This window comes from Mesorhizobium sp. WSM4310 (assembly GCF_007003935.1).
Lineage (GTDB): Bacteria > Pseudomonadota > Alphaproteobacteria > Rhizobiales > Rhizobiaceae > Mesorhizobium.
This window is the reverse complement of record NZ_VFTA01000025.1, coordinates 1-90,373: the sequence shown is the minus strand read 5'-3', so window position 1 is coordinate 90,373 and position 90,373 is coordinate 1. Positions and strand designations below refer to the sequence as shown.

85 protein-coding genes and 1 pseudogene are annotated in these 90,373 nt (G+C 63.2%); 36 read left to right on the top strand and 50 right to left on the bottom strand.

Annotated features, from left to right (window positions below; genetic code table 11):
- The 5 genes from FJV80_RS24210 to FJV80_RS24190 form a co-directional block, all read right to left on the bottom strand.
- On the bottom strand, positions 1 to 180 hold a 180-nt coding region (locus FJV80_RS24210), incomplete at its 3' end, for an ATP-binding cassette domain-containing protein (protein ID WP_142877615.1).
- A gap of 30 nt (positions 181 to 210) precedes the next feature.
- Complete coding sequence (locus FJV80_RS24205) at positions 211 to 1,278, bottom strand: BMP family ABC transporter substrate-binding protein (RefSeq protein WP_245437952.1); 1,068 nt, start codon at positions 1,276 to 1,278, stop codon at positions 211 to 213.
- A 122-nt stretch (positions 1,279 to 1,400) separates the two neighbouring features.
- The gene (locus FJV80_RS24200; protein ID WP_142877614.1) at positions 1,401 to 1,721 is read right to left on the bottom strand and encodes an NIPSNAP family protein; all 321 of its coding nucleotides are present in this window, start codon (positions 1,719 to 1,721) and stop codon (positions 1,401 to 1,403) included.
- Positions 1,722 to 1,737: 16 nt separating this feature from the next.
- Entirely contained in the window at positions 1,738 to 3,363 is a 1,626-nt protein-coding gene (locus tag FJV80_RS24195; RefSeq protein ID WP_142877613.1) for a choline dehydrogenase, read from the bottom strand.
- 3 nt (positions 3,364 to 3,366) lie between these two features.
- A complete protein-coding gene (locus tag FJV80_RS24190; protein WP_246689041.1) occupies positions 3,367 to 4,218 on the bottom strand; it encodes a uracil-DNA glycosylase in 852 nt (283 codons plus the stop codon).
- Between the two features lie 191 nt (positions 4,219 to 4,409).
- Here FJV80_RS24190 and FJV80_RS24185 point away from each other — a divergent pair, with 191 nt between their 5' ends.
- A complete protein-coding gene (locus FJV80_RS24185) occupies positions 4,410 to 5,060 on the top strand; it encodes a TetR family transcriptional regulator C-terminal domain-containing protein (protein WP_095771321.1) in 651 nt (216 codons plus the stop codon).
- Positions 5,061 to 5,288: 228 nt separating this feature from the next.
- On the opposite strand, the gene FJV80_RS24180 is transcribed toward FJV80_RS24185, so the two are convergent.
- From FJV80_RS24180 to FJV80_RS24155, 6 genes and pseudogenes are all read right to left on the bottom strand, one after another.
- Positions 5,289 to 6,017, bottom strand: coding sequence for an SDR family oxidoreductase (locus FJV80_RS24180; protein ID WP_142877612.1), 729 nt, complete (start codon positions 6,015 to 6,017; stop codon positions 5,289 to 5,291).
- A gap of 70 nt (positions 6,018 to 6,087) precedes the next feature.
- Positions 6,088 to 6,261: pseudogene (locus tag FJV80_RS24175) on the bottom strand (SDR family oxidoreductase); the annotation flags it as partial.
- A 626-nt stretch (positions 6,262 to 6,887) separates the two neighbouring features.
- On the bottom strand, positions 6,888 to 8,450 hold the full coding sequence (gene guaA, locus FJV80_RS24170; RefSeq protein WP_142877611.1) for a glutamine-hydrolyzing GMP synthase: 1,563 nt from the start codon (positions 8,448 to 8,450) through the stop codon (positions 6,888 to 6,890).
- Between the two features lie 55 nt (positions 8,451 to 8,505).
- Positions 8,506 to 9,171: a 5'-methylthioadenosine/S-adenosylhomocysteine nucleosidase gene (locus FJV80_RS24165; protein WP_142877610.1), complete on the bottom strand. Its 666-nt coding sequence runs from the start codon at positions 9,169 to 9,171 to the stop codon at positions 8,506 to 8,508.
- Positions 9,171 to 9,629: a PaaI family thioesterase gene (locus FJV80_RS24160; protein ID WP_023686843.1), complete on the bottom strand. Its 459-nt coding sequence runs from the start codon at positions 9,627 to 9,629 to the stop codon at positions 9,171 to 9,173. Before FJV80_RS24160 ends, FJV80_RS24165 begins: the two co-directional genes overlap by 1 nt.
- Positions 9,630 to 9,757: 128 nt before the next feature.
- Positions 9,758 to 11,047, bottom strand: a complete 1,290-nt coding sequence (locus FJV80_RS24155) for an RsmB/NOP family class I SAM-dependent RNA methyltransferase (RefSeq protein WP_142877609.1) — start codon at positions 11,045 to 11,047, stop codon at positions 9,758 to 9,760.
- 302 nt (positions 11,048 to 11,349) lie between these two features.
- On the opposite strand from FJV80_RS24155, the gene FJV80_RS24150 reads away from it, so the two are divergent.
- Positions 11,350 to 12,027, top strand: coding sequence for an MIP family channel protein (locus FJV80_RS24150; RefSeq protein WP_010914441.1), 678 nt, complete (start codon positions 11,350 to 11,352; stop codon positions 12,025 to 12,027).
- A gap of 70 nt (positions 12,028 to 12,097) precedes the next feature.
- Here FJV80_RS24150 and katG read toward each other — a convergent pair whose 3' ends face one another.
- On the bottom strand, positions 12,098 to 14,296 hold the full coding sequence (gene katG, locus FJV80_RS24145; RefSeq protein WP_095791129.1) for a catalase/peroxidase HPI: 2,199 nt from the start codon (positions 14,294 to 14,296) through the stop codon (positions 12,098 to 12,100).
- 150 nt (positions 14,297 to 14,446) lie between these two features.
- Here katG and FJV80_RS24140 point away from each other — a divergent pair, with 150 nt between their 5' ends.
- Entirely contained in the window at positions 14,447 to 15,355 is a 909-nt protein-coding gene (locus FJV80_RS24140; protein ID WP_019860002.1) for a hydrogen peroxide-inducible genes activator, read from the top strand.
- Between the two features lie 18 nt (positions 15,356 to 15,373).
- On the opposite strand, the gene FJV80_RS24135 is transcribed toward FJV80_RS24140, so the two are convergent.
- From FJV80_RS24135 to FJV80_RS24120, 4 genes are read right to left on the bottom strand one after another with little or no spacing between them, the layout of a single operon-like run.
- Complete coding sequence (locus tag FJV80_RS24135) at positions 15,374 to 16,180, bottom strand: amino acid ABC transporter ATP-binding protein (RefSeq protein WP_142877608.1); 807 nt, start codon at positions 16,178 to 16,180, stop codon at positions 15,374 to 15,376.
- Complete coding sequence (locus FJV80_RS24130) at positions 16,177 to 17,118, bottom strand: amino acid ABC transporter permease (RefSeq protein WP_095771326.1); 942 nt, start codon at positions 17,116 to 17,118, stop codon at positions 16,177 to 16,179. The genes FJV80_RS24135 and FJV80_RS24130 overlap by 4 nt, the downstream gene beginning before the upstream one ends.
- Before the next feature lie 57 nt (positions 17,119 to 17,175).
- On the bottom strand, positions 17,176 to 18,033 hold the full coding sequence (locus tag FJV80_RS24125) for an ABC transporter substrate-binding protein (RefSeq protein ID WP_095786832.1): 858 nt from the start codon (positions 18,031 to 18,033) through the stop codon (positions 17,176 to 17,178).
- Positions 18,034 to 18,064: 31 nt separating this feature from the next.
- Positions 18,065 to 19,078, bottom strand: a complete 1,014-nt coding sequence (locus tag FJV80_RS24120; protein WP_142877607.1) for a 2OG-Fe(II) oxygenase family protein — start codon at positions 19,076 to 19,078, stop codon at positions 18,065 to 18,067.
- Positions 19,079 to 19,181: 103 nt separating this feature from the next.
- Here FJV80_RS24120 and FJV80_RS24115 point away from each other — a divergent pair, with 103 nt between their 5' ends.
- The gene (locus FJV80_RS24115) at positions 19,182 to 20,126 is read left to right on the top strand and encodes a nucleoside hydrolase (RefSeq protein ID WP_095771329.1); all 945 of its coding nucleotides are present in this window, start codon (positions 19,182 to 19,184) and stop codon (positions 20,124 to 20,126) included.
- A gap of 103 nt (positions 20,127 to 20,229) precedes the next feature.
- Positions 20,230 to 20,904 carry a TetR/AcrR family transcriptional regulator gene (locus tag FJV80_RS24110; protein WP_142877606.1) on the top strand — a complete coding sequence of 225 codons (675 nt, stop codon included), beginning with the start codon at positions 20,230 to 20,232 and terminating at the stop codon, positions 20,902 to 20,904.
- Positions 20,905 to 20,956: 52 nt separating this feature from the next.
- Here the strand turns inward: FJV80_RS24110 and FJV80_RS24105 are convergent, their stop codons facing one another.
- Together FJV80_RS24105 and FJV80_RS24100 are read right to left on the bottom strand one after the other, a co-directional pair.
- Positions 20,957 to 21,481 (bottom strand): hypothetical protein, encoded by a 525-nt coding sequence (locus FJV80_RS24105; RefSeq protein WP_095791125.1) that lies wholly within the window; start codon positions 21,479 to 21,481, stop codon positions 20,957 to 20,959.
- A gap of 12 nt (positions 21,482 to 21,493) precedes the next feature.
- Complete coding sequence (locus FJV80_RS24100) at positions 21,494 to 22,324, bottom strand: class I SAM-dependent methyltransferase (protein WP_142877605.1); 831 nt, start codon at positions 22,322 to 22,324, stop codon at positions 21,494 to 21,496.
- A gap of 77 nt (positions 22,325 to 22,401) precedes the next feature.
- Here FJV80_RS24100 and FJV80_RS24095 point away from each other — a divergent pair, with 77 nt between their 5' ends.
- Positions 22,402 to 23,310, top strand: a complete 909-nt coding sequence (locus FJV80_RS24095; protein WP_142877604.1) for a LysR family transcriptional regulator — start codon at positions 22,402 to 22,404, stop codon at positions 23,308 to 23,310.
- Between the two features lie 146 nt (positions 23,311 to 23,456).
- Here FJV80_RS24095 and FJV80_RS24090 read toward each other — a convergent pair whose 3' ends face one another.
- The 5 genes from FJV80_RS24090 to hisS all read right to left on the bottom strand — a co-directional run bounded on the left by FJV80_RS24090 (position 23,457) and on the right by hisS (position 29,875).
- Positions 23,457 to 24,560, bottom strand: coding sequence for a calcium:proton antiporter (locus tag FJV80_RS24090; RefSeq protein WP_142877603.1), 1,104 nt, complete (start codon positions 24,558 to 24,560; stop codon positions 23,457 to 23,459).
- A gap of 69 nt (positions 24,561 to 24,629) precedes the next feature.
- Complete coding sequence (locus FJV80_RS24085) at positions 24,630 to 26,402, bottom strand: AMP-binding protein (RefSeq protein WP_142877602.1); 1,773 nt, start codon at positions 26,400 to 26,402, stop codon at positions 24,630 to 24,632.
- Positions 26,403 to 26,504: 102 nt separating this feature from the next.
- Positions 26,505 to 27,203: an ATP phosphoribosyltransferase gene (hisG, locus tag FJV80_RS24080; protein ID WP_142877601.1), complete on the bottom strand. Its 699-nt coding sequence runs from the start codon at positions 27,201 to 27,203 to the stop codon at positions 26,505 to 26,507.
- On the bottom strand, positions 27,200 to 28,321 hold the full coding sequence (locus tag FJV80_RS24075; RefSeq protein WP_142877600.1) for an ATP phosphoribosyltransferase regulatory subunit: 1,122 nt from the start codon (positions 28,319 to 28,321) through the stop codon (positions 27,200 to 27,202). The genes hisG and FJV80_RS24075 overlap by 4 nt, the downstream gene beginning before the upstream one ends.
- Positions 28,322 to 28,372: 51 nt before the next feature.
- Positions 28,373 to 29,875, bottom strand: coding sequence for a histidine--tRNA ligase (gene hisS / locus FJV80_RS24070; RefSeq protein ID WP_142877599.1), 1,503 nt, complete (start codon positions 29,873 to 29,875; stop codon positions 28,373 to 28,375).
- A gap of 253 nt (positions 29,876 to 30,128) precedes the next feature.
- Between hisS and FJV80_RS24065 the strand changes: the two genes are divergently transcribed.
- Positions 30,129 to 30,380, top strand: coding sequence for a hypothetical protein (locus FJV80_RS24065; protein ID WP_142877598.1), 252 nt, complete (start codon positions 30,129 to 30,131; stop codon positions 30,378 to 30,380).
- An 86-nt stretch (positions 30,381 to 30,466) separates the two neighbouring features.
- Here the strand turns inward: FJV80_RS24065 and FJV80_RS24060 are convergent, their stop codons facing one another.
- Positions 30,467 to 31,105 (bottom strand): DNA-3-methyladenine glycosylase I, encoded by a 639-nt coding sequence (locus FJV80_RS24060; protein ID WP_142877597.1) that lies wholly within the window; start codon positions 31,103 to 31,105, stop codon positions 30,467 to 30,469.
- Between the two features lie 213 nt (positions 31,106 to 31,318).
- Here FJV80_RS24060 and FJV80_RS24055 point away from each other — a divergent pair, with 213 nt between their 5' ends.
- Positions 31,319 to 32,050 carry a L,D-transpeptidase gene (locus FJV80_RS24055; RefSeq protein WP_142877596.1) on the top strand — a complete coding sequence of 244 codons (732 nt, stop codon included), beginning with the start codon at positions 31,319 to 31,321 and terminating at the stop codon, positions 32,048 to 32,050.
- A 264-nt stretch (positions 32,051 to 32,314) separates the two neighbouring features.
- Positions 32,315 to 33,235, top strand: coding sequence for a bifunctional 5,10-methylenetetrahydrofolate dehydrogenase/5,10-methenyltetrahydrofolate cyclohydrolase (locus tag FJV80_RS24050; RefSeq protein ID WP_142877595.1), 921 nt, complete (start codon positions 32,315 to 32,317; stop codon positions 33,233 to 33,235).
- A 9-nt stretch (positions 33,236 to 33,244) separates the two neighbouring features.
- Here FJV80_RS24050 and FJV80_RS24045 read toward each other — a convergent pair whose 3' ends face one another.
- The 6 genes from FJV80_RS24045 to FJV80_RS24020 all read right to left on the bottom strand — a co-directional run bounded on the left by FJV80_RS24045 (position 33,245) and on the right by FJV80_RS24020 (position 40,439).
- On the bottom strand, positions 33,245 to 34,249 hold the full coding sequence (locus FJV80_RS24045; RefSeq protein ID WP_142877594.1) for a hypothetical protein: 1,005 nt from the start codon (positions 34,247 to 34,249) through the stop codon (positions 33,245 to 33,247).
- Positions 34,250 to 34,280: 31 nt separating this feature from the next.
- Positions 34,281 to 35,579: a glycolate oxidase subunit GlcF gene (gene glcF / locus FJV80_RS24040; protein WP_142877593.1), complete on the bottom strand. Its 1,299-nt coding sequence runs from the start codon at positions 35,577 to 35,579 to the stop codon at positions 34,281 to 34,283.
- Between the two features lie 10 nt (positions 35,580 to 35,589).
- Positions 35,590 to 36,795, bottom strand: a complete 1,206-nt coding sequence (gene glcE / locus FJV80_RS24035; protein WP_142877592.1) for a glycolate oxidase subunit GlcE — start codon at positions 36,793 to 36,795, stop codon at positions 35,590 to 35,592.
- Positions 36,792 to 37,376 carry an ASCH domain-containing protein gene (locus tag FJV80_RS24030; protein WP_142877591.1) on the bottom strand — a complete coding sequence of 195 codons (585 nt, stop codon included), beginning with the start codon at positions 37,374 to 37,376 and terminating at the stop codon, positions 36,792 to 36,794. The genes glcE and FJV80_RS24030 overlap by 4 nt, the downstream gene beginning before the upstream one ends.
- Before the next feature lie 4 nt (positions 37,377 to 37,380).
- The gene (locus tag FJV80_RS24025) at positions 37,381 to 38,877 is read right to left on the bottom strand and encodes an FAD-linked oxidase C-terminal domain-containing protein (RefSeq protein WP_142877590.1); all 1,497 of its coding nucleotides are present in this window, start codon (positions 38,875 to 38,877) and stop codon (positions 37,381 to 37,383) included.
- A 239-nt stretch (positions 38,878 to 39,116) separates the two neighbouring features.
- Entirely contained in the window at positions 39,117 to 40,439 is a 1,323-nt protein-coding gene (locus FJV80_RS24020; RefSeq protein ID WP_095771345.1) for a DUF3422 family protein, read from the bottom strand.
- Between the two features lie 208 nt (positions 40,440 to 40,647).
- On the opposite strand from FJV80_RS24020, the gene FJV80_RS24015 reads away from it, so the two are divergent.
- From FJV80_RS24015 to FJV80_RS24005, 3 genes are read left to right on the top strand one after another with little or no spacing between them, the layout of a single operon-like run.
- Positions 40,648 to 41,451 (top strand): FCD domain-containing protein, encoded by an 804-nt coding sequence (locus tag FJV80_RS24015; RefSeq protein WP_142877589.1) that lies wholly within the window; start codon positions 40,648 to 40,650, stop codon positions 41,449 to 41,451.
- Between the two features lie 25 nt (positions 41,452 to 41,476).
- Positions 41,477 to 42,613, top strand: coding sequence for an alpha-hydroxy acid oxidase (locus tag FJV80_RS24010; RefSeq protein WP_095791116.1), 1,137 nt, complete (start codon positions 41,477 to 41,479; stop codon positions 42,611 to 42,613).
- Between the two features lie 37 nt (positions 42,614 to 42,650).
- On the top strand, positions 42,651 to 43,418 hold the full coding sequence (locus tag FJV80_RS24005; protein WP_095791115.1) for a metallophosphoesterase family protein: 768 nt from the start codon (positions 42,651 to 42,653) through the stop codon (positions 43,416 to 43,418).
- Positions 43,419 to 43,462: 44 nt separating this feature from the next.
- Here the strand turns inward: FJV80_RS24005 and FJV80_RS24000 are convergent, their stop codons facing one another.
- On the bottom strand, positions 43,463 to 43,603 hold the full coding sequence (locus tag FJV80_RS24000) for a hypothetical protein (RefSeq protein ID WP_162034344.1): 141 nt from the start codon (positions 43,601 to 43,603) through the stop codon (positions 43,463 to 43,465).
- Positions 43,604 to 43,884: 281 nt separating this feature from the next.
- The gene (locus FJV80_RS23995) at positions 43,885 to 44,592 is read right to left on the bottom strand and encodes a type 1 glutamine amidotransferase (RefSeq protein ID WP_095791114.1); all 708 of its coding nucleotides are present in this window, start codon (positions 44,590 to 44,592) and stop codon (positions 43,885 to 43,887) included.
- Positions 44,593 to 44,679: 87 nt separating this feature from the next.
- Here FJV80_RS23995 and FJV80_RS23990 point away from each other — a divergent pair, with 87 nt between their 5' ends.
- The 4 genes from FJV80_RS23990 to FJV80_RS23975 all read left to right on the top strand — a co-directional run bounded on the left by FJV80_RS23990 (position 44,680) and on the right by FJV80_RS23975 (position 48,686).
- The gene (locus FJV80_RS23990; RefSeq protein WP_142877588.1) at positions 44,680 to 45,327 is read left to right on the top strand and encodes a hypothetical protein; all 648 of its coding nucleotides are present in this window, start codon (positions 44,680 to 44,682) and stop codon (positions 45,325 to 45,327) included.
- Positions 45,328 to 45,358: 31 nt separating this feature from the next.
- On the top strand, positions 45,359 to 46,093 hold the full coding sequence (locus tag FJV80_RS23985; protein WP_142877587.1) for a 16S rRNA (uracil(1498)-N(3))-methyltransferase: 735 nt from the start codon (positions 45,359 to 45,361) through the stop codon (positions 46,091 to 46,093).
- A 143-nt stretch (positions 46,094 to 46,236) separates the two neighbouring features.
- Complete coding sequence (locus tag FJV80_RS23980; RefSeq protein ID WP_095786856.1) at positions 46,237 to 47,610, top strand: glutamate--cysteine ligase; 1,374 nt, start codon at positions 46,237 to 46,239, stop codon at positions 47,608 to 47,610.
- 77 nt (positions 47,611 to 47,687) lie between these two features.
- Positions 47,688 to 48,686 (top strand): DUF937 domain-containing protein, encoded by a 999-nt coding sequence (locus tag FJV80_RS23975; protein WP_095786857.1) that lies wholly within the window; start codon positions 47,688 to 47,690, stop codon positions 48,684 to 48,686.
- Between the two features lie 172 nt (positions 48,687 to 48,858).
- On the opposite strand, the gene FJV80_RS23970 is transcribed toward FJV80_RS23975, so the two are convergent.
- Complete coding sequence (locus FJV80_RS23970; protein ID WP_095771354.1) at positions 48,859 to 49,149, bottom strand: DUF1127 domain-containing protein; 291 nt, start codon at positions 49,147 to 49,149, stop codon at positions 48,859 to 48,861.
- A 177-nt stretch (positions 49,150 to 49,326) separates the two neighbouring features.
- On the opposite strand from FJV80_RS23970, the gene FJV80_RS23965 reads away from it, so the two are divergent.
- The 3 genes from FJV80_RS23965 to FJV80_RS23955 are packed head-to-tail and all read left to right on the top strand — an operon-like array spanning position 49,327 to position 53,039.
- A complete protein-coding gene (locus tag FJV80_RS23965) occupies positions 49,327 to 50,283 on the top strand; it encodes a LysR substrate-binding domain-containing protein (RefSeq protein ID WP_095771355.1) in 957 nt (318 codons plus the stop codon).
- A gap of 51 nt (positions 50,284 to 50,334) precedes the next feature.
- Positions 50,335 to 51,900: an exodeoxyribonuclease VII large subunit gene (gene xseA, locus FJV80_RS23960; RefSeq protein ID WP_142877586.1), complete on the top strand. Its 1,566-nt coding sequence runs from the start codon at positions 50,335 to 50,337 to the stop codon at positions 51,898 to 51,900.
- A gap of 2 nt (positions 51,901 to 51,902) precedes the next feature.
- On the top strand, positions 51,903 to 53,039 hold the full coding sequence (locus tag FJV80_RS23955; RefSeq protein ID WP_095771357.1) for a P1 family peptidase: 1,137 nt from the start codon (positions 51,903 to 51,905) through the stop codon (positions 53,037 to 53,039).
- A 59-nt stretch (positions 53,040 to 53,098) separates the two neighbouring features.
- Here the strand turns inward: FJV80_RS23955 and FJV80_RS23950 are convergent, their stop codons facing one another.
- The 3 genes from FJV80_RS23950 to FJV80_RS23940 all read right to left on the bottom strand — a co-directional run bounded on the left by FJV80_RS23950 (position 53,099) and on the right by FJV80_RS23940 (position 55,747).
- On the bottom strand, positions 53,099 to 53,350 hold the full coding sequence (locus tag FJV80_RS23950; protein ID WP_095771358.1) for a DUF768 domain-containing protein: 252 nt from the start codon (positions 53,348 to 53,350) through the stop codon (positions 53,099 to 53,101).
- Between the two features lie 389 nt (positions 53,351 to 53,739).
- On the bottom strand, positions 53,740 to 54,429 hold the full coding sequence (locus FJV80_RS23945) for an SDR family NAD(P)-dependent oxidoreductase (RefSeq protein WP_142877585.1): 690 nt from the start codon (positions 54,427 to 54,429) through the stop codon (positions 53,740 to 53,742).
- Positions 54,430 to 54,727: 298 nt separating this feature from the next.
- Positions 54,728 to 55,747 carry an isopenicillin N synthase family oxygenase gene (locus tag FJV80_RS23940; protein ID WP_142877584.1) on the bottom strand — a complete coding sequence of 340 codons (1,020 nt, stop codon included), beginning with the start codon at positions 55,745 to 55,747 and terminating at the stop codon, positions 54,728 to 54,730.
- Between the two features lie 522 nt (positions 55,748 to 56,269).
- Here FJV80_RS23940 and FJV80_RS23935 point away from each other — a divergent pair.
- Entirely contained in the window at positions 56,270 to 56,473 is a 204-nt protein-coding gene (locus FJV80_RS23935) for a hypothetical protein (RefSeq protein WP_246689040.1), read from the top strand.
- A 124-nt stretch (positions 56,474 to 56,597) separates the two neighbouring features.
- On the opposite strand, the gene FJV80_RS23930 is transcribed toward FJV80_RS23935, so the two are convergent.
- Entirely contained in the window at positions 56,598 to 58,037 is a 1,440-nt protein-coding gene (locus tag FJV80_RS23930; protein ID WP_142877583.1) for an FAD-binding oxidoreductase, read from the bottom strand.
- A gap of 273 nt (positions 58,038 to 58,310) precedes the next feature.
- Between FJV80_RS23930 and FJV80_RS23925 the strand changes: the two genes are divergently transcribed.
- Together FJV80_RS23925 and FJV80_RS23920 are read left to right on the top strand one after the other, a co-directional pair.
- Positions 58,311 to 58,787 (top strand): carboxymuconolactone decarboxylase family protein, encoded by a 477-nt coding sequence (locus FJV80_RS23925; protein WP_095771468.1) that lies wholly within the window; start codon positions 58,311 to 58,313, stop codon positions 58,785 to 58,787.
- Positions 58,787 to 59,647 carry a sigma-70 family RNA polymerase sigma factor gene (locus FJV80_RS23920; RefSeq protein WP_142877582.1) on the top strand — a complete coding sequence of 287 codons (861 nt, stop codon included), beginning with the start codon at positions 58,787 to 58,789 and terminating at the stop codon, positions 59,645 to 59,647. The genes FJV80_RS23925 and FJV80_RS23920 overlap by 1 nt, the downstream gene beginning before the upstream one ends.
- Before the next feature lie 13 nt (positions 59,648 to 59,660).
- On the opposite strand, the gene uxuA is transcribed toward FJV80_RS23920, so the two are convergent.
- The gene (gene uxuA / locus FJV80_RS23915; protein WP_142877581.1) at positions 59,661 to 60,845 is read right to left on the bottom strand and encodes a mannonate dehydratase; all 1,185 of its coding nucleotides are present in this window, start codon (positions 60,843 to 60,845) and stop codon (positions 59,661 to 59,663) included.
- Between the two features lie 158 nt (positions 60,846 to 61,003).
- Between uxuA and FJV80_RS23910 the strand changes: the two genes are divergently transcribed.
- Both FJV80_RS23910 and FJV80_RS23905 read left to right on the top strand, forming a co-directional pair.
- The gene (locus FJV80_RS23910; protein ID WP_246689039.1) at positions 61,004 to 61,768 is read left to right on the top strand and encodes a FadR/GntR family transcriptional regulator; all 765 of its coding nucleotides are present in this window, start codon (positions 61,004 to 61,006) and stop codon (positions 61,766 to 61,768) included.
- Positions 61,761 to 62,546 (top strand): SDR family oxidoreductase, encoded by a 786-nt coding sequence (locus FJV80_RS23905; RefSeq protein ID WP_142877580.1) that lies wholly within the window; start codon positions 61,761 to 61,763, stop codon positions 62,544 to 62,546. Before FJV80_RS23910 ends, FJV80_RS23905 begins: the two co-directional genes overlap by 8 nt.
- A gap of 22 nt (positions 62,547 to 62,568) precedes the next feature.
- On the opposite strand, the gene FJV80_RS23900 is transcribed toward FJV80_RS23905, so the two are convergent.
- Entirely contained in the window at positions 62,569 to 63,183 is a 615-nt protein-coding gene (locus FJV80_RS23900; RefSeq protein WP_095771365.1) for an alpha-ketoglutarate-dependent dioxygenase AlkB, read from the bottom strand.
- 138 nt (positions 63,184 to 63,321) lie between these two features.
- Between FJV80_RS23900 and FJV80_RS23895 the strand changes: the two genes are divergently transcribed.
- The 5 genes from FJV80_RS23895 to FJV80_RS23875 all read left to right on the top strand — a co-directional run bounded on the left by FJV80_RS23895 (position 63,322) and on the right by FJV80_RS23875 (position 67,213).
- Positions 63,322 to 63,522 (top strand): KTSC domain-containing protein, encoded by a 201-nt coding sequence (locus FJV80_RS23895; RefSeq protein ID WP_095771366.1) that lies wholly within the window; start codon positions 63,322 to 63,324, stop codon positions 63,520 to 63,522.
- A gap of 81 nt (positions 63,523 to 63,603) precedes the next feature.
- A complete protein-coding gene (locus FJV80_RS23890) occupies positions 63,604 to 64,569 on the top strand; it encodes an SDR family oxidoreductase (RefSeq protein ID WP_095771469.1) in 966 nt (321 codons plus the stop codon).
- Between the two features lie 11 nt (positions 64,570 to 64,580).
- Positions 64,581 to 66,293 carry an HAD-IIB family hydrolase gene (locus FJV80_RS23885; RefSeq protein ID WP_142877579.1) on the top strand — a complete coding sequence of 571 codons (1,713 nt, stop codon included), beginning with the start codon at positions 64,581 to 64,583 and terminating at the stop codon, positions 66,291 to 66,293.
- 102 nt (positions 66,294 to 66,395) lie between these two features.
- The gene (locus FJV80_RS23880) at positions 66,396 to 66,713 is read left to right on the top strand and encodes a plasmid stabilization protein (protein WP_095771368.1); all 318 of its coding nucleotides are present in this window, start codon (positions 66,396 to 66,398) and stop codon (positions 66,711 to 66,713) included.
- Positions 66,714 to 66,769: 56 nt separating this feature from the next.
- Positions 66,770 to 67,213: a PPC domain-containing DNA-binding protein gene (locus FJV80_RS23875; RefSeq protein WP_142877578.1), complete on the top strand. Its 444-nt coding sequence runs from the start codon at positions 66,770 to 66,772 to the stop codon at positions 67,211 to 67,213.
- Positions 67,214 to 67,248: 35 nt separating this feature from the next.
- On the opposite strand, the gene FJV80_RS23870 is transcribed toward FJV80_RS23875, so the two are convergent.
- The 9 genes from FJV80_RS23870 to cyoA all read right to left on the bottom strand — a co-directional run bounded on the left by FJV80_RS23870 (position 67,249) and on the right by cyoA (position 76,404).
- On the bottom strand, positions 67,249 to 68,511 hold the full coding sequence (locus FJV80_RS23870; RefSeq protein WP_095771369.1) for a DUF763 domain-containing protein: 1,263 nt from the start codon (positions 68,509 to 68,511) through the stop codon (positions 67,249 to 67,251).
- A gap of 102 nt (positions 68,512 to 68,613) precedes the next feature.
- A complete protein-coding gene (locus FJV80_RS23865) occupies positions 68,614 to 69,222 on the bottom strand; it encodes an isochorismatase family cysteine hydrolase (RefSeq protein ID WP_095771370.1) in 609 nt (202 codons plus the stop codon).
- 295 nt (positions 69,223 to 69,517) lie between these two features.
- A complete protein-coding gene (locus FJV80_RS23860; protein ID WP_179296128.1) occupies positions 69,518 to 70,054 on the bottom strand; it encodes a response regulator transcription factor in 537 nt (178 codons plus the stop codon).
- The gene (locus FJV80_RS23855) at positions 70,044 to 71,396 is read right to left on the bottom strand and encodes an ATP-binding protein (protein WP_142877577.1); all 1,353 of its coding nucleotides are present in this window, start codon (positions 71,394 to 71,396) and stop codon (positions 70,044 to 70,046) included. Before FJV80_RS23855 ends, FJV80_RS23860 begins: the two co-directional genes overlap by 11 nt.
- Entirely contained in the window at positions 71,393 to 72,208 is an 816-nt protein-coding gene (locus FJV80_RS23850) for an SURF1 family protein (protein ID WP_246689038.1), read from the bottom strand. The genes FJV80_RS23855 and FJV80_RS23850 overlap by 4 nt, the downstream gene beginning before the upstream one ends.
- Positions 72,205 to 72,582: a cytochrome o ubiquinol oxidase subunit IV gene (gene cyoD / locus FJV80_RS23845; RefSeq protein WP_142877576.1), complete on the bottom strand. Its 378-nt coding sequence runs from the start codon at positions 72,580 to 72,582 to the stop codon at positions 72,205 to 72,207. Before cyoD ends, FJV80_RS23850 begins: the two co-directional genes overlap by 4 nt.
- Entirely contained in the window at positions 72,579 to 73,205 is a 627-nt protein-coding gene (gene cyoC, locus FJV80_RS23840) for a cytochrome o ubiquinol oxidase subunit III (RefSeq protein WP_142877575.1), read from the bottom strand. The genes cyoD and cyoC overlap by 4 nt, the downstream gene beginning before the upstream one ends.
- A gap of 9 nt (positions 73,206 to 73,214) precedes the next feature.
- The gene (cyoB, locus tag FJV80_RS23835; RefSeq protein WP_142877574.1) at positions 73,215 to 75,212 is read right to left on the bottom strand and encodes a cytochrome o ubiquinol oxidase subunit I; all 1,998 of its coding nucleotides are present in this window, start codon (positions 75,210 to 75,212) and stop codon (positions 73,215 to 73,217) included.
- 10 nt (positions 75,213 to 75,222) lie between these two features.
- Positions 75,223 to 76,404 carry a ubiquinol oxidase subunit II gene (gene cyoA, locus FJV80_RS23830; protein WP_142877573.1) on the bottom strand — a complete coding sequence of 394 codons (1,182 nt, stop codon included), beginning with the start codon at positions 76,402 to 76,404 and terminating at the stop codon, positions 75,223 to 75,225.
- A 215-nt stretch (positions 76,405 to 76,619) separates the two neighbouring features.
- Here cyoA and FJV80_RS23825 point away from each other — a divergent pair, with 215 nt between their 5' ends.
- The gene (locus tag FJV80_RS23825; RefSeq protein WP_142877572.1) at positions 76,620 to 77,942 is read left to right on the top strand and encodes an MFS transporter; all 1,323 of its coding nucleotides are present in this window, start codon (positions 76,620 to 76,622) and stop codon (positions 77,940 to 77,942) included.
- A 184-nt stretch (positions 77,943 to 78,126) separates the two neighbouring features.
- Here the strand turns inward: FJV80_RS23825 and FJV80_RS23820 are convergent, their stop codons facing one another.
- Complete coding sequence (locus FJV80_RS23820) at positions 78,127 to 79,146, bottom strand: NADP-dependent oxidoreductase (protein WP_142877571.1); 1,020 nt, start codon at positions 79,144 to 79,146, stop codon at positions 78,127 to 78,129.
- 170 nt (positions 79,147 to 79,316) lie between these two features.
- Positions 79,317 to 80,846, bottom strand: coding sequence for an MDR family MFS transporter (locus FJV80_RS23815; RefSeq protein ID WP_142877570.1), 1,530 nt, complete (start codon positions 80,844 to 80,846; stop codon positions 79,317 to 79,319).
- Positions 80,847 to 80,965: 119 nt separating this feature from the next.
- On the opposite strand from FJV80_RS23815, the gene FJV80_RS23810 reads away from it, so the two are divergent.
- From FJV80_RS23810 to FJV80_RS23785, 6 genes are all read left to right on the top strand, one after another.
- On the top strand, positions 80,966 to 81,604 hold the full coding sequence (locus tag FJV80_RS23810; protein ID WP_142877569.1) for a MarR family winged helix-turn-helix transcriptional regulator: 639 nt from the start codon (positions 80,966 to 80,968) through the stop codon (positions 81,602 to 81,604).
- 461 nt (positions 81,605 to 82,065) lie between these two features.
- Positions 82,066 to 88,134: an RHS repeat-associated core domain-containing protein gene (locus tag FJV80_RS34650; RefSeq protein WP_185975256.1), complete on the top strand. Its 6,069-nt coding sequence runs from the start codon at positions 82,066 to 82,068 to the stop codon at positions 88,132 to 88,134.
- The gene (locus FJV80_RS23795) at positions 88,131 to 88,760 is read left to right on the top strand and encodes a hypothetical protein (protein WP_142877568.1); all 630 of its coding nucleotides are present in this window, start codon (positions 88,131 to 88,133) and stop codon (positions 88,758 to 88,760) included. The genes FJV80_RS34650 and FJV80_RS23795 overlap by 4 nt, the downstream gene beginning before the upstream one ends.
- Before the next feature lie 68 nt (positions 88,761 to 88,828).
- On the top strand, positions 88,829 to 89,245 hold the full coding sequence (locus FJV80_RS23790) for a hypothetical protein (RefSeq protein ID WP_246689037.1): 417 nt from the start codon (positions 88,829 to 88,831) through the stop codon (positions 89,243 to 89,245).
- 28 nt (positions 89,246 to 89,273) lie between these two features.
- On the top strand, positions 89,274 to 89,429 hold the full coding sequence (locus FJV80_RS35255) for a hypothetical protein (protein ID WP_246689036.1): 156 nt from the start codon (positions 89,274 to 89,276) through the stop codon (positions 89,427 to 89,429).
- Between the two features lie 153 nt (positions 89,430 to 89,582).
- Positions 89,583 to 90,005, top strand: coding sequence for a hypothetical protein (locus FJV80_RS23785; protein WP_142877567.1), 423 nt, complete (start codon positions 89,583 to 89,585; stop codon positions 90,003 to 90,005).
- Positions 90,006 to 90,373: the final 368 nt, after the last annotated feature.

Here is a 90,373-nt window from a genome sequence, read left to right as displayed (position 1 = left end):
CGGCCGGACAAGTCCGGCCGCGACGCGGGCAAAGGTGGTTTTTCCAGCGCCATTCTGACCGACCACGGCGTGAATCTTGCCCTGTTCGAAAGCAATGCCCACACCCGAAAGGGCCATGACGCTGCCATAGGCCACGGTAACGTCACGGCATTCGAGTGCGGGATTGTCCATCGGGGTCATCGATCCAGGTTCGCCTGTCAGCCAACAGGCTCAAAGCGTGGTGTTGAAGGGCACGACGATGGAACCGTCGAGAATGCCGGCCTTGGTCTTCTCGATCTCAGCCCAGATTTCCTTGGATTTGGCAACCCGATCCGCCGGGCCCTGCTCGGCATAGAGCGGCGACAGCTCGAATTCGACCACGCCGGTGCCCAGACCGGTGGCGACATGCTTGCCGCCAGCCCATTCCGCGCCAAGCGCCTTGCCGACCTCGATGTAGAGCGACTGGCCGAAGTCGAGGCTGACGATGCCGACGATCGACTTCGGACCGAGTGGATACTGCGCCCGCGCAAGGGTGGAGAGCATGCGCCCCGCGCCCTCATTGGCGGCGGCAATGATGCCGCCATCGGTGGCCGCAGAGTCGGTCTGGATGTAGTCGATGCCGTCGTTGAACATCTGGGTGGCGATTTCCTGGCCCTTGGCGGGGTCCTGGAACGAACCGGCAAAGGCGGCAGTCACGGTTAGGTCCGGATTGACCGAAAGAGCGCCGGCCTTCAGCGCATTGAAATCGGCGTTGAGCGGGGGAATGGAGATGCCGCCGATATAGCCGATCTTGCCGCTCTTGGTCATGCGCGCGGCGAACACACCCGACAGATAGCACCCGAGATAATAGTCATAGGATACGGTCACAACATTGGGCAGCGGCGGCTCGATAGCGTCGCCGAACAGCTGGATCCATTTGGTTTTGGGATAGGACGGCGCCAGCGCCTTGAACGGCTCGCCAACCTCGTTGAAGGTCGAGACGATGACCGATGCGCCGGCATCGGCCAGCGTGCGAAAGATGGTTTCGTAGGTCGCCGGATCCTGGGCGTAGACGACGCGCGCCTGAACTCCCTTTTCCTGCGCCAGCTGGTTGATCTTGGCGATCATGGAATCGACCGCGCTCTGGTCGCCCGCTGCCTGGGTGTGCACCAGCGCGATGAATCCGTCAGCCGCATATGCCACCTTGGACAGCGCACCGCTTACGGCGGCAAGCGCTGCCGCGCTGGCGCCGGCCTTGATGAAGCTGCGGCGGTTCAATCCCGCGGCGAGGATCGCCCGGTCGTCAAAATTGCTCGTCATGACAGTCTTCCCTTTTTTGGCGTCCGCGTTTCCGGCTCGCCGTTCCCTTGAAAGTTCTGGTGCCACCTTCTTGAGGCGGCATCCGATGCCTCATCCGTCCCCGGTCACGCTCGTGTTCGCCATCAGACACCGGGGGAAAACGGTGCCGGATTCATGATCATCACGTCCTGGGACTGGATGGCGTTCAGCGCCCAGACTTCGCCGATGAATTTCTGCCAGTCGGGGTCTGCATACATGGCGGCGCGGCGCGCCTCGCGATCGGCGAGGCCGTCGTAGCCCCACATCAGAACCGTCGTATGAAGATGCCCGATCTCGGAAACGTAGAGCCCGAGGAAACGGTTGAGGTGCTTCTTTTGCACAGGGAGGCCCTCGGCCTCGTATTTCTGCATCCACGAATCGACCGTGCCGGGCCGGAATGTGTAGGTGCGGTGTTCGACAATCATGGCGTTCCTTGTCCCGTCAGGCAGCGTTCAGGATGAACTCGGCACATTTTTCACCGATCATGATCGCTGGCGCATTGGTGTTGCCGCTGGAAATGACCGGCATGATCGAAGCGTCGGCGACGCGCAGGCCGTCGATGCCATGGACCTTGAGACGCGCGTCGACGACGGCGCGCTCATCGTTGCCCATCTTACATGTGCCGACCGGATGGAATGTCGTCATGGCGGTCGCCTTCAGCCATTCGACAAGATCGGCGTCGGTCTCGACCTGAGGACCGGGCGCGAGCTCGCGTCCGCGATAGGCGTCGAAGGCGGGTTGGTTGATGATCTCTCGCGTCAGCCGAATGCCGGCGATCATGGTCTGACGATCAAACTCGGTTTCGAGATAATTGGCCTGGATTCTGGGCGGCACCTTGGGATCGGCGGATGCCAGCGTGATGGCGCCCCGGCTCTCCGGGTTGACAGGCCCTACCCGCAGCGTGAAGCCGTGATTGGCTTCGACAGCCGCGCGCTTGAACGGACTGGGAAAGTGCAGGTTGGCGGTCTTTTCCAGAGCTGGCATGAAATGCAGCTGGATGTCGGGCGCAACCAGATCCGACCGCGATTTGATGAACGCGCCTGCCTCATAGGGGAATGTCGTGGTGATGCCGCGGCCGAACAACATGCCTTCGACCAGCGACCAGGTCAGCCTGTCGACACGCAGGTCGCTGAACAGCGTGATTGGCTGGGTGCATTCGTAGGACAACACGCAATCGACATGATCCTGCAGGTTCTTGCCGACGCCGGGCAGATTGTGAATGGCCTTGATGCCATGCTCTGCGAGCTCGTCGGCAGGCCCGATACCCGACAGCAAAAGGATTTGCGGTGAGTTCACCGCGCCGGCGCTAACCACGACTTCGCGTTCGGCATGAGCGGTACGTAGCGTACCGTTATGGGAGAATTCGACACCGGCGGCTCTGCCGTTGGCGAGGACGATCCGCTGGGTCAGCGCTTTGGTCAGGACGGTCAGGTTCTTGCGTCCGGCGATCGGGCGCAGGAACGCATACGAGGTCGACCAGCGCTTGCCGTCCTTGATGGTGAAGTCGAATTTGCCGAAGCCTTCCTGTTCGTCGCCGTTGAAGTCGTCGTTCATCGGATAGCCGGCTTGCGCGCCCGCTGCCGAGAACACGTCGAGCAGCGGGTTCCAGCCGCGCGCCCGGCAGACGGTCAGCTCACCCCCGGTGCCATGCGGGGCATCCTTGCGCTGAATGTGTCCTTCCGACCTGCGGAAGGCCGGCAGCACATCTTCGTAGGACCAACCGGGCAGCCCCATTTGCGCCCAGCGGTCGTAGTCGTGGCGGTTGCCGCGCACATAGATCATGCCGTTGATGGTGGACGAGCCGCCCAATGCCTTGCCGCGCGGCCAATAGAGCGAGCGGTTGTTGAGAAAGGGTTCCGGCTCGGTGTGATAATGCCAGTTGTAGATGCCGGACTGGAACAGCTTGCCCATCAGCATGGGCAGTCGGAACAGTGGATTGGAATCCCGACCGCCCGCTTCCAGCAACAGCACCTTGTGATCGGGGTTGGCGGACAGCCGGTTGGCCAGAACACAACCGGCCGAGCCGGCGCCGACGATGATGAAATCGTAGGTCTCTGTTGCAGACATATGTCACCATGCGACGGGCTTGGCGCCCATCGCCTCCAGATACCGGTTGCAAAGCAGGAATGGGTTTTCGAGCGTCAGAACCGCATCGGCGCGCGCCGGATGGTCGCGCAGAATGCAGCCGGTCAGTGGGCCCTGGCCTTCGATGATGCCCGCCAAAGCAAGCGTCTGCGCGGCAGCGTCGCCAAAGCCGATGAAGATGACGGGAGCGCCACGGCCAGCGAGCTGGTGCAGCACCGCGAGTATCAGCGGACGCCACAAGGGCAGATGACCGCTCGACTGGTGCGGGTCGATCTCGACTTTGAAGCGAGACAGCGTCAGCGACGCGTTGAGAAGCAAAACGCCGTCGTCGACCCATCGCTGCGCCAGCACGTCGCCGCTCTCGAGATCGACCTGGCCGTCCTCGATGGCGGCCAGCGTCGCCGGCCAATCGGCGAAGGACCGGGCATAGGCGAGATTGCCGGTGCGCGCCGCGACGATCTGCTGGGTGAAGGCGCGAATGCTCTTGGAGAACATCTTGTCGAGCTCGCGCCAGGCAGCGACATTGCCGGCCTCGAAGGCACGGCCGGTGGAAAAACCGGGCTCCGGATAAGGGTCTTGGCCAAGAATGACGCAACGCACATCCTCCGGCGCAATGCCGTCGAAGGCGCGTAGCATGTGCGCGCCCTTGGGCGCGCCAGGATAAGTCTTATCGCGCCGCGACGGGAAGATCGGCTCCCAAGGCTCAAGCTCAAGCATCGGGTCGATGGCATCGAAATCCAGCGACACGGCACCAAGGGCGGCCCGCCAGGCCGGTGCGATGTCGTCGTGCCAACCCGCCAAGGTTTCAATCATCGCAGACCTGAGTTGAACCGGCATCGCGGCGACGCCCTCCCCTTTAACTTCCCAACGATCGGGACGTTACGAAGAACCTGACCAAAATGTCAACTTCAAAAATTACAAAACCTGACCATATCGTCAGTTTTTTGAAACCATGCCACTATCGCTTGGGCCGATTTTCGAAGGGTGCTATAGAGCCCGGACAAGTACAGGCAGGGGGCGGAGCGAATATGGCGGGACAGAAAGCGGCACGCCCGGGCGGCAAGAACCCCGAAGACAGGGTTGGCGCCAGGAACCGGGAGAAGATTCTGCGCGCGGCGGTCGACGTGTTCGCGCGAAAGGGCCTCGACGGGACGCGCATCCAGGAAATAGCTGACCATTGCGGGCTGCCCAAGGCCAATGTCTACTACTACTTTTCGACCAAGCAGGAAATCTACACCCACGTGATCGAGCATCTGCTGACGGGGTGGGACAAGGCCTTCGAGCACATCACGCCTGATCGCGACCCGCGCGAGGCGATTGCCGTCTATGTCCGCGCCAAGCTCGACTATTCACGCAAGCATGCAGCCGAGTCGCGTTTCTTCGCCAACGAAATGCTGCGAGGTGCCCACTTCCTGAGCAAGCAGCAAAAGCTGCACATGCAGCGGGTCACGCGCGAGCGGTCTGCCGTCGTCGAGGGCTGGGTGCGCGACGGCAAGATGGCGCCCGTCGATGCCCGGCATTTTTTCATCATGCTGTGGGCGGCGACGCAGTTCTACGGCGATTTCGAACCGTTGGCAGCCAATGCGCTCGAAAAGAGCAAACTGGCCAAGGCCGACTACGACGCAGCGGCCGCCGCCATCACGACTATCGTCCTCGACGGGTGCGGCGTCTCAGCTTGACAGCATCGAAATGCTTCTTGCGGCCCTGGACAATGGCGACAGCGCCGCCGCGCGCACGGCGATTGTCTGCGCCATTGCAGATGCGGCCGCCCGAATAAAGTTGCATGGCGGATTGGCGAAAAGTCCTGTTTGAATACATGGTGCTTGCCGGAATTGCATTGCGGATCATACATTGCGCCACGGAAGTTTGGCCACGGGAAGATGAGCTGTCGGCGAATACCCAGGCCCTCAGAGATCGAAGTTGGTCGGCATCATCACCACGTCGCGGATCGTCATGCCGCGCGGTCGCGTCAGCATGAAGGTGATCACATTCGCCACTTCGCCTGCTTCCAGCAGGCTGCCCGACTCCCTGGCTTCCTTCAGCTTCTCTGGTGGCCAGTCCGCTAGCAGTGCGCTGATCACAGGTCCGGGGGAGATCGAGCCGACCCGAATACCGTGCTTGAACACCTGACGTCGAACCGTCTGCACAAAGCAGTTGATCGCCCACTTGGACGATGCATAGACCGGCTCCCATGGCGTCGGGAAGTGGGCTGCCAAAGAACTCGTAACGATGATGTCGCCCGTTCTACGGTCGATCATGTGAGGCAGCACGTCGTGCACATTCTTCATCACGACATTAACGTTCAGGTTCAGCATGCGGTCGATGGCACCTGTGTCGGAGTCGACCAGGTCACCACCCACATAGGTCCCCGCATTGGCATGAAAGATGTCGAGTCGACCTGCGGTTTCCAGAACGCGTGGCATCAGCGTCGCACAGTCCTTCGGGTCGAGGAGGTCGATGACAAGCGGGATGACCGCCTCCCCGTGTTTGGCCTGGTAAGCCTCGAGGGCAACCTTATCGCGATCGATCATCACGACGCGCGCGCCCTCACCCAACATTGCTTCGGTGCTCGCCAGCCCGATACCCGAGGCAGCCCCCGTGACCGCGGCAATCTTTGCTTCCAACTCTCTCGCCATGAAATCTCGTTCTATCTGAAACGCTGGAACCATAGCATGAATCTCTCATCCCTTAGGATTACGCCGGCACCTAATTGATCCCGAAGCCCGTATCGACCGGTATCGAGATGCCGTTCACCATGGCGGCACGCTCGGAGAGCAGGAAGAGCACAACCTCCGCGACCTCCTCGGTCTCGATGAAGCGCCCCAACGGCATGCGCGCCGGTCCGGCCTTCTCGGGGTCGCCCTACGCCTCCCTCGCCAGCCCATGCCTTTCTCGAAATTCAGGACGTTGTTGGGGCAATGGTCGCTTTCTCGGGACGCCTGGCATCGGCTTTACCGTTAGCTCCCGCAACCGTTTCACACGATGACGCCGATCCGATATGCCTTCAGGCGAGAATGTGCGAGCGGCAGAGCAGCTAAAGGCAGCCGGTGTCCTGGCCAAGGTTGAGCCTCGAGCCATCAGGTTTCAAACAGCGGTCTCGCCGAGGAGGCCAGGTTCATAAATGAGGCGCTGCCCTGACCGTCCCAGCCGTCCAATCCGGCGATGCCAGCCGAGGACTAAAAGTACGGTCATCGACACGATACTCTGGGGCCGTTTTCTATTTCTATTTCAAAGCGTTAGATATCAAATAAGTACCGCGGCAACTGTAGTGCGAGTGACGGTACTTTCTTATGGGCGTGTCTCAGCGCGAAAAGTACCGTCAATAGTACCGTCGGATTCCAACCGCAGCGCTGACTGACAACACAGCCATGGTTGGCACAGAGGCATAAAAATCAGTGACCTAAGAGAGCGATGGCTTCAGTTGATGATGCAAGACCGACAGTCAACAAGACCGCAGATAACACTATCCTTTTCACGCCGTTTCGCCGAATTTCGCAGGTCTTTTCCTATTCCCACTCGATCGTGCCAGGCGGCTTCGACGTCACGTCGTAGACAACGCGGTTGATGCCGCGGACCTCGTTGATGATGCGCGTGGCGGCGGCGCCCAGGAAGGCCATGTCGTAGTGGTAGAAATCCGCCGTCATTCCGTCGACCGAGGTGACGGCGCGCAGCGCGCAGACGAACTCGTAGGTGCGGCCATCGCCCATCACACCGACGGTCTGCACCGGCAAGAGCACGGCGAAGGCCTGCCAGATGGCGTCGTAGAGCCCGGCCTTTCGGATCTCGTCGAGATAGATGGCGTCGGCCTCGCGCAGGATTTCCAGTTTCTCGCGGGTGATGCCGCCCGGGCAGCGGATGGCAAGGCCAGGACCGGGGAACGGGTGGCGGCCGATGAAGCTTTCGGGCAGGCCGAGCTCCTTGCCCAGCGCCCGCACCTCGTCCTTGAACAGTTCGCGCAGCGGCTCGACCAGTTGCATGTTCATGCGCTCGGGCAGGCCGCCGACATTGTGGTGCGACTTGATGGTCACCGACGGGCCGCCGGTGAAGGAGACGCTTTCGATGACGTCGGGATAAAGTGTGCCCTGTGCCAGGAAGTCGGCGCCGCCGAGCTTTTTGGCCTCTTCCTCGAACACCTCGATGAACAGCCGGCCGATGGTCTTACGCTTCTTCTCGGGGTCAACCTCGCCTTCCAGCGCCGAGATGAATTTTTCCGAGGCATCGACCAGGATCAGCGGCAGATTGTAATGCTGACGGAACATCGCCACCACGCCCGCCGCCTCATCCTTGCGCATCAGGCCATGGTCGACGAGGATGCAGGTGAGCTGGTCGCCGACCGCCTCGTGGATCAGCAGCGCCGCGACGGAGGAATCCACACCGCCCGACAGCGCGCAGATGACCTTGCCCTTGCCGACCTGCTTGCGGATCGCCTCGACCGCGTGTTCGCGGTAGGCGCGCATCGTCCAGTCGCCCTCGATGCCGGCGATGTTGTGGACGAAATTACGGAGCAGCCTGGCGCCATCGGGCGTGTGCACCACTTCGGGGTGGAACATGATGCCGTACATTTTGCGCTCGACATTGCCGAAAATGGCGAAAGGCGAGCTTTCCGACTTGCCGAACACCTGAAAACCCGGCGGCAAGGCGATGACGCGGTCGCCATGGCTCATCCACACCTGGTGGCGCTGGCCGGTCGCCCACAGCCCCTCGAACAGCGGGCTGTCCTGCTCGATCTCGACGAAAGCGCGTCCGAACTCGCGATGGTTGGAGCTTTCGGCGACACCGCCCATCTGCACGCACATGGCCATCTGGCCGTAGCAGATGCCGAGCACCGGCACCCCGGCATCGAAGACGATCTGCGGCGCGCGCGGGCTGCCGATATCCGACGTCGAAGCCGGGCCGCCCGACAGGATGACGGCTTTGGGATTGATGCGCTTGAACGCGGCTTCGGCCGATTGGAACGGCACGATCTCGGAAAACACGCCGGCCTCACGGATGCGGCGGGCAATGAGCTGCGTAAACTGGCTGCCGAAATCGACAATCAGGACGGTGTCGGGATGATTGGCTGTTTTCATGGCGAGCGTTTAGAGAAAGAAATGAGTCGACGCAATGGGTTGCGTAGCCTGACTTTCAGACAGGTCTGGCCTGGTCGTTGGATGGAGCGGTTCGCAGCAGACCCGAGCCGATCGCCTGTTCGAGGCGCATGACGGCGTCGGCCAGCCTTTCGTCGATGACGTGGAGATATTCGGTCCAGTCGCCGACATGCCTGAGATCGGCAGCGCCGTCGGAAATACCGCGCAGGCCGATCAGGGGCACATCGAAGAGCTGGCAGGCGCGCAGGCAGGCGAAGGTCTCCATGTCGACCATGTCGGCCGCGATTGCATCATAGGCAGCGCCGGTGATGATGGCGCCGCCGGTCGACAGTGTGGCTTGCCTGATTTCAGGAATACGAAACGGCAGCGGCACGGTGACCGGCAGATCGAGAAAAGGGGTCGCGCCCTTTTCGAAGCCCAAGGGCGAGGCGTCGATGTCGCGATAGCTGACGGAGACGGCCTGATAGATTTCTGTCTGCTCCAGCGTCCGGCTGCCGGCTGAGCCGAGCGAGACGACAAGGTCCGGCAAAGCCTTCTGCGACTTCAGCCAGGACAGTTCCGCGCCCAGCCGGGCGGCTGCCTCGACCGGACCGACGCCCGTCATCAGCGGTGTGAACAGTTTTTGCAGATGCGGACCATATTCGGCCTGCGCCGCCATGACGAAGAGGACGTCCTTGCCGCCAATTCGCGTAACGTTGGCCATCACCCCGCTATCCCATCACGCCCAACCACCGTCATCATAGTTCCGGTCATGGTGGCGATCAGCTTGGCCTCACCGTCGGCGGCGAATGCATAGGCCTGGCCGTCGGCGACGATGATGGTGCGGCCGGGTTTGGTTACCGAGCCGCGGAACAGGAAGCGTTCGCCCCTGCCCGGCGCCAGAAGATTGACCTTGAACTCTATGGTCAGCACGCCGGAGTTTTCCGGCATCAGCGAGAAGGCAGCATAGCCGCAGGCCGAGTCCAGCGCCGTCGAAATCACCCCGGCGTGCAGGAAACCATGCTGCTGGGTGAGCGCCGCCGAATAGGGCATCTCGATCTCGATAATGCCGGGCGTCACCAGCGTCAGTTCGGCGCCGATCGTCGCCATCGCCTGCTGGCGCGCGAAGGACGCCCTGACGCGATCCTCATAGTCCGGGGCCGGTACGATCTTTGCTGCCATCGCAATTGCCTTCGTTTGTCTGGCAAAGCTTATTGCAGAGGGATGGGCAGCAGGCAATCTCAATTGCTGCACTGCAACAATTCGTCCCGTCGGCCGTCATGGGTTGAGTGGCCGGGGATCCGGCTGGCTCAGTTGGTCCGGCGCAGCGCGCAGAAATAAAACCCGTCCGTGCCGCTCAGCAACGGCGACAGTGAGATCTCGCCGGCGGAACCGATCCGCGCGGCCGCCTCGTGGCCGGGGAAATGGCTCTCCCAAAGTGCGCGGTGGTCAATCGGAACAAAACGGCTGTTGCGCTCGCGGAACGCGGCGATCTGCTCGCCATTCTCCTCGGAGAATACCGAGCAGGTGATGTAGACCAGCAGGCCGCCGGGTTTGACATAGGCTCGTGCGGCATCGAGGATCGCCGACTGCTCGCCCTTGCGGGCATCGAGCTGCCTTTGCGTCAGCCGCCATTTGGCGTCGGGGCGCCGGCGCCAGGTGCCGCTGCCGGTGCATGGCGCGTCGACCAGCACGATGTCCATGTGACCAGCAAGCGGAGCGAGCTCGGCCGGCTTGGTGACGACCTGCACGTTGCGGTTTTCCGAGCGGCGGATGCGGTCGAAGATTGGCGCAAGGCGCGCTTTTTCGGCATCATGGGCAAAGATCTGGCCGCGATTGTCCATCGCAGCCGACAGCGCCAATGTCTTGCCGCCGGCGCCGGCACAGAAGTCGAGCACCTGCATGCCGGCCTCGGCGCCGGCAAGTGTTGCCGCTATTTGCGAGCCCTCGTCCTGGACCTCGAACCAGCCTTTCTGGAAGGCGGGCTCGGCCTGCACGTTCGGGTGCCTGCCGTCGCCGTCGATGGGCGGAATGCGGATGCCGAGCGGTGCGATCCGCGCGGCCTGCGCCCCTGTATCGGCCAGTTCCTTGAGCACCCTGGCGCGATCGGCCTGCAGCGTGTTGACCCTTATGTCGAGCGGCGGGCGGGTCGCCAGCGCCGCGCCCTCCCCGACCCACACCTCGCCAAAAGCCCGTTCGAAAAGCGGTTCACACCAATCTGGTATGTCGGCACGCACCGCGGGCGGCGCGTCGGCAAGCCGGCGACCGGCAATCGTCTGCAGCTCGGTGGCACTGAGCAGCGGCGGCGCGAACTTGTCGCCGTCGAGCGCGTCGTTGAGCGACTGCGCCGTCTGGCCCCATTCGAGCAGCAACGCGCCGAAGCCGACTGCGCGCGGCGTGTCTTCGCCGAGCAGCCAGCCGGCGGAACGTTTGTGGCGTAGCGCGTCGTAGACGATGTTGCCGATCGCCGCGCGATCACCGCCACCGGCGAAGCGGTGTGACAGGCCCCAATCCTTCAGCGCATCAGCCACCGGCCGGTGACGCCGGCCAATGTCCTCCAGCACTTCGATGGCCGCAGCCAGCCGTCCGCCCAGTCGCATTGATCATTCCATCAAATCGAGATTTATCGCCTGCTCTTAGAGCCTTTCGCGTTCGGATTGAACCCCGCTCCGCCACGCGACGAAGTGGCCGCCTGAAATCTGTCCGATCGATAAATATTGCGGGCCGGCAACAGCAGATCGATCAATAGATGCAAGGTCTCTAATGTTCGCAACTGGCGACTGCAAGCACGGCAGGTGGCGCAACTGCTCTGCTTTCCAAGTTTTTCCGTTGGGAATACTCTTCACACCATGATTCGCGGCGCGGAAAACGCGAACCGGCGGATCGCTACGAGGAGAGGGCAATGAAAACTTATCTGGCGGAAGTTCTAGGCACATTTCTGTTGGTGTTCATCGGCACGGCGTCGGTGGTGACGGGCGGCTTCGGCGGCGCGCTGCCGCTCGGCCAGGAAGGCATCGGTCTGGCATTCGGCATCGGTCTCATCGCCGCGGCCTATGCGATCGGCCCGATTTCGGGCGCGCATCTCAATCCGGCGGTGACGCTCGGCGTCTTCCTCGCCGGCCGGCTGCCGGCCAAGGACGTCATCCCCTACTGGATCGCGCAGATCATCGGCGCCATCCTGGCTTCGCTGGCACTGTGGATCATCGTTTCCGGCCAGGCCGGCGGCCACACAGGCGGCTTCGGCGCCAATGGCTGGGACGAGACGAAATGGGGCATGAGCTCGGCGTTCCTGTGGGAGCTGATCGGCACCTTCACCTTCGTCACGGTGATCCTCGGCGTTACCGCTGAAAAGCACTCGACGGCTTTTGCCGGTCTGGTCATCGGCCTGACGCTGGCGGGCATTCACTTCGCCATGATCCCGGTCACCGGCACCTCGGTCAATCCGGCCCGCTCCATCGGCCCGGCGCTGTTCACCGGCGGTGCGGCGCTCAGCCAGCTCTGGCTGTTCATCGTCGCCCCGCTGATCGGCGGCGCCATCGCCGGTGTCGTCGCCAAGGCACGCATCTTCGAGAAGGATTGATCCCGAAAGCCGGATGCAAAAGGCGCGGGCCACGGCCGGCGCCTTTTTTGTTGGATAGAGCTTGTCTGGATCAGCCGGCGATGTCGAAGCGGTCGGCGTTCATCACCTTGGTCCAGGCCACGACGAAGTCCTTCGCGAACTTCGCCTTGGCGTCCGCCGTTGCATAGACTTCGGCGAGCGCGCGCAGCTGCGAGTGCGAGCCGAAGATCAGGTCGGCACGAGTGCCAGTCCACTTCACTTCACCGGTCTTGCGGTCGCGGCCTTCGAACACGTCCTTGGCGTCCGATGTCGCCTTCCACTCCGTGCCCATGTCGAGCAGGTTGACGAAGAAGTCGTTGCTCAGCGTTTCCGGCTGTTTGGTGAACACGCCGTGCTTCGACTGCCCGGCATTGGCGCCGAGAACACGCAGGCCGCCGACGAGGACCGTCATTTCTGGCGCGGTCAGCGTCAGCAGTTGCGCCCGGTCGACCAGCGCTTCCTCGACGGTCAGCCGCTGCTTGCCGCTTACATAGTTGCGGAAGCCGTCGACAATCGGCTCCAGCGGCGCGAAGGAGTGGATGTCGGTCTGCTCCTGCGAGGCGTCCATGCGGCCGGGCCAGAAGGGAACGTCGACGCTGTGGCCGGCGGCCTTCGCGGCCTTCTCGATCGCTGCGTTGCCGCCGAGAACGATCAGGTCGGCAAGCGAGACTTTCTTGCTGCCGGTCTGCGCGGCGTTGAAGTCCTTGGCGATCGTCTGGAGCTTGTCGAGCACCTTGGCGAGTTCGGCTGGCTGGTTGACGGCCCAGTCCTTCTGGGGGCTGAGGCGAATGCGCGCGCCATTGGCGCCGCCGCGCTTGTCGGAACCACGGAAGGTCGAGGCCGACGCCCACGCCGTCGAGACCAGCTGCGACACCGACAGGCCCGAAGCCAGGATCTTCGCCTTGAGCGCTTCGGCATCCTGCTCGTCGATCAGCACATGATCGACCGCCGGGATGATGTCCTGCCAGGGCAGCTCTTCCTTCGGAACCAACGGGCCGAGATAACGGGCGACCGGGCCCATATCGCGGTGGGTGAGCTTGTACCAGGCGCGGGCGAAGGCGTCGGCGAACTGATCCGGATTCTCGTGGAAGCGCTTCGAGATCGTTGCGTAGGAGGGATCGAAACGCAACGCGAGGTCGGTGGTCAGCATGGAGGGTGCGTGGCGCTTGGCCGAATTGTGCGCGTCCGGCACCGTGCCGGCGCCGGCACCGCCCTTCGGCGTCCACTGATGCGCGCCCGCCGGGCTTTTGGTCAGCTCCCAGTCGAAGCCGAACAGATTGTCGAAGAAGTTGCTGCTCCATTTGGTCGGCGTCGTCGTCCAGATGACTTCCAGACCACTGCCGATGGAGTCACCGCCCTTGCCGGTGCCGAATTTGCTCGCCCAGCCGAGGCCCTGCTGCTCGATATCAGCACCTTCCGGCTCGACACCCACCAGGCTCGCATCGCCCGCACCGTGGGTCTTGCCGAACGTATGGCCGCCGGCGATGAGGGCCACGGTTTCCTCATCGTTCATCGCCATGCGCGCAAAGGTGTCCCTGATGTCGCGTGCCGCGGCCAGCGGATCCGGATTGCCGTTCGGCCCTTCCGGATTCACGTAGATCAGCCCCATCTGCACGGCGCCGAGCGGGTTCTGCAGATCGCGGTCGCCGCTGTAGCGCTCGTCGGCCAGCCACTTGCCTTCGGGGCCCCAGTAGACGTCCTGCTCTGGCTCCCAGACATCGGCGCGGCCACCGGCGAAACCGAATGTCTTGAAACCCATCGATTCCAGCGCGACGTTGCCGGTGAGGATCAGCAGATCAGCCCAGGAAATCTTGCGGCCATATTTCTGCTTGATCGGCCACAAGAGCCGGCGGGCCTTGTCGAGGTTGACGTTGTCAGGCCAGCTGTTGAGCGGCGCGAAACGCTGCTGTCCGGCCCCGGCGCCGCCGCGGCCATCGGCGATGCGGTAGGTGCCGGCGCTGTGCCACGCCATGCGGATGAACAGCGGCCCATAGTGGCCGAAATCGGCCGGCCACCATTCCTGCGAATCCGTCATCAGTGCATGCAGATCCTTGATGACGGCGTCGAGGTCGAGGCTTTTGAATTCCTCGGCATAGTCGAACGCCTCACCCATCGGGTCGGACAGCGACGACTGCTGATGCAGGATCTGGACGTTCAGCTGGTTCGGCCACCAGTCACGGTTGGTCCTGCCAACGGCCCCGTGCGCAACCGGGCATTTGCCCGCGCTTTTGTCATCGGTGTTCGCGTCCATCTTCAGTCTCCGATTTTTGCCGAGTTTTGATCTTTGCCAGGATTTTGGGGGGCGGCTCGTCGGCCGCACCATCTTGGAATGATTCCAGACTAGGCCGCATTGGCGATAAAAACAAATTGCCTTTCCTGTTCATTTCGATAGGATTTTCTTATGATCGGATTGACAGTTCGCCAGATGCATTATTTCGACGCGCTGGCGCAGACGCTACATTTCGGACGCGCGGCAAAACTGGCCGGCGTCAGCCAGCCGGCGCTGTCCTCGCAGATCGCGGAGATGGAACAGAGGCTGAACTGCCGGCTGTTCGAACGCGGCGGCAAGTCGGTGCGCATGACCGACGAAGCGATCGCGCTTTTGCCGCGCATCGAACGCATCCTGGCCGACATACGCGACGTCGAAACGACGGCAAGGCGCGGCCGCACCGCCATGGAGGGACGCTTCCGGCTGGGCATCATCCCGACGGTCGCGCCCTATCTCCTGCCGCGCGCTTTGCCCGAACTGAAAAAGCATTTTCCGGCCCTACTGCTCGAATTGCGCGAGGCGGTCACCGCCACGCTGGTCGACGACATCGCATCGCGCAAGCTCGACGCCTTCATCGCGGCGCTTCCGCTCGATCATCCGGGCCTGATCACCGAGGCGCTGTTTTCGGACCGGTTCTTCCTTGCCGTGCCGGCTGGCGACCCGGCCTTCGCCTCGCCGCCGGTTCCGCCCGAAAGCCCGGCGCTGGAAAGGCTTATGCTGCTGGAGGAAGGCCATTGCTTGCGCGAACAGGCGCTTGCCGTCTGCGGCAACGTTCGGCCGGTGGCGATGGCCAGCTACGGCGCCACCAGCCTGACCACGCTGTTGCAGATGGTGGCGCATGGGCTCGGCGTCACGCTGATCCCCGAAATGGCGACCGGCCCCGCCGGCACCATCCCTGACCTCAAGATCGTGCCGTTCCAGGAACCGATGCCGCAGCGCATGATCTGCCTCGCCTGGCGGCGCAACAATGCAAGGCATGGAGAATGCGTCGAACTGGCCAAGATCATCCGCAGCCTCGGCGCGGCGGTGTTGGCCGCGTGACAAATGATCAACCGGACGTCAGAGAACGCGGGACAGAAACTCGCGGGTGCGCGGCGATTTCGGGTCGGCGATCATCTCGCGCGGCGCACCGCGTTCGACGATCACACCGCCATCCATGAAGACGAGCTGATCACCGATCTCGCGGGCAAAGCCGATCTCGTGAGTGACGACGACCATCGTCATGCCGCTCTCGGCCAGATCGCGCATCACCTGCAGCACCTCGCCGACCAGTTCCGGGTCGAGTGCCGATGTCGGCTCGTCGAACAGCAGCACCTTCGGCTTCATCGCCATGGCGCGCGCGATCGCAACACGCTGCTGCTGGCCGCCGGACAGTTCGCGCGGATAGCGGTCGACCTTGTCGGCAAGGCCGACGCGCCTTAGCAGGACTTCCGCTTCGGCCTTGGCCTGGTCGACCGGGACGCGCCGCACCTGCGTCGGCGCTTCGATCAGGTTCTCCATCACCGTCATGTGCGAGAACAGATTGAACGACTGGAACAGCATGCCGATCTCAGCCCGGCGTTGGCACAGGAGATCGTCCTTGACCTCGTAGAGCCTGTCGCCCTGGAGGTCGTAGCCGACGAACTGGCTGTCCACCAACAGGATGCCGCCGCTCAGTTTTTCCAGATGGTTGATGCAACGCAGGAACGTGCTCTTCCCGGATCCCGACGGGCCGATGATGCAGGCCACCGAGCCCTCGGGCACGTCGAAGTCGACACCCTTGAGGACCTCGAGCGAGCTATAGGTTTTGCGCACGCCGCGCGCGAACACCATGGAATCGGCCGGCACGCCGAAGCGGGCGCGATTATCGGACTTCACATCGCTCATCGGGCAATGCCGCGCAGGCTGATCACGTTGCGCAAGGCGCGCATCGTCAGAGGTTCACGGCGCGTGTCGCTACGGCCGAAATGGCGCTCCAGGAAATGCTGCCCAACCGACAGGATGCTGACCACGGCGAGGTACCAGAAGGCGACCACGATCAAGAGCGGGATGGTCTCGAAGGTGCGGGCATAGATGCTTTGCGCGGTGTAGAACAGGTCGTCGACCGCAATGAAGGTCACCAGCGACGTCATCTTCAGGAGGTTGATCGCCTCGTTGCCGGTCGGCGGCAGCACGAAGCGCATGGCTTGCGGCAGGGTGATGCGCTTCAGGATCATGCGGTAGGGCATGCCGAGCGCACTCGCCGCTTCCGCCTGGCCCGACGGCACGGACTTTATGCCGGCGCGGATGATTTCGGCCATGTAGCCGGCCTCGCACAGCGAAAGCGCGACGACCGCGGAGAAGAACGGGGTCATGAAATCATTGGTGCGCACGGAAAACGGCGTGCCCAGAAAGGGCAGAGTGAGCGAGATTTCGCGCACCAGCAGCGACAGGTTGAACCAGAAGATCAGCTGGATCAGCGCCGGGACACCCCGGAAGAACCAGACATAGACCCCCGCGAAGGCGCGCAGCACCGGACTTGGCGACACCCGCATGATGGCGATGACGGTGCCGACCACGATCGCCAGCGCCATGATGATGACGGTGAGCACCAGCGTGTTGCCAAGGCCGCGCATGATCGAGGGATGGAACAGGTAGCCGGCGGCCGTGCCCCAGGCGAAGGCTGGGTTGCTGGCAAAAGCGCGGACGATCAGGAAGGCCAGCAGCAAGGCGAACGCGGTGCCGATCCAGATGCCGTAGCGGCGCTGCGGCACGACGGTCAATCGTGACACGGCGGCGGCAATGCCGGGCTCGACGCCAATCTCGGTCGGGTGGGCCACGCCCATCAATGGTCTCCTGGTTGCTGGCCGGCGCCTGACTTAGGATCAGGCGCCGGGCAATTCCTATTCGGCGCGAAGCGCGTCCATGGTGCCGACGAAATAGGGTTCCTTGATCGCGTAGGCGCCCATGCCGTATCTGTCGAGGATAGCCTTGTAGGTGCCGTTCTTGAACAGTTCGGCAAGCGCGCCCACCATCATGTCGGCGGTCTCCTTGTCGTCCTTGGCAATCGCCATGCCGAGCGGCGCGACCTCGTAAAGCGTCGGCAGCACCAGCAGCTGGCCCTTGCTCGTCACCTCGAAATAGCTCGAAGCGGTGGCATCGTCCATGCGGGCGTCGACGCGATCCGACAGCACGGCCTGGACGATATCGGTCGAGGAGTTGAAGACCGACTTCGCGATGGCCGCCTGGCCCTTGTCGGTACACTCCTTGCTCAGCTTGTCGACAAGGAAGTCCGAGGCGCTGCCGGCCGAGACGCCGATGCGCTTGCCGCAGAGCGGGGTGTCGCCGCTGAAGCTCGCCTTCTTGTCGGGCGATGTCGAGACCGCGAGCCCGGCCTTGAGGAACATGACGAAATCGACCTGCTTCAGCCGCTCGGGCGTCGCCGAGAACGTCTCCCAGGCGATCTTGAAGCGGCCGGCCGCAAGGCCAGGGATCATCGAGGGAAAGGGCGTGCGCTGCACGTCGAGCTTGGCGTCGACGAGCTTGGCCACCTCGCCGGCCAGTTCGATGATGATGCCGGTCTGCTTGCCGTCGGCATCGAGATATTCGAACGGCGCATAGTCCAGCGTGTTGGCGACGGCGAGCGTTCCGCTCTGCTTGACGTCGGTGGATTTCGCAACCTCGGCGGCCTGGGAAACCTCGCCCCAGGCCATGGTCGATATCGCCAGCGCAAGGCCGGTCATTCGCAGATATGCATTCATTGCTGTTCCCCTTTCTTTTGCTTGTTTGCCGTTATGCGCCGGCGGCTTCCGCCGCCTTCTTCTTGCGATAGTGGTAGTTCTTGTCGATGCGCTCCATCAGATAGTCGCCGTAGAGCACCGGCCCGTATTTCGGCTGCGTACCGGCCGGCACGCAGACCGACAGCGCCTCGATCGTCACGTCCATGGACGGATCGAAGAAAAAGGGCTGCGAATAGCGCTCGCGCCCCGACCGGTTGATGACCCGGTGCGGCGTCGAGACGAACTGGTCGTTCGACCAGCGCGCCAGTATGTCGCCGACATTCATCACGAAGGAATCTGGAACGGGAGGTGCCGGAACCCAGTCGCCGGCCTTGTTCTTGACCTCGAGGCCCCCGACATTGTCCTGCGCCAGCAAGGTGATGAAGCCGTAGTCAGTGTGCGGCGCCGAGCCGAAGAGGCCTTCTTCGTGGGGCTGCGTCGGATAGTGCAGCAGCCGCAGGAAGGTCGTCGGCTGCTCGAAATAGCGGTCGAGGCTGTCGGAAGGCAGTCCGAGCGAGAGCGCGATGGCGCGAACCATCTTGCGCGCGAGCGTCCCCATCTCGTCGACATAACGCTCTATCGTCTCCCTGAAACCGGCAAGTGCCGTTTCGTCGGGCCATTGGTTGGGGCCCTGGAGCGGCTTTTCGGCCAAGGCCCTTGGATCGTCGGCGCCGACCTCGTGCATGAAGAAGATCGATTCGCTCTGGTTGGGCTTGCTGACGGTTGCCACCGACGAGGTCACGATGGTCGAGCCGGCAAAGGGCAGATAGCCGCGGAAATTCCTGTCGATTTTCAGCTTCGCCTTTTCCTCTTCGGGCAAGGCAAAGAAGCTTTTGCTGGCTTCGCGCACGGCTTCGACATCGGCGCGCGGAATGGGATGCCCGGTGACATAGAGGAAGCCGATCGTCTCGAGATAGCGGCGCAGCGTCGCCGCCGTTGCCCGGATGGCGCCCTCATCGTCGCCATAGAGCGCCGAGACGTCGAGGATCGGAATTTCGGAAAAATCGCCGCGCTCTTGTGCATCCATTTTCGAACACCCTGTCTTGAACATAAGATACAGTACTGTATTTCTACACATCCGAACGGCCTCATCAATAGGCTTTCGATCGCAAAAGGAAGAGCGCTCAAACATGGCACCACGCAAGATCATCATCGACACCGATCCGGGCCAGGACGACGCCTTCGCCATCCTCTTCGCGCTGGGGTCGCCGGCCGAACTCGACGTGGTCGGCATCACCACGGTCGGCGGCAACGTGCCGCTTGCCCTGACGTCGAAGAATGCGCTCAAGGTGGTGGAGCTTGCCGGGCGGGCCGATGTGCCGGTGCATGCCGGATGCCCGGCGCCGATGGTGCGCAAGCTGATCACTGCCGAATATGTTCACGGCGAAACCGGCCTCGACGGCGCCGATCTTCCCGAACCGGTGACGCCTCTGCAGAGCGAACACGCGGTGAATTATCTCGTGCGCACCATCATGGACGCGCCGGAGGGTGAGTTGACCGTCTGCACGCTGGGGCCAATGACCAATCTCGCAATGGCCATGACCATGGAGCCGAGGATCGTGCCCCGGCTGCGCGAAGTCGTGCTGATGGGCGGCGGCTTCTTCCAGGGCGGCAACGCCACGCCGGCGGCGGAATTCAACATCTTCGTCGATCCGCATGCCGCGCATAAGGTATTCGACAGCGGCGTGCCGGTGACCATGGCTGGCATAGACTGCACCTACACCGCGCTGATGACGCCGGAATGGCTCGACCGACTGCGGGCAACCGGCAGCCGCGCGGCGGTCGAGGCCGCCAATCTGGCCGACTTCTACCGCCAGTACGGCACGCACAAATTCGAAACGCCGGCGCGCCCCATCCATGATGCCTGCGTCACCGGCTATCTGCTGGCGCCGCAAATCTATGAGCAGCGCCAATGCGCGGTGACGGTCGACATCGTCTCGCCGGAGACGATCGGCATGACCGTGGTCGACTGGTGGCATGTCACCGGCCGGCGCAAGAACTGCAATGTCCTGCGACGCATCGACCCGGCGCCGTTCTTCGAGTTGATGCTGGAGCGGATCAGCGCATTGCCCTGAGTTGCGCCGTCCGCGATAGATGGACACTTGATGAGTCGCGAAGCGCATCGAAGCCGACGAATGGTTTGCAGGCGTCGCGCATGGCGATGAAGGTCTTGATCAGATGAAAGCCGAAAGCGCCCCGGCCAGAAGCAAGAGACCGTCCAAAGCCGCCCCGCCTGCGAAAGCGGCGCGGCAGACGCTCAGCCGCGAGGCCTGGATCACGGCCGCGCGCAAGGTGTTGGAGAAGCGCGGCATCGGCGAGGTTAAGATCGATCGCCTGGCGCGCCAGTTCAAGGTGACGCGCGGCAGTTTCTACTTCCACTTCGCCAGCCTTGCCGATCTTCGCGACGGCCTGCTGCAGGAATGGCGAAACACCAATTGCGCGCCGTTCCGGGCCATGCGCGACATGCACGACATAGACGGCCTGCAGTTCTTCACCGACATCGTGCATGTCTGGGTCGATGAAGCGCCGTTCAGCCCGCTGCTTGACCTGGCGGTCCGCGACTGGTCGCGAACGTCGAAGAAGCTGGCGCGGGAGGTCAAGGACATGGACGATCTGCGCATCGCGCTGTTGATCCGCTCCTTCCGCGCCATGGGCTATCCCGAGGACGAAAGCCTGGTGCGGGCGCGCATCACCTACTTCCACCAGATCGGCCAGTACGCGCTGTCCTTCAAGGAGGATCCGGCAGTGCGCAGGAGCTACCAGCCGCTGTTCGGAGAGGTCTTGCTCGGACCGCTGGTGCAGGAGCCAGGCTCGGCGCCGCGGCCGTCGGTGATCCAGAGCGGACGGCGCTAAAGGGCGTGCCAGCGATAATGGGCTGCGGCGCGTCCAGCGGACCTCCGAATATCTACGAAGCAGCCGCCTCGTTGGTAATGGCGCGAGTCGCGTTCTGATGGGGACGTAGCAGAAAATAGAACGCGGCGACGTGCGTGATCATCAGCAGCGGCACGTAGATGACCGGGATCACATAGGTCGCACCCAGCAATCCCGCATGGGCAGGAAGATCGGCCTGGATGGCTTGATAATAATCGACGATGAGGTCGATGGTCCCGACGCCATTGAAGGCAACGACGAATAGCCAGAAAAGCGGGCGTATCCTTACGGCAAACAATGCCAGCATGGCCAACACCCCGGTTGCGAAGTCGCCATAGGCGGCAACGGTGGCGAAGCTGGCGGGCAGGTCGGGGCTGACGACGCCCGGAAGGATGAAGACGAGCCCGAAGAAACGGAAACTGTGCAGGGTGGCAATGGCGCGTTGCGCCGCGACCCCGTCCATCGAGCTCAGCCAGGGCCAGATGTAGGCACCGAAGCACAGCAGCCATGCGACATAGCCGAGAACGAGCTGGATCTGGAAAAGGATTTCCGTCGACATTGTGGTCTCCCGTCAGCTGTTGGCCGGCGCGGCCTCGAACACCGCGGTCAGGATGCCGAGCCGGCCTTGCATGAGATTTCGTCCCAAATTGGCTGCAAGCTCGGCGAAGTCCGGCCCCATCACCACGCCGAGATTTGGCGAAGGCGGCGGACCCGACGCCCGCATCTGTGCGAACCAGGCCTTGGCGGCCTCGGTGTCGTCTTGCCATGCCAGCATACGGAAGCCGGCCGGCTCGATCGCCTCACGCGTCGCATCGATTGTCATGAGGAAACTCGTCGCCGGTGTTCGCGCCCAGGGAAGCGGATAGTGCGGCTGGCCGCCGCCCAACACGACGTCGAAGGTGGCAAACCTGCCGGCTGATTTCAGCACGCGGCGAATCTCGCGATAGAGCCGCCCCCGGTCGAAGATGTTCATCGCCACATGCTGCAGCAGCACGATGTCGAAACGGCCATCATCGAACGGAAGCTCCAGGGCGTGGGCGGTCTGGAACGACAGACGCTCGCCCTGCCCGGTGCGCTCGGTCAGGTAGCGCGCGGCATCCACGAAAGGCTCGCTGAGGTCAACGCCGATAACCTGGCAGCCATAAGTCGCAGCCAGGAAGCGCGCCGGCCCGCCGACGCCCGCGCCAACGTCCAGAACCGACATGCCAGCGGTGATGTCAGCCAATTGGGCAAGCTCGGCGGTGGCCGCAAGCCCACGGGTGTGAAACTGGTCGAGGGTGCCCAGTTGCTGCGGCGTGAGAAGCTGATGCTCCGGGCCGAACTCAGCCAGTACCGTCCTCAACCGTTCAGTCAGGCCGATCGCGCGATAATGGTCGCGCACTCCATCAAGTTCATCGGTCATGGCAAGATACTCCTGTCTCAAGCTCTTACCTAAACCCGCTTCCATCGTTCGACTATCCGGTGTAATCACAACGACCCATGAAGCAGAACTACACAATCCGGCACGGGGCGCTGGAGGGCGTCGAGGTGTTCCTGGCTGTCGCCAGACACCGCAACTTCCGCCGCGCCGCCGCCGATCTAGGCGTGACGCCGTCAGCCATGAGCCAGGCGGTGCGCACGCTGGAGGCCCGCATCGGCGCGGCGCTGTTTGTCCGCACGACACGCAGTGTCGGCCTGACCGAGGCCGGTCAGCGCTTCCTCGACCGTGCCGGCCCCGGCTTCGAGGAGATCGTCGCCGCAGGCGAGGCCGCGCGTGACATCGGCCAGCGGCCGACCGGCCTGCTGCGCCTGTCGGTGCCGCGCGCCGTCGTGCCGTTGATCCTGGAACCGGTGATCGCGTCGTTCTGCCAGGCCTATCCCGAAGTCGAACTGGAGATCGCCGCGAGCGACGAGATGGTCGATCTGGCGACAGGCGGGTTCGATGCCGGCATCCGCCTCGGGCAGTTCATTGCCACCGACATGGTGGCGGTGCGGCTGACGCCGTCCTTCTCGTTCGTGGTCGTGGGCAGTCCCGACTATCTCGATCGCCATGGCCGCCCTGAGCGTATCGACGATTTGCGCCGGCATGCCTGCCTGCGCCTGCGTCGTTCCAACGGCGCCATCGCGCCGTGGACGTTCGCCGACGGCAACGAAGCGATCGAGGCGATGGTCTCAGGTCCGCTGATCGCCCACGACTATCCGACATTGCTCGGGGCCGCCATGCGAGGGATCGGTCTGGCGCAGACGCCGCGACCGGTCGCCGAAGGTCCGATTGCCCAGGGAAAACTCGAGCCCGTGCTGGACACCGTCGCGGCGATGACGCCTGGCGTCTTCCTCTATCACCCCGGCAAGCGCCAGATCCTGCCGAAGCTGCGCGCCTTCATCGATCACCTCAAATCCGCGATCTGAGGCAATCAAGAGTGCCGCCCTCTTGGCGTCATCGGCAGTTCGTTGCGGAAGTGGATGATTGCTCTCTCGATAACCCGGTCGGCAACGGTTTCCCGATCAGCGGGTGCCTCATCCCTGCATCCGGTCGCTTACTTGCACCAAATATTTCATGGTACAAATATCAAAAATACATAAGTAAAAAATACTACAAGATGGACCGTTCCGGTCAAGAACGTCGTTCTTTCCGTGCTGAAGCTTACATTGCATATGAAAAGCGCCAAGACCAAAAGGACCGCATCAGCAGCCGGCAACCCCAGGGTCAGTCCTCTCCCCGTCAGCAGGCTGGCAGCTGCGACTCCCGGTATGGTCAGGCCGATCGTGGCGCAGGCCGAACCCATCGCGACATTCAAACCGCGCTGCAGCTCGTTGTTTAGTGAAGCGCGCACCGCCGAAATGGCCTCCGGCATCAGCACCAGCCCCGCGATCATTGCCCCCACAATGCTGTCAGCCTGGCTCACCTGATAGGCAACGAGGGTATCTTCGACGCTTGCCGCGACCTGCTCGGCGAGCATGACAATTCCGATCAGCCCGGCCATCAGCAGCAGGGCGCTGGCAGAGATGTTCTCGTGAGGGGCAGCGCGCACCGAAACGTCGTGTGGTTGTCCCTGGATAAAGTCTTCCCGGTGCCGGACGGTCTGCGCGAACACGAAGCCTGCATAGAGCAGCACTGAAAGGACGCTGACGAACCCAAGTTGGGCTGCCGAAAACGTGCCGGGATCCGTGGCCTGGGTGTAAGTCGGCAGGATAAGCGTCATCACGGTCAGCGCGATCAGAACAGCCAGATAGGCACTGGTCCCTTGCCGCACGATGGCCTGCTTGCGATGACGCCAGCCGCCAAGCGCGAGGCACATGCCGACAACGCCGGTGGATGTGATCATCACCGTCGAGAAGACGGACTCCCGTGCCAGCGTCGGGTTGTTCTCACCATGCAGCATCATGGAAACGATGATCGATACTTCGATTGCCGTGACGGCAAAGGTCAGCACCAGGGTGCCGTACGGCTCCCCTACCCGACGAGCCACCGCCTCGGCGTGGTCGAGCACCACGAAAATGGTGACGAACATGATCGCACTCGACAGCGCACCGACAAGGATCCTGGCGTTCAGCGAACCTTGGTCCACCGACAGCCCGCTCGCTCTGACCGCGACAGCCATCACCAAGGCGGCCAGCGGCATCGCATAGGAAGTCATCGATCGTCCGAAACCGCTCATCCAAGCCCCTGCGTGCTTCTGCGAACCGTGGCTGCATTCGCGCACCGACAGATCGAAGCATTCACCCGTTCACGCCGTCTTCTGCGCCACCAGCCCCAGTTCCTCGACCATCGCCTGACGCATCAGGAACTTCTGCGGCTTGCCGGTCACCGTCATTGGCAATTCGGTGCGGAAGCGGATGTGGCGCGGGATCTTGTAGTGCGCGATCTGGCCGGCACAGAAGGTTTTGATCTCCTGCTCGGTGGCGATCTGGCCGGGCTTGAGCACGATCCATGCGCACAGCTCTTCGCCATATTTCTGGTCGGGAATGCCGAAGACCTGCACCTCCCTGACCATGGGATGGCAGTAGAGGAATTCCTCGACCTCTCTGGGATACACGTTCTCGCCGCCGCGGATGACCATGTCCTTGACCCGGCCGACAATATTGCAATAGCCCTCCGCGTCGATGGTGGCGAGGTCGCCGGTGTGCATCCAGCCATCGGCGTCGATCGCCTCGTGGGTCTTTTCGGCGTCGTCCCAATAGCCCTTCATCACGGAATAGCCACGTGTGCAGAGCTCGCCCGGCGCGCCGACCGCGACGGTGGCGCCGTCGGCGTCGATGGCCTTGACCTCGACATGAGGGTGGATGCGCCCGACGGTGGAAACGCGCTTTTCCAGAGGGTCGTCGACGCCGCTCTGGAACGAGACCGGGCTGGTCTCGGTCATGCCGTAGGCGATGGTCACCTCGGACATATGCATCAGCGACACCACCTTCTTCATCACCTCGATCGGGCATGGCGAACCGGCCATGATGCCTGTGCGCAGGCTGGAGAGATCGAAGGTCGCGAAATCCGCATGGTCGAGCATGCCGACGAACATGGTCGGCACGCCATAGAGGCCGGTGCAGCGTTCCTGCGCCACCGCCTTCAGCGTGGCGCCCGGGTCGAAGCCCTCGCCCGGAAACACCATGGTCGCGCCCTTGGTGACGCAGCCCATCGTGCCCATCGACATGCCGAAGCAATGATAGAGCGGCACCGGGATGCAGAGCCGGTCGTCGACGGTGAGCTTGATCGCGGCGGTGACGAAATTGCCGTTGTTGACAATGTTGTGGTGCGTCAGCGTCGCGCCCTTGGGCGCGCCCGTCGTGCCCGAGGTGAACTGGATATTGATGGCGTCGTTCGGCTTCAGCCCCTCGGAAATGCGGTCGAGGCTGTCATGCTCGTCGCGGCCGGCCATGGCCAGCACGTCGGCGAAATTGAACATGCCCGGCGAATTGTCCTCGCCCATGCGGATGACGATCTTCAGATCAGGCAATTTTTGCGCCTTCAGCTTGCCCGGCGTGGCCTTCGCGATCTCCGGCGCCAGCGTCTCGATCATGCCGAGATAGTCCGAGGTCTTGAAACTGGCGGCCGTGACCAAAGCCTTGCAGCCGACCTTGTTCAGCGCATATTCCAGCTCGGTCAGCCGGTAGGCCGGGTTGATGTTGACCAGGACCAGGCCGATGCGGGCGGTGGCGAACTGCGTCACCAGCCATTCCCAGCGGTTGGGCGACCAGATGCCGACGCGTTCGCCCTTTTCGAGACCCAGTGCCAGGAAGCCGGCAGCCAGCGCATCCACCGTGTCGGATAGCTCGCTCCAGGTGAAGCGCTTGTCTTGGCCGACGAAGACGGCGGCATCTTGCGTGGCGTATTTGCTGGCCGTGTCGGAGAAAAGGGCGGGAATGGTCTTATCGAGCAGCGGCACCTTGCGCTCGCCCGAGACGTGCGCCCTGCCGTCGATGGGTGCGATAAAGACGCTGCCGGCGCGCCCAGCGCGGCCGCGCAGATTGGTGGCGTTCTTCAGCTCGTCGAGATTGACCGGCATCGCTGTTTCCTCCCCAGGCCGCGCCGAGTCTATCAGCCCGGCGTGGCAGTGGAAATCCTGTCGATGGTCGAGGAGTTCCGGTCCCTCGGAGCGGTGGTTTGGCTATCCGACCGCCACCGCCATCTTCGCCGCGATGTCGCGCAAGGTGGCTTCATCGCCTGCGGTACGCGCCTTTTTCGACGCGACCAGACAGGCCTGCGACTTCAACACGACGCCGTCGCCCAGCACCTTGAGATGGTTGGCGCGCAGCGTCGAGCCGGTGGTGGTGATGTCGACGATGACATCGGCCAGTCCAGCCGCCGGCGCGCCTTCGGTGGCACCGAGGCTTTCGACGATGCGATAGACCTGGATGCCGTGTTTCTGCGAAAAGAACTGCTGCGTCAGCCGCCAGTATTTGGTGGCGATGCGCAGCCGCCGGCCGTGGCGCTGGCGGAAATCGGCGGCAACGTCGTCGAGATCGGCCATGGTGTCGACATCGAGCCAGATTTCGGGCACCGCCACCACGACATCGGCATGGCCGAAGCCGAGGCGGGCGACGATTTCGGCGCGGGCTTCCCAATCGGCGAGGTTTTCCCGCACCAGATCTTCGCCCGTAATACCGAGATCGACCGCGCCCGGGCCGATCTCGCCTGCAATCTCGGAAGCCGACAGGAAGGCGACCTCGACATTGTCCAGGCCCTCGACACGGGCATGATATTTGCGCTCGTCGCCGGGCAGGCTGATGGCGAGGCCGGCCTTGGCCAGCACCTCCAGCGCCTGTTCCTTGAGCCGACCTTTCGAAGGGATCGCCAGAGTGATCATGGTGTCGTCTCCCGCAACGCCTCGATGCGGTCGAGCCAGACGGAAAAGCCGACGCCGGGGATGGCCGTCTTGGCGCCAAGCAGCGTCAGCAACCGGTCGTAGCGGCCGCCACCGGCCAGGGGACGCTCGCCGCCTTGCGCCGCGATTTCGAAGACCACACCGGTGTAGTAATCGAGCGGACGGCCGAAGGCGGCATCGTAGCGGATTTTTGCCGCCGGCAAGCCATGCGCCTCGATCGCCTTGGCACGGGCAGCGAATTTCTCCAGCGCGGCGCCAAGCGACAGCCCGGCGCCGGCGGCAAAGCCTTCCAGCGCCTGCGCCGCGCCATCGAGCGGCACGTCGATCGCCAGAAAGTTCTTCAGCGCCGCGAAGGCCTCGTTCGACAGCCGCACGCTGCGCAATTCGGCCTTCTCGATCAGCCGCCGCGCAATGTCGGAGGGCGCGCGGCCGGCCGATGCCGACAGGCCGGCCTCTTCCATGCCGCCGGCGACGTGCGCCGAGAGACCTTCAAGATCCCCGTCGAGGACAAGGGCAGCGACGTCGCCGGAAAGCTGGCCGTTGCGCGGCGGGTTGGCAAGATCGGCCAATGCCGCCTGCAGCATCGGCGCCGAGCCGAAGGCACGGGCCAGCCGCATGCGCCAGCCGCGCGGCAGCCCGAGCGCCGCCAGCACCGCTTCGAAGATGCCCTGATCGCCCAGCGTGACCTCAAGCGACCGGCCAGGCAGCACCAGCGAAAGCAGCGCATGCGCGTCGGCCACCGAACGGGCATCGGCTTCCGCCGTATCACGGTCGCCGAGATCCTCGATGCCGGCCTGGAAGAACTCGTTGCCGCCTTCGCGGCGCTGGCGAAAGACTTCGCCGAGATAGGAATAGCGGCGCGGCGTGCCGGCCTGCGAGCCTATATGGTCAAGGCAGACCGGAATGGTGAATTCCGGCCGCAGGCACAGTGTCTGCCCGGTCTCGCTCTCGGTAAGGAAGATGCGGCGGCGCAGATCCTCGCCGGCCATGTCGAGGAACGGGTCCGCCGGCTGCAATATGGCGACCTCTACCGCATGCGTGTTGCGGGTGGCGAAGAGACTGGTGATGTCGGCTGCGATGGCGGGGAAGCGGGAGGTCAATTTGGCCTCCGTATCGCACGATCAGCTGATTTGGGACCAGCGGGGCGGCCTCTACTTGCCACGCGCCCTCTCCTCGGCCTGCGCCGCCAGGATCTTCTTCACTTCCGCGACCAATTCATCTTCCGCCACCGTCACCTGCGCCGGGCGTGCGGCGCGCCATTCGGCGTTGTCGGTGATTTCGGCCGACATGCGCGCGCCTTCGATCAGATCCTTGATCTGCAGCTCGCCCTTGGCGCGCTCGTCGCCGCCCTGGATGATGGCGACCGGGCAGCCGCGCCGGTCGGCATATTTCAGTTGCGCCTTCATGCCGGCGCCGCCGAGATACATTTCGGAACGGATGCCTGCGGCGCGCAATTCGCTCACCATCTTCTGGTAGCGGCCGAGGCTTTCGGTGTCCTTGTCCATGACCAGGACCACGACCGGCGCGATCACGTCGGCGCTGTCGAGCTTGCCGAGGTTCTTCAGCGCCGTCATCAGCCTGCTGACGCCGATGGAAAAACCGGTCGCCGGCACCGGCTCGCCGCGGAAGCGCGAGACCAGGCCGTCATAGCGCCCGCCACCACCGACCGAGCCGAAGCGCACGATCTGGCCGTCCTCGTTGGGGATTTCGGCCAGCAGTTCAGCCTCCAGGACGGGGCCGGTGTAGTATTCGAGGCCGCGCACCACCGAGCGGTCCATGGCGATGCGGTCTTCGCCATATCCCGCCGCCCTGACCAGCGCTTCGATGATCGCAAGCTCGCCGACGCCTTCCTGATAGGTCGCGTTCGAATTGACCATGGAATCCTGGCCGGCCTGCGCATTCCTCGCCGTTGCCTGAAGAACCGCCTCGGCTTGCCCGTTGTTCAAGCCTGCCCCCTTGGCGAAATCGCCTTCGCCTTCCTTGCCGCCATCCCAGCGCCCCGGGCCAAGCAGGAGCTTCACCCCTTCCGGCCCGAGCTTGTCCAGCTTGTCGATCGCGCGCAGCACGGTCAGTCGGCGTCCGGCGTTCTCGTCACCGCCAAGGCCGATCGCCTCCAGCACGCCGTCGAGTACCTTGCGGTTGTTGACGCGGATGACGTAGTCGCCGCGCTTGACGCCGAGCGCTTCCATGACGTCGGCCATCATCATCGCCATCTCGGCGTCGGCGGCGACGCCCGGTGTGCCGATCGTGTCGGCGTCAAACTGCATGAACTGGCGGAAGCGGCCGGGGCCGGGCTTCTCGTTGCGGAACACCCAGCCGGAGCGATAGCTGCGGTAGGGCTTTGGCAGGCGCTCGTAATTCTCGGCGACGAAGCGCGCCGTCGGCGCCGTCAGATCGTAGCGCAACGACAGCCACTGCTCGTCATCGTCCTGGAAAGAGAACACGCCTTCGTTCGGGCGGTCCTGGTCGGGCAGGAATTTTCCGAGCGCATCGGTGTATTCGATCAGCGGCTGGTCGGCCGGTTCGAAACCGTAGAGCTCAAAGACCGAGCGGATCGTCGCCATCATCTTTTCGACGGCGCGGATGTCCTCGGCGCTGCGGTCGGCAAAACCGCGCGGCAGCCGCGCTTTCGTCTTTTCCGATTTGTCGGCCATGAGATGTTTTGCCCGGTGTTTCGTGATGCTTGCAGGTCAACAATGTTGCGATTTTCGCAACGCGCGTGTCCTAAACGATGAAGCGCAGAGCGGCAAGGGCGGGTGCTTCAGACCTGCTCGGGTCAAAAGAAGACAGAAGCGAACTACGGTGAAATAGAAACGCACCGAGAATGAAACAATCCCGCCATGGGCGCGGCATCGTGCCGACACAATCGGAGCCGATATGACGCATCGACACGAAGGGGTTCGGGACATGACCAGCGCAGTGAAATTCCATGCCAACAGCGATGCCGACGAATTGCCAGCGCGGCTGCGCCCGGCCGGCACCCATGCGCCGAAACCGGCTGGCCAGGCTGCCGGACCGTTCGAGATGCCCGCCGACACCGGCAAGGGCCCTTCCCTGCGTGACGCCCTGGTGACCGGTCTGCTGGTGATCTATCCGACGGTGGCCACGGTGGTGGCGATCGTCGCCGGACTGCTCCTGGCCAGCGTCAACGGGACCTGAAACCGCCCGCTTCGTTGGTTCCATATTTTCTTGATCGCAGGATTGGTAATGCGGCTGGGCTTCTCCCCGTGAACGGGAGAAGGGAGCTACGTCGGCCGTTTGAACGCCTTGCGTTCCTTCTCCACCTCCTTGCGGCAGACACAGCCCTCTAGATGGTCGTTGACCAAGCCCATGGCTTGCATGAAGGCATAGACCGTGGTCGGGCCGACAAAACTCCAGCCGCGCTTCTTCAGTTCCTTCGAAATCCGCACCGAGACCGCCGTCGTCGGGTTGGCGCGCAGATGGGCGAGGTCGACGATTTCGGGCCGTTCCGCCTTGCCGGGTTCGAACGTCCAGAACCAGGCAGCCAACGAGCCGAACTCGTCGACCATTTCGCGGGCCCGCTTGGCGTTGTTGATGGTCGAGACGATCTTGCCGCGATGGCGGATGATGCCGGCATTGCCGAGCAAGCGTTCGACATCCTTGTCGGTGAAGGCGGCGACCTTGTCGAAATCGAAGCCGGCGAAGGCCTCGCGAAAATTCTCGCGTTTGCGCAGGATGGTCAGCCACGACAGGCCGGACTGAAACCCTTCGAGGCAGATCTTTTCGAACAGTCTGCGGTCGTCGGCCACCGGCCGGCCCCATTCATGATCATGATAGTGCAGATAGTCGGGCAGGTTGCCGTGCCAGAAGCAGCGCGCGACCCCGTCGGGGCCGGCAAGCAGGCCGGTGTTTTCATTGCTCATTGCGAAAAGTCCATCCGTTAACGCGCTCTGGCGCTGCTTTACCGTGGCTTTACCAGATTCCTGAACCCGGCGGTAACCACACCAAAAGGTTTACTGACAGAACCGCATTTTACGCATTCCGATTCATGTTTCGGTTGCTGCTTGCGCGCCAATGATCGCTGGACCGGGGAGCGTTTCCACCCGGTGTATCAGACGATCCAAGGTGCGTTCCCGATGAAGAGAGTTGTGTTTTCCGTGCTCGGCGCCGTGGCTGTGTTTGCCGGCGTCACACCCTCGGCCGCTGGCGACCGCTATGCCGACAGGCCGCCGGTGATGGTGAGCCCCGACCTTTCCGCCCCCTGGGTGCTGCAGCTCGGCAATGCGCCCGGCATTGTGCGGCAGAACCGCCAGCAGCCGCGCCTGCGCACCGCGCAACCGGCACAGCCAGACCGCGTGCAGACGGCGGCCGTGCAGGCGCCGGCGAAACGCATGGTCGTGCGCCCGCAGATCAACCCAATCTACCTGCCGCAGGAAGTCGCCTATGACGGCCCGCAGAAGCCGGGCACGATCGTCATCGATACCACGCAGAACTTCCTCTATCTGGTCGAGAAGAACGGCAAGGCGCGGCGCTACGGCGTCGGCACCGGCAAGCCAGGCTTCGAATGGTCGGGCACGCACAAGATCACCAACAAGCGCGAGTGGCCGGACTGGCGCCCGCCGGCGCAGATGATCAAGCGCGAAGCCGCCAAGGGCCGCTATCTGCCGACCTATCTGGCCGGCGGCATCGAGAACCCGCTCGGTGCCCGCGCGCTCTATCTCGGCACGACCGAATACCGCATCCACGGCACCAACCAGCCATGGACGATCGGCGGCGCGGTGTCGTCAGGCTGCATCCGCATGCGCAACGAGGACGTGGTCGACCTTTATGAACGGGTCAATGTCGGAACCACGGTCGAGGTGATATAATAGCCGTAGCGAATCACCTGGTCGGGAAGCACATCGTTTCCTGAAGTCGGAAGGAATAACGGGGGACGGGCCGTATGGGGATGCGGTCAGTCAAGAAGGGCAGCACGGGAAACCGCGCTGCCCTTCTTCTTTGATCGGCGTCCCGCACCTGCGACAAAGCCCGCGTCCTTGCGTCGCGCAGAAGGCATGGCGCTTCGCTTTCATGCTGCCATTTTCGATGGTCTTTTGCTATCTCGGCGCCAACGCAAGAAAAGAGTGCCAGCCATGTCCCTGCCCGACGACAGCCGCTATCTCAAGGGCGGCCCGGTTGCCCAGCGCATCATCGCCGCCGTGCGCGAGGATGCGGCGATCGCCAAGGCCGAGGGTTTTGCGCCCAAGCTGATCTCGATCACCGTCGGCGATACCGATGCCGTGGATGTCTATGTGCGCAACCAACGCGCCAAGGCGCAGCTTGCCGGCATCGATTTCGAGGAACGGCGTTTTCCCGCCACCATCACCTCGGGCGAACTGGAAGCGGCCATCCACGGGCTGAACGCCGACCCACGCGTCACCGGCATCATCATCCAGCGGCCGGTGCCGGCGCATATTCCGGTCAAGACGCTGCAGGCGGCGGTGCATCCGCTCAAGGATGTCGAAGGCATGCACCCGGCCTCGATCGGCAACATCGTCTACAACCAGCTTGATCTGGCGCCCTGCACGGCGGCTGCCTCCGTCGAACTGCTCAAGGAGACCGGCCTCGACCTCAAGGGGCTCGAAGTCGTCATCGTCGGCCATTCGGAAATCGTCGGCAAGCCGATCGCCTTCCTCTTGATGAGCGAAGGCGCGACGGTGACCGTCTGCCATCACATGACGCGATCGGTCGCAGCGCATGCGCGCCGCGCCGACGCGCTGTTCGTCGCCGTAGGCAAGCCGCGGCTGATCAAGGCCGACATGGTGAAGCCAGGAGCTGCCGTCATCGATATCGGTATCAATTCCGAGAGCGGACCCGATGGGACGAGCCGCATCGTCGGCGACGTCGACACCGACAGTGTGAAAGACGTGGCCTCCTGGATCACGCCGGTGCCGGGCGGCGTCGGCCCGATCACGGTGGCGATCCTGCTGCGCAACACGATGGTGGCGCTCAGCCGCCAGCGCGCGCTTTATGAGGCGACCTATGGCACGGCGGATAGGCTCGCGGCGGAGTAGCTTCGTTCGTTACGTGAATTGCGGTAAGTGGCAGGTGATACGGCTTTCTTCGTCCCAGAAGACGTAAAGTATGCCGCCGCTGCCCCAGAAGAAGCCGGCCATCGAATCGAGCTGCAGAAATTTCATTTCCCGATCCGTTCCGGGAACCAGCGGAAACTGCGGTCCCTGGACCCAGGATGGCAAACCGCCCAGCCGAAACAGATTTTGACGTGAATTGCTGATCCCCCACGACTGCCTGAGCCACCGCGACGGCGTCGGCGCAAGACGGACGCTGCTTTTCTTCGAAGCCGGCTCGATTGCGGAGCCATAATTGGAATGAAACGGCGCGATCGGCGTCGGTATACCAGCGGCATCGTGCGCGTAATAGGTCGGTTCCAGCGAGCCGTCGCAGGTCTCGATGCGCAGCCGTGGAAAAGCTGACGTTGTTCCCGCCCCGAAGTCGTCCAGCGTGATGAGATGGACCAGCCGCCTGCCGCAGGCTCGACACAGGCCCGTTCCCTCGCCGCCGATCGCGAAGGACGGCCCTGTCGTCGGCAGATGCCAGGTGGGATGATTGCGGTGCGTCGGAAACGGCGAGTCGTCCGGTGTGCCGCCTTCAAAGACGAGATGGTGGCAGGCCAGCAGCGAGCGAGGGTTGTCGTGGGTCTGCCAATCCTCAAAGTCGGGAATGTCGGCCAGCACTTCGTCCGGGAACAATTCGGGCGCCTGCAGGGCGGCCTGGGCCAACAGTTCCTCAACGTCGGCGTCGCTTTCCGCCGCATCTTGCAGGAAAGTTGCAAGGCGAGCCATATCCGAATCGTCGAGGAACGAGACCGCGTCGTCGATCAGAGTGATCCGGTGGACGCCGGCTTCGACGGCCGCCTCGATGAGATGAATCAGGAACGCCGATCCGTCTTTCAAATATCGGGCGATAATAGCTTCGCAATCGGCATAGCGAGCCTGAAATGTGGAACCTGACTCCTCCGACAGAAGGCGAACCACGGTTTCGATATCTTGCTGTTGCGACTTGCGCATTGCCGCATCGTGCTTAGCGGATGCTTCGCGGTCAACTCATTTTGGGCGGCTCGCCGCCATAAGCCCAGTCGAGCAGTTTGATGGTGTGCACCACCGGCATGCTGGCGGCCGACGCGATCTGGGTGATGCAGCCGATATTGCCGGTGGCGACAATCGAGGCGCCCGTCGCCTCGATGTTTTTCACCTTGCGGTCGCGCAGTTTTGCCGAAATCTCGGGCTGCAGGATGTTGTAGGTTCCGGCCGAGCCGCAGCACAGATGACCCTCGCGCGGCTCGCGCACGATGAAGCCGGCCTTGGCCAGCAACTCCTTCGGCTGGCGGATGATCTTCTGGCCGTGCTGCATCGAACAGGCGGAGTGATAGGCGACGACCGTGCCCGGTTTGCGCACGGACTCGGGCATGTCGAAAGCGGCCAGATATTCAGTGATATCCTTGGCCAGCGCCGAGACGCGCGCGGCCTTGCCGGCATAGGCCGGATCGAGCCGCAGCATGAAGCCATAATCCTTGATCGTCGTACCGCAACCGGACGCGGTGATGATGATGGCGTCGAGCCCGCCCTGGTCCATGGCGCGCGTCCAGGCATCGACATTCTGTCTTGCCGAGGCAAGCGCGGCCTCTTCGCGCCCCATATGATGGACCAATGCGCCGCAGCAGCCTTCGCCCGGCGGCACCACGACCTCGACGCCGAGGCGCGTCAGCAGCGAAATCGTCGTGTCGTTGATGGCGGGATCGAGTACCGACTGCGCGCAGCCGGTAAGAATGGCGACGCGACCCTTTTTGGCCCCCTGCCCGGCATGGACGCCCGGCGAGGCCATCGGCGAGGCCGCCGGGATTGAGGCCGGCGCGAGCTTGAGCATGGCGGCGAGCGGCTTTAGTGCCGGGATCTTCTCGAACAGGCCGATGAAGGGCTTGCCGAGTTTCGCCAGCTTGAGCGCGGCGCGAAAACGTTGGGGATAAGGCAGCACGAAGGCCAGCATGGCGCGAGTCAGGCGGTCTAGCAGCGGCCTGCTATAGGTCTCCTGGATGTGGGCGCGGGCGTGATCGACCAGGTGCATGTAGTTGACGCCCGAAGGGCATGTGGTCATGCAGGCAAGGCACGACAGGCAGCGGTCGATATGGGTGACGATCTCCTTGTCGGCCGGACGGCCGTTCTCCAGCATGTCCTTGATCAGGTAGATGCGCCCGCGCGGTGAATCGAGCTCGTTGCCGAGCGTCACATAAGTCGGGCAAGTGGCGGTGCAGAAGCCGCAATGCACGCATTTGCGCAGGATCTTTTCCGATTCCGCGACATGCGGGTCGGCGAGCTGATCGGATGAGAAATTCGTCTGCATCGCTGATGTCCTAGGCCATGCGGCCGGGATTGAGGATGTTCTTCGGGTCGAATTCCTGCTTCAGCCGCTGGCTGAGCGCTGCCAGCGCCGGCGGCTGCGGCTCGAACACCGGCAGCGCAGCGCGATGGGCGGGGACGGCGCGCACCAGCGTCGCATGGCCGCCGCCATGTTTTCGCAACAGCCCGCGCAGCAGAGCGGCTTCCGGATCGCCCTCCTCCATACGCAACCACACCAGCCCGCCCTGCCAGTCATAGAAGGCGCTGACGGCCGCCTGCATGCGCAAAGTCAGCACCATCTGGTGGCCCTGCGAAGGTGTCATCGACACGCGCCAGACCGGTTTTTCGCTGCTGTCGGCGAAAGGCCTGATATCGCGCACGCCGCGCCAGATCAGCCGCGAAGCCTCGCCGGCAATCTCCTCCAGCGGTCCGGCCTTGCCGAGCAGCGTCTTCAGCGCGGCGATGCGATAGGCGACGGACGGGCCAAAACCTTCGACGCGCAGCAGCGTGGCAGCGTCGCTGCCGAGCGCGCCGCCGGCTACGCGCGCGGCGATCCGCTCCGGCAGATGGGCGGCACTCGACACTTCCGCGCTGGAGCCGAGTGCCAGCGCCATGGCGCTCGCCGCGGCGTCGTCAAGCAGGCCACGGACCGCGAGCGTCACCTCGGTCTCGGCGGCAGGAAGCACCTTGAAGGTGACGTCGGTGAAAACGGCCAGCGTGCCCCAGCTGTTGGCCATCAGCTTCGACATGTCATAGCCGGTGACATTCTTGACCACGCGTCCGCCGGACTTGAAAGCTTCGCCCCGGCCGGACACGACGTTGATGCCGAGGATATGATCGCGCGCCCCGCCCGCCTTTAGCCGGCGCGGACCGGAGAGGTTGGCGGCAAGCACGCCGCCGATCGTGCCCTTGCCCGGTTCGCCGGCGAGCAGCGGGCCGTAGTCCATCGGCTCGAAGGCGAGCTGCTGGCCGTTGTCCGCCAGCAGCTTTTCGATCTCGGCCAAAGGCGTGCCGGCCTTGGCCGACAGCACCAGTTCGGCGGGTTCATAAAGAGTGACGCCGGTGAGTTTCGACAGGTCGAGCGTGTGCTCGGTCTGCAACGGACGGCCGATGCCGCGCTTGGAGCCATGGCCGATAATTTCGAGCGGCGTCCCTTCTGCCACCGCCCAGGCAATGGTGGACAGGACTTCGCCTGACGTTTTCGGGGTGAAAGTCGTCAAAGCCTGTGCTCCCTGAGCTTCTCGAGCATGGCTTCGCCCCTTGGCGACAGCCGGTAACCGATCTCGAGGCTCTCGGTGAGCCCGAGTTCCTTGAGCTTGCGGACATCCTGCTTGAATTTCGGCGTCTCGACGCCGGCCTTGGCCGCCAGGTCCGCCGCCCGCACTTCCGGATGGGCGCCGATTGCCCGCAGGATCGACGGGAAATAGCCAGGCGCCGTCTTGTCCCAGCGGGCAAAGCGCAAGGTCAGGGCGTGCCAATCCGCATCGGACAGCGAGGCCTCGCCGCGCAAGGCAACCCGCTCGTCGGGCTCAAGACCGATGAGTTCGATGCGATAGACCGGGGTGCCGTCATCAGGCCCAAGCATCTCCCGCAGGGCCGCGAGTGTCGTAAAGCCAGCCGCGCTGGCGTCCTTTTCCGTCAGTGCGGACATCTCCACGACCGTGATATCGCCGATCAGCACGACGCCCGACGCCGTTCTCACCCGCCCGCCAGCCCTGACCGTCGGCCGCCGCCAGCGGCGAAAGGCGAGCGTCACTTCGCCCGACACAATGGCCGCAAGGGTCTGGTCCCGGAACAGCATCCTCTCAAAACCTCGGAATATCCGGAAACGCCACTTGCCCGCGATGCACATGCATCCTTCCCAGCTCCGCACACCGGCGCAGTTGCGGGAACACCTTTCCCGGGTTGAGCAGGTGATTGGGGTCGAAGGCGCATTTGACGCGCATCTGCTGGTCGAGATCGACCTGGTTAAACATTTCCGGCATCAGGTCGCGCTTCTCGACCCCGACCCCATGTTCCCCCGTCAGCACGCCCCCGACCTTGACGCAGAGGCGCAATATGTCGGCGCCAAAACTTTCGGCCTTGTCGAGTTCGCCGGGAACATTGGCATCGTAGAGGATCAGCGGATGCAGATTGCCGTCGCCGGCGTGAAAGACATTGGCGACGCCGAGACCGTATTTTTCCGACAGCTCGCGCATGCCGGCGAGCACACGCGGCAGTTCCTTGCGGGGGATTGTGCCGTCCATGCAGTAATAGTCGGGTGAGATGCGACCGACCGCCGGGAAGGCCGCCTTGCGGCCGGCCCAGAAGCTCAGCCGCTCCTGCTCGGATTGCGAGATGCGGCAGGTGGTCGAGCCGTTGCTTATGGCGATCGCCTCGACAGCGGTGATGAGGTGATCGACCTCGACGCCCGGCCCGTCGAGCTCGACGATCAGCAACGCCTCGACATCGAGGGGATAGCCAGCGTGGACGAAATCCTCCGCCGCGTGGATCGCCGGCCGGTCCATCATTTCCATGCCGCCGGGAATGATGCCGGCGCCGATAATGTCGGCGACGCACTGGCCGCCCTGCTCGCTGGTCGGAAAGCCGATCAGCAGCGCGCGCGCCGTCTCCGGCTTCTTCAATATGCGGACCGTGACTTCGGTGACGACGCCGAGCAGGCCTTCGGAACCGGTCATCACGCCAAGCAGATCATAGCCCTCGGCATCGAGATGGCTGCCGCCGAGCCGCACCACCTCGCCATTCATCAGCACCATCTCGATGCCGAGCACATTGTTGGCGGTGAGGCCGTATTTCAGGCAGTGCACGCCGCCTGAATTCTCCGCGACATTGCCGCCGATCGAGCAGGCGATCTGGGAGGATGGATCGGGGGCGTAGTAAAAGCCCTCCTGCTCGACGGCGGTGGTGATGCCGAGATTGGTGACGCCCGGCTGGGCGACGACGATGCGATTTGGAAAATCGATCGCAAGGATGCGGTTGAAGCGGCTCATCACCAGAAGCACCGCGTCTTCCAGCGGCAGCGCTCCACCCGACAGCGAGGTGCCGGAACCGCGCGGCACGACGCGGATGTTGCGGTCGTTGCAGTATTTCAGCAGGCGGGAGACCTGCGCCACCGTCTCGGGCAGAACGACGACCAGCGGCAATTGCCGATAGGCGGTCAGGCCATCGCTCTCGAAGGCGCGCATGGCATTGGCCGCGTCGACCACACCCTCGCCCGGCACGATGATGCGCATGTCGGCGACGATCTCGTCGCGCCGGCGCATCGTGGCGTCGTCAGGTTTCGGCATGGCCAGGCCGGACATCAGCAGCCTCATTTTGCTTGACTGGTCAAAATCTTTTACCAGTGAAGCGCGCTGGTTGCAAATGCCGTGGTGGCGGAGCCCACGTTCACGAGACGAGAGAACCTTCCGCAGCGGCAATCTGCCGCTGTCTTACCCTCCCTCTTGTGGGGAGGGTCGTGAACGAAGTGAGCGGGGTGGGGGCAGCGCGGCGCTTATGAAGACCCCCACCCCGGCCCACAAGTTGGAGGGTAGGGCTGCCGCTATTCGCCGGGGTGCTTGGCCGGCTCGGAATGCATGCGGCGCACGCGACGCACGCCCCACCAGACCAGCAGGATGGCGACCGGCACCGAGGCAGCGGTGACGACTTCCGGCGCGAAAGCATGGCCGAAGATCGAGGCGCCCTTGGCGACATAACCGATGAGGCCGACGACGTAATAGGAGACGGCGGCCACCGAGAGTCCTTCGACGGTCTGCTGCAGGCGCAGCTGCAGCCGCGCGCGGTTGTTCATCGAGGCGAGCAGATCGCGGTTCTGCTTCTCGACCTCGACATCGACCCAGGTGCGCAGCAGCGTCGTGGCGCGGGTCAATTTGCGCGACAAATTGGCCTGCCGCTCCTCGACCGACCGGCAGGTGCGCATGGCAGGTGCGACCCGGCGCTGCAGGAACCCGCCCCAGGTGTCGTAGCCTGGCACGGCCTCTTCCTCGAGCGCTTCCAGCCGCTCGACGACGATGCCGTCATAGGCGCGGCTGGCGCCGAAGCGGTAGAGGCTGGAGGCAGCGTCGGCCTCCAGTTCGGCGGCAAGTTCGGTCAGGTCGGCGAGCAAAGTCTGGCTGTCACGGGTCTCGGCAACCTTCATTTCCAGCGTGGTCTGGGCGAGCCTGTCCTCGATGCGGCGGGCGCGGCCGGACAAGGTCAGCGCCAGCGGCAGGCCGAGCATGGCGAGCGTCCGGTAGGTTTCGATGTCGATCAGCCGCTGCGACAGCGCCCCGGTGCGCGCCGGCGTCAGGCCGCGGTCAAGCACTAATATGCGGGTCATGCCGTCGCCATCCTGGCGGAAATCCGTGACGATGGCCGCATTGCCGCGCTCGACCAGCGAGTAGCACAGGCTGGTCGGATCGAAAGCGGCGATCAGCCGCTCGCTCGCCTGCGTCCATTTGCGGATCTCGAGCCGGATACCCGAAATGACGGTGCCCGGCGGCGAAAAGCCGTTACCGAAGGGTGTGTCCTCCTGCGCCCTGCCGCTTTCGGAAAGCGGACCTTCCCACAGATAGGTCGAGAACTCCGTATGCCGTTCCCAGCGCAGCGAGCCCTTGCCCCATTTCATGGCGTGATGGCGGGCCTGACGGTCGGGCGCGGCGATGCCAAGACGCCGCGACAGTTCGGAAAGCACGGCATGGTCGACGCCGGAGCCACCCTCGGTCATGAAGGCGAGTTGCATCAGGACGCGCGGCTTTTCGATGAGCGGATGCGGCCTGGCATGGACCTCTCCCAGCGCGCCGGGCCGGCCCTCATGCGCGGGGAAACCCATGACGCTGCCCTTGGCGCGCGGTTGGAATTCGAGATTGGACGGGTCGTCTGACACGGCTTGTCCCCCGGGGTTCTCTAGACCCTCTTGCAGTCGCGTCCTCTAGAGCCAATAGGCTGACGACGCAAACAACAAGTTTAGCCGGAGATGATATTGCGCCGGACGGCGAAACCGACGCGTTTCGACCAATTGGATAAATAATTTGACCAGTTGGCGACGCAGGCTTTATCCTGCGCGACACCGGTTCAATTCCCAGGCACAGCTGTTGAGCGATATTTTTTCCAGGATCGAGCATTCGCGCACCGCCGACGAGGTGGTGCAGCAGATCGAAAGCCTCATCCTCGAAGGCGTGCTGCGCACCGGCGACCGGCTGCCGGGCGAGCGCGAACTGGCACGCCAGTTCGACGTATCGCGGCCGATCCTGCGCGACGCGCTGAAGGCGCTGGAAGGGCGCGGGCTGTTGACGACCAAGGCAGGCGGCGGCACGCATGTCGCCGACATCATCGGCCAGCTGTTCACAAAGCCGGTGGCCGACCTGATCTCGATGCATCGCAAGGCGGTGACCGATTATCTGGAATACCGCCGCGAGATCGAAGGCATAGCCGCCGAATACGCGGCGCGGCGCGCCACCCCGGAAGACCTGGCGCTGCTCGACCGCATCATGGCGCGCATGGACGAGGCGCATCGCACCGGCGATTTCGACGACGAGGCCGAGATCGACGTCGAGTTCCATCAAGCGATCTGCGAATGCGCGCACAACATCCTGCTTCTGCACACGCTGCGCTCCTGCTACCGGCTTTTGTCGGAAGGCGTCTTCCAGAACCGGCTGCTGGTCTTCACCGTGCCTGGCGCGCGCGAGGCGCTGCTGGCGCAGCACAAGGCAATCCACGCCGCGGTCAAGGCCGGCGATCCCAACGCTGCCCGGCGCGCGGCGATGGACCACATGACCTATGTCGAGCGGTCGATGGCAGAAGCCGAGCGCAGCGGCGACTGGCAACGCGTGTCACGGCTGCGGCTGCGGCAGCGTTCGGAAGCCAGCGATACCGAACCGGCGCGCAGACGCTCCTAGTGAATAAAATCAAGCGGGGACCATCATGAGCGACATTCTCACCATCGCGGACCTCAAGGATCTCGCCCGCCGGCGCGTGCCCAAGATGTTCTTCGACTACGCCGATTCCGGTGCCTGGACCGAGAGCACCTATCGGGCCAACGAGGAAGACTTCCAGAAGATCAAGTTCCGCCAGCGCGTGATGGTCGACATGAGCAACCGCTCGCTGGAATCGACCATGATCGGCCAGAAAGTGTCGATGCCGGTGGCGCTGGCGCCCACCGGCCTGACCGGCATGCAGCACGCCGATGGCGAGATGCTGGCGGCGCAGGCGGCCGAGGAATTCGGCGTGCCTTTCACCCTGTCGACGATGAGCATCTGCTCGATCGAGGATGTCGCCTCGGCGACGACGAAACCGTTCTGGTTCCAGCTCTATGTGCTGCGCGACAAGGATTTCGTGCTCGATTTGATCGACCGCGCCAAGGCGGCGAAATGCTCGGCACTGGTGCTGACGCTCGACCTGCAGATCCTCGGCCAACGCCACAAGGACGTGCGCAACGGGCTTTCGGCGCCGCCCAAGATGACACTGGCCAACATCATCGACCTGGCCAGCAAGCCGCGCTGGTGCCTGGGTATCGCCGGCACCAAGCGCCGCACGTTCCGCAACATCGTCGGCCATGCCAAGGGTGTCGGCGACGTCTCTTCGCTGTCGTCCTGGACAAACGAGCAGTTCGACCCGCAGCTGTCGTGGAAGGATGTCGCCTGGATCAAGGAACGCTGGGGCGGCAAGCTGATCCTCAAAGGTCTCCTCGACAAGGAGGACGCGCTGATGGCGGCCAAGACCGGCGCCGACGCGATCGTGGTTTCCAACCATGGCGGGCGCCAGCTCGACGGCGCATCGTCCTCGATCATGGCGCTGGAAGAAATCGCGGACGCGGTCGGCGACAGAATAGAAGTGCATATGGACGGCGGCATCCGCTCCGGCCAGGATGTGCTGAAAGCGCTCTGTCTCGGCGCCAAGGGCACCTATATCGGCCGCCCATTCCTTTACGGCCTGGGCGCGCTCGGCAAGGAAGGGGTTACCAAAGCGTTGGAAATCATCCGCAAGGAGATGGACATCACGCTGGCTCTGTGCGGAAAACGTCTGGTCACCGACATGGGCAAGGACCAGCTCCGGCGCTAGGGTCGGGTGACAGCCTGACCACGGAGACCACGACGCGTTGGCGGAACCCGGCATCCATTTTCTCGACGCGCATGGGCCGGAGGGTGTGCGACTTTATGCAATCGGCGACGTGCATGGCCGGCTCGACCTGCTGGCAGCCATGCACCAGCGCATCGAGAGCGAGCTGGAGTGGAAACCGGTTCGCGACTGGCGGGTGATCCATCTCGGCGACTATGTCGACCGCGGACCGGACTCCAAGGGCGTCATCGATTTCCTGATCGCGGCGCGCGAACGCGATCCGCGCCATCTGATGCTGGCGGGCAACCACGACATCGGCTTTCTCGATTTCCTCAGGACCCCCGACCCGGAAGGGCTTTTCATGCGCTATGGCGGCGTCCAGACGGCGTTGTCCTATGGTGTATCGCTCACCAACGACGCCAGTTGGTTCGGCAAGATGGAGACAATGAGACGCGGACATCAGGCCCTGCTCGAGGCGATGCCGCCGGGCCATGTCGATTTCCTGCGCTCGCTGCCGTTTTCGTTAACGTTCGGCGACTTCTACTTCTGCCATGCCGGCATCAGGCCAGGCATTCCGCTGGACAAGCAGAACCCGCAGGACCTGATCTGGATCCGCGACGTTTTCCACGATCACACCGGCCTGTTCTCAAAAATCGTGGTGCACGGCCACACACCCGTCCCCGAGGCCGAAGTGATGGCCAACCGCGTCAATGTCGACACGCTTGCCTGGCAATCAGGCATGCTGACCGCCCTCGTCGTCGACGGGATCGACAAACGCATCCTGGAAATGGCTATAAAGGGAGCTTGAGCCCAGCTACGTCGCAGGGATGCGTCGCGAGAGGGCCGGCTTTTTTAGCGAAGCGAGGCGGTGACGCCGTAGCCGTCGACGGCGTTGTGGTTGTTGGCGGCATCGGCGGAATAGATGCCGAGACCGCACAGCACGATGGCGGACAACATGGCAAAGGACAGAAGCGCTGCTTTCACGGACGTCATCTCTTGTTGAGCTTCCTGCATCTGTGCACCAGGCGGTTACCAATGCGTTGAAACGGAGAATTCGCTTCAAAGTTTCGACGATTTCGCGCTTCTAGGCGCGTTCTGTATCGGAGGTGTGTCGCACGGGTCACACAAAAGGTTCATCCCGGTTGCACAGCCGATGCAGAGCGCGCGCCTTCTAGGATGGCGGTCGGACACAAGCCAAGGATGAAAGGGGTTTTCCCCAGCCGGTTTCACGGCTGCGTGCCAATTATGTCACGCGGAGCGCCAGGGGCAGGCTCTTAGATCGTGTAGATCGTGGCTACCCAGGCGCGGGCAATCGCCATGCCGGCGGCATCGGCGTCGGGTCCGTTAAGGGCCATTTCGCCATCGAGCTTGTCGGCCCAATCGGGATGCCGCGAAGCGATGGTCGACGCGAAGGAGGTACTCCAGTCCTTCACCATCGGCCGGTCGGCCTCGAAATGGAACTGGAAGCCATAGATGGCGCGGCCGACACGGAACGCCTGGTTTTCGGCGACTTCGTTGCCGGCCAGCCGCACGGCGTCTTGCGGCAGTTCGAACGTGTCGTCGTGCCACTGGAAGATCGGGAACTTTTCCGGCAGGGCGCCCAGCACCGGATCGGCCTTGGCGTCCGGCGTCAGCGACACGCCGCGCCAGCCGAACTCGTTGGCGCCGCCGATGCGGTTCTCGCCGCCGAAGGCACGGGCGACCAATTGGCTGCCAAGGCAGATGCCGAGCACGGCGCGGTCCTTGCCAGCGAAATCGCGGGTGAGTTCGAGCAGTGCGGGGAAATAGGGATACTCATCATCGGCCAGCGCATTCTGGCCGCCGCCGAGCACCACCATCGCATCGTGCCCGTTCGCATCTTCGGGAAGGGGATCACCCTTGTAAGGAAGGCGCACGTCGAGATCGGCGCCGGCTTCCGCAAGGGCGGCACCGACCTGGCCGAGGCCGGTATTGTCGTAGTTCTGGACCACCAGCACCCGCATCGCAAAACCCTGCTGACATGAAAAAGATGTCACGAGCGATATCATGCCGCCCGCATTGCAGCCAAGATCGTATTCTGGGAGAGAACTATGCCACTGCAGAACCGGGTCGATCCGTTCGGCGCCATCCACGCCGTGCCCGAGCGCGGGCTGTTCACCGGCAATCGCGGCATCATCCACGATCCCGCGACCAAGACGCTGCTGAGGAAGCGCTGGGCGCTTCAGGCCTGGATCATCTGCATATGCCAATTCCGCAATGTCCGGCGCGAGCCGATGGGCAAAAACCGTCCTGGTGGCAAGGCCGGCTGGACCGAGTTGTTCTTCCTCGACGAGGTGACGGCGCTGGCCGCCGGTCATCGGCCCTGCTTCTTTTGCCAGCGCGAACGGGCCAGGGATTTTGTCGGCCGCTTCGGCGAAGCCTTCGGCATTGCCGAGCCCCGCGCGCCACAGGTCGACAAAAGGCTGCACAAGGAGCGGCTGGCGTCGGGTGGCAAACGCCCTGCTGTGGCGATGCATGAGCTGTCCAGCCTGCCCGACGGCGCGGTGGTGGGCACCGGCGGCAACGCCTATGCCGTGCGTCACGGCAAGGCGTTGCGTTGGTCCTTCGCCGGATATGGCCCACCCGCCGGTCTTGGCCAGCTGGAAGACAAGGCGCTTGTGCTGCTGACCCCCGGGACAACGCTTGCCGTCCTGAGGCATGGCTTTCGTCCGGTGTGGCATCCGTCGGCCGAGGGTTGACGCCAGCCACCGGCTCGCTCATTCCTCGGCGATGCGCGCCAATTACAAGATGCAACGTCTGTTCGTGCCTGACGACCTCGGGCCGGATGCCGAGTTCGATGCCGACCAACAGCAGAGCCATTATCTCATGCATGTGCTGCGGCTTGGCGAAGGTGCCGAAATCCTGCTGTTCAATGGCCGCGACGGCGAATGGTCGGCGGCCATCGCGGCGAAGTCGAAGAGGGCAGTCAAACTCAAGGTCTTGGCGCTGCAACGGCCACAGCCACCCCTCCCCGATCTCATCTATTGTTTCGCGCCGCTGAAGCAGGGCCGGCTCGACTATCTCGTGCAGAAAGCGGTCGAGATGGGCGCCGGCGTCCTGCAGCCTGTCATCACGCAGCACACGCAAGTGGCCAAGCCGTCCATCGATCGGCTGCGGGCCAATGTCGTCGAGGCCGCCGAGCAATGCGGCATCCTGGCGGTTCCAGAAGTGCGAGAGACGGAAAAATTCGAACGCCTGCTGACCGGCTGGGACAAGGAAAGGCGGCTGGTCTTCTGCGACGAGGACGCCTCGACCAACAATCCGCTGCCTGCCCTGCAGGCCGTAAAGGAGAAGAAGCTCGCGCTGCTGGTCGGACCGGAGGGCGGCTTTTCCGATGACGAGCGCAAGATGCTGCGCGCCCTGCCCTTCGTGACCGCCATTCCGCTCGGCCCCCGCATCCTGCGCGCCGACACGGCGGCGGTGGCCGCACTTGCGGTGATGCAGGCAACTGTCGGAGACTGGTAGGACGCGATGTCTTGCAAGAGGCCGCCCGGTTCGTGGCCTTCAATTCCTCTTGACCTGTGGCTCAGGATTTTTCGCTTGATCGGCTACTGACATTTCGTCCATTTACCGCCGGCGGTCACCCGACCGTCTCTGAGGGCACAGCGATGGCGCGCGACACAACCGATTTCCGGCCGATCGAAGGCGTCGACGAACTCGTCGACCACCTGGCCGAGGGCAACAAGCCGCGCGACAAGTGGCGCATCGGCACCGAGCACGAGAAGTTCCCCTTCTATGTCGATGGCAACGCGCCTGTGCCCTATGGCGGCGAGCGCGGCATCCGCGCCATCCTCGAAGGCATGCAGTCAAAGCTTGGCTGGGATCCGATCATCGACGACGGCCGCATCATCGGCCTGGTCGAACCGACCGGCCAGGGCGCGATCTCGCTCGAGCCCGGCGGCCAGTTCGAGCTTTCCGGCGCGCCGCTGGAAACCATCCATCAGACCTGTCGCGAGGGCAATGCGCATCTGGCGCAGGTGCGCGAGATCGCCGAGCCGATGGGCATCCGCTTCCTCGGGCTCGGCGGCAGCCCGAAATGGTCGCTGGCCGAAACGCCGAAAATGCCGAAGTCGCGCTATGAGATCATGACGCGTTACATGCCCAAGGTCGGCACCAAGGGCCTCGACATGATGTACCGCACCTGCACGATCCAGGTAAATCTCGACTTCGAGAGCGAAGCCGACATGCGCCGCAAGATGCAGGTGTCGCTGAAGCTGCAGCCGCTGTCGACGGCGCTGTTCGCCAACTCGCCCTTCACCGAAAGCCGGCCGAACGGTTTGCAGAGCTGGCGCGGCGACATCTGGCGCGACACCGACAACCAGCGCTCGGGCCTGCTCGAATTCTGCTTCTCGCCCGATTTCGGCTTCGCCGACTATGTCGAATGGGCGCTCGACGTGCCGATGTATTTCGTCATCCGCGACGGCCATTATCACGACATGACGCACATCACCTTCCGCCAGTTCATGGCCGGCGCCGCGCGCAACGAAGTGCCGGACGGCCTGCCGACGATGGGCGACTGGGCGAACCACCTGTCGACACTGTTCCCCGATGTGCGGCTGAAGCGTTTCCTCGAAATGCGCGGCGCCGATGGCGGCCCGTGGCGGCGCATCTGCGCGCTGCCGGCCTTCTGGGTCGGGCTGCTCTACGACGAGGCGGCACTCGACGCAGCCGAGGCATTGACCTCAAGCTGGACGTACAAGGAAGTGCTGGCGATGCGCGACGCCGTGCCAGAATTCGGCATTGCTGCGCCCTTCCGCAACGCCACGCTGCGCGAGATCGCACGGGACGTGCTGGCCATTTCGCGCACCGGGCTGAAGAACCGCGGCAAGAAAAACCGCGACGGCTACGACGAAACCTCGTTCCTCAACACTTTGGACGAGGTGGTCGCGCGCGGCACGACCAGCGCCGAGGAGATGCTTTCCGCCTACCACACGCGCTGGGGTGGCTCGATCGAGCCGGTGTTCATGGAATACGCCTATTAAGCCAGCGGCAAAAGCCGCTTCAATCGACCGTTGAAACGAATTAGGCTCCCTTCCGAGGAATTCAGGAGGAGACGCCGATGCCCACCTTGTTCGACATGCTGGCGCAGGCCCAGAACGGCAACGGCATGCAGGCCCTTGCCCAGCAATATGGGCTTTCAATGCAGCAGACACAGGCAGCAGTCGCCGCCCTGCTGCCGGCCTTTTCGCAGGGGTTGCAACGCAACACCGCCGATCCTTACGGGCTTGGCGCCTTCATGACGGCGATGGCAAGCGGCCAGCACGCCAAATATTTCGAGGACGCGACCCGGGCCTTCTCGCCGCAGGGCGTCGACGAAGGCAACGGCATTCTCGGACACCTGTTCGGCTCGAAGGACCTGTCGCGCGCCGTCGCCAGCCAGGCGGCGCAAGCGAGTGGCGTCAGCCAGCAGATCCTGCAGCAGATGCTGCCGGCGATCGCCTCGATGGTGATGGGTGGACTGTTCAAGCAGACGACAAACCAGATGCAGGCCGCCGGCGGTTTTGGCGGCGGCAGCAACCCTCTCGGCGAGATCATCGAGCAGATGATGCGGCAGGGCGGCATGCAGGCTCCGGCGCCACAACAACGCCAGGCACCGCAGCCCCAGAACCCGATGGACAACCCGCTCGGCAAGGTCTTGCAGGACATGTTCGGCGGGCAAAGCCAGCCGCAGCCGGCACCCAATCCCTATGGCGACAATCCGTTGGGGAAGGTGCTGCAGGATATGTTTGGTGGCGGCACGCCGCAGCCGCAGGGCCGGGCGCAGCCGCAGCAGACGCAAAGCCCCTACGGCGACAATCCGCTGGGAAAGATCTTCGAGGAGATGCTGCGGCAAGGTGGCGGGGGCGGATTTGGCGGCGGACAGCCGGCGCCGCAGCCGCAGGCACCGCAGCAGCGCCAGGCGCCGCCGCCGCAGACCAATCCGAGCGGCCGGCCACGAAACCCGTTCGACGATCTGTTCGGCAAGATGTTCGAGACCGGCGCCCAGCAGCGTGACGACTACCAGAAGGGCGTGGAAACGATCTTCGACCAGTTCAAGCGGGACATGGACCGGCGCTAGGCGCCAAACCAAGAGCCCTTTCCGAGCAAGCCAGAAAAGAAAAGCCCGGTCCTTGGGAGGACCGGGCAACGTGCAGGCAGGCCGGCGGGGAACCGGCAGGGAGTGGGGGAGCCTGCATAATCCTTGGTCGCGCTGAGCCCTGAAAAGGTTCAGCAGGACCGAAATCAGCCGATCAGGCCACCTTGCGGTCGATGTCCTCGATCGTTTCGACGCGATCACTGGCGATTTCGCGCAGGATCGCCGTCGGGTCACGACCGAACGGCACGTCGATGGCGACATGCAGGTCGGCGCGCGTCAGGCCGATATCGGCGAGTTCGGCGTCCGACATCTCGCCAAGGCGGTAGAAGGCGCGACGGTTTTTCCACGCGCGGTAGATATTGAAGACGGTATTGGCCACGCGCGTCGCAACGGCCGGACGCGAGGTGATGCGCGAGGTCTCGGTGGCGAAATCGATCGTGGTCATGTCTGTCTCCTTCGGAGTCGAGCGGACGAAACCAAGCAACAGACGCTGGCGACAGCGACCGTTCCGGCTTCGATTCACATGCCTTCATGTGGATGTCAGCAATTTGCCATCGGCCGATTGATTAATCCAACGAATGTTTTTAATCTTTACCATCAACACCAGTGATGGATCACGCCGATGAAAGCGCCGCTCGATCTCGATCAGTTGCAAACCTTCATTTCGATCGCCGATACCGGCAGCTTCACGCGGGCGGCGGAAGAGGTGCACCGGACCCAGTCGGCGGTGTCGATGCAGATGCGCCGGCTGGAGGAGCGGATCGGCAAGCCGCTGTTCGAGAAGGAGGGGCGCTCCAACAGGCTGACGGAGGAAGGCGACAAGCTGCTCTCCTATGCAAGACGGCTGCTCTACCTCAACCGCGAAACGCTCGCCGCCTTCGACGACCAGCGGCTCGAAGGCACGATCCGCATCGGCACGCCGGACGACTATGCCGACCGCTTCCTGCCCGAGATCATGGCGCGCTTCACCCGCTCCAACCCACGCGTCGAGCTGACGGTCATCTGCGAGCCGACACCGGGGCTGGTCGAGCACATCAAGCGCGGCAATCTCGACCTCGCGCTGGTGACGCACAATGACGTGCGCGGCCAGTCGGAAGTGGTGCGGCGCGAACCGCTGCTGTGGGTCACCTCGGCCAATCATGCGACGCATGAACAGGAGACGCTGCCGATGGCCTTTGGCCGGCCGAATTGCATCTGGCGGCGCGCCGCCGTCGATGTGCTGGACCAGCAGAACCGCGACTATCGCATCCTGTTCACCAGCTTCTCGGCGACCGTCATCACCGCCGCCGTTCTGTCGGGCCTGGCGATCTCGGTGCTGCCGGAATGCGCACTCAGGCCCGGCATGCGGGTGCTGGGCGAAGCCGACGGCTTCGGAACCCTGCCCGACTGCCGCATCGGCATCATGCGCGGCCAGACCTCGCGGCCGGAGATCGTCGATGCGCTCGCCCGCCACATCTCGGAGAGCCTGGACAACATCTCGGTGCCGCTCGTCGAAGAGGCCGGGACATTCGATTTCGCAGCACTTGCCTACGCCAAGATCAGGCGTACCAAGGCGAACCAGATCCTGCCGGGCTGGTAGGAAGGATCGTGGCGCCTTGACGCGGGGCGCCAACCAGCCCCCAATCAGCCGATGAGCGAAGCAGCATCCGAATCACGCACCAACGCCACTGAATACACGGTGAGCGAGATCTCCGGCGCGCTGAAGCGCACGGTCGAGGACGTCTTCGGCAATGTGCGGGTGCGCGGCGAAATCTCGGGCTATCGCGGCCCGCATTCCTCCGGCCATGCCTATTTCGCGCTGAAGGACGACCGTGCCCGGCTCGACGCCGTGGTGTGGAAAGGCACGATGAGCCGGCTGAAATTCCGCCCCGAGGAAGGGATGGAAGTGATCGCCACCGGCAAGCTCACCACCTATCCCGGCAAGTCCAACTACCAGATCGTCATCGACAATCTGGAGCCTGCCGGCGCGGGCGCGCTGATGGCGCTGCTGGAGGAGCGCAAGCGCCGGCTGCAGGCGGAGGGGCTTTTCGATGCCGGCCGCAAACGCCGGCTGCCCTTCATGCCGCGCGTCATCGGCGTCGTCACCTCGCCGACCGGCTCCGTCATCCGCGACATCATCCACCGCATCAAGGACCGCTTTCCGCTGCATGTGCTGGTCTGGCCGGTGCGCGTGCAGGGCGATACCGCGAGTGCGGAAGTGACCAATGCCGTCACCGGCTTCAACGCGCTGACCTGGGACGGTTCGATCCAGCGCCCCGATCTCTTGATCGTGGCGCGCGGCGGCGGCAGCCTCGAGGACCTCTGGGGCTTCAACGACGAGGCGCTGGCCCGCGCCGTTGCGGCCTCAGGCATTCCGGTGATTTCCGCTGTCGGCCACGAAACCGACTGGACATTGATCGACCTCGTCGCCGATGTGCGGGCGCCGACACCGACGGGCGCGGCCGAAATCGCCGTGCCGGTGAAGGCCGACCTCGAAGCGACGCTGGCCAGCCTTGGCGCGCGGCTCAAGGCGGCGGTGCTGCGCAATTTCGAACGCAAGCGGCAGGCCGCGCGCGCGGCGGCACGCGCACTGCCCTCGCCCGATCAATTGCTGGCGCTGCCGCGCCGGCGCCTCGACGAGGCGACATCAAGGCTCGGCCGCGGCCTGTCCGTCAGCGTCGACCGCAAGCGGGCGCGTCTCCAGGCCCAGAGGTTGACGCCGGCCACGCTGTCGCGACGCATCAACGAGGCGCGCACGCTGACCGGGCGTGACCTCGCCCGCGCGCAGGCGGCGTTCTTTGCCATTGTGCGCGAACGTCGCGCGCGCTTCGCGCGCACCGCGACGCGGCTGTCGCCGGCGCCGATCGCGCGCCGGCAAAAACTGCAGGCCGACACGCTGGCGGCGCTCGCCAGGCGGCAGGATCGGGTCATTTCGCTGCGCCTTGAGCGCCTGCGCGGCCAGTTGAGCCAGGCCGAACGCCTCTTGACCACGCTTTCGCACAAGGCCGTGCTCGCGCGCGGCTTCGCGCTGGTGAAGGATGCCGACGGCGCCGTCATCAAGCAGGCGGCTGACGTGGCATCGGGGATGGCGCTTTCGCTGGAGTTCGCCGACGGGACGGCGGACGCGGTGGCAACCAGCGGCGCAGCGCGGCCAAAGCCGGCAGCCAGGCCGGCGGCCAAGGCGAAAGAACCCGGCAATCAGGGGTCGCTGTTCTGACCATGACCGACAATCCGCACCATCTGGCCACGCCGAGCGGCAAGCCGCGCGCACGCAGCTTCGGCATCGGTTTCGACGGAACGCCCGGGCCGTTCAACGCAATCACCGACGTGCCCGGTGTCGCGGTCGGCTATGCGACGCTGATTTCAGGCGACGGGCCGCTCGTCGTCGGCAAGGGGCCGGTGCGCACCGGTGTCACGGCGATCCTGCCCAGACCGCGCGCCGACCTGGCTACACCGGTCTTCGCCGGCATCTTCAGCCAGAACGGCAATGGTGAGCTGACCGGCTCGCACATCATCGAGGAAACCGGCGCTTTCAACTTCCCTATCACCATCACCAACACGCATTCCTGCGGTGTTTCGCGTGATGGCACGCTGCGCTGGATGCAACGCGTACTGCCTATCGCGGTCGACAGCGCCTGGGGCCTGCCGGTGGCGGCGGAGACCTATGACGGGTTTCTCAACGACATCAATGGCCACCATTTGACATCAGAGCACGTTGCCCAGGCACTCGATGGCGCAACCGGCGGCCCGGTCGAGGAAGGCAGCGTCGGCGGCGGCACCGGCATGATCACTTTCGGCTTCAAGGCCGGCTCGGGCACCGCGTCGCGCATCATAGGGTGGCAGGGAAATTCCTACACGGTCGGCGCCTTCGTGCAGTCGAATTTCGGCAAGCGGCGCAATTTCACCGTTCGTGGCCTGCGCGCCGGATCCGAACTCGCGGAGCCCGCGATCCGCGAAGGCACGCCGCGCGCCGAAAAGGGTTCGATCATCGCCGTTGTCGCCACCGATGCGCCGTTCCTGCCGCACCAGATGAAGCGGCTGGCACGCCGGGTGCCGCTGGGCGTCGCGATGACCGGCGGCTTTGGCTATCACAGTTCGGGCGACATCTTTCTCGCCTTCTCGACAGCCAATCCTGCCGCCGCACTTGCGCCGTCGGGCCGGATCGCCAAGGCCGATTTCATTCCCGATACAGACATCGATCCATTCTTCGATGCGGTGATCCAGACGGTGGAGGAATCGATCCTTAACGCCCTGGCCGCCAATGACGACATGACCGGGCGCGACGGCAATTTCGTGCCGGCGCTGCCGAAGGCGTGGGTCAAAGAGAAATTCGGGCTGAAAGAAACGTTCGGCTGAGACGACAACGCGGGCCGAAGGGCCCGCGCATTCAGATAACAGAGAGTTCCGGGTAAAATCTATTCCGCGGCCTTGCTGACCGCATGCTGGTCCTCGTCGGCCTCGGCGGCCTCCTCGAGCCGGGAGGCAATGAGTTCCTGGATGTCGCCGACTTCTTCCTGGATATCTTCCAGGGGAATACCGACTTCCGCAGCCTTGGCGGCACATTCCCTGGCCAAGGTCTCAGCCTGCTTGTCGATCCTGGCCTGGGACTGGCAATGGACCTTTTCGCCGATCCATCCCCGCAAGAACTCGATCGCGTGTTCACTCATACTGCTGTTCCCTGGCGGCAAAGCCGTTGGTAATCATAAACGTCGGCATCCCGCAAAGGATGCATCCTCCCATTCCAGCCGAGTCGCGGCCAGCCGGCAAGTCAATGCCGTGCAGGGTCCACAGAGCCGAAGGAAATCGAGGATTCAAGCACATTTCTGATTCTGGAGGGTTGCTTCCGTGAGCTGGATCAATCCAGCTTCGCGCCACTGTTTCTATTTGCTTTTCCGGTTTTCCAGCCGATTTTTCGTCACAAATGATGGCGCAATGCGTAACACATTTTTACAGTCGCTCCGGAGGGCTGCGCTTGGCGCGCCGGTCGAAGCCGCCGCTATATAGTGATATCCCCATGCAATGTCGACTCCCGGAACGTCGCACCTCGCCAGCCCCTTCAGAAGGTCTCAACCCAGGGCCTGAGCTCCATCTCCCAGGTCCAGGCGCTGCGGTGCTGGCGATGAATGGAGAGATAGGCCTCGGCGATCGCGTCCGGGGACAGCCGGCGATCCTGCGGGCCGGACTCCTGTCCGGACGCGGCCGAAGCAATGGCGCCATCGATGATGAAATGCGCGACGTGGATATTCTTCGGCGCCAGTTCACGGGCCATGGACTGCGCCAGCCCGCGCAAGCCGAATTTTGGCATGGCAAAACCGGCGGAGCCGGCGAACCCCTTCACGCTGGCCGTCGCGCCGGTGAAAAGGATCGAGCCCGATCCTCGCACGACGAGCCGGCGAGCCGCCTGCTGGCCAACCAGGAACCCGCCATAGGCGCCAACCAGCAAAGCCTGACGGACGGCCTCGGGATCGAGTTCGGCTATTGGTCCGCGGGCGCGTCCGCTGGCGTTGAAAATCACCAGCGAGAGCGGACCGGCCTTGTCGGCGACATCGAACAGGTGCTCCACCGACGCGGCATCGGAAACATCCGTTGCCACGGCCTGCGCGCCGGTCTCGACCTGCAAGGCACCAAGCTTCTCAATGTTGCGGGCGGCCAGAACGACGCTGAACCCTTCCTTCGCGAGGAGGCGCGCCAGCGAGGCGCTCAAGCCGGAACCCGCACCGGCGATAATTGCGACATTGGATGTCATGAAACCTCTCCTTCTTTCCACGGGACCGCGGTCGATGGCTGGCGAATGAGCTGTGGTGAACTTGCCGGATCAGCGCGGCGACGGCAACGCGCAACGTGGCTAGAAAAAGGCCGGGCGCGAAACCGGCCCGGCCAAAAAGAAGGTCATAACCTTCAGAGGGGAACACCGCTCGGCGAAATGGGAGGAAAACACCGAACGGATTTTTCTTTTTTGAACCGATTCGCGGACGGATACGACGAATTGTTTTCCAAAGATCGGGCAAAATGGCGAAAATCCTGTCCTTTCTTACGGAGGAAGGTCAGCCAACCCGGCTTTCCCCTTCGAGCAGATCCGCATAATGGCGCCGAGCGACGTCGGGATGCGAGCGTAGCCGGCTTTTCAGCACATTGGTTCCGACATCGCGAAACAGCGGATTGTCCGGATCGCTGGCCGGCCCGCGCGCCTGTGCCGCCAGTTCCTCGGAAAGGCCAAGCAGCGGGATCGTCGCATCGAGCCTGGCACTGAAGAAGAACGGCACCGAAATGCGCTCGACGCCGGCGGGCGGCGTCACCACGCGATGCACGGTCGCGCGCAAATAGCCGTTGGAGGCCAGTTCGAGCAATTCGCCGATGTTGACGACGAGCGTGCCGGGGATGGGGTCCACATCCACCCAGCTGCCGTCATAATCGACCTGCAGCCCCTTATTGTCATCCTGGAGCAGCAGTGTCAGGAAGCCACCATCCTTGTGCGCGCCGACACCCTGGTCGCCATCGGTTGCATCACGGCCGGGGTAGCGCACGATCTTCATGCGATGGTTGGGCTCGCTGCTGTAGATCGGATCGAAGGCATCCTCGGGCTGATCGAGCGATTGCGCGAAGGCTTTCAGCAGCCGGATCGCCACGGCCGTCACCTTGCTCTGCCAGGCAAGCAGAGCCGGTTTGAGATCCGGCAGCGCCGCGGGCCACTGGTTCGGTCCCTGCAGCCGCGTCCAGGCGGGAATTCCCGGCCCTTGCGCGATTGCCTGGCGTTCGACGCCGATGTCGAGTTGCTCGCGCCAGTCCTCCCTGCCCTTGGTCAGTTCGCCGCCGGCGCGGGTGTAGCCGCGAAACTGCGAGGACTTGACCATCTCGATCGCCAGCTTGTCGGCCTCCGGCAAGGCAAAGAACTGGCGCGACGCGGTGAGCACCTCGCTGATCTCCGCCCAGGAGATGCCATGCCCGGCCAGATAGAAAAAGCCGATGTCGCGCGACGCGGAACGAAGATCCGCCAGAAATGTCCGGCGTTCCGACGCGCCTTGTTCAAGACGGCTCAGATCGAGCACAGGCACTATTCTGGGCATATCAAGCTCCTTTCCCAGTGCTTTCCGGATGTTGTTTGAAAATTCCGTCCGAAAAACCCAGCCGATTAAACATGCAGGCACTTTTTGCGCCACCCTAATCGCCATCATTGCGCGCTAGTCTTATCGACTTCGGATGGCCGGGAAAGGAACGATCGGCCCTTAGGCGCGGCCGTGACGAACAATTTTTCCATTCGCAGGGACAAGCGGATGATGATCGCGGTCCGAAGGAATTCAGGCGAAGCGGAGCCGCTCCGCCTCGCTCGGCGGCTGCTTCGATAGCACCGTCCTTTCAGCCCGCAAGTACAAGGCAGAAGGGCGAAATCGTGCCTGTCATTCGGCGATTTGATTGGGCCACATCACGGCAACAGTCCGCCGTAATATCAAACACTATTGGCAACCACCTTTCAGCTACCCGTTCCTGTCGAATTGAGAGCTATTGTCTCGAGGGCGATTGTCCAGACCGGCGTTAATCGCTTTGGTCCCGTTCCCTGAGGGGCCGATCGCTCAAGAGGAGATCGCGAGATGCGGCTCGGGCCGGCCAACGTGCCCTATGTGATCAGCCGCGACGCCGACTACGCCGTGCCTGTCGATGGCGACGATCGGGACATCCCCGCCGTCCTCGTCGAGATCCGCCAGGATTTGCTGGCGAACCGGGCCGGCATCGAGGAGTGGGCGAACCGGCTGGCGGCGGCGCTGCCCGCACATGAGACGGAGACGGTTTCGTGAGGACCAGCGCCTGACGCGGTGGCAGCCGATGTGAACTGAGCCGCGGAGGAGCCAGACCCATAGCAATGCGAAAGTCCACGCCTGTGGCGGAGGCGCGGGCTTTCGTCACTGCAATGCGGGCGGCTCAGGCGGCCCGCCGGCTTTGTCTCGGCCACAAATTCTGGTTCATGCGGAACAGGTTCAGCGGGTCATAGAGCTGCTTGATCTCCAGAAGCCGCTGGTAATTGCCGCCATAGGCCGCTTCCACCCGGTCGACCTCGTCCTCAGGCATGAAGTTCACATAGGCTGTGCCGGCGGCATAGGGCTTGGCCGCCTCATAGAGGCCGCGCGCCCAGCCGATGCAGGCCCTGTCCATTGCCGGTTCGCGCCAGCGGGCATGAACATTCATGACGAAGTGCGAGCTGCGTTGCGGAAACGCCGTCGCGTTCTGCGCCACACGGCCCGCCGCACCGCCGACATGGCCGATGAATATCTCGCATTCCGGGCCAGGAAGCTCACGTATCGCTTCGGTGACGACCTCAGCTGCCCTGTCGGAGAGCTCGGTGAAGTCATGGCTCTTCCAGTAGTTGCGGGCGCCGGGGGCGAGCAATGGGTCGAATGCCTGCTGCCAGCCGGCGAACGGGTTGGGGCCGACGACATCGGCTATCGGCGAACCGATGGCGCGAAGCTTCTTCGTCGCCTTTTCTCCCGCCTGGAGATCACCGCAATAGCACATGGCCAGCACCAGAACATCCTTGCCATGCCACTCGGCCGGCAGGAAGGGCAGTGGCGGCGCTTGGCGCATGACCACCCAGCAGGTCAGTTCGTCGGGCGCTGTTTCGAGCGCGTTGCGATACTCCTCCAGCACCTTCTCGGCGTCGGCGAAAGGATGCACGACAAGCCCAGACAGAACCTGCGGACCCATCTGGTGGAGCTGAAACTCGAATGCCGTGACAATGCCGAAATTGCCGCCGCCGCCACGCAATGCCCAGAACAGGTCCGGATTTTCCGTCTGGCTGGCGCGCAGCAACATGCCGTCGGCGGTGACCACATCGGCAGAGACAAGATTGTCGATTGTCAGGCCGAATTTGCGGGTGATCCAGCCAAAGCCACCGCCCAGGGTCAGGCCTGATATGCCGGTGGTCGAATTGATGCCGGTCGGCACCGCCAGCCCAAAGGCCTGCGTTTCGCGGTCGACATCGGCGAGCGTGGCGCCGGGTCCAACCCATGCCCGCCGTGCGGCGGGATCGACCCGCACCGACTTCATCGGCGACAGATCGATCATCAGGCCGCCATCGCAGACGGCGCTGCCGGCAATGTTGTGGCCGCCGCCGCGCACGGAGACGAGAAGCCTGTTTTCCCTGGCGAAATTTACGGCACGGATGACGTCGGAGGCGCCCACGCAACATACGATCACCCCGGGGCGCCGGTCGACCATGGCATTCCAGATGGTGCGGGCCTCGTCGTAGGCTGCGTCCCCCTGCTGAAGCAGTGTGCCGCGCAATTGTGCCGAAAGCGTTTCGATGGTTGCGGCGTCGATTGTCGTCTTGCCGCGATCAAGCGTGGTGAGGCTCATGGTGTTCATGGTTTCCTCCCGATTTGCTTATGAGCCGATCTCCTTCAAACGCCTTCAATTCTGCTCTTATGTTAGACATCGCGCAAGTTACGCCAGACGGTGAGCCGCCGCTTGGCGCGCATCAAGGGCGGTGACCAGTCGAAGGTCGCTTGGCCGACGCCGCGAAGCATTCCGGAGCAACTGAGGGGAACGATGCATAGCGGACAAAAAATCCTGGCAGGCATGTCACACTGGCAGATGCTGCCTCGTCATGCGGTCGGCACCAACAGAAGGAAGCCCACCATGACCGCAAAAATCGACCTCTTTGCCGCCGCCCCTTCGCTGATGAAGAACTGGCAGCGATCCTCGATCGAGCTCTCCGCCGCCGCCAGTCTCGAGCACAGCCTCACCGAACTGGTGAAGCTGCGTGCCTCGCAGATCAATGGCTGCGCCAACTGCATCAATCTTCACGCCACAGAAGCGCGCGAGAACGGGGAAACCGAGCAGCGCATCTACCTTTTGCCCGCCTGGCGTGAAGCGCCCTGCTACAGCGACCGCGAACGCGCCGCACTCGGCTGGACCGAGGCCTTGACCCGGCTCTCGGAAGGTACCAGCCATGCAAGCGCCTATGATGCGTTGAAGGCGCATTTCACGGAGGAGGAGCAGATCAAGCTTACCTTGACGATCAACATCATCAACGCCTGGAACCGCATCGCCGTCGGTTTCGGCCTGTATGCCGACCCGGCTGCCGTGAAGGCCGCCCGGGTGGCCGCGGTCTGATGACTAGCTCAGCGCCCGACGACGACGCCGCGGCGGGCTTCGGCCCGCTGCGTCCAAAGCTCATGCGTGTCGCCTACCGCATGCTGGGCTCGGTGTCGGACGCCGAGGATGCCGTGCAGGAGGCCTTCATCCGCTGGATGAAGGCCGACCGCAGTGCCGTCCGCGAACCCGAGGCATTCCTGCGCCGCACGGTGACGCGGCTGTGTCTCGACCAGCTCAAATCCGCGCGGCACAAACGCGAGACCTATGTCGGCCCCTGGCTTCCCGACCCCGTTGTGGACGAGGACGAGGTGGAGGACGTAACCTTGCCGCTGATGCTGGTGCTGGAGCGCCTGTCTCCGCTCGAGCGTGCCGCCTTCCTGCTGCACGATGTGTTCGGGCTCGGGTTCGACGAGGTCGCGGCCGCCATCGAGCGCGACCCGGCGGCCTGCCGCCAGCTCGCGGCCCGGGCGCGTGGCCATGTCCGCGAGGCGCGGCCCCGTTTCACGGTAGAAAGGCAACGCGGCCTGGCGCTCGCCGAGGCCTTCTTCACGGCCTCGCGCAGCGGCGACATGAAGGCGCTTGGCGCCATGCTGGCGACCGATGTCATCGCCCATGCCGACGGTGGCGGCAAGCGCCCGGCGGCCACGCAGCCGGCCCTGGGCTTGGATGCCGTCATGAGACAGTATGAACAGGTCGCCGCCTGGTTGCGCACGCATGGCTCGAAGCTTGTCCGCGTCGGTTTCATCAACGGATTGCCGGGGTTCGTCACCCTGGAAGCCGATGGCGAATTCCAGACCACCGCACTCGACATCGAGGATGGGAAGATCGCGGCGATCTACGTCGTGCGCAATCCCGACAAGCTCAGGCACCTGCATTGAGGTGCCTGGCTGGTCACGCCAGCCCGAGCTGCTCGACCGCACGCATGATGCCACGCAACTCGGCGAGGCCTTTCAGCCGGCCGATCAGCGAGTAGCCGGGATTGATCTTCCTCTTGCCGATGTCGTCGGCGAGCAGGTGGCCATGGTCCGGCCGCATCGGGATGCGCCAGTCGGCACGGCCCTCCTTGCGACGGCGTGCCTCCTCCTGCATCAGAGCGAGGATGACATGCGCCATGTCGGTGCCGCCCTCGAGATGCTCGGCTTCATAGAACGACCCGTCCTCCTCGATCGTGATGTTGCGCAGATGGACGAAATGGATGCGGTCGGCGAATTCCTTGACCATGGCGACGATGTCGTTGTCGGCGCGCGTGCCGTAGGAGCCGGTGCAGAAGGTCAGCCCATTGGCCGGGCTGTCGACGGCGCTGAGGATGAAGCGAGCATCCTGCGCGGTCGAAACGACGCGCGGCAGGCCATAGAGCGAAAAGGGCGGGTCGTCGGGATGGATGCACATGCGCACCCCCTCCCCTTCGGCGACCGGAATGATCTCGCGCAGGAACCAGGCGAGGTTGTCGCGCAACTCCTTAGGCCCAATCCCATCATACTCCGTCAAAGCCTCGCGGAAACTGTCGCGGTCATACTTGCGCTCGGTTGCCGGCAGACCGGCGATGAGGTTGCGCTCGATCTGATCGACCTGCTCTGGCGTCAACGCCTTCAGCCGCTTCTCGGCTTCGGCGATCCGCGCCGGCGTATAGCTGGCGGCGCCGTTCTTGCGCTGCAGCACGAAAAGGTCATAGGCGGCAAAATCGATGGCGTCGAAACGCAAGGCATAGCCGGTAGTCGGCAGGCGATACATGAGGTCGGTGCGCGTCCAGTCCACCACCGGCATGAAATTGTAGCAGATCGTTTTGATACCTGCCTTGGCGAGCGTGCGGATGCTGTCGCGATAGTAGCCGGCGTAGCGCTCGCGTTCCGGCGCGCCGATCTTGAAGGAATTGTGGACCGGGATGCTCTCGACCACCGACCATGTGAGGCCGGCGGCCTCGATGATCCGTTTGCGCTCGAGCACATCGGCTTCGGGCCAGGCCCTGCCATCGTAGATGTGGTGAAGCGCCGAAACCACGCCGGTGGCACCGGCCTGCCTGACATGATCCAGTGTCACCGGATCATCCGGACCATACCAGCGCCAGCACTGTTCCATGAAGCCTCCTCAATGTTCGGTAACGACCATATTGTTGGACCAACGGCATGTCAATAATCCACTTTTGGCTGGCACTTCGAGCCTTTTTACGGCTTGTCAATTGATTTTCTAGTCGAGAAGCACTAGTCTTGGTCCAACAAATCGCAAGGAGGGACTCCTTGGAGCAAGAAGTGGCGGAAGATGCGGGGGGCAGCAGCTCGGCCGTCGACCAGACCGTGCAACAGATCCTCGACCTCATTCGAAACCGCGCCATGTCGGTCGGCGACGTCCTGCCCACCGAACGCGAGCTTGGCGAACTGTTCGGCGCCAGCCGCAACACGATACGCGAAGCGCTGCGCACCATTCGCACCTATGGTCTGATCGATCCCAAGCCGCGCGTCGGCGCGGTGCTAGCCGATCGCCATGATATCGCGATCCAGAACTTCTTCGCCGCACAGATGGATATTTCGAGAACCTCGTTTAACGACATACAGGGGTTTCGCCGCATCATTGAAGTGAGCATCGGCGACCACATCATTCTCAATGCCAGCGCCGCCGAACTCGACGCCCTGGACGAGGTCAACGGCCTGATCGAGACCAGCAAGGATGTCCAGGAAGCCGCACAGCGCGATTTCGATTTCCACATGGCGCTGATGAAGCTCGCCGGCAACCGCATGCTGGTGCAGACCTACCAGTTCCTGTCGCCGGTCATCCTGCACATCATGACAGTCGGCAAATCGATCCGGCCGGTGTTGAGAGAAACACGTCACGCCCATGGCGAGATTATTGCCGCGCTTCGCTCGCGCGACCGCATTGCCTACAGCTATTTGATGAGCCGGCATCTCGATTTCGGGCTGCGCTTCGTTCCCGACGACCTCGAAAACGCACGGACCTCGCCGGCAATGCCGGGCCCGACTTCTTCCAAGGATTTGCCCAATGACTGACTTTGAAAACAAGGTCGCGTTGATCACCGGCACGACCGGCATCGCGCTCGCCACCGCAAGGCGGCTGGCGCAGGGAGGTGCGGCGATCGTCGCCTGCGGCATCGACAGAGCCGCCAATGCCGCCATGCAGGAAAGCCTTGCCAAGGCCGGAGCGGATGCGCTGGTGCAAACGGTCGACGTGTCCGTTTCCGATCAGGTTCGCGACGCGGTAGTCGCCGGCGTCGTGAAATTCGGCGGCATCGACATCATCGTCAATTCCGCTGCGGTCCATCCCTACGGGACCGCGACGACGACCGATTGGGAAACCTGGAACCGGGCAATGACGGTCAATGTCGGCTCGATCTACCTGACCGCCCATTTCGGCATTCCGGAAATGATCAAGCGCGGCGGCGGCGCTATCGTCAACGTCGCCTCGGTGCAAGGCTTCGCCTGTCAGCAGAACGTTGCCGCCTATGCCACGACCAAGGGCGCCATCCACACGTTGACGCGCTCGCTCGCACTCGATTACGCGGCAGCAGGCATAAGGGTGAATTCGGTCAGCCCCGGCTCGATCCGCACGCCGATCCTGGAAAAGGCCGCGCGTGGCGACCACGGCAGCGACGCCGATGTCGAGGAAGCTTACAAGCGCTTCGGCGCTGCCCATCCGCTTGGCCGCATCGGCGAGCCGGAGGAAGTGGCGGAGCTCATCGCTTTCCTGTGCTCGTCAAAAGCCGGCTTCTGCACCGGCGCCGATTACAGGATCGACGGCGGCCTGACCGCCGGCATTGGCGTCAAGTAGAGCCTCGGCGATCGGCTTGGCCTCAGGGGTTTCGAGACCGCAGTGTCCGCAAGGTGATCGAGTAGCGATGCTCGGCAAGCGGCGGGATGCTGTGCTCCCACTCCGTGCGCGAAGGTCCCGTCATGAGATAGGCCGATCTTGGCTCGACGACGATGGTCCGGCGCTCCCACCCGTCACCGCTCTTTCGCCGCAGCCGGAAACTGCAGGGCGCCAGCAGCGAGATGCCGGCGACATCCTCGAAATGCGGCTTGTCGCGATGCCAGCCGATACCGGCGCCAGGCCGGTATTCATTGATCAGCACCTGCGCGAAAGCCTCGACCGGCCGGCGCGCAAGGGCCGCGACCTTGTCGCGCACAGGCAGCAGGAAGTCTGGGATCGGCAGCGCCTCGACCACTTCGCGCCGGTCATAATCGTAGCGCAGACCAAACCCGACGACACGCCGGTTTGCCAGATGGCCATGGAAATCGAACGCCTGGAACGGCAGTCCCTCGAGATGCCGGGCAAGCTCTGTCTCTTCCTGCTGCGTGATGAATCCGGGCTGATAGGCAAAGCCCTCCGGCAAATCCTCGGCGTCACCAAAGAGGTCATGCTGGAATGCCAGGGCCCGGCCGGTTGCTTTCGATTTGAGGCGTGACATCCCGCCTAGATGGTGAGGGCGGAGCAGCCGGGCAATACGAGCGGCGCCTCGGCGGTTGATGGATGATGCGATGAATGACGACTGGGAACCGGAACCACGCCTGGCGGATTTATCTAGCTGAGCAGTCAGGTAGCCAACATGCCGTCGACCGCGATCCGAAGCACACAATACGATCCCGCGACCAGAATCCTCTCCGTCTGGTTCGTGCCGAGCGGCCATCGCTACGACTATGCGGAGGTTGCCCCGGCAACCTATGCCGCTTTCAGGAAAGCTGCCTCGAAAGGCCGCTTCTTCAATGAATTCATCAGGGATCACTACAGCTACCGCCGTGTGGCATGACGCGGGCGGCATGATCGTCTTTTTTGCGCAAACCTTTTCGTCCGACGCGCGTTGTTCCTCCTCGAAGCCGAGGAGAGCGCCATGCAGAGCAGGACAGCCAGCGAAGCCGCCAAGCAGCGTCGCATCCAGCGTGGCATCGATGCCAGGGACAAATCGAAAGGCAACGGCAAGGGCCAACACGCCATGCAGGCAGGCGCCCGAAAATACCCCGAGCCACCCTTTCCCGAGCAACATCATCCCAAGCCGGGGGATGAATGGGCGATCGAACCGGCGCCGCTCTACGATGCGCCCTTCTACCTCGGATCGAAAAAGCTCGAAGACAAGGTCGCTCTCATCACCGGCGGCGATTCCGGCATCGGCCGTTCGGTGTCGGTTCTGTTCGCCCGCGAGGGCGCCGACATTGCGATCGTCTATCTGGCCGAGGACAGGGATGCCAAGGCGACAAAGTCCGCCGTCGAGGCGGAGGGACGGCGCTGTATCCTGGTGAAGGCCGACGTCAGCGAACGCGACGAATGCCGCAACGCGGTGGCGCAAACGGTCAAGGCATTCGGCCGCATCGACGTGCTGGTCAACAATGCGGCATTCCAGATTCATTCAAGCGAGTTCGCAGAACTGACCGAAGAGCATTTCGACACGACGCTGAAGACCAACCTCTACGGCTATTTCCATATGGCACAGGAAGCCGTCCCGCATATGAAGCCGGGCTCGGCCATCATCAACACCGGTTCGGTCACCGGCATCGACGGGTCGAAGGCGCTGGTCGACTACTCCATGACCAAGGGCGGCATCCATGCCTTCACCCGCGCCCTCTCCGGCAATCTCCTCGGCAAGGGCATCCGGGTGAACGCGGTTGCACCGGGTCCGGTATGGACCCCGCTCAACCCTTCGGACAAGGAGGCCGGTGACGTTTCGAAGTTCGGCGCGGACACACCGATGAAGCGGCCGGCGCAGCCGGAGGAACTCGCACCGGCCTATGTGTTTCTCGCCTCGCCACATTGCTCGAGCTACATCACCGGCGAGATATTGCCCGTGGTCGGCGGCTACTGAGGTCCAATGCAATGTATTTCATCGCATTGGCGACGGATTACGACGGCACGCTGGCGCATGACGGGATCGTCTCGAAGACGACCCTTGCCGCGCTGGAGCGGTTCAAGAAAAGTGGCCGCAAGCTGGTGCTCGTCACGGGGCGCGAGCTGCCCGACCTCAAACGCGTCTTTCCCGAGATCGGCCTTTTCGACAAGGTGGTCGCCGAGAACGGAGCGCTGATCTACACGCCGGCCAGTGAGGAAGAGCGGGTGATCTCACCTTCGCCGGAAACCGAATTCGTCTCCAGACTGAAGAAGCAGGGCGTCAAGCCGCTTTCCGTCGGCCGGTCGATCGTCGCGACCTGGGAGCCGCATCAGACGACCGTGCTCGAAACCATCAAGAAGATGGGGCTCGAACTGGAAATCATCTTCAACAAGGGCGCGGTGATGATCCTGCCGAGCGGCATCAACAAGGCCACCGGGCTGGCCGCGGCGCTGCAGGATCTCCGGCTGTCGCCACACAATGTGGTCGGTGTCGGCGACGCCGAGAACGACCATGCCTTCCTGAAGGCTTGCGGCTGCAGCGTCGCCGTCGACAATGCAATTCCCGCGGTCAAGACCACAGCGGATCTGGTCACGCGTGGCGCACGCGGGAAAGGCGTGGAGGAACTGGCCGACAGGCTGATCAAACGCGATCACGACATCCTGCCAAGGCGGCATGACGGCATCGTGCTGGGCTCCGCCGGCGGCGACGAGATCTACCTGTCGCCAACCGACACGATCCTCATCGCCGGCAGCTCCGGCATCGGCAAGTCCACCCTGGCCACCGCGCTGACGGAACGCTTCGTCGAGAGCGGGTTTCAATTCTGCATCTTCGACCCCGAAGGTGATTATGACGGCCTCGAAGGCGCCGTGCGTCTGGGCGACGGCTCGAGCGCGCCGACCAAGGCGCAAGTGCTGGACCTCATCGAGAAAGCCGATAGCAATGTCGTCATCAATGGATTGGCGCTGCGCGTCAATGAACGCCCAGATTTCTTTGCCGACCTGCTGCCCGGCCTAGGCAGTTTTCGACGTCGAACGGCCAGGCCGCACTGGCTTGTCATCGACGAAGCTCATCATCTTCTGCCCAAGCGGCGTGATGATACGCGCGCGATCCTGTCCCTGGAATTGCCGGGCACTGTGCTCATCACAGTGCATCCCGAAGCGATCTCGACCGACGCGCTGCGCCTGGTGACCGCCATCATCGCCCTTGGCCCCAAGGCAAAGGGTGTTGTCAAGGCCTACTGCAGCGAGACCGGCATCGACCCGCCAAAGGACATGGCCTCGCCCAAGGGTGAGCGCGTGCTGTTCTGGCGACCGCAGAAACGCAAGAAGATCGCCATGGTCAAGGTCATCGAGCCGCTTCAATCCCTCAAGCGGCACAGCCGCAAATATGCCGAGGGGCAACTCGACGAGGCGGGCAGTTTCTATTTCCACGGCCCCGACGATGCGATGAACCTCAGGGCCCACAATCTGATGATTTTCGCTCAGATCGCCGAGGGAATCGACGACAGCACCTGGCAGTTCCACCTGCGTGCCGGCGACTATTCCAAATGGTTCCGCAACCAGATCAGGGACAAGGATCTGGCGCGCGAAACCGCCGAGGCGGAGAACGATAAAAGGCTCTCCGCCGAGGAGAGCCGCAAGCGTGTGCTTGATGCAGTGCGCCGCCGCTACACGGCTCCCGCCACGGCACCGGAAGACTAGCGCGCAACGCGTCTGCTTTGTCTGTTCATGACCTTTTCCGGGGTCAGTTGGAACTCACCCGGCGGCTTCACGTTCAGACCCTGTTCAACAGGAGATACGGCCATGCCACGAGGCGACAAATCGAAATACACCGACAAGCAGGAGCGCAAAGCCGACCACATTGCGGAAGGCTATGAGAAGCGCGGCATCTCCGAGAAGGAGGCCGAACGCCGCGCCTGGGCCACGGTCAACAAGGATGATGGCGGCGGCAAGAAGGAAGGCGGCTCCGGGCGCGGCAAGCACACCGGCCACCCGGCAGCACACAAGGGCGGCAAGAGCGGCGGCAAGGCGTCAGCCGCACGCCCGGCTGCAAGTCGGTCGGAATCGGCGAGGAAGGCCGCGGCAACGCGCAAGCGGAATGCCGAGCACCATGCCCATTGACGTCGACAAACACCCTTTGGTCCGTCCTGAAAGACCAACATGATGAGGGCACAGGCATGAAATCGCGGCTCGTCAACGAGGCCGGCGGACAGCGAACATTTGTCGTGGTGCTCGACCCCGGCGAAGAAGCGTTCGGCACGCTGACCGCCTTCCCGATCGATCAAGCAGTCGACAGTGCTTCGCTGACAGAGATCGGCGCCTTTGAAAGAGCGATCGTGGGCTGGTTCGACCCCAATGCGAAGACCTACCGCAAAATCCCGATCGACGAACAATGCGAAGTTCTGAGCGCCATTGGCGATGTGGCGCTGGGCGATGACGGCAAGCCCAGTCTCCACGTTCATACGGTGTTAGGATTGAGCGACGGCACGACCCGGGGCGGACACCTGCTCGAGGCCATGGTTCGACCGACGCTGGAAGTGACTTTGATGGAGGCGCCCGGCCACCTGCGCCGTAGCAGGCGTCCGGAATTGGGCGTTGCGTTCATCGACCTGGACGGTTGATTTCGAGCCCGACTGCGGAGTTCAGCCTGCACCCGTCATGCCTTCTTGTCCAACTCCGCCGGTGCCTTGTCCGGCGGCGGCTCCCAGCCAAAGACGCTGCGGCCGCCAAGCAGGTGCGACTGGTCGAATTCGCCGGCAACGATTTCCTTCAGGCTGGGGCCGGTGACATATCGTTCGACCTGCCGCGACTGATCGTCGAGCCGCCGCAGCGCGCCGATTTCCTCGTCGCGGCCAAGCCTGGCTTTCTGCACCGCGGACTTCAGCACGCCGATCGTCTCGTCATAAACCTTGAGCGGAACCGGGAACGGGTGCCTGTCCTTGCCGCCATGGGCGAGTGAGAACCGGCCCGGATCCGAAAACCGGCACGGCGCGCCATGCACCACTTCGGCGACCAGCGCCAACGCGCGCACCGTGCGCGCGCCCACGCCAGGAACCAGGAGAAGCTCGGAAAAATCCGCCGGGCCACGTTCGGCGGCAGCGGCCATGTTGCCATGCAGGCGGCGCATGACGATATCGCTTTCGCGCACATCATGGTGAGCCGGCATGATCAGATGCGGCAGCATCGGCTGTTCCGGAGCCGCCGCTGTACCGGCATCCAGGGCAGCGAATTCGCGCAGGATGCGGTCTGGGCCGAGGTCCTGGAGCAGGTCCAGCTGTCCCTGGCGCGAGGCCTCGGCACGGCGGTCGGTCAGGTTGACGATCTCGCCCTGGTTGGCGCCCTCGATGGCGGCGTGCGGCTGATCGACGAAACTCTTCAAACCTTCGGACAGCCAATGGTAGCGGCGCGCCACCTTGCTGTCGCCGTTCATGCCTTGCTGCACCACCACCCAGTCGCCGTCGTCGGTGACGATGAAGCCGTGCAGATAGAGGTCGAACCCATCCTGGACGGCGGCACTGTCGACCTTGGCGACAAGCCGGCTGACGGTTGCCAGGCGCTGTCCGTCGAAGCCGATGCGCTCGCCGATGGCGGCCAGCTCATGCGGAGTTTTGCGCGAATGGGCGCCACGGCCGCCGCAGACATGAATGCCGAGTTCGCCCGACAGCGGCGTCAGACCGCGTTTCAAGGCGCCGACGACGCTGGTCGTGATGCCGGACGAGTGCCAGTCCATGCCCATGACAGCGCCGAAGGACTGGAACCAGAAGGGATGCGCCAGACGCCGCAGCAACTCGTTGCGGCCATAATGATGGATGATCGCCTCGCACATCACGGCGCCAAGCCGCGTCATGCGGTCGCCGAGCCATTTCGGTACGCGACCGCCGTGAAGTGGAAGATCAGCACTGCCCGATCGTTGCGCCAATTCCGTTGCCTGTTCCGATGTCTGTCTTGTCTCGACAGATAGGTATCCGAGCCCGCGCGAAGAAGCACCTGATGCTTGTGCCGCCTCGACGCCTGGTGACATTCAAGTCCAGTTCGAGAGAACCGTCTCCATCTCGACCGTTTCGACCTGCTGCGCGAAACGTTGGTGATAGACGGTGAGCAGGGCGTCGTGGGTTGCATCGGAAGAACTGCACAGCGCGTCCGTGACGAGAACCACGCGATAGCCGAAATCGATCGCGCCGAGCACCGTGGCCAGAACGCACACGTCGGTTTCACCGCCGGTGATGACCAGCGTATCGATCTCGTGTTCCATCAGAAAGGCTCGCAGACGGCCTTCAAACCAGGGCGAATAAATATGCTTGTCGATGACCGCCGCCGGCGGGCAGTAAGCGGCCAATGCCGGCAACAACTCGACCAATTCCGGACCGATGTTGTCGATCGCCATCGAAGACCAGCGCTCATAGTAGCGCCTCCATGTCCCGACACCCTGCCCCGCCCTCCGCGCGGGCAGGAAGCGCGTGAAGACCGTCTGTTCTGCCCGTCTTTCAACGAGCCTCACAATCTGGGGGAGGACACGCGTGATCCACGGCGTCGCCCACGGCGACGGTTCCGCAAACAGCCGCTGCATATCCACGCAGACATGCATGCACCCGTGACCCAACGGCCCATATGCCAAGCCCGGCACCGACATCAAAGAATATCCGGCTGGCGGTGTCTTCTCATGGACTTCTCCCAGTGTCGTCCAGGACATGGGAACGCCATAAGCCAGGACTCGTTCCTGAGTGGACCGGCGGCAGCCAACGCGATTGATCGACGCGTTCAGCCGGTACGACGCATCGCCCAACCAAGGAGCGATGCATGTCGGCGCGTTCGACGATCCGGCCTCGTTACAGCCCCACTGCAATTATGGATCAGGCCAGCGGCTTATCTGGGTTTGCCGCTGAATAGTCCTGCCGCACCACGACACTGAAGAACGATCGTTGAGCCTACCTCACCACGCGTTTCTCGAGCTTGCGGGCCAAAGTGCGTCGGTGCAGGCCGAGCCGGCGCGCGGTTTCGGAGATGTTGAAGCCGGTCTCGACGAGCGTTTCGTGGATACGCTCCCATTCGAGGTTCTTGATCGAGGTGGGACGGCTGCTCAACGAGACGGAAACATCGCCCTCGGCCCTGCCGAAGGCGGCTTCGATGTCGTCGGTGTTGGCGGGCTTGGCCAGGTAATGACATGCGCCAAGCTTGATCGCCTCGACAGCCGTGGCGATGCTGGCGAAGCCGGTCAGCACGACGATCCTCATCGACGTGTCACGGGCGCTGAGCAGCTTGACGCATTCCAGCCCGGAGCCGCCGGCGCCAAGCTTGAGATCGACGACGGCGTAGGCCGGAACCGCTGTTTCGAGGGCGCCGAGCAGCTCATCCCTGCCGTGGCAGACCACGACGTCGTAGTCACGCTTTTCGAAGGAGCGCTTCAGCGTCTTCGCGAAGGTGGCGTCGTCCTCGACGATAAACAGGGATCGATCAGGCCTCATGATCATCTCCATCGGTCAGCGCCGCGAGCGGCAGCGAAAGCGTAACACAGGCGCCCTGCTCCATGTTGCGCGCCGAAAAGTCGCCCCCCAGCTTTCGAACCACGTTGACGACGAGGAAAAGGCCAAGGCCACCGCCCGGCCGTCCCTTGCTCGACATATAGGGCTGACCGAGTGCGGCCAGAATACCCTGGTCAAAGCCCGGCCCGCGGTCACGCACCGAAATCACCAGTTTCTCGCCCTGCCGCTCGGCGGCGACGCCGACCCAATCCTGCGATGCCTCCAGAGCATTGTCGAACACATTGAAGATGACCTGCTTCAGTGCCGTGTCGGAGACGATCTGCTCGTCAGGTTCGAAATCGTTCTTGTAGTCCAGATTGAGCGGCTGGCGGCTGACACGCCATTCTTGGACGAGATCGTCGAGGAAATGGCGGATGCTGGTGCGGATCGTGCCCTCGCCCCGTGCCTGCCCCGACGACATCAGGATGCCGGACACGATGCTTTTGCAGCGTTCGATCTGCGCCTGCATTTCGGCCACGTCCCCGGCCAGTTCGCGGTTGCGCGTGACGCTGCGGATCTGGCGCCAGTCGGAGAGGATGACGGAGATGGTCGACAGCGGCGTGCCCAGTTCATGCGCGGCACCGGAGGCCAGCAGGCCCATGCGAACGATATGATCCTCCTCGGCCGAGTGCTGGCGCAGATCGGCGAGATAGGCGTCGCGCTCGCGCAGATTGCGGTTGATGCGCGTCATAAAGATGACGATCAGGCCGGCCGCCAGCACGAAGCAGATGAACATGCCCCTGATATGCAGGGCCAGCAGGTCGCTGCCGCCGTGATGCGGGATGGCGATCGGCTGGAACTGGAACGTGAGGAAGACGAAGCAGGCGGAAGCGGCGGCCACCAGGCTCCAGGTGGACCAGGGTGTCAAAAGCGCGGCGCCAAGCGTGATCTGCAGCAGGTAGAGCGACACGAACGGGTTCGAGGCACCGCCGCTGAGGTAAAGCTGGGTCGTCAGCGCCGCCATGTCGAAGATGAGCGCGACGAACAGCTGGGCGTTGCTGATCGGCCGCTGGCCGCGCGAAGCGAGCAGGCTGAAGATGTTCAGCCCGACCAGGAAAAGCACCACCCCGGCCATCTCCCCCAGCGGCAGCGGGATGTCGAACCAGTATTGCGTCACCAGAATGGTGAGCACCTGACCCGCCACCGCCAGCCAGCGCAGCTGGATGAGCAGGAGCAGGTTCTTCCTGTTCGCCGCGTCGGGATCGGGGACCGCGCCGTTCTTGCCCGCAAGCGATGCGGCCGCGAAGGATTTGTCGTTGCCAAGCGTTTGCGTCGGGACGCTCATCGTGCCGGTCCTCGCCGCCGGCGGGCGCCGATCATCGGCGCGGCCAGGGCCGCGGCAAGCATCGCAGCGAGCGTGAACCAGGTCAAAGCATAGACGAGGTGGCTGTTGCGGAGGGTCACGACCGTCAGGCCGCCGCGCGGCCAACCCGCGGATGCTTCCGCATCGACGAAATAAGGGGCGATGTCGTTCGTCAGGCCGCGCGTGGCTGCGATGGCGGCGACGTCGCGCGAATACCAGCGATTGCCCGCCGGATCATTGCTGCGCAGGAAGCCGCCGCCCGGCTCGCTCATGCGCAACAGGCCGTCGATGACGGTCGGCGAGCCGAGCCCGCCGCTTTCTTGTTCGAACTCGGCCTTGCGCTCCTGGGGAATGAAGCCGCGGTTGACCAGCACGACGAAGCCACGGTCGGTCCGCATCGGCGTCAGCACCCAATAGCCGCCGCCAAGCTCCGTCACCGCCTGCACGAGCGTGTTCTTGCCGCCCAAAAAGCGTCCGGCCAACCGCACATGGCTGTACTCGTAACCCGCGGCGGTCATGCCGCCCCATGTCGCCGGGCCTAGCGCATCGACAACCGGCGCATGGATGCGCTGGTCGACGCGTGCGATCAGGTCGAGCTTCCAGACCCGCCTTTCCAACTGCCATATGCCGAGCCCAACGAACACCGTCACGCCGAGGAGCCCAAGCAATGCGAGAAAAAGCCGCGACGCGGATGACCTGCCGGCATCCTTTCCTGGCGCGGCGGCCAAGCTGATGCCGGCCTGCCCGATCCTTACTTCGACAGTGGTCCTCCCCGCGCCCGGCGCCGGGCTCATGGCATCTCGCGCATGTCGTGAAGACCGGGCATCATGTTGGCGTTGAGGTGGTACATGACCCAGAGCGAGCCGGTCAGCACGATGACGACCAGGATCAGCGTGAAGATCAGCGCCAGCATCGACCATCCGCCCTCCGAGGCGGTATTCATATGCAGGAAGAAGACCATGTGGACGACGATCTGCACCACCGCGAAGGCCATGACGACGATGGCCGTGGCCTGCTTGTCGTCGATGGCGCCGCTCATGACCAGCCAGAACGGAATGGCGGTCAGGATCACCGACAGGACGAAGCCGGTCAGATAGCCCTTGAACGACCCGTGCGCGGGCCCGCCATGGCCGTGGCCGTGACCCTGGGCATGATCATGAGCGCTCATCGCAACATCCCCATCAGATAGACGAAGGTGAAGACGCCGATCCAGACGACGTCGAGGAAATGCCAGAACATCGAGAGGCACATCAACCGGCGGCGGTTGGCCTCGGTGAGGCCGAACCGGGAGACCTGCGTCATCAGCGTCACCAGCCAGACGGTGCCGAAGGTGACGTGCAGCCCGTGCGTTCCGACCAGCGTGAAGAAGGACGACAGGAAGGCGCTGCGCTGCGGCGTGGCGCCTTCATGGATCATGTGTGCGAATTCGTAGAGCTCGATCGACAGGAAGGCCAGGCCGAACAGGCCGGTCACGGCAAGCCACGCTTGCGTCGCCGCGACGCGGCCCTTGTCCATGGTCAGCATGGCAAAGCCATAGGTGATCGAGGACAACAGCAGCATGGTGGTGTTGACCGCCACCAGATCGAGATCGAACAGGTCCTTTGGCGCTGGCCCCGCCGCGTAATTGCCGCCGAGCACGCCGTAGGCCGCGAACAGCATGGCGAAGATCAGGCAGTCGCTCATCAGATAGAGCCAGAAGCCGAGCATGGTGCTGCTGCCTTCGGCGTGCGCATGCTCTTCTTCCAGGTGGAAGACCGGTCCGGTGCCGGCCGTGGTCGCACTCGAATCCATGATCAAACCCTAGCCCTGGGCGGCGAGGAGCGTCGTCCTCGCCTCCTCCGTCTGCGTGACCTCGGCAGCCGGAATGTGGAAATCGCGGTGATAGTTGAAGGTGTGGCCGATCGCGGTGGCGATCAGGCAGACGAAGCTCAGCGCCGCCAGCCACCAGATGTACCAGATCAGGCCGAAGCCGAGCGCCACGCTGAAGGCGGCCAGGATGACGCCGGTGCCGGTATTGCTCGGCATTTGGATCGGCTTGAAGCCGGAGAGCGGTCTGACATAGCCAGCCTTCTTCATGTCCCACCAGGCGTCATTGTCGCGCACGACCGGCGTGAACGCGAAGTTGTAGGCGGGCGGTGGCGAGGACGTCGACCATTCGAGCGTGCGGCCGTCCCAGGGATCGCCGGTCGGATCGGTCAGAGCCTCGCGCTTGCGGATGGAGACGAAGATCTGGATCAGGAACGCGGCGATGCCGGCGGCGATCAGCACCGCGCCGAAGGCGGCGATGACGAACCATATCTGCAGCGAGGGATCGTCGAAGACACGCATGCGGCGCGTCACACCCATCAGGCCGAGTATGTAGAGCGGCATGAAGGCGAACCAGAAGCCGACCACCCAGCACCAGAAGGACACCTTGCCCCAGAACGGATCGAGCTTGAAGCCGAAGGCCTTGGGCCACCAGTAGGCGATGCCGGCGAACAGGCCGAACAGCACACCGCCGATGATGACGTTGTGGAAATGCGCGATCAGGAACAGGCTGTTGTGCAGCACGAAGTCCGCCGGCGGCACGGCAAGCAGCACGCCGCTCATGCCGCCGACGACGAAGGTGAGCATGAAGGCCATCGTCCACATCATCGGCAGTTCGAAGCGGATGCGGCCGCGATACATGGTGAACAGCCAGTTGAATATCTTCGCTCCCGTCGGGATCGAGATGATCATCGTGGTGATGCCGAAGAAGGAATTGACGCTGGCGCCGGAGCCCATGGTGAAGAAGTGGTGCAGCCAGACCAGATACGACAGGATGGTGATGACCACCGTCGCGTAGACCATCGAGGTGTAGCCGAACAGGCGCTTGCCGGAGAAGGTCGAGGTGACCTCGGAAAAGACGCCGAACAGCGGCAGGATGAGGATGTAGACTTCCGGGTGACCCCATATCCAGATGAGGTTCACATACATCATCGGGTTGCCGCCGAAGTCGTTGGTGAAGAAGTTGGTGCCGACATAGCGGTCGAGCGCCAGGAGCGAGAGCACCGCCGTCAGCACTGGGAAGGACGCCACGATCAGCACGTTGGTGCACAGCGACGTCCAGGTGAAGACAGGCATGCGCATCATGGTCATGCCGGGCGCGCGCATCTTGATGATCGTGCAGATCAGGTTGATGCCCGACAGCGTGGTGCCGACGCCCGCCACCTGCAGCGCCCAAATGTAATAATCGACGCCGACATCCGGACTGTAGCCGATGCCGGAGAGCGGCGGATAGGCGAGCCAGCCGGTGCGGGCGAATTCGCCGACGAACAGCGAGGCCATGACCAGGATGGCGCCGCCGACCGTCATCCAGAAGCTGAAATTGTTGAGGAACGGGAAGGACACATCGCGCGCGCCGATCTGCAGCGGCACGACAAAGTTCATGAGGCCAGTGACGAAGGGCATCGCCACGAAGAAGATCATGATCACGCCATGCGCGGTGAAGATCTGGTCGTAGTGATGCGAATTGAGGTAGCCCTCGGAACCGTTGAAGGCGATGGCCTGCTGCAGGCGCATCATGATGGCGTCGGAGAAGCCGCGCAGCAGCATGACGAGACCGAGCACCATGTACATGATGCCGATCTTCTTGTGGTCGACGCTGGTGAACCACTCGCGCCACAGGTAACCCCACAGCTTGAAATAGGTGATGACGCCGAAAAGGGCGATGCCGCCGAGCGCCACCGCGACGAAGGTGGCGACGACGATCGGCTCATGCAGCGGCAGCGAGTCCCAGGTGAGACGGCCGAAAATGAATTTGCTCAGCGTATCGGGCATCGGCTGTCTCTCACAATTCGCGCCGCAGCAGGCCGAGCGGCGGCGTATCCGCCTCGGCGCGACGGCTCTCGGTCCCGGGCCTCAGCAGCCCTGCCCCGCGCAGCGGGGAAAGATTCCTGGCCGGCCAATCCTTTGGCGTCGCATCGCTGGTCGCGCGCGCCGCGGCAGCCGCCTCCTCCGCAGTGCAGATGCTGGCGACATAGGAGGGATCGTTGCCGAACACCGCACCACGCCGGGCGAGCTTGTCGTATCGCAGCGGCAGCGTGTTGCGCACACCGGCAAGACCGAGACCGCCCTTGGCGTCGATCGACATCATCTCGTTCATGCACATCTTGCCGCGCTCGACGCACAGATTGAGAATGGCGCCATAAAGATCGGGATCGACGGAGGCATAGTGGCGGACCGGCTCGTTCTCGCTCGGCTTTTCAAGTTCGAGATAGTTGTCGCGGCTGAGCGCCGCCGACGCGGCTCTGGCCTGCGCCACCCACTGGTCGAAAGCCTGGTCAGACAGGCCGCGGAAGGCAAAGCGCATCCCCGAAAAGCCGGCGCCGCTGTAATTGGCCGAGAAGCCGCTATAGGTGCCCGGCCGGTTGATGACGGCGTGGAGCTTCGTCTCCATCGCCGGCATGGCATAGATCTGCCCGGCAAGGGCTGGAATGTAGAAGGAATTCATCACTGCCGACGAGGTGATGCGGAAGTCGATCGGCTGATTGACCGGCGCCGCCAGCTCGTTGACGGAGGCGATGCCGTAATCCGGATAGATGAAGAGCCATTTCCAGTCGAGCGCCACGACCTCGACCCGGAGCGGCTTGTGCGCTTCAGTGACCGGCTGGCCGGGCTCGATGCGGTCGATCCGGCGGTAGGGATCGAGCAGATGCGTGCCGAGCCAGGTCAACGCGCCAAGGCAGATGATGATGAGCAGGGGCGCCGCCCAGATCACCAGCTCCAGCTTCGTCGAATGATCCCAGTCGGGCGCATAGGTCGCCGCGGTGTTGGATTGCCGATAGCGCCAGGCGAAAAAGACAGTCAGCGCCATGACCGGGATGATGATGACCAGCATCAGCAGGGTCGAGACCACGAGCAGGTCGCGCTGCTGGGCCGCGACATCGCCGGCGGGCGCAAGCACGACCAGATCGCAGCCGCTCAACAGCCCGGCCAGGGGGAACAGAAGCAAGGCTCCAAATCGTTTCATCAAACGCTGCCCTCGAAGGACCGCCACAACCGTTCATGTTGCAGTGCGGTATCGATCCAAGGGCTACTGCTCGCGGCGCCGTGGTGACATTGGACAATTTGTCCAATGCCCAGCAGGCATGGCTTTGGCGCAGTGTGCAGTGCACAATGGAACCCTTGGGGAATCCCCGGAATTGGGTTCCGGACACTTCATTCCACGCGGTGGCGACGGATAAGATGGCTCAGACTTCGACTGCCGAAACGAACAGCGAACTGATCGGCTCGCATCATGGCCAGGTCAGCGCGGGCGATATCGCGGTCGGCGTGATCGTCGGCAGGACGTCGGAATTCTTCGACTTCTTCGTCTATGCGATCGCCTCCGTCATCGTGTTTCCCAAGCTGGTGTTCCCGACTCACGATCCGCTCGTCGGCACGCTCTATTCCTTCTGCATCTTCGCTTTGGCCTTCGTCGCGCGTCCGTTCGGCTCCGTGCTGTTCATGGCCATCGACCGCGCCTATGGCCGCGGCGCGAAACTGACGATCGCGCTGTTCCTGCTCGGCACGTCGACCGTCGCCATCGCGTTTCTGCCGGCCTATGGCGACATCGGAGCGGTCGCGGTGTGGCTTTTGGCGCTTGCCCGCATCGGCCAGGGGCTGGCGCTCGGCGGAACATGGGACGGACTGCCCTCGCTACTGGCGCTGAACGCGCCGCAGAACCGACGCGGCTTCTATGCCATGATCCCGCAGCTGGGCGCGCCGATCGGCCTTATCGTGGCAAGCTCCCTCTTCGCCTTCTTCGTCGCCAACCTGTCGGCCGACGACTTCTTCTCCTGGGGCTGGCGCTATCCCTTCTTCGTCGCCTTCGCCATCAATGTCGTGGCCCTGTTCGCCAGGCTGCGCATTGTCGTCACGCCTGAATTCTCGAAATTGTACGAGAGCGGTGACCTGCAGCCGACGCGCATCAGGGACACGATCAGGGCCGAGGGCCAAAACGTCGTGATCGGCGCCTTCGCGCCGCTGGCGAGTTTCGCCCTGTTCCACATGGTCACGGTGTTTCCGCTTTCCTGGGTGTTCCTGTTCACCAATGAGGGGCCGGCACGCTTCCTGATGATCGAGGCGGTGAGCGCGCTGTTCGGCATTGCGGCCATCGTCGCCTCGGGGCCGCTGGCCGATCGCGTCGGACGCCGTGCGCTGCTCGGCGGTTCGGCGATCGCCATCGCGACCTTCAGCGGCTTTGCCCCACAGCTCCTGGATGGCGGCGCCGTCGGCGAGGCGCTGTTCATGGTGCTGGGCTTCATCCTGCTGGGGCTGAGCTTCGGGCAATCGTCGGGCGTCGTCGCCTCGAGCTTTTCGCGGCAATATCGCTATACCGGCTCGGCGATCACTTCGGATCTGGCGTGGATGTTCGGCGCCGGCTTCGCGCCGCTCGCAGCCCTGCTGCTTGCCGGCAATTTCGGCCTCATCGCCGCCGGCGCCTATCTGCTGTCGGGCGCTGCCTGCACGTTGCTTGCCCTGTGGATCGACAGGCGCCGTCCGGCCGCGGACCGTCAGCCCGACTGATCCGCCCAGTTCGCGATTACGGATGGTGCGGTCGATTGCAAGGTCGAACCGGCCCGGCAGGCCATTGCCATGCTCGCCTGCCCAATACGGCATGCGTATTTTGCGCGGAAGGACCATAAAATGGAATCGAGCACCCTGCCGGCCAATCGGCCAGCGGGACACCGCTTCGCTTTGCGAGATGCAGTTATTGCGCTACCCGCACGATGAGTTTGCCGAAGTTCCTGCCTTCGAGAAGGCCCAGGAAAGCCTGCGGCGCGTTCTCCAGGCCATCCACTATATCTTCCCTGTAGCGGACCTGGCCGGACGCCATCCACCCGGCCATATCGCGATAGAAGACGGGGCGCTGGTCGACAAATTCGCGCTGGATGAAGCCCCTGATCGTCAGGCTGCGGTAGAGCACTTGCTGCATCAGCGTTGGCAGCCGGTCGGCGGCGGAAGCCGCGATGGTGTTGTATTGAGCGATCAGCCCGCAGACAGGCACACGCGCGAACTCGTTGAGCAGCGGAAACACCGCATCCCAGACAGGACCGCCGACATTCTCGAAATAGACGTCGATGCCATCGGGACAGGCAGCCTTTAACTGCTCGGCGAAATTGTCGGCCCGGTGGTCGACGACCGCGTCGAAACCGAGCTCCCGTCGCACGAAGGCGCATTTGTCGGCGCCGCCGGCGATGCCAACGGCGCGCGCGCCCTTGATGCGTGCGATCTGGCCGACAGCCGAGCCGACCGCCCCGCTCGCCGCCGCCACGACCACTGTCTCGCCGGCCTTTGGCTGCCCGATGGTGAGCAGGCCGGCATAGGCGGTAAAGCCCGGCATGCCAAGCACGCCGAGTGCGGTGGTGACTGGAGCCGCCGCGGGATCGAGCTTGCGCAGCCCGACACCGTCGGACAGGGCGAAGCCCTGCCATCCCGAGTGCGACAGCACGATATCGCCTTCGGCGAAACCGGCATGGCGGGATCTGACGACTTGCGCAACGGTGCCGCCCTCCATCACGCCGTCGATCTCGACCGGCTTGGCATAGGATTTGGTGGCGTTCATGCGGCCGCGCATATAGGGATCAAGCGACAGATAGAGGATCTGCAGCAACAGTTCGCCCTCGCCCGGCTGGGTGATCCCAACGGACTCGATGCGAAAATCGCTCGGCTTCGGCCGGCCTTGCGGTCGCGCCGCAAGCACGATGCGAATGTTCGTTTCAGTCGACATTGGCTGCTCCGTTTGAACAACGTTCCACGCGAAGAACAGGTGCGGCTATTGGGCCGGGATTCTCGTGCGGCGTCGATCCCTTATACCGTCGTCCGGTGCAAACGTCCTCGTCGGATTCACCAGCTGCGACACCGCATGGTTGGAGGGTCGCCGCCGGGGGATGCTCGGGCTCAAGCCCGTTTCGGGATCTGGATATCCTCGAGCAGAAGCGTCAGCGCCATGGCGACGAAATAGAGCGTCGCCACCCAGATGAACATCACGTTGAAACCACTCGAATAATGGGCGAGTACCACGTCGCGGACCGCGGCCGGCAGGCTTGACGCCAAATGCGGGGTCAGCCCGGTCAAGCCATCCGGCAGCAGAGCGGCGGCATCGGCGGGAAGCTGCGAGGTCTGCCGGTTCAGAGCCCAGGTCATCACCGCGCCGTTCAGCGCCAGTCCCAGCGATGCCCCTATCGTGCGCGCCTGGGTGATCAGCGACGTCACCGCGCCGATATCCTGCAGTGGTGCGGCGGCCTGGATCGCCACGATCAGCACCTGGAACTGCAGGCCCATGCTGATGCCGAACAGGCCCATCATCACCGCCAGCACCCAGATCGGCGTGTGCGAATTGATGAAGACAAAGCCTATCATCAGCAGTCCGCCAATAGCCATCGCCACCACTGGCATCCATTTGTAGCGGCCGGTCGCGGCAATCACCCGCCCGGCCACGATCGAGATGACCATCGAGGTCAGGGAAGCCGGCAGGAACAGGAAGCCGACTTCGGCCGGACTAAGCCCGGTCAACGTCTGCATGTAGAGCGCGAAGTAGAAGAACATGCCGAGCGTCACCGATCCGGCGACCACCGACACGCCCGAGACGATGCGCACGGTCGAGGAGCCGAACAGCCGCAAGGGCACGATCGGCTCCTCGGCCCGCCGCTCGACCAGGATGAACGAGGCGATTGCCGCCAGCGCTACGACCGGCAGCACGAAGGTGAGCAGGTCCGGTCCGGCGGGGTCGAGCACATGATAGCCCCAATAGACGAATGCCGTGGTGCCGATGGCCAGCAGCAAGCCGCCCAGATAGTCGATGCGGTGCCTCTTCTCGTCGAACCGGCTGCGCATGGCGAATGCCAGGATCGCCAGCACGACGATGCCGATCGGCAGATTGACCAGGAACACCCAACGCCACCCGAACAGGCTGGTGATATAGCCGCCGGCCAAGGGACCGAGGACCGACGACAGCGCGAACACCGCCGAACTGTAGCCTTGGTATTTGGCGCGGTCGCGCGGCCCAAACAGTTCGCCGATCATGGCGAAGGCCGAGACCATCAGGCCGCCGCCGCCGATGCCTTGCAGGACGCGCGCCGCGATCAGGCTCTCCATGGACCAGGCCATGCCGCAGACCAGCGAACCCAGCAGGAACAAGGCGATCGCCGTCAACACCACGTTCTTGCGGCCATACATGTCGCCAAGCTTGCCGTAGAAGGGCGCGACGGCGGCGGTGGACAGCAGATAGGCGGCGCCGACCCAGCCGAACAGATGCAGGTTGCCGAGTTCGCCGGCAATGGTGGGCAAGGCGGTAACGACGATCTGCATGTCGATGGTGGCCATGAACATGGCGATCAGCGCGCCGCAATAGACGACCAACGTCGTCATGTCGGGCTTGGCCACGGCCTCTGCGGGCGGCGCGTCCGGGAGGGTCGAGTCGATGCTCATGGGGTGTCTCCGACGTTCGGGGCCGGTTTATGTGCCCGCAGCAGATATATGTCAATATCAAATATATGCTATAAGCATGTAATTGACATCGGCATATATTTTTGCTAGCGCGCTGTGACATGAGCAGCAACGATACCGGGCCGGGCAAGGCCGATCGATTTTCCGGCGTATGCCAGACGCATGGCGATCAGAATCTCGCCGATCTGGCGCGCAGCAACGGCCTGTCCGAAGCGGCGGCCGACGCCGTCGCCGCAATCGATGCGGTGCTGAACAAGGTACGCCGCTCCATCCAGCGCCGGGACTTCGGCCGCTTGATCCTGGCCCGCATCGACCCTTCGCTGGAGGTGAGCCATCTCGATGTCATCATCGCCATCGCGCACAATCCGGCCGTCGGCGACACGCCGCCGGACGAGGTGACGGTCGGCAACATCGCCGAGCGCCTGGGGATCGACCCGTCCCGCGCCAGCCGCATCTCGGCCGATATCGTCGAGCGCGGCTACGCCTTGCGCGTCGCATCGCAACTCGATGCCCGACGCATTTGCCTCAGGCTCACCGCCAGGGGCGAGCGCCTGGTGAGCGCGGTGCGCCAGACCAAATGGCGGATTTTCGCCGAGGCACTGGCGCAATGGGACGAGCAGGAGCTGGTGACGTTCGCCACCCTGCTGGAACGCTTCGCCGGCTGGGCGATCGATGAAGCAGGGATGAGCAGGGCCGCCGACGCCGTCAAGCAGATGATGGACGAGACGGAACCGGTGTAGGGCCTGCCGGGTTCGACCGCCAGCCGGAGTTGGCACGAACCGATGAAGCGCACGACAGGCGCGCGCATGGATCATTGCCGCCGAAGGCGATAGAGCTGGCGAAGAGTTGTCCGTGCCCATCCTTGGCGGATGCCAAGTGCAGCGCTCGCCACCATGAAATTCTCCGCCGTCTTTTTGTGCCGGTGATGCAGCGCGATGGATCGCATCATTCGAAAAGATGCTCGATCCGTCGAACATTCACTGAGCTTGCGCAGTGTTCTTTTTTCTCCTCCGAAAATAAGTCTGTGGATATTGGCTTTGTGACGGGAGCGTGTCGTATCCACCAAATGAAAGGTGCGCAACGATAAGCAACTTGGCTCGGGGGACTCATGAAACGGTTGCTTGTTGGCGCGGCAGTGCTTGCCGCGAGTGTCGTTGGCGCGGATATTTCTGCCTTTTCTTATATTAGCCGAAGTGCAGGAATGGCAGCACTCGCGCAGGAGAACCAAAGCTCTTCCGCGACTGCCGGAAATTCTGCCGCTGGTTACGGCAATGGCGGGGCGGCGCTGGGAACCGGCGGGCAGGCCGCGGGCAGCTCGTCGAGTTCTTCGTCAGCGCAGTCAACCGGAGATGGTTCATCAGGGACCGGCAGTCCTGACGCCGCGGCGAAGGTCGGCGCCAAGCCGGCCGACGACACCAGCACCACGGATGGCACCAAGGCGGCCGACACCGAGACGGCGAAGACCACGGACACCGAGGCCGCCCCAGAGGAGCCGTCGGCGCAGGCAATGGCTGCCGCGACCACGACGACCGACAGCGGCGATCCCGAGGCGATCGGCACACCGAAGGTTGATTTGCCCAAGGCGGCCGGCAACGGCAATCTCGGCTATGCCATCGGCATCGACGTTCCCGCCTTCCACGGCATCGAGCCGCAGATCGCGCTCAACTACAATTCCTCGCGCAAGACCAAGCTCGGCGGCCTCTACCAGGGCTGGCTCGGCTATGCCTGGGGTCTCGATGGCTTCGACGTCATCGAGCGGGCGAGTCCGGGCTATGGCATGCCCGAGTTCCTAGCGACCGATATCTTTCTGCTCGATGGCCAGCCGATGTTTGTTTGCACGCCCGGCATGGTCTCGCCGTCCTGCTCGAACGGCGGCAACCATACGACCGAGAATGAAACCTATCGCCGCATGGCGTATAGTTCGGCAGCCAATGAATGGAAGGTGACCGACAGGGATGGTACGGTCTCGACCTTCCAGTCGGTGGCGGCGGTCGCGGGCATGGCGGCCTCTGACCTTGCCACGAACTATCGCTGGCTGCTGACCTCGGTCACCGACACCAACAACAACACCGTCAGCTACAGCTACTCTTGCCCGGCGAGCCCGGTCTGTTATCCCAACATGATCACCTACAATAGAACGGTGATCGGTTTTCATTACGAGACGCGGCCCGATACGATCCTGATGGGCAATGGGCGCGACATCTCCGAGACGACCCGACGCATCAAGTCGATCAGTGTCTGGGTCAACAACGTGCTGCGCACCGCCTACAAGCTCACCTACGACCAGGCGCCATTCTCCAACGCCTCGCGGCTCACCGCTGTCACGCGCTACGGCAGCGATGCGACGGTTGCCGCCGACGGCACCATCACCGGCGGCACCGCGAAGGTCATGGCCCAGATGACGTATCAGAATACCGATGGGGTGTATGGGACGGTGTCAACCTCATTTGCAGGACGAGGAGATGTGTCCTCGCCGAGGGAGGTCGGGGATTTGGATGCTGATGGCCGAGATGAGATCTTTGGCGACGCCATCCAGACAGTGGATACTTGCACGCACAATCAAGGTCCTTGCCCGGCGCTAAAGCGGACCAAATACATATACAAATTCAGTTCCAGTGGAACCCTGGCGGAGACAGTGTCCCTGGTTCTGGACACGCTCGACAATACCAACAGTGATTCGATCCCCCCGGGGTATTTGTCGCAACCTGGTCGCTTTCTGGCCACCAAGAACACCACGGACTTCGCGGATTCTGCTATCCAGAACTACGTCAATGGCGCAACGGGCCGGGTCACCTATACGACGACGAACTCTATCATCATGACAGATGCCTCGCTGGGCCTGACGAGAACCATCTGCCCAACTTCGCTCGCCGGTTACCAAGCCATTTGCAATGCATTTCCAACCAGTTCGCCATGGACCAAACCGTCAACATGGATCGTGACGGATTTCGATGGTGATGGCGTTGACAGCTTGAATGCAGGGAGTGAGCCCCTGGGCATTGGCGATTTCCTCGGCAACGGCCGGCAACAGCCACTGTACACATACGGAAGCTCCGTTGGGAAAGGCGTCCTTTCGGATGGCGCCTGGCAGGGCGGCGGGACTTCCTTCGGGATCGCCTGCCCCACAAAATGGTATACCGGCAACGGCACCTGCGTTCTTGCAGATGTCAATGGCGATGGGGCGACCGATATTTTCCGCTACAACGGCTCCAACATCAGCGCCGGAGTGTGGCTGTCGACTGGTATTGGCTTCAAGAGCTACACGGTCTCCTCCATGGCGGGGACATCGGCTGTTCTGCGTGACTTCGACAATGACGGAAAGTCTGACGTCATCACGATCGGAGGCACTGTGACCAGTTCTCAGGGCCGGACTGGCCCGGTCAGGGTGTTTTCGCTGCGGCCGTCGTCGACGGCGATGACGCCGGCGGAGTTCACGTTGCCTTCGTCGATGACGGCCGGCACGGTGGTCGGCGACTTCAACGGCGACGGCTTGCCGGACTTCCCTGGGTTCATTTCGAACGCCGGCACGGGCAATCCGAACCTGCTGAAGCAGATCATCACGGAGCTCGGCGGCACGGTCGCGGCCGAGTACACGCCGTCCTCTACCTGGACGAACAACTACCTGCCGCAGGTGGTGCATGCGGTGACGAAGCTCTCCGTCAGCGACGGCCGTGGCCAGACGGCGGTGAGCACCTATCAGTATGCCGGCGGCAAGTACGATCCGGCGGCGCGCAAGTTTTTGGGTTTTGCCTCGATCGTCGAGACCAGGCCGCTGGCCAATGGCGAGACGGCGCCCTCGACGGTGACGACCACCTATCGCCAGGATCTGGCGAGCTATGGCCTGCCGTCGCTGACGGTGTGGAAGGATGGCGCGGGCACGGTGCACAAGCGGGTGGCCGAGACCTATGCGGTCAACACGGCGGCAAAGCCCTACACCGTGCAGAACACGGCGACCGACACGACGTTCATCGAGAATGTCACGTACACGCTCCGGGTCGAGCGCGGCTTTGACGCCTATAACAATGTCGTCAGCCTGAAGGACTATGGCCGCACGGACGCCAGCGGCGACGAGACCTGGACCGAGCGCTTCTTCTCGCCCAACACCTCGGCCTACATCGTCTCCGCCCTGATTGCCGAGCGGACGCATGCCGGCCTGACCAGCACCGATCCCTATGTCGGCTACAGGCACAATTACTATGACGGGAATACCGACGTCTGGGCGGTGCCGACCAAGGGCAATCTGACCCGGGTGCTGACCGTCAGCGATGTCACCTCGACGCCGCAAAAGTCGGTGAGTCAGTACTTTACCTATGACAGCTATGGCAACAAGATCTCGGCCACCAACGGCCTCGGCCACAAGACCGAATGGGACTATGACGCCACCTATCACCTCTACCCCGTAACCGAGCGGGCACCGCGTTACTTCGCGACGGGCGGGCAGACGGCCGACACGCGCTTTGTCTCGACCGCCACCTACAATTCTGTCTGCGGCCTGCCGGCGACCAGGACCGACTTCAACGGCCTGGTGAAAACCTTCACCTACGATGCGTTCTGCCGTCCGTACCAGATCTCGCAGAGTGTGACCGGCGCCTATGTCAGGACGCAGTTCTTCGCCGAAGGCGATCCGAACAATCAGCGGTTGATCAAATACACGCCGCTGCCCAATGGCGCGGGTGAGGACTTTACCGTCTCCCGCTATGACGGGCTTGGCCGGGTCTATCGCGTGGAAGCCCCCGGCGATACCCCCGCTGCTCCAAGGCGCTTCACCGAGACCGACTATGACCCGCGCGGCAATGTGCTGCGCACCGCGTTTCCGCATTTCACCGACCAAACGCCGCAGTGGACCACCAACAGCTACGACTGGGCCGACCGGCTGACGAAGACCGTCAATCCGGATGGCAGCCAGCGCAGCTATCTCAACGACCTGGCCACCGCGCCCACCACCACCCCGCGACTGCATGGCACGACAATGACCGACGAGCTCGGCCACCAGACCCGAACGGCATGGTCGACGCGTGGCGATGTCGCGGGCGTGGTTCGTGACTTCGCCGGTCTTCAGCTGGCGCAAACCCGCACCTTCGACGTGCTTGGCCGGCTGGTCGGTCTTACCGACACCAGCGGCTCGCCCTGGACTTACACCTACGACATGCTCGGCAACCGGCTGTCGGCGTCGGATCCCGATCTCGGCACCTGGACCTATGTCTACGATGCCGCCAACCGGCTGATCAAACAGACCGATGCCAGGGGCACGGTCACCAATCTCAGCTACGACCAGATGGACCGGCTGATCCTGAAGACGGCAACCGCACCCGGCGGCAGCCCGGTTGTGCTGACCCAGAACACCTATGACCAGGCGGCTCCAAGCTATTGGTACAATATCGGCCAGCTCACCACCTCGACCAATGCGACTGTGACGCACAGCTACAATTATGACGGGCTTGGCAAGCTCGGCCGGCATGACACGACCCTTGCCGGCCTGACGCACATCACGGTCGACATCCACGATCGCTCCGGCCAAATGATCCTGAAGAATTATCAGGCGCCGTCGGACCTGTGGTTCGGCACTTGGGACGACCCGCTGCAATACACCGCCGGCAACAGGCTCTACTCGGCTCCCGGCTTCATCACCTCGACCGTCTACGAGGCCGATGGCCAGACCAAGGAGATCACCTACGCCAATGGCGTCAAAACCGCCTTCGCCTATTCGCCGACCCGGCGCTGGCTGACGCGCGTCACCACCGCGAAGGGCGCCACCATCCTGCTCGACGACCAGTATGTGCGCGACGCTCTCGGCCGCATCACCACCATCGCGGGGCGGACACCCTCCGACAGCTGGAATTATGGCTATGACGATGCCGACCGGCTGATCTCAAGCACCAATCTGGGCAACGCCAGCTTGAGCGAAAGCTTCGTCTATGCCGCCAACGACAATCTGATCTCACGCAGCCGTGTGGCCGGCAGCTATGTCTATCCCGCGGCCACATCCCCTCGCCCGCATGCACCCGTCAGTGTTGGTGCCAATGCGATGGCCTATGACGCCAACGGCAATCTCACCTCCGACGGCAGCCGCACGCTGAGCTGGGACGAGGCCAACCGGCTGAAGACGGTCAGCCTTGCCTCCAACACCGTCAACCTTGCCTATGGTCCTGACGGAGCGCGGGCGAAGAAGAGCTCGAGCTATGCGACGACGCTCTATCCCGACGCCGATGTCGAGATCGATCCGAAAACACCGGGAGCGGAGATCTACACCCGCTACCCCCATCCCGACATCAAGGTCGTCAACGGCGTCAAATATTTCCTCCATCGCGACCACCTGGCCTCGGTGCGCATGGTCACCGATGGGGCGGGCAACATCGTCGAGCAAACCAACTACGCCACCTACGGCGAGCGCCTCAACACCGGCTTCCAGACGCAGAGGAGCTACATCGGCGAACGCTTCGATGCCGAGACCGGGCTGATGTATCTCAATGCGCGGTATATGGATCCGGTGCTGGGGCGGTTTATTTCGCCGGATGATTGGGATCCGACCAAGGAAGGGGTTGGCACAAATCGATATGCCTATGCCCAGAACGATCCAGTCAATAAGAGCGATCCGAATGGACACGTTGCTAGTACGCCATCATCGGCGAAAGCCGCCAAGGACAGAGCAGCCGCAGAAAAACAAGCTCAAGAGCAAGACAAAGAATCGGACAAGTTGGCGGCATCTCTGCGCCAATCAGATGGTGATCTCAGTGTTCTTAAAGGTGCTCCAGAAGACGTAGCCAAAAAGGCACTAGCAAAATACGAGCTTAGTAGGTCTGGTGCAGTTCAAACCGCCGATGGTGTTTTCGGATTGCTTCCAACTCCGGGAGGTATTGTGAACCTCGCGAGGGCCGGCTTCTTCACTCGAGCAGTTGTTGGAACTTCGGATATTTCGGTAGAGTCAATCCTATCGAATGCCGCTACCAGCGCGGCGCAGAAGGTAGGGCCAGGCAAAGGCGCCGTATACGGTACCAAGGTGCATACCGCATTTGAAAATGAAGTCAAAGCACTTGTCGATCCCAAACTTTCTACTGAAGTATCTTACAAAGGGGGTTTACCGGTTCCACGCGGAACCCCTGGCTCGGTACGTGTGGATGTTGTAGAAGGCCCTATAGCAAACCCCGGCACCGCCTACGACTTGAAAACAGGCAAAGCTTCCTTAGACTTGAATAGAGTGACTCAAATCCAAAACAATATGCCATCGCTACCGAACGGCTCACCGGTTCCGGTAAAGGAGATACGACCGTGAACGAAAGAGGTTTTACTTCGATTATTAAGAAAATACTGCCTCAGCTGAGGGGGTACAAGATCTACAATGGGTTAGTTTATAAGAGCCCGGTTGATGACTTGCTGATGGCCATTACATATAATAGCTCGTCAAACGACAAGAACTCATTTTATATTCAATATTTTTTCATACCACTCTTTGTTCCAACAGAATCTCTGCACTTTGCATTCGGAGATCGTGCCGTCCCCCGGCCGGGAGTGACCGGGTGGTATTATGATATGCCAAACCTGACCGAAGAAATTAGGCTATCGTTGCTCGCGCAAGCATTGCCGTTTCTGAATAACATTAAGTCACCCGGCGATGCTGCCCGTACATTGAAATCAAGATCGCAAGACAACCCACATATCCGGAGGGCGATCGCTTTCTGCGCGGCGCGGGAGGGTAACGTTGACGAAGCCGTGCGAGAACTCGACCAGCTCATTAGCAGCGTCAAAATCCGCACAAATTGGGAACTTGAAATAAAAGAGACGGCAATATTACTAAGAGAAAAATTGATTGTTGGAATAATTGAAGCAAATGACCAGCTAAATTCTTGGAGATCAAAGACCATTGAAAATTTAAAGCTTGAAAAGATAGTTCAAAAATAAAGCGAGATTACGGTGACAGTGCACTTTTTTCGATGTCCTCCCGGTCGTCGCATGTGTAAACTTCCGACATGGCCGGCCTTGCCCGCACTGTCATTCCCGGTCTGCCGCACCAAGTGACGCAGCGCGGTAACGGGCGGGCCAAAGCGTTCTTCACCCCCGAGGACTATCCGCTCTACAAGCCCCTGCTCGTCGAGCATTGCCGCGTCGCCAATGTCGGCATCTGGGCGTGGTGCCTGATGCCAAACCATGTGCCTCTGATCCTGACGCCGGCCGATCCGGGTGGCCTACGGCGCGCGCTCGCCAAAGTGCACCGCGGCAAAAGAAAACCGGAAATTTCTGGCAAGGGCGCTTCGGTACGTCGCGATGGACGAGGACCACCTTTTGTCGGCGGTGCGGTATGTCGGACTGAACCCGGTGCGCGCGGGGCTGGTGAAACAGGCGGCCGATTGGCCCTGATCAAGCGCTCGGGCGTATCTGACAGGTGAGCCCGATGGCGTTACCGATCCGCAGCCAATGAGGCACCGCCTGCCATCATCGAGCGGGCTGTTCGACCTGGCCGAGACGGATGCCGCGGCCTTCGACGCCCTACGCAAGGCCGAGAGCATCGGCGGGCCGGTGGGCGGCGAGGCGTTTCTCAGCCGGATTGCCGGGCAACCGGAAAAGCTGTGAAACCAGGAAAGCGGGGGCCGGCGGGGAAAAATTAGTGCACTGTCACCGTAATTCCGGTCTGCACCCCACGGCGAGACGCATGCAAATAAATCAGATTGTGCTAATATAAAGGCGTCATGTAATTTCACGCATGACGAGCATCGGGAGGATGCGATGAAAGCCATGAATCGCAGGTCTGCAATTGCCCTCGGTTTGACCACCGTCGCGGCATCACCTTTGTTCACTCTGGCTGCTTCCGCAAAAGCCAAGAAATACGGCCCGAAGGACGGCAAGGAGATTGCGCCCGGTGTCAGAGTGGTTGAAGTCGGCACCGGAAACTCCGACATTCCCGCCTACAAGAGCATCTCGATTGTCGACGTCGTCTTTCAGCCCGGAGCACACGCGCCTCAAACTGTGATGGACAACGACATGGTATGCACGATTACTTCCGGCGCATTCGCCATCAAGAAAGCTGACAAGGAATTCAAGCTAAAGGTAGGCGACGTCTATACCTGCTCCAAAGGCAAAACTGACGAGGCAACGAACACGAGCAAGGAGGTCGGCGTGCATCGCATCGCAGTCCTGATACCTGCGTAGTAAGACCAGGCTGCCCGATCGATTTGCGCGTTGATTGCGCGCCTCGAGTGTCTCGCAAGCCATTTTGAACATTTGGCGAGATTTGGAAAAGTCGGTCGCTCGCCGCGAACGTTGGTGCCGATGTCCGGCATGGTCGCCGTGGCTGTGCCTGTGCGGATGCGCATGCACGCCGCGCGAGCGAATTACGGTGACAGTGCACTTTTGCCATGGCGGCTTGGCCGCCTAGGCGGCGAAGGCCATGCCAACCCTTGAGGCCAAAGCAGCCCGAGCGAGTTTGCGCTTCTCTGCCGAAGTAGCAGCCGTCGTCCATCTATATCCAGATCGCTGACGCTCCGGTCCTAACCCGTCCCCCCCTCCCCCACCTACCC

Excerpts from the sequence above, each read along its gene's own strand:
- FJV80_RS24205 (WP_245437952.1), bottom strand. The coding sequence starts at position 1,278 with ATGACGAGCAATTTTGACGACCGGGCGATCCTCGCCGCGGGATTGAAC.
- FJV80_RS24200 (WP_142877614.1), bottom strand. The coding sequence starts at position 1,721 with ATGATTGTCGAACACCGCACCTACACATTCCGGCCCGGCACGGTCGAT.
- FJV80_RS24195 (WP_142877613.1), bottom strand. The coding sequence starts at position 3,363 with ATGTCTGCAACAGAGACCTACGATTTCATCATCGTCGGCGCCGGCTCG.
- FJV80_RS24190 (WP_246689041.1), bottom strand. The coding sequence starts at position 4,218 with ATGCCGGTTCAACTCAGGTCTGCGATGATTGAAACCTTGGCGGGTTGG.
- FJV80_RS24185 (WP_095771321.1), top strand. The coding sequence starts at position 4,410 with ATGGCGGGACAGAAAGCGGCACGCCCGGGCGGCAAGAACCCCGAAGAC.
- FJV80_RS24180 (WP_142877612.1), bottom strand. The coding sequence starts at position 6,017 with ATGGCGAGAGAGTTGGAAGCAAAGATTGCCGCGGTCACGGGGGCTGCC.
- guaA (WP_142877611.1), bottom strand. The coding sequence starts at position 8,450 with ATGAAAACAGCCAATCATCCCGACACCGTCCTGATTGTCGATTTCGGC.
- FJV80_RS24165 (WP_142877610.1), bottom strand. The coding sequence starts at position 9,171 with ATGGCCAACGTTACGCGAATTGGCGGCAAGGACGTCCTCTTCGTCATG.
- FJV80_RS24160 (WP_023686843.1), bottom strand. The coding sequence starts at position 9,629 with ATGGCAGCAAAGATCGTACCGGCCCCGGACTATGAGGATCGCGTCAGG.
- FJV80_RS24155 (WP_142877609.1), bottom strand. The coding sequence starts at position 11,047 with ATGCGACTGGGCGGACGGCTGGCTGCGGCCATCGAAGTGCTGGAGGAC.
- FJV80_RS24150 (WP_010914441.1), top strand. The coding sequence starts at position 11,350 with ATGAAAACTTATCTGGCGGAAGTTCTAGGCACATTTCTGTTGGTGTTC.
- katG (WP_095791129.1), bottom strand. The coding sequence starts at position 14,296 with ATGGACGCGAACACCGATGACAAAAGCGCGGGCAAATGCCCGGTTGCG.
- FJV80_RS24140 (WP_019860002.1), top strand. The coding sequence starts at position 14,447 with ATGATCGGATTGACAGTTCGCCAGATGCATTATTTCGACGCGCTGGCG.
- FJV80_RS24135 (WP_142877608.1), bottom strand. The coding sequence starts at position 16,180 with ATGAGCGATGTGAAGTCCGATAATCGCGCCCGCTTCGGCGTGCCGGCC.
- FJV80_RS24130 (WP_095771326.1), bottom strand. The coding sequence starts at position 17,118 with ATGGGCGTGGCCCACCCGACCGAGATTGGCGTCGAGCCCGGCATTGCC.
- FJV80_RS24125 (WP_095786832.1), bottom strand. The coding sequence starts at position 18,033 with ATGAATGCATATCTGCGAATGACCGGCCTTGCGCTGGCGATATCGACC.
- FJV80_RS24120 (WP_142877607.1), bottom strand. The coding sequence starts at position 19,078 with ATGGATGCACAAGAGCGCGGCGATTTTTCCGAAATTCCGATCCTCGAC.
- FJV80_RS24115 (WP_095771329.1), top strand. The coding sequence starts at position 19,182 with ATGGCACCACGCAAGATCATCATCGACACCGATCCGGGCCAGGACGAC.
- FJV80_RS24110 (WP_142877606.1), top strand. The coding sequence starts at position 20,230 with ATGAAAGCCGAAAGCGCCCCGGCCAGAAGCAAGAGACCGTCCAAAGCC.
- FJV80_RS24105 (WP_095791125.1), bottom strand. The coding sequence starts at position 21,481 with ATGTCGACGGAAATCCTTTTCCAGATCCAGCTCGTTCTCGGCTATGTC.
- FJV80_RS24100 (WP_142877605.1), bottom strand. The coding sequence starts at position 22,324 with ATGACCGATGAACTTGATGGAGTGCGCGACCATTATCGCGCGATCGGC.
- FJV80_RS24095 (WP_142877604.1), top strand. The coding sequence starts at position 22,402 with ATGAAGCAGAACTACACAATCCGGCACGGGGCGCTGGAGGGCGTCGAG.
- FJV80_RS24090 (WP_142877603.1), bottom strand. The coding sequence starts at position 24,560 with ATGAGCGGTTTCGGACGATCGATGACTTCCTATGCGATGCCGCTGGCC.
- FJV80_RS24085 (WP_142877602.1), bottom strand. The coding sequence starts at position 26,402 with ATGCCGGTCAATCTCGACGAGCTGAAGAACGCCACCAATCTGCGCGGC.
- hisG (WP_142877601.1), bottom strand. The coding sequence starts at position 27,203 with ATGATCACTCTGGCGATCCCTTCGAAAGGTCGGCTCAAGGAACAGGCG.
- hisS (WP_142877599.1), bottom strand. The coding sequence starts at position 29,875 with ATGGCCGACAAATCGGAAAAGACGAAAGCGCGGCTGCCGCGCGGTTTT.
- FJV80_RS24065 (WP_142877598.1), top strand. The coding sequence starts at position 30,129 with ATGACCAGCGCAGTGAAATTCCATGCCAACAGCGATGCCGACGAATTG.
- FJV80_RS24060 (WP_142877597.1), bottom strand. The coding sequence starts at position 31,105 with ATGAGCAATGAAAACACCGGCCTGCTTGCCGGCCCCGACGGGGTCGCG.
- FJV80_RS24055 (WP_142877596.1), top strand. The coding sequence starts at position 31,319 with ATGAAGAGAGTTGTGTTTTCCGTGCTCGGCGCCGTGGCTGTGTTTGCC.
- FJV80_RS24050 (WP_142877595.1), top strand. The coding sequence starts at position 32,315 with ATGTCCCTGCCCGACGACAGCCGCTATCTCAAGGGCGGCCCGGTTGCC.
- FJV80_RS24045 (WP_142877594.1), bottom strand. The coding sequence starts at position 34,249 with ATGCGCAAGTCGCAACAGCAAGATATCGAAACCGTGGTTCGCCTTCTG.
- glcF (WP_142877593.1), bottom strand. The coding sequence starts at position 35,579 with ATGCAGACGAATTTCTCATCCGATCAGCTCGCCGACCCGCATGTCGCG.
- FJV80_RS24030 (WP_142877591.1), bottom strand. The coding sequence starts at position 37,376 with ATGCTGTTCCGGGACCAGACCCTTGCGGCCATTGTGTCGGGCGAAGTG.
- FJV80_RS24025 (WP_142877590.1), bottom strand. The coding sequence starts at position 38,877 with ATGTCCGGCCTGGCCATGCCGAAACCTGACGACGCCACGATGCGCCGG.
- FJV80_RS24010 (WP_095791116.1), top strand. The coding sequence starts at position 41,477 with ATGAGCGACATTCTCACCATCGCGGACCTCAAGGATCTCGCCCGCCGG.
- FJV80_RS24000 (WP_162034344.1), bottom strand. The coding sequence starts at position 43,603 with ATGACGTCCGTGAAAGCAGCGCTTCTGTCCTTTGCCATGTTGTCCGCC.
- FJV80_RS23995 (WP_095791114.1), bottom strand. The coding sequence starts at position 44,592 with ATGCGGGTGCTGGTGGTCCAGAACTACGACAATACCGGCCTCGGCCAG.
- FJV80_RS23990 (WP_142877588.1), top strand. The coding sequence starts at position 44,680 with ATGCCACTGCAGAACCGGGTCGATCCGTTCGGCGCCATCCACGCCGTG.
- FJV80_RS23985 (WP_142877587.1), top strand. The coding sequence starts at position 45,359 with ATGCGCGCCAATTACAAGATGCAACGTCTGTTCGTGCCTGACGACCTC.
- FJV80_RS23980 (WP_095786856.1), top strand. The coding sequence starts at position 46,237 with ATGGCGCGCGACACAACCGATTTCCGGCCGATCGAAGGCGTCGACGAA.
- FJV80_RS23975 (WP_095786857.1), top strand. The coding sequence starts at position 47,688 with ATGCCCACCTTGTTCGACATGCTGGCGCAGGCCCAGAACGGCAACGGC.
- FJV80_RS23970 (WP_095771354.1), bottom strand. The coding sequence starts at position 49,149 with ATGACCACGATCGATTTCGCCACCGAGACCTCGCGCATCACCTCGCGT.
- FJV80_RS23965 (WP_095771355.1), top strand. The coding sequence starts at position 49,327 with ATGAAAGCGCCGCTCGATCTCGATCAGTTGCAAACCTTCATTTCGATC.
- xseA (WP_142877586.1), top strand. The coding sequence starts at position 50,335 with ATGAGCGAAGCAGCATCCGAATCACGCACCAACGCCACTGAATACACG.
- FJV80_RS23955 (WP_095771357.1), top strand. The coding sequence starts at position 51,903 with ATGACCGACAATCCGCACCATCTGGCCACGCCGAGCGGCAAGCCGCGC.
- FJV80_RS23950 (WP_095771358.1), bottom strand. The coding sequence starts at position 53,350 with ATGAGTGAACACGCGATCGAGTTCTTGCGGGGATGGATCGGCGAAAAG.
- FJV80_RS23945 (WP_142877585.1), bottom strand. The coding sequence starts at position 54,429 with ATGACATCCAATGTCGCAATTATCGCCGGTGCGGGTTCCGGCTTGAGC.
- FJV80_RS23940 (WP_142877584.1), bottom strand. The coding sequence starts at position 55,747 with ATGCCCAGAATAGTGCCTGTGCTCGATCTGAGCCGTCTTGAACAAGGC.
- FJV80_RS23935 (WP_246689040.1), top strand. The coding sequence starts at position 56,270 with ATGCGGCTCGGGCCGGCCAACGTGCCCTATGTGATCAGCCGCGACGCC.
- FJV80_RS23930 (WP_142877583.1), bottom strand. The coding sequence starts at position 58,037 with ATGAACACCATGAGCCTCACCACGCTTGATCGCGGCAAGACGACAATC.
- FJV80_RS23925 (WP_095771468.1), top strand. The coding sequence starts at position 58,311 with ATGACCGCAAAAATCGACCTCTTTGCCGCCGCCCCTTCGCTGATGAAG.
- FJV80_RS23920 (WP_142877582.1), top strand. The coding sequence starts at position 58,787 with ATGACTAGCTCAGCGCCCGACGACGACGCCGCGGCGGGCTTCGGCCCG.
- uxuA (WP_142877581.1), bottom strand. The coding sequence starts at position 60,845 with ATGGAACAGTGCTGGCGCTGGTATGGTCCGGATGATCCGGTGACACTG.
- FJV80_RS23905 (WP_142877580.1), top strand. The coding sequence starts at position 61,761 with ATGACTGACTTTGAAAACAAGGTCGCGTTGATCACCGGCACGACCGGC.
- FJV80_RS23900 (WP_095771365.1), bottom strand. The coding sequence starts at position 63,183 with ATGTCACGCCTCAAATCGAAAGCAACCGGCCGGGCCCTGGCATTCCAG.
- FJV80_RS23895 (WP_095771366.1), top strand. The coding sequence starts at position 63,322 with ATGCCGTCGACCGCGATCCGAAGCACACAATACGATCCCGCGACCAGA.
- FJV80_RS23890 (WP_095771469.1), top strand. The coding sequence starts at position 63,604 with ATGCAGAGCAGGACAGCCAGCGAAGCCGCCAAGCAGCGTCGCATCCAG.
- FJV80_RS23885 (WP_142877579.1), top strand. The coding sequence starts at position 64,581 with ATGTATTTCATCGCATTGGCGACGGATTACGACGGCACGCTGGCGCAT.
- FJV80_RS23880 (WP_095771368.1), top strand. The coding sequence starts at position 66,396 with ATGCCACGAGGCGACAAATCGAAATACACCGACAAGCAGGAGCGCAAA.
- FJV80_RS23875 (WP_142877578.1), top strand. The coding sequence starts at position 66,770 with ATGAAATCGCGGCTCGTCAACGAGGCCGGCGGACAGCGAACATTTGTC.
- FJV80_RS23865 (WP_095771370.1), bottom strand. The coding sequence starts at position 69,222 with ATGTCGGTGCCGGGCTTGGCATATGGGCCGTTGGGTCACGGGTGCATG.
- FJV80_RS23860 (WP_179296128.1), bottom strand. The coding sequence starts at position 70,054 with ATGAGGCCTGATCGATCCCTGTTTATCGTCGAGGACGACGCCACCTTC.
- FJV80_RS23855 (WP_142877577.1), bottom strand. The coding sequence starts at position 71,396 with ATGAGCGTCCCGACGCAAACGCTTGGCAACGACAAATCCTTCGCGGCC.
- FJV80_RS23850 (WP_246689038.1), bottom strand. The coding sequence starts at position 72,208 with ATGAGCCCGGCGCCGGGCGCGGGGAGGACCACTGTCGAAGTAAGGATC.
- cyoD (WP_142877576.1), bottom strand. The coding sequence starts at position 72,582 with ATGAGCGCTCATGATCATGCCCAGGGTCACGGCCACGGCCATGGCGGG.
- cyoC (WP_142877575.1), bottom strand. The coding sequence starts at position 73,205 with ATGGATTCGAGTGCGACCACGGCCGGCACCGGACCGGTCTTCCACCTG.
- cyoB (WP_142877574.1), bottom strand. The coding sequence starts at position 75,212 with ATGCCCGATACGCTGAGCAAATTCATTTTCGGCCGTCTCACCTGGGAC.
- cyoA (WP_142877573.1), bottom strand. The coding sequence starts at position 76,404 with ATGAAACGATTTGGAGCCTTGCTTCTGTTCCCCCTGGCCGGGCTGTTG.
- FJV80_RS23825 (WP_142877572.1), top strand. The coding sequence starts at position 76,620 with ATGGCTCAGACTTCGACTGCCGAAACGAACAGCGAACTGATCGGCTCG.
- FJV80_RS23820 (WP_142877571.1), bottom strand. The coding sequence starts at position 79,146 with ATGTCGACTGAAACGAACATTCGCATCGTGCTTGCGGCGCGACCGCAA.
- FJV80_RS23815 (WP_142877570.1), bottom strand. The coding sequence starts at position 80,846 with ATGAGCATCGACTCGACCCTCCCGGACGCGCCGCCCGCAGAGGCCGTG.
- FJV80_RS23810 (WP_142877569.1), top strand. The coding sequence starts at position 80,966 with ATGAGCAGCAACGATACCGGGCCGGGCAAGGCCGATCGATTTTCCGGC.
- FJV80_RS34650 (WP_185975256.1), top strand. The coding sequence starts at position 82,066 with ATGGCAGCACTCGCGCAGGAGAACCAAAGCTCTTCCGCGACTGCCGGA.
- FJV80_RS23790 (WP_246689037.1), top strand. The coding sequence starts at position 88,829 with ATGGCCGGCCTTGCCCGCACTGTCATTCCCGGTCTGCCGCACCAAGTG.
- FJV80_RS35255 (WP_246689036.1), top strand. The coding sequence starts at position 89,274 with ATGAGGCACCGCCTGCCATCATCGAGCGGGCTGTTCGACCTGGCCGAG.
- FJV80_RS23785 (WP_142877567.1), top strand. The coding sequence starts at position 89,583 with ATGAAAGCCATGAATCGCAGGTCTGCAATTGCCCTCGGTTTGACCACC.